The 110,991-nt window shown below is 69.0% G+C and carries 108 protein-coding genes and 1 riboswitch (2 of these 109 only partly in view); of the genes, 52 read left to right on the top strand and 56 right to left on the bottom strand.

From position 1 onward, the window contains the following. The 4 genes from ACFOES_RS13065 to ACFOES_RS13050 form a co-directional block, all read right to left on the bottom strand. Positions 1-269: the 5' portion of an RBBP9/YdeN family alpha/beta hydrolase gene (locus ACFOES_RS13065; RefSeq protein WP_377833736.1), read on the bottom strand. It extends 313 nt beyond the left edge of the window; only the first 269 of its 582 coding nucleotides appear in the window; the start codon lies at positions 267-269; the stop codon falls past the left edge of the window. Between the two features lie 8 nt (positions 270-277). Then, positions 278-1,342 carry a BKACE family enzyme gene (locus ACFOES_RS13060; protein WP_377833735.1) on the bottom strand — a complete coding sequence of 355 codons (1,065 nt, stop codon included), beginning with the start codon at positions 1,340-1,342 and terminating at the stop codon, positions 278-280. Between the two features lie 57 nt (positions 1,343-1,399). Continuing rightward, complete coding sequence (locus ACFOES_RS13055; protein ID WP_377833734.1) at positions 1,400-2,323, bottom strand: TauD/TfdA dioxygenase family protein; 924 nt, start codon at positions 2,321-2,323, stop codon at positions 1,400-1,402. Between the two features lie 170 nt (positions 2,324-2,493). Beyond that, positions 2,494-5,151, bottom strand: coding sequence for a helix-turn-helix transcriptional regulator (locus ACFOES_RS13050; RefSeq protein WP_377833733.1), 2,658 nt, complete (start codon positions 5,149-5,151; stop codon positions 2,494-2,496). A gap of 203 nt (positions 5,152-5,354) precedes the next feature. Between ACFOES_RS13050 and ACFOES_RS13045 the strand changes: the two genes are divergently transcribed. Beyond that, positions 5,355-5,648: a hypothetical protein gene (locus ACFOES_RS13045; RefSeq protein ID WP_377833732.1), complete on the top strand. Its 294-nt coding sequence runs from the start codon at positions 5,355-5,357 to the stop codon at positions 5,646-5,648. Between the two features lie 110 nt (positions 5,649-5,758). After that, positions 5,759-6,310: an NAD(P)H-dependent oxidoreductase gene (locus ACFOES_RS13040; RefSeq protein ID WP_377833731.1), complete on the top strand. Its 552-nt coding sequence runs from the start codon at positions 5,759-5,761 to the stop codon at positions 6,308-6,310. 106 nt (positions 6,311-6,416) lie between these two features. Here ACFOES_RS13040 and ACFOES_RS13035 read toward each other — a convergent pair whose 3' ends face one another. Both ACFOES_RS13035 and ACFOES_RS13030 read right to left on the bottom strand, forming a co-directional pair. Then, on the bottom strand, positions 6,417-8,789 hold the full coding sequence (locus tag ACFOES_RS13035; RefSeq protein ID WP_377833730.1) for a YbcC family protein: 2,373 nt from the start codon (positions 8,787-8,789) through the stop codon (positions 6,417-6,419). 4 nt (positions 8,790-8,793) lie between these two features. Next, positions 8,794-10,338, bottom strand: a complete 1,545-nt coding sequence (locus ACFOES_RS13030) for a proton-conducting transporter transmembrane domain-containing protein (protein ID WP_377833729.1) — start codon at positions 10,336-10,338, stop codon at positions 8,794-8,796. Positions 10,339-10,434: 96 nt separating this feature from the next. Between ACFOES_RS13030 and ACFOES_RS13025 the strand changes: the two genes are divergently transcribed. Together ACFOES_RS13025 and ACFOES_RS13020 are read left to right on the top strand one after the other, a co-directional pair. Then, complete coding sequence (locus tag ACFOES_RS13025; RefSeq protein ID WP_377833728.1) at positions 10,435-11,331, top strand: LysR family transcriptional regulator; 897 nt, start codon at positions 10,435-10,437, stop codon at positions 11,329-11,331. A 479-nt stretch (positions 11,332-11,810) separates the two neighbouring features. Further along, positions 11,811-13,040 carry an MFS transporter gene (locus tag ACFOES_RS13020; RefSeq protein WP_377833727.1) on the top strand — a complete coding sequence of 410 codons (1,230 nt, stop codon included), beginning with the start codon at positions 11,811-11,813 and terminating at the stop codon, positions 13,038-13,040. Between the two features lie 90 nt (positions 13,041-13,130). Here ACFOES_RS13020 and ACFOES_RS13015 read toward each other — a convergent pair whose 3' ends face one another. The 7 genes from ACFOES_RS13015 to ACFOES_RS12985 all read right to left on the bottom strand — a co-directional run bounded on the left by ACFOES_RS13015 (position 13,131) and on the right by ACFOES_RS12985 (position 20,343). After that, positions 13,131-14,510 (bottom strand): SPOR domain-containing protein, encoded by a 1,380-nt coding sequence (locus ACFOES_RS13015; protein WP_377833726.1) that lies wholly within the window; start codon positions 14,508-14,510, stop codon positions 13,131-13,133. 66 nt (positions 14,511-14,576) lie between these two features. Further along, complete coding sequence (gene upp / locus ACFOES_RS13010) at positions 14,577-15,206, bottom strand: uracil phosphoribosyltransferase (RefSeq protein WP_377833725.1); 630 nt, start codon at positions 15,204-15,206, stop codon at positions 14,577-14,579. A 1-nt stretch (position 15,207) separates the two neighbouring features. Beyond that, positions 15,208-16,185 carry an adenosine deaminase gene (locus ACFOES_RS13005; RefSeq protein ID WP_377833724.1) on the bottom strand — a complete coding sequence of 326 codons (978 nt, stop codon included), beginning with the start codon at positions 16,183-16,185 and terminating at the stop codon, positions 15,208-15,210. Further along, positions 16,182-17,393 (bottom strand): phosphopentomutase, encoded by a 1,212-nt coding sequence (locus ACFOES_RS13000; protein WP_377833723.1) that lies wholly within the window; start codon positions 17,391-17,393, stop codon positions 16,182-16,184. Before ACFOES_RS13000 ends, ACFOES_RS13005 begins: the two co-directional genes overlap by 4 nt. Next, positions 17,393-18,700, bottom strand: coding sequence for a thymidine phosphorylase (locus ACFOES_RS12995; protein WP_377833722.1), 1,308 nt, complete (start codon positions 18,698-18,700; stop codon positions 17,393-17,395). Before ACFOES_RS12995 ends, ACFOES_RS13000 begins: the two co-directional genes overlap by 1 nt. Before the next feature lie 2 nt (positions 18,701-18,702). Continuing rightward, complete coding sequence (gene cdd, locus ACFOES_RS12990) at positions 18,703-19,092, bottom strand: cytidine deaminase (protein WP_377833721.1); 390 nt, start codon at positions 19,090-19,092, stop codon at positions 18,703-18,705. A gap of 165 nt (positions 19,093-19,257) precedes the next feature. Further along, entirely contained in the window at positions 19,258-20,343 is a 1,086-nt protein-coding gene (locus ACFOES_RS12985) for a cupin domain-containing protein (protein ID WP_377833720.1), read from the bottom strand. A 140-nt stretch (positions 20,344-20,483) separates the two neighbouring features. On the opposite strand from ACFOES_RS12985, the gene ACFOES_RS12980 reads away from it, so the two are divergent. Further along, the gene (locus ACFOES_RS12980) at positions 20,484-22,763 is read left to right on the top strand and encodes an NADP-dependent malic enzyme (protein ID WP_377833719.1); all 2,280 of its coding nucleotides are present in this window, start codon (positions 20,484-20,486) and stop codon (positions 22,761-22,763) included. A 467-nt stretch (positions 22,764-23,230) separates the two neighbouring features. Here ACFOES_RS12980 and ACFOES_RS12975 read toward each other — a convergent pair whose 3' ends face one another. Beyond that, entirely contained in the window at positions 23,231-23,917 is a 687-nt protein-coding gene (locus tag ACFOES_RS12975) for a response regulator transcription factor (protein ID WP_377833718.1), read from the bottom strand. A gap of 158 nt (positions 23,918-24,075) precedes the next feature. On the opposite strand from ACFOES_RS12975, the gene ribA reads away from it, so the two are divergent. Both ribA and ACFOES_RS12965 read left to right on the top strand, forming a co-directional pair. Further along, positions 24,076-25,167 carry a GTP cyclohydrolase II gene (ribA, locus tag ACFOES_RS12970; protein WP_377833717.1) on the top strand — a complete coding sequence of 364 codons (1,092 nt, stop codon included), beginning with the start codon at positions 24,076-24,078 and terminating at the stop codon, positions 25,165-25,167. Further along, positions 25,164-25,664 (top strand): L,D-transpeptidase family protein, encoded by a 501-nt coding sequence (locus ACFOES_RS12965; protein WP_377833716.1) that lies wholly within the window; start codon positions 25,164-25,166, stop codon positions 25,662-25,664. Before ribA ends, ACFOES_RS12965 begins: the two co-directional genes overlap by 4 nt. Positions 25,665-25,802: 138 nt before the next feature. On the opposite strand, the gene ACFOES_RS12960 is transcribed toward ACFOES_RS12965, so the two are convergent. From ACFOES_RS12960 to ACFOES_RS12950, 3 genes are all read right to left on the bottom strand, one after another. Continuing rightward, positions 25,803-26,648: a 4-(cytidine 5'-diphospho)-2-C-methyl-D-erythritol kinase gene (locus ACFOES_RS12960; RefSeq protein WP_377833715.1), complete on the bottom strand. Its 846-nt coding sequence runs from the start codon at positions 26,646-26,648 to the stop codon at positions 25,803-25,805. Next, positions 26,638-28,404, bottom strand: a complete 1,767-nt coding sequence (locus ACFOES_RS12955) for a tetratricopeptide repeat protein (RefSeq protein WP_377833714.1) — start codon at positions 28,402-28,404, stop codon at positions 26,638-26,640. The genes ACFOES_RS12960 and ACFOES_RS12955 overlap by 11 nt, the downstream gene beginning before the upstream one ends. Before the next feature lie 99 nt (positions 28,405-28,503). After that, entirely contained in the window at positions 28,504-30,153 is a 1,650-nt protein-coding gene (locus tag ACFOES_RS12950; RefSeq protein ID WP_377833713.1) for an electron transfer flavoprotein-ubiquinone oxidoreductase, read from the bottom strand. Positions 30,154-30,456: 303 nt separating this feature from the next. Here ACFOES_RS12950 and greA point away from each other — a divergent pair, with 303 nt between their 5' ends. Further along, positions 30,457-30,927, top strand: coding sequence for a transcription elongation factor GreA (gene greA, locus ACFOES_RS12945; protein WP_377833712.1), 471 nt, complete (start codon positions 30,457-30,459; stop codon positions 30,925-30,927). Between the two features lie 19 nt (positions 30,928-30,946). Next, on the top strand, positions 30,947-31,975 hold the full coding sequence (locus tag ACFOES_RS12940) for a hypothetical protein (RefSeq protein ID WP_377833711.1): 1,029 nt from the start codon (positions 30,947-30,949) through the stop codon (positions 31,973-31,975). A 72-nt stretch (positions 31,976-32,047) separates the two neighbouring features. On the opposite strand, the gene ACFOES_RS12935 is transcribed toward ACFOES_RS12940, so the two are convergent. The 7 genes from ACFOES_RS12935 to ACFOES_RS12905 all read right to left on the bottom strand — a co-directional run bounded on the left by ACFOES_RS12935 (position 32,048) and on the right by ACFOES_RS12905 (position 40,558). Beyond that, the gene (locus ACFOES_RS12935; protein WP_377833710.1) at positions 32,048-33,562 is read right to left on the bottom strand and encodes a malonate--CoA ligase; all 1,515 of its coding nucleotides are present in this window, start codon (positions 33,560-33,562) and stop codon (positions 32,048-32,050) included. A gap of 77 nt (positions 33,563-33,639) precedes the next feature. After that, on the bottom strand, positions 33,640-33,861 hold the full coding sequence (locus ACFOES_RS12930; RefSeq protein WP_377833709.1) for a formate dehydrogenase subunit delta: 222 nt from the start codon (positions 33,859-33,861) through the stop codon (positions 33,640-33,642). After that, positions 33,851-34,684, bottom strand: a complete 834-nt coding sequence (gene fdhD / locus ACFOES_RS12925) for a formate dehydrogenase accessory sulfurtransferase FdhD (RefSeq protein ID WP_377833745.1) — start codon at positions 34,682-34,684, stop codon at positions 33,851-33,853. Before fdhD ends, ACFOES_RS12930 begins: the two co-directional genes overlap by 11 nt. A gap of 2 nt (positions 34,685-34,686) precedes the next feature. Beyond that, positions 34,687-37,572: a formate dehydrogenase subunit alpha gene (fdhF, locus tag ACFOES_RS12920; RefSeq protein ID WP_377833708.1), complete on the bottom strand. Its 2,886-nt coding sequence runs from the start codon at positions 37,570-37,572 to the stop codon at positions 34,687-34,689. Continuing rightward, positions 37,569-39,101 (bottom strand): formate dehydrogenase beta subunit, encoded by a 1,533-nt coding sequence (locus tag ACFOES_RS12915; protein ID WP_377833707.1) that lies wholly within the window; start codon positions 39,099-39,101, stop codon positions 37,569-37,571. Before ACFOES_RS12915 ends, fdhF begins: the two co-directional genes overlap by 4 nt. Further along, positions 39,098-39,571: a formate dehydrogenase subunit gamma gene (locus ACFOES_RS12910; protein ID WP_377833706.1), complete on the bottom strand. Its 474-nt coding sequence runs from the start codon at positions 39,569-39,571 to the stop codon at positions 39,098-39,100. The genes ACFOES_RS12915 and ACFOES_RS12910 overlap by 4 nt, the downstream gene beginning before the upstream one ends. Positions 39,572-39,670: 99 nt before the next feature. After that, complete coding sequence (locus tag ACFOES_RS12905; RefSeq protein ID WP_377833705.1) at positions 39,671-40,558, bottom strand: LysR family transcriptional regulator; 888 nt, start codon at positions 40,556-40,558, stop codon at positions 39,671-39,673. A gap of 134 nt (positions 40,559-40,692) precedes the next feature. Here ACFOES_RS12905 and ACFOES_RS12900 point away from each other — a divergent pair, with 134 nt between their 5' ends. From ACFOES_RS12900 to uvrC, 5 genes are all read left to right on the top strand, one after another. Further along, entirely contained in the window at positions 40,693-41,490 is a 798-nt protein-coding gene (locus tag ACFOES_RS12900) for a S49 family peptidase (protein ID WP_377833704.1), read from the top strand. A 1-nt stretch (position 41,491) separates the two neighbouring features. Next, positions 41,492-41,671, top strand: a complete 180-nt coding sequence (locus tag ACFOES_RS12895) for a hypothetical protein (protein ID WP_377833703.1) — start codon at positions 41,492-41,494, stop codon at positions 41,669-41,671. Between the two features lie 4 nt (positions 41,672-41,675). After that, positions 41,676-42,659 carry a calcium/sodium antiporter gene (locus ACFOES_RS12890; RefSeq protein WP_377833702.1) on the top strand — a complete coding sequence of 328 codons (984 nt, stop codon included), beginning with the start codon at positions 41,676-41,678 and terminating at the stop codon, positions 42,657-42,659. Positions 42,660-42,669: 10 nt separating this feature from the next. Continuing rightward, the gene (locus tag ACFOES_RS12885) at positions 42,670-43,455 is read left to right on the top strand and encodes an SDR family oxidoreductase (protein WP_377833701.1); all 786 of its coding nucleotides are present in this window, start codon (positions 42,670-42,672) and stop codon (positions 43,453-43,455) included. A 303-nt stretch (positions 43,456-43,758) separates the two neighbouring features. Then, positions 43,759-45,645 (top strand): excinuclease ABC subunit UvrC, encoded by a 1,887-nt coding sequence (gene uvrC, locus ACFOES_RS12880; protein WP_377833700.1) that lies wholly within the window; start codon positions 43,759-43,761, stop codon positions 45,643-45,645. Positions 45,646-45,860: 215 nt separating this feature from the next. Here the strand turns inward: uvrC and ACFOES_RS12875 are convergent, their stop codons facing one another. Genes ACFOES_RS12875 through ACFOES_RS12865 form a run of 3 tightly spaced genes read right to left on the bottom strand, consistent with a single transcriptional unit; the run spans position 45,861 to position 49,431 of the window. Continuing rightward, positions 45,861-47,276: a sensor histidine kinase gene (locus ACFOES_RS12875; protein ID WP_377833699.1), complete on the bottom strand. Its 1,416-nt coding sequence runs from the start codon at positions 47,274-47,276 to the stop codon at positions 45,861-45,863. 14 nt (positions 47,277-47,290) lie between these two features. After that, positions 47,291-48,706: a dihydrolipoyl dehydrogenase family protein gene (locus tag ACFOES_RS12870; RefSeq protein ID WP_377833698.1), complete on the bottom strand. Its 1,416-nt coding sequence runs from the start codon at positions 48,704-48,706 to the stop codon at positions 47,291-47,293. Then, the gene (locus ACFOES_RS12865) at positions 48,706-49,431 is read right to left on the bottom strand and encodes a TVP38/TMEM64 family protein (protein WP_377833697.1); all 726 of its coding nucleotides are present in this window, start codon (positions 49,429-49,431) and stop codon (positions 48,706-48,708) included. The genes ACFOES_RS12870 and ACFOES_RS12865 overlap by 1 nt, the downstream gene beginning before the upstream one ends. A gap of 251 nt (positions 49,432-49,682) precedes the next feature. Here ACFOES_RS12865 and rpmH point away from each other — a divergent pair, with 251 nt between their 5' ends. The 7 genes from rpmH (at position 49,683) to yihA (ending at position 55,003) form a co-directional block, all read left to right on the top strand. Then, positions 49,683-49,817, top strand: coding sequence for a 50S ribosomal protein L34 (rpmH, locus tag ACFOES_RS12860; RefSeq protein WP_377833696.1), 135 nt, complete (start codon positions 49,683-49,685; stop codon positions 49,815-49,817). 23 nt (positions 49,818-49,840) lie between these two features. Further along, positions 49,841-50,323 (top strand): ribonuclease P protein component, encoded by a 483-nt coding sequence (gene rnpA / locus ACFOES_RS12855; protein WP_377833695.1) that lies wholly within the window; start codon positions 49,841-49,843, stop codon positions 50,321-50,323. Further along, a complete protein-coding gene (yidD, locus tag ACFOES_RS12850) occupies positions 50,320-50,586 on the top strand; it encodes a membrane protein insertion efficiency factor YidD (RefSeq protein WP_377833694.1) in 267 nt (88 codons plus the stop codon). The genes rnpA and yidD overlap by 4 nt, the downstream gene beginning before the upstream one ends. A gap of 61 nt (positions 50,587-50,647) precedes the next feature. Then, positions 50,648-51,526: a tRNA 2-thiocytidine(32) synthetase TtcA gene (gene ttcA, locus ACFOES_RS12845; RefSeq protein WP_377833693.1), complete on the top strand. Its 879-nt coding sequence runs from the start codon at positions 50,648-50,650 to the stop codon at positions 51,524-51,526. Between the two features lie 242 nt (positions 51,527-51,768). Then, a complete protein-coding gene (yidC, locus tag ACFOES_RS12840) occupies positions 51,769-53,607 on the top strand; it encodes a membrane protein insertase YidC (protein ID WP_377833692.1) in 1,839 nt (612 codons plus the stop codon). Further along, positions 53,604-54,353: an MOSC domain-containing protein gene (locus ACFOES_RS12835; protein ID WP_377833691.1), complete on the top strand. Its 750-nt coding sequence runs from the start codon at positions 53,604-53,606 to the stop codon at positions 54,351-54,353. The genes yidC and ACFOES_RS12835 overlap by 4 nt, the downstream gene beginning before the upstream one ends. Further along, positions 54,350-55,003, top strand: a complete 654-nt coding sequence (gene yihA, locus ACFOES_RS12830) for a ribosome biogenesis GTP-binding protein YihA/YsxC (protein WP_377833690.1) — start codon at positions 54,350-54,352, stop codon at positions 55,001-55,003. The genes ACFOES_RS12835 and yihA overlap by 4 nt, the downstream gene beginning before the upstream one ends. 197 nt (positions 55,004-55,200) lie before the next feature. Here yihA and ACFOES_RS12825 read toward each other — a convergent pair whose 3' ends face one another. From ACFOES_RS12825 to ACFOES_RS12805, 5 genes are all read right to left on the bottom strand, one after another. After that, a complete protein-coding gene (locus tag ACFOES_RS12825) occupies positions 55,201-55,758 on the bottom strand; it encodes a F0F1 ATP synthase subunit B (RefSeq protein WP_377833689.1) in 558 nt (185 codons plus the stop codon). 4 nt (positions 55,759-55,762) lie between these two features. Beyond that, positions 55,763-56,305 (bottom strand): F0F1 ATP synthase subunit B', encoded by a 543-nt coding sequence (locus ACFOES_RS12820; RefSeq protein WP_377833688.1) that lies wholly within the window; start codon positions 56,303-56,305, stop codon positions 55,763-55,765. Between the two features lie 77 nt (positions 56,306-56,382). After that, complete coding sequence (locus tag ACFOES_RS12815; protein WP_377833687.1) at positions 56,383-56,622, bottom strand: F0F1 ATP synthase subunit C; 240 nt, start codon at positions 56,620-56,622, stop codon at positions 56,383-56,385. Between the two features lie 44 nt (positions 56,623-56,666). Continuing rightward, positions 56,667-57,413 carry a F0F1 ATP synthase subunit A gene (locus ACFOES_RS12810; RefSeq protein ID WP_377833686.1) on the bottom strand — a complete coding sequence of 249 codons (747 nt, stop codon included), beginning with the start codon at positions 57,411-57,413 and terminating at the stop codon, positions 56,667-56,669. Between the two features lie 3 nt (positions 57,414-57,416). Beyond that, positions 57,417-57,749, bottom strand: a complete 333-nt coding sequence (locus tag ACFOES_RS12805; protein ID WP_377833685.1) for an AtpZ/AtpI family protein — start codon at positions 57,747-57,749, stop codon at positions 57,417-57,419. Positions 57,750-57,975: 226 nt separating this feature from the next. Between ACFOES_RS12805 and ACFOES_RS12800 the strand changes: the two genes are divergently transcribed. Beyond that, complete coding sequence (locus tag ACFOES_RS12800; RefSeq protein ID WP_377833684.1) at positions 57,976-58,347, top strand: ArsR/SmtB family transcription factor; 372 nt, start codon at positions 57,976-57,978, stop codon at positions 58,345-58,347. Between the two features lie 171 nt (positions 58,348-58,518). On the opposite strand, the gene ACFOES_RS12795 is transcribed toward ACFOES_RS12800, so the two are convergent. Further along, complete coding sequence (locus ACFOES_RS12795) at positions 58,519-60,249, bottom strand: IS1/IS1595 family N-terminal zinc-binding domain-containing protein (protein WP_377833683.1); 1,731 nt, start codon at positions 60,247-60,249, stop codon at positions 58,519-58,521. Positions 60,250-60,400: 151 nt separating this feature from the next. Beyond that, positions 60,401-61,171: a DUF1013 domain-containing protein gene (locus ACFOES_RS12790; RefSeq protein WP_377833682.1), complete on the bottom strand. Its 771-nt coding sequence runs from the start codon at positions 61,169-61,171 to the stop codon at positions 60,401-60,403. Between the two features lie 135 nt (positions 61,172-61,306). Here ACFOES_RS12790 and ACFOES_RS12785 point away from each other — a divergent pair, with 135 nt between their 5' ends. Then, positions 61,307-61,960 carry a ribonuclease T2 family protein gene (locus ACFOES_RS12785; protein WP_377833681.1) on the top strand — a complete coding sequence of 218 codons (654 nt, stop codon included), beginning with the start codon at positions 61,307-61,309 and terminating at the stop codon, positions 61,958-61,960. A 3-nt stretch (positions 61,961-61,963) separates the two neighbouring features. Here the strand turns inward: ACFOES_RS12785 and ACFOES_RS12780 are convergent, their stop codons facing one another. From ACFOES_RS12780 to ACFOES_RS12770, 3 genes are read right to left on the bottom strand one after another with little or no spacing between them, the layout of a single operon-like run. Then, the gene (locus ACFOES_RS12780; protein WP_377833680.1) at positions 61,964-62,416 is read right to left on the bottom strand and encodes a SpoIIAA family protein; all 453 of its coding nucleotides are present in this window, start codon (positions 62,414-62,416) and stop codon (positions 61,964-61,966) included. A gap of 53 nt (positions 62,417-62,469) precedes the next feature. After that, positions 62,470-63,459, bottom strand: coding sequence for an NAD(P)H-quinone oxidoreductase (locus ACFOES_RS12775; protein ID WP_377833679.1), 990 nt, complete (start codon positions 63,457-63,459; stop codon positions 62,470-62,472). 9 nt (positions 63,460-63,468) lie between these two features. Further along, positions 63,469-64,170, bottom strand: a complete 702-nt coding sequence (locus ACFOES_RS12770; protein WP_377833678.1) for a COQ9 family protein — start codon at positions 64,168-64,170, stop codon at positions 63,469-63,471. Between the two features lie 108 nt (positions 64,171-64,278). Between ACFOES_RS12770 and rpsU the strand changes: the two genes are divergently transcribed. The 3 genes from rpsU to ACFOES_RS12755 all read left to right on the top strand — a co-directional run bounded on the left by rpsU (position 64,279) and on the right by ACFOES_RS12755 (position 66,507). Beyond that, positions 64,279-64,485: a 30S ribosomal protein S21 gene (gene rpsU / locus ACFOES_RS12765; protein WP_102225566.1), complete on the top strand. Its 207-nt coding sequence runs from the start codon at positions 64,279-64,281 to the stop codon at positions 64,483-64,485. A 297-nt stretch (positions 64,486-64,782) separates the two neighbouring features. Then, positions 64,783-66,102, top strand: coding sequence for a chloride channel protein (locus tag ACFOES_RS12760; RefSeq protein WP_377833677.1), 1,320 nt, complete (start codon positions 64,783-64,785; stop codon positions 66,100-66,102). A gap of 15 nt (positions 66,103-66,117) precedes the next feature. Beyond that, complete coding sequence (locus tag ACFOES_RS12755) at positions 66,118-66,507, top strand: hypothetical protein (RefSeq protein ID WP_377833676.1); 390 nt, start codon at positions 66,118-66,120, stop codon at positions 66,505-66,507. A gap of 170 nt (positions 66,508-66,677) precedes the next feature. Here the strand turns inward: ACFOES_RS12755 and ACFOES_RS12750 are convergent, their stop codons facing one another. After that, positions 66,678-67,136, bottom strand: coding sequence for an Lrp/AsnC family transcriptional regulator (locus tag ACFOES_RS12750; RefSeq protein WP_377833675.1), 459 nt, complete (start codon positions 67,134-67,136; stop codon positions 66,678-66,680). A 137-nt stretch (positions 67,137-67,273) separates the two neighbouring features. Between ACFOES_RS12750 and ald the strand changes: the two genes are divergently transcribed. Then, positions 67,274-68,392 (top strand): alanine dehydrogenase, encoded by a 1,119-nt coding sequence (gene ald / locus ACFOES_RS12745; RefSeq protein WP_377833674.1) that lies wholly within the window; start codon positions 67,274-67,276, stop codon positions 68,390-68,392. Positions 68,393-68,446: 54 nt separating this feature from the next. Here the strand turns inward: ald and ACFOES_RS12740 are convergent, their stop codons facing one another. The 3 genes from ACFOES_RS12740 to metZ all read right to left on the bottom strand — a co-directional run bounded on the left by ACFOES_RS12740 (position 68,447) and on the right by metZ (position 72,439). Beyond that, positions 68,447-69,895 (bottom strand): TrkH family potassium uptake protein, encoded by a 1,449-nt coding sequence (locus tag ACFOES_RS12740; protein WP_377833673.1) that lies wholly within the window; start codon positions 69,893-69,895, stop codon positions 68,447-68,449. 172 nt (positions 69,896-70,067) lie between these two features. Beyond that, positions 70,068-71,162, bottom strand: a complete 1,095-nt coding sequence (folE2, locus tag ACFOES_RS12735) for a GTP cyclohydrolase FolE2 (RefSeq protein WP_377833672.1) — start codon at positions 71,160-71,162, stop codon at positions 70,068-70,070. 95 nt (positions 71,163-71,257) lie between these two features. After that, on the bottom strand, positions 71,258-72,439 hold the full coding sequence (gene metZ, locus ACFOES_RS12730) for an O-succinylhomoserine sulfhydrylase (protein WP_377833671.1): 1,182 nt from the start codon (positions 72,437-72,439) through the stop codon (positions 71,258-71,260). Positions 72,440-72,491: 52 nt separating this feature from the next. Then, positions 72,492-72,570, bottom strand: a riboswitch (SAM riboswitch). Between the two features lie 171 nt (positions 72,571-72,741). Between metZ and ACFOES_RS12725 the strand changes: the two genes are divergently transcribed. Both ACFOES_RS12725 and ACFOES_RS12720 read left to right on the top strand, forming a co-directional pair. Continuing rightward, the gene (locus ACFOES_RS12725; RefSeq protein WP_377833670.1) at positions 72,742-73,665 is read left to right on the top strand and encodes an alpha/beta hydrolase; all 924 of its coding nucleotides are present in this window, start codon (positions 72,742-72,744) and stop codon (positions 73,663-73,665) included. Positions 73,666-73,688: 23 nt separating this feature from the next. After that, positions 73,689-74,396 (top strand): glutathione S-transferase N-terminal domain-containing protein, encoded by a 708-nt coding sequence (locus tag ACFOES_RS12720; protein ID WP_377833669.1) that lies wholly within the window; start codon positions 73,689-73,691, stop codon positions 74,394-74,396. Positions 74,397-74,577: 181 nt separating this feature from the next. Here the strand turns inward: ACFOES_RS12720 and ACFOES_RS12715 are convergent, their stop codons facing one another. From ACFOES_RS12715 to ACFOES_RS12700, 4 genes are all read right to left on the bottom strand, one after another. After that, complete coding sequence (locus tag ACFOES_RS12715; protein ID WP_377833668.1) at positions 74,578-75,189, bottom strand: inner membrane-spanning protein YciB; 612 nt, start codon at positions 75,187-75,189, stop codon at positions 74,578-74,580. Positions 75,190-75,394: 205 nt separating this feature from the next. Further along, positions 75,395-76,294: an EamA family transporter gene (locus ACFOES_RS12710; RefSeq protein ID WP_377833667.1), complete on the bottom strand. Its 900-nt coding sequence runs from the start codon at positions 76,292-76,294 to the stop codon at positions 75,395-75,397. Between the two features lie 112 nt (positions 76,295-76,406). After that, on the bottom strand, positions 76,407-77,531 hold the full coding sequence (gene ftsY / locus ACFOES_RS12705; protein ID WP_377833666.1) for a signal recognition particle-docking protein FtsY: 1,125 nt from the start codon (positions 77,529-77,531) through the stop codon (positions 76,407-76,409). A 58-nt stretch (positions 77,532-77,589) separates the two neighbouring features. After that, complete coding sequence (locus tag ACFOES_RS12700; protein WP_377833665.1) at positions 77,590-78,228, bottom strand: lysoplasmalogenase family protein; 639 nt, start codon at positions 78,226-78,228, stop codon at positions 77,590-77,592. A gap of 152 nt (positions 78,229-78,380) precedes the next feature. On the opposite strand from ACFOES_RS12700, the gene ACFOES_RS12695 reads away from it, so the two are divergent. The 3 genes from ACFOES_RS12695 to ACFOES_RS12685 all read left to right on the top strand — a co-directional run bounded on the left by ACFOES_RS12695 (position 78,381) and on the right by ACFOES_RS12685 (position 81,158). Beyond that, the gene (locus ACFOES_RS12695; RefSeq protein ID WP_377833664.1) at positions 78,381-79,430 is read left to right on the top strand and encodes an alkane 1-monooxygenase; all 1,050 of its coding nucleotides are present in this window, start codon (positions 78,381-78,383) and stop codon (positions 79,428-79,430) included. A 196-nt stretch (positions 79,431-79,626) separates the two neighbouring features. Next, on the top strand, positions 79,627-80,058 hold the full coding sequence (locus ACFOES_RS12690; protein ID WP_377833663.1) for a hypothetical protein: 432 nt from the start codon (positions 79,627-79,629) through the stop codon (positions 80,056-80,058). 119 nt (positions 80,059-80,177) lie between these two features. After that, positions 80,178-81,158, top strand: a complete 981-nt coding sequence (locus ACFOES_RS12685; protein ID WP_377833662.1) for a threonine dehydratase — start codon at positions 80,178-80,180, stop codon at positions 81,156-81,158. A gap of 35 nt (positions 81,159-81,193) precedes the next feature. Here ACFOES_RS12685 and thpR read toward each other — a convergent pair whose 3' ends face one another. Together thpR and ACFOES_RS12675 are read right to left on the bottom strand one after the other, a co-directional pair. Beyond that, positions 81,194-81,736: an RNA 2',3'-cyclic phosphodiesterase gene (gene thpR / locus ACFOES_RS12680; RefSeq protein WP_377833661.1), complete on the bottom strand. Its 543-nt coding sequence runs from the start codon at positions 81,734-81,736 to the stop codon at positions 81,194-81,196. Next, positions 81,733-82,869, bottom strand: a complete 1,137-nt coding sequence (locus ACFOES_RS12675; RefSeq protein WP_377833660.1) for an acetoin utilization protein AcuC — start codon at positions 82,867-82,869, stop codon at positions 81,733-81,735. The genes thpR and ACFOES_RS12675 overlap by 4 nt, the downstream gene beginning before the upstream one ends. Before the next feature lie 260 nt (positions 82,870-83,129). Here ACFOES_RS12675 and ACFOES_RS12670 point away from each other — a divergent pair, with 260 nt between their 5' ends. From ACFOES_RS12670 to ACFOES_RS12655, 4 genes are all read left to right on the top strand, one after another. After that, positions 83,130-83,588 (top strand): NUDIX hydrolase, encoded by a 459-nt coding sequence (locus ACFOES_RS12670; RefSeq protein WP_377833659.1) that lies wholly within the window; start codon positions 83,130-83,132, stop codon positions 83,586-83,588. A 54-nt stretch (positions 83,589-83,642) separates the two neighbouring features. Then, on the top strand, positions 83,643-84,104 hold the full coding sequence (locus ACFOES_RS12665; protein WP_377833658.1) for a DUF1178 family protein: 462 nt from the start codon (positions 83,643-83,645) through the stop codon (positions 84,102-84,104). 78 nt (positions 84,105-84,182) lie between these two features. Continuing rightward, positions 84,183-84,851, top strand: coding sequence for an SDR family NAD(P)-dependent oxidoreductase (locus ACFOES_RS12660; protein ID WP_377833657.1), 669 nt, complete (start codon positions 84,183-84,185; stop codon positions 84,849-84,851). Next, entirely contained in the window at positions 84,841-85,353 is a 513-nt protein-coding gene (locus ACFOES_RS12655; protein WP_377833656.1) for a GNAT family N-acetyltransferase, read from the top strand. Before ACFOES_RS12660 ends, ACFOES_RS12655 begins: the two co-directional genes overlap by 11 nt. Before the next feature lie 366 nt (positions 85,354-85,719). Here the strand turns inward: ACFOES_RS12655 and ccrA are convergent, their stop codons facing one another. Together ccrA and ACFOES_RS12645 are read right to left on the bottom strand one after the other, a co-directional pair. After that, positions 85,720-87,012, bottom strand: a complete 1,293-nt coding sequence (gene ccrA / locus ACFOES_RS12650) for a crotonyl-CoA carboxylase/reductase (protein ID WP_377833655.1) — start codon at positions 87,010-87,012, stop codon at positions 85,720-85,722. 112 nt (positions 87,013-87,124) lie between these two features. After that, positions 87,125-88,540 carry a 1-acyl-sn-glycerol-3-phosphate acyltransferase gene (locus ACFOES_RS12645; protein WP_377833654.1) on the bottom strand — a complete coding sequence of 472 codons (1,416 nt, stop codon included), beginning with the start codon at positions 88,538-88,540 and terminating at the stop codon, positions 87,125-87,127. Between the two features lie 133 nt (positions 88,541-88,673). Here ACFOES_RS12645 and ACFOES_RS12640 point away from each other — a divergent pair, with 133 nt between their 5' ends. The 3 genes from ACFOES_RS12640 (at position 88,674) to deoD (ending at position 91,794) form a co-directional block, all read left to right on the top strand. Then, complete coding sequence (locus ACFOES_RS12640; RefSeq protein ID WP_377833653.1) at positions 88,674-90,641, top strand: methylmalonyl-CoA mutase family protein; 1,968 nt, start codon at positions 88,674-88,676, stop codon at positions 90,639-90,641. Between the two features lie 84 nt (positions 90,642-90,725). Continuing rightward, positions 90,726-91,001, top strand: a complete 276-nt coding sequence (locus tag ACFOES_RS12635) for an acylphosphatase (protein ID WP_377833652.1) — start codon at positions 90,726-90,728, stop codon at positions 90,999-91,001. An 88-nt stretch (positions 91,002-91,089) separates the two neighbouring features. Next, entirely contained in the window at positions 91,090-91,794 is a 705-nt protein-coding gene (gene deoD / locus ACFOES_RS12630; RefSeq protein WP_377833651.1) for a purine-nucleoside phosphorylase, read from the top strand. Positions 91,795-91,937: 143 nt separating this feature from the next. Here the strand turns inward: deoD and ACFOES_RS12625 are convergent, their stop codons facing one another. Next, a complete protein-coding gene (locus tag ACFOES_RS12625) occupies positions 91,938-92,810 on the bottom strand; it encodes a LysR family transcriptional regulator (protein WP_377833650.1) in 873 nt (290 codons plus the stop codon). Between the two features lie 94 nt (positions 92,811-92,904). Between ACFOES_RS12625 and ACFOES_RS12620 the strand changes: the two genes are divergently transcribed. Together ACFOES_RS12620 and ACFOES_RS12615 are read left to right on the top strand one after the other, a co-directional pair. Continuing rightward, entirely contained in the window at positions 92,905-94,230 is a 1,326-nt protein-coding gene (locus ACFOES_RS12620) for a serine hydroxymethyltransferase (RefSeq protein ID WP_377833649.1), read from the top strand. 54 nt (positions 94,231-94,284) lie between these two features. Beyond that, entirely contained in the window at positions 94,285-95,268 is a 984-nt protein-coding gene (locus tag ACFOES_RS12615) for an aldo/keto reductase (RefSeq protein ID WP_377833648.1), read from the top strand. A gap of 175 nt (positions 95,269-95,443) precedes the next feature. On the opposite strand, the gene ACFOES_RS12610 is transcribed toward ACFOES_RS12615, so the two are convergent. From ACFOES_RS12610 to ACFOES_RS12600, 3 genes are all read right to left on the bottom strand, one after another. Then, entirely contained in the window at positions 95,444-96,307 is an 864-nt protein-coding gene (locus ACFOES_RS12610; RefSeq protein ID WP_377833647.1) for an urea carboxylase-associated family protein, read from the bottom strand. Positions 96,308-96,389: 82 nt separating this feature from the next. Continuing rightward, positions 96,390-96,608, bottom strand: a complete 219-nt coding sequence (locus tag ACFOES_RS12605) for a hypothetical protein (RefSeq protein WP_377833646.1) — start codon at positions 96,606-96,608, stop codon at positions 96,390-96,392. Position 96,609: 1 nt separating this feature from the next. Further along, positions 96,610-97,092 (bottom strand): phosphatase domain-containing putative toxin, encoded by a 483-nt coding sequence (locus ACFOES_RS12600; protein ID WP_377833645.1) that lies wholly within the window; start codon positions 97,090-97,092, stop codon positions 96,610-96,612. Positions 97,093-97,176: 84 nt separating this feature from the next. Between ACFOES_RS12600 and ACFOES_RS12595 the strand changes: the two genes are divergently transcribed. From ACFOES_RS12595 to recR, 3 genes are read left to right on the top strand one after another with little or no spacing between them, the layout of a single operon-like run. Continuing rightward, positions 97,177-99,018 carry a DNA polymerase III subunit gamma/tau gene (locus tag ACFOES_RS12595; RefSeq protein ID WP_377833644.1) on the top strand — a complete coding sequence of 614 codons (1,842 nt, stop codon included), beginning with the start codon at positions 97,177-97,179 and terminating at the stop codon, positions 99,016-99,018. Positions 99,019-99,030: 12 nt separating this feature from the next. Then, positions 99,031-99,375: a YbaB/EbfC family nucleoid-associated protein gene (locus ACFOES_RS12590; protein ID WP_377833643.1), complete on the top strand. Its 345-nt coding sequence runs from the start codon at positions 99,031-99,033 to the stop codon at positions 99,373-99,375. A 22-nt stretch (positions 99,376-99,397) separates the two neighbouring features. Further along, the gene (gene recR, locus ACFOES_RS12585) at positions 99,398-99,997 is read left to right on the top strand and encodes a recombination mediator RecR (RefSeq protein WP_377833642.1); all 600 of its coding nucleotides are present in this window, start codon (positions 99,398-99,400) and stop codon (positions 99,995-99,997) included. Positions 99,998-100,060: 63 nt separating this feature from the next. On the opposite strand, the gene rimJ is transcribed toward recR, so the two are convergent. Then, positions 100,061-100,606, bottom strand: a complete 546-nt coding sequence (rimJ, locus tag ACFOES_RS12580; protein WP_377833641.1) for a ribosomal protein S5-alanine N-acetyltransferase — start codon at positions 100,604-100,606, stop codon at positions 100,061-100,063. Positions 100,607-100,764: 158 nt separating this feature from the next. Here rimJ and ACFOES_RS12575 point away from each other — a divergent pair, with 158 nt between their 5' ends. The 7 genes from ACFOES_RS12575 (at position 100,765) to ACFOES_RS12545 (ending at position 107,944) form a co-directional block, all read left to right on the top strand. Further along, complete coding sequence (locus ACFOES_RS12575; protein ID WP_377833640.1) at positions 100,765-101,712, top strand: ABC transporter permease; 948 nt, start codon at positions 100,765-100,767, stop codon at positions 101,710-101,712. 10 nt (positions 101,713-101,722) lie between these two features. After that, entirely contained in the window at positions 101,723-102,553 is an 831-nt protein-coding gene (locus ACFOES_RS12570; protein WP_377833639.1) for an ABC transporter permease, read from the top strand. Continuing rightward, positions 102,550-104,139 (top strand): ABC transporter ATP-binding protein, encoded by a 1,590-nt coding sequence (locus tag ACFOES_RS12565; RefSeq protein ID WP_377833638.1) that lies wholly within the window; start codon positions 102,550-102,552, stop codon positions 104,137-104,139. The genes ACFOES_RS12570 and ACFOES_RS12565 overlap by 4 nt, the downstream gene beginning before the upstream one ends. Next, complete coding sequence (locus ACFOES_RS12560) at positions 104,139-105,587, top strand: aldehyde dehydrogenase family protein (RefSeq protein WP_377833637.1); 1,449 nt, start codon at positions 104,139-104,141, stop codon at positions 105,585-105,587. The genes ACFOES_RS12565 and ACFOES_RS12560 overlap by 1 nt, the downstream gene beginning before the upstream one ends. Continuing rightward, positions 105,580-106,095 (top strand): hypothetical protein, encoded by a 516-nt coding sequence (locus ACFOES_RS12555; protein ID WP_377833636.1) that lies wholly within the window; start codon positions 105,580-105,582, stop codon positions 106,093-106,095. Before ACFOES_RS12560 ends, ACFOES_RS12555 begins: the two co-directional genes overlap by 8 nt. Positions 106,096-106,105: 10 nt before the next feature. Then, a complete protein-coding gene (locus ACFOES_RS12550) occupies positions 106,106-106,843 on the top strand; it encodes an SDR family oxidoreductase (RefSeq protein ID WP_377833635.1) in 738 nt (245 codons plus the stop codon). Between the two features lie 102 nt (positions 106,844-106,945). Then, positions 106,946-107,944 carry a P1 family peptidase gene (locus ACFOES_RS12545; protein WP_377833634.1) on the top strand — a complete coding sequence of 333 codons (999 nt, stop codon included), beginning with the start codon at positions 106,946-106,948 and terminating at the stop codon, positions 107,942-107,944. 6 nt (positions 107,945-107,950) lie between these two features. Here the strand turns inward: ACFOES_RS12545 and ACFOES_RS12540 are convergent, their stop codons facing one another. Continuing rightward, positions 107,951-108,751: an alpha/beta hydrolase gene (locus tag ACFOES_RS12540; protein WP_377833633.1), complete on the bottom strand. Its 801-nt coding sequence runs from the start codon at positions 108,749-108,751 to the stop codon at positions 107,951-107,953. 124 nt (positions 108,752-108,875) lie between these two features. Here ACFOES_RS12540 and ACFOES_RS12535 point away from each other — a divergent pair, with 124 nt between their 5' ends. Continuing rightward, positions 108,876-110,354 (top strand): NAD-dependent succinate-semialdehyde dehydrogenase, encoded by a 1,479-nt coding sequence (locus ACFOES_RS12535; protein WP_377833632.1) that lies wholly within the window; start codon positions 108,876-108,878, stop codon positions 110,352-110,354. A gap of 68 nt (positions 110,355-110,422) precedes the next feature. Here ACFOES_RS12535 and ACFOES_RS12530 read toward each other — a convergent pair whose 3' ends face one another. Beyond that, positions 110,423-110,991 carry the end of a S8 family serine peptidase gene (locus ACFOES_RS12530; protein WP_377833631.1) on the bottom strand. 3,922 nt of this gene lie beyond the right edge of the window, so only the last 569 of its 4,491 coding nucleotides appear in the window; its start codon lies off the right edge, out of view; its stop codon occupies positions 110,423-110,425.

Here is a 110,991-nt window from a genome sequence, read left to right as displayed (position 1 = left end):
AGGACGGCACCCAGCACCGGGTGCCGCGTCTTCCTGGCCCAGTGGGCGACCGAGATCACGCCGCCGCTATGGGCGACGAGAACGACCGGTCCGGCGATCGCCTGCACCTCGCGCTCGATCGCGGCGCAGCGCGCGCCGCAGTCGAGGTCGGTCCGCCCCATCGGGGGAACGGTCCGCGCGTTGGGCAATCTGTCGCCGAGCAGGGTCTGCCAGTGCTCGGCGACGTGATCGCGCAGGCCGGGAACGATGAGAATGGTCGCCTCAGCCATGAGCCGGCTCACTCGGCCGCGTGCCGCAGGAAGCCGCGCTGGCCGGCCTGACGGTTCGGCGCGAAACCGTTGCGGGCCAGGGTCTCGTCGGCCGATTTGTAGAACTCGCCGATCCGGTAGATGCGGCGCGCCTCCTGCCCGTTCGCGATCGGGCGGCTCATCTCCTCGGAAATCCGGACCAATTGTTCGATCTGCGCAACCGATCCCATCTTGGCGCTGCGATCCTGCGTCCAGATGTTGTCCTCGGTGCCGCAGCGCACGTGCAGGCCCATCGCGATCGCCATCGTGTTGAGCGGCAACACGTTCAGCATCGACGTCTCCAGCGTCAGCACGGCCCCGTCCGGCACCGCGCGGACGAAATTCGCCAGGTTGTAGATGTTGGGCGCGTCGAAACCGCCCCCGATGGCCACCCAGGTCAGGATCAGCGGGACATTCGAGACGCCGCGGCGCATCATCCGCTCGACGGTTTCGAGCTGGTTGATGCTGGCCAGTTGGAAATGGGTCTGGATGCCGTTTGCCGACAGACGGCGGATATGTTCCTCGACCCACTCCGGTCCCGCCGGGATCGTCATCTCACGGTAGGCCCGATAGAGCGCCGGATCCTCGACCGAGGTGCCGGCAATGTCGGCCGCAGTCATCTGTTCGACGATGTTCATCTGGTTGGTGTTGATGGCGATCGTCACCTGGTCCGGCGTCGGTTGCAACTCGGCCAGCATGTGACGGGTGTCGTCCGACAGCCACTTGGCCGCCTCGCCTTCGTTTTCCGGCGCGAAGGAGATCGAGCCGCCGACCTGCAGGATCATGTCGGGCACGGCGCTGCGCAGCCGGTCCAGCAACTCGTTGAACCGCGACAGCCGCTTCGAGCCGTGGCCGTCATCTTCGCGGGCGTGCACATGCAGGACGGTCGCGCCGGCGTTGTAGCAGTCGACGGCCATCTGGACCTGCTCTGCCATCGTCACCGGAATCTCGCCGGCCGGCAGGTCTTCGGGGGCCCATTCGGGCCCATAGGGTGCGGCCGTGATGACGAGTTTTTCCTGGTTTTCGGGATGCAGGGAGCCATCAAGGAAATTCATGTCGAATCCTTTCCGTTTGAGTTTGCGATGTGGGGTGGCCGTGGTGCGGCCAGAGCCTCAGTAGGGCAGGTCGCCCATGATGCCGGCGCGTTCCATCTTCCGGTGGCACGGCGGGTAGTCCATGACCGCATAGTGCTGGGTCGCGCGGTTGTCCCAGAAGGCGATGCTGTTGGGCTTCCAGCGCCAGCGGACCTGGTATTCGGGGATGTTGGCCTGACTGATCAGGTAGTTCAGCAACTGGCTCGCAGCCGGCGAATAGTCCTGGCCGAAGCGCACGTTGCTGGCCGTGTGGTAGTTGGTGAAATGGGTCGTGAAGGCGTTGACGAAGAGCGTCTTCTCGTCGGTGTCCGGATGGATACGTACGACCGGGTGCTCGGCGTCGGGGAACTGCGCGTGCAGTGCCAGCCGTTTCTCGATCGGCATCGCTGCACCGAAGCTTGCCTCGATGCTGTGGCGCGCCCGCAGGCCGTCGATCTTGGCCTTGATCTCCTCGGGCAGCCGAGCATAGGCCTCGACCATGTTGACCCACATCGTGTCGCCGCCCACCGGCGGACATTCGACGCAGCGAAGCACGCAGCCCATCGGCGGCTTTTCGCGCCAGGTGGCATCGGTGTGCCATGCGTTCTCGTAGCGATCGTTGGGCTGGTCGGGCGACTTGTAGATGCGCACCAGGCCGGGATGGTCCGGATCGCTGCCGGCGACGGGGTGATCCTCCAGATCGCCGAAGTGGCTGGCGAATTTCACGTGGTCGGCGCGCGAGATGTCCTGGTCACGGAAGAAGAGCACGCGATGCTTCAGCAGCAGGGCATAGATTTCCCGCATCATGTCGGCATCCTGCGCCGCCACAGCGACGTTCACATTGGTGATCTCCGCGCCGATGGTGCAGGTCAGCTGTTCGAACTTGATCGCGGAAGCCAGCGCCGTCGGCGAAACCTTCGGCGGGCTTGCGGGCGATTGAACGTCCGCGTTCGACGTAGCCATGGGTATCCTCCATAATTCCCTCCCTTACGCCGACTGTCGCGGCGCCTCCTTTTCGTCGCATGGCTCGAAAGGATGACTTCAGGCTAGGAGAATTCCTTGACCCTGTCCCCCCACCTGATGGGGGGGCGGCGGGGGGGGGGGGCGACGATCCGTTTGGAAGAAAGGGGGGGTCAGCCCAGCAGGCCCATGAGGCGCGCCCGGGAAACGACTTGTTTGCGCGAGTCGGCGTCGAGTTTCGAAAACAGGTTCTTCACGTGCCATTTCACGGTTTCGCCATGGACGTCCAGCGAACGGGCGATCTCCTTGTTCGACAGCCCGCGGGACAGATGCTCCAGAACGTCCCATTCACGGGGCGTCAGAACGGTCGAGCGGTTGGCGACGGCAGCCCCGGTGCCAGGCGGTGTGGCCTCGGCCGCCGCCTGTCCGGACGCTGGCGCCGGGTGCTGCACCGGGGTGTCGCGCAGGCTCGCCACCCAGTCGGTCAGGGAAGGATGCACATCGGAAAAGACCCGCCTCAGCCCGTAGAGATCGGCAAGCTCGATCGCCTCCTGGGCAAGCGAACGGGCATTCTCGCCACTCTCACGCAGCACAAGCGACAACAGCGCCGCCGATTCGACGACCAGGCGCTCCTGCTTCACCGCCCGGGCAATGGTATTGGCGCGCTCCAGCGGCTGGCGCGCGGCGCGCCAGTCGCTTGCCGCGATCGCCGCCAGTCCGCGCGCAAGCTCGACCTGCACCGCGATCGAGCGCTGCCACAACGGGCCCTGTGGAATGTCCTCGCCTTCGAGCTTGTTCTCGAGCCGATTCAGCAGGTCTTGGCAGGTGTGAACGCGGTTCGCCTGGGCATGCATCCGGATCTGCTCGCACAGGCTGACGATGGTCATCCGCGGCAGGCCGCGATGGGTGCCAATCGCATCGAGCGCCCCCAGCAGTTCCAGCGCGTGCGGTTCATCGCCCTTTGCCCGGGCCACCCGGCTCAGCGTGCGAAAGCCCAGCATCAGCGCTTCGGGCAAGCCTCGCCGTTCCAGAACGTCAAGCCGGTCGGCCAACAACAGCTGCGCCTCATCTGGCCGATCGCTTTCCCAGACCGCCGTCGCCAGAACCGCCGCCAGCATCGCCGAGAACGGATCGCGCCGGCCGAGATCGGCTTCCGATTGCAGCAACGCCGGGCGGATGATCCGCTCGGTCAGCCGGACCTGCCCTTCCCAGAAGTAGCTGAGCCCGATGATGAAGTCGCTCCAGCCCGAGAGGTAGCGCGACTGCCACCCCGCCTCGAAGACCGGGGCGCGTTGCTGGCGCAACCGCGCGAGCGCCGGCTCGCCGTCCAGCAGCGCCGCGTAGGCAGAGCGGTTGGCGTGAACGCGCAGCAGCAGCGGATCGGCAAGCGGCGGGTCGGTCGCCCAGGGATCATGCAACCGGGCGAACAGGTCGGGATCATCGGCGAAAACCGCCGCGCCCCCCAGGATGAGATCGCATTCGCACCGCAGCGCGTCGCCAACCTCGCTGCGCGTCAGGATCCGCTCCACCAGGGCACCGGCCTCAGTGTGCCGGTCGCTCAGGGCCAGCGACCAGGCCTCGGTCAGAAGCAGCCGCGGGCGTTTGTCGAGCTCTTCGTCAGGCAACACGCCGGCCCAGTCGAGCAACTGACCGCCGCCGCCCTGCGTCATCAGGGTGTGATAGGCGCTGCGTTCCGCCAGATCCAACGCCCAGTCGGTTTCGCCCGCGGCAAAGGCGTGGCGGGCGGCCTTGTAATCCAGCCCGTTCGCCTCCAGCCAACGCGCCGCCTTCAGATGCGCGTCCCTCTGCCTGGCGGCCGGCCAGGCCTCGAAGCGCCGCAGCAACGCGCTACGGGCCAGCGCGTGCAGCCGCATCCAGTCGCTCTGATCCGTCAGCTGCACAACCGGAGTGGTGCGGATGATAGCCTGCAGCCTCTCTTCGACATCGGCTTCGCCGGATACCGCGGCGCACAGCTCGACGGTGAAGTCGTCGAGGATGGAGATGTCGGACAGCAGCTGGTTGTCGCGCTCGTTCAGCTTGGCCAGCAGCAGCGCCACAAGATGCTCGTGAAGTTTGCTTCCGGGCTCGGGTTGCAGGTGCGCCGCCGCCAAGGGTGCATTGTCGCGCATCTGCGCCGACAGCGCCAGTTGCAGGCCTAGCGGCCATCCGAGGGTCATATGATGCAGCTGCGCCGCGCTGTCGGCGTCGAACCGGCCCGCGAGCTTCTGGCGGAACAGGTCGAAGGTCTCGTCCAGTTCGAAGGCAAGATCCGACGTTTCGACGGTTTCGCACTGGCCGTAGTCGGCAAGATCGTCGAACTGGAACCCGTCCAGCGACCGCGCCCCGACAAACAGCCTGAGATTGGCGGGCAGGTTGCGAAGGATGTAGCCGAGAGCATCCTTGGAGGCCGCGGGCAGGGCTTCGGCGTCATCGATGATCAGGACGCTGTCCAGCGCCGTGCCTTCGATTTCCGCCAGCAGCGCAGAAAACGCCTCGAGATCGCCGGTCTGCGCCAGGGCGTGGCCGAAGGTGGGTCGTAACGCGGCTTCGCGGAACGATTGCGCCACCCCGTGCAGAACCTGTTCCGGGTCATCTCTGGGACCAGCCGAATACCAGGCGACGATGGTTCCGCGCGCCAGGCATTCGCGGCGCCACTGTGCCAGAAGCGACGTCTTGCCATAGCCCGCGGGCGCGGCGACCACGACGGCCGGGGCGTCGAGGAAACGGGGAGCGTCCAGCGACAGGCGTTCGCGCGAAAGCGGATCGCGCGCGAAACGGGGTGGCGAGATCTTCAGTTGCAGATCGGCGAGCTTGCCAAGCAGTTTCGTCACACTTCCTCCCAAGGCGTGATGGAAACCCGAATCGACCAAGTGATAGACACCATCCCCGGCCTTTACCAGCGAAAGCCCGTCCTGCCGGCGACCGGGGCGCGTGACTGGCAGCAGGCACGATGGCACCGGACGGCGACCGTCCTGCGGCGGCCCGTTGAAGCCGCCTCCCCGTAGGGAGTTCTTTCCCACACCGTCTCAAAACGATGCGCACGCCCCTGCATGCAAGCACCTATTCTCAAAGCACCGGGATTGAACGCCTCTCAACCGTCCAGTTCCGACAGCTGGACGAGATCCTGCCCGGCCTACCCGAATCGATTCGCCGGCTTCCCTTTCGCGCCCGGCGACAGGAAGAACAGGCCTCCCTCCTGAGGATTGGCTTTCAGGTGGCCGTCCTCCATCGTGAAGCGCACCGAGGTCACGAAAAGCCGGTCCAGGGCGGCGGCGCCTGCGGTATCGCGTCGACCGGCGCGTTTCTGGGGACGGTCGCGAAGCAGTGATCCCGGGCGTGCCTTGCTGTCATCGCCAGCTGGGCGGCGTTTCCGTTCAGGGCTGGCACCGCACGGCCGAGGCGATAGGATGGCCGCAACCGGACCAGCAGGGGGCGATGATGGCTGCGCGGCATTTCCTGTTTCTTCTTTCCAGTGCCCGACCGGGCGGCAACAGCGCGGCCCTGGCCCGCACCGCCGCCGAGGGATTGTCGGCAGAGGACAGCCAGGACTGGCGTGATCTGACCAATCCGCTGCTGCCGCCGTTCCACGATCTGCGCCACGCCGGCGGCTACGCCCCGCCCGAGGGGGTGGCGGCCGATCTGGCGCGGGCGACGATGGCAGCGACGGATATTGTCCTCGTGGCGCCGCTCTACTGGTACGGGCTGCCGGCGCCGGCCAAGCTCTATCTCGACCATTGGTCGCACTGGATGCGGGTCGAGGAGCTTGGCTTCAAGCCGGCGATGGCGGCAAAGACGCTGTGGCTGGTGATGGCGCATTCGGGCTCGACCCCGGCCCAGATCGGCCCGGCGGTCGAGATGCTGCGTTTCACCTCCGATTACCTGAAGATGCGTTGGGGCGGGGCGCTGCTGGCCGATGCCAACGCGCCGGGCGATCTGGCGCAGGACGGCGCCGCGCTCGCCCGCGCCTCAGGCTTCTTTGCCGGCAGTTGAGACGGGCCGGGGGCGCTGCCGCGATAGACATCGGCCGGGGCGAAGGCCACTTCCTTGCCGTGCACGGTGGCAAGCCCCACGACGCGTCCGACACAAGGCGCTCGCGTCATGCGGCCTGGACGGCAGACTGCGCAGTCCCCGCGTTCATCGTCCAATCGCCCTTGTCGTAGCGCGCGGCGATCCGGCCTTCGGCGTCCATGGCATGAAGCGACAGCCAGCCGTTGTCGAAGAGCGCCTTCACCTTCGGTTGCCTGTCCAATACGTCCGAGATCGCCGCCTCCGGCGCCTCGATCACGACGGCCAGCCGCACCGGCTCGTGGCGCAACCGCTCGCCGTCGTGCAGGGATTGCCACGGCAGACCGGGCCGCAGGTTCCCGCCGTTGCCCTCGACCACGCCGATGCCGCCGGTGACGTTGTGGATCAGCTTGTTGCCCGCGCCGAAGACCTCGGGGGCGACCGCGGAACCGTGGTATTGCAGCGCGATCCAGCTGGCGACGACGAGCGGCGCGGTCAGGATCAGTTCCAACGTCTTGAAGTCCGCGTCGGCCTGCCAGTCGTAGCTGTGCAGGAACGCCCGCCCGCCGAGGTTTCGGCCCGTGGTCCTCCCTCTTGGGGCGGCAATGAAGGCATGGCACCCGGCGAGCCCCCATTCGGGCCGCAGCTCGGACCAGTCGGTGCCCCGCGCGGGCAGGTCGCCGCCCGATCCGGTCCGCGGCAGGCTGGCGGCGCGCGCGGTGCGGACGATTGCACCGGCCCGCTCGAGCACCTGCCGCAGGTGGGCGAGTGCCGGGGCAGGCACGGTGTCGCGCCCATCGTCGAACAGTGTCACCCGGTCGCTGACCGTGTCGTGCAGCCCGGCGACAAAGCGGGTGCCGGCGGGGATCTCGATCCCTTCGTCCGCCAGTCCCGCGCGCAGCTCCGGGTCGTTCAGAAGCCCCGCCAGCAGTCGCGCGTTCACGTCGCCCGCGCGCCCGCCGCAGGCCCCGCATTGCAGGGCGCTGGCATGGGGCGCGTTGGTGACATGGGCGCCGTGTCCGGCGATCAGCACGAGCGGCGCGAAATCCCGCGTCAGGGACATCGCGCGCAGCACCCGGGCCGCAGCCGCAATGCGGGCGTCCAGCGGCAGATCGAGCCGGGGCGCGGGCTCGGCCGGGGCGTCCTTGCCAAGCCCCAGCGCCGCTTTGGCGAGCTTGCCAAGGTATGCCGGACCCGCCGCCTCGACGAAGGCGAAGGACGACACCGCCGCCAGCTTGAACCGTCCCCAGGCCCGGATCGCCCGCCGCTTCAGACGCAGCGCCTCGTCCCGGGCACCGGTGAGCGCCGCGCCCGAGGTCAGGTCGGGCGACAGCAGGACGGGCGCCCTCGCCTCGGCGAGGTCCGACGCCTGGGTCCGGTGCTGCACGGCGAGCCCGAAGAACCCGGCGAAGCCGAGTGTCTCGACGCCCGAATCCGCAGCTTCCAAAGCCCGCCGGAAAGGTTCCGAGCGGACGTCGATACAGAAGGCCGCTTGCATCGTGGGGCGGCGGTCGCGGGGCGCCGGACCTTCGCCGTCGAAGCTCTCAGCCAGCCGGCGCTCCTCGGCCCGGTCTGCGGCCTCCTGCAGCGCGAGGTCGATCCGAAGCTCGGTGCTCGGCGCCAGCGGCGCGGCCCACCCGGTCAGTGCTTCCCTCCATGCCTCGGAAACCCGATCGCCGAAAGCGGCCAGCAGCGCCCCCTCCCAGGCCAGCCGGATCAGCAGCAACTCGAACGCGGTGGCGTCATGGTCCCCGTCGCGCTCGGCCTGCCAGCCGAGTCCGCGGGCATGTTGCGCCCAGCCGCCCAGCGTCGTCAGCAACCGCTGAAGGTAAAGCGGCGCTGCCTCGGCCGTCAGCCCGAGTTGCCCGCAAAGCTCGGCGAACGCCGCGCGCGGATCGTCCGGAAGACCGGCGACGAAGGCGCAGAAACCCTTGAAGCCATGCAGTCCCGGCGTCAGGTCGCGCTGCGCGAAGGCCTGCCACGAGCGCCACGGCGATCCCGTCAGTGCGGGCCAGAGCGCCTGCCCCCTGTCGAATTGTGCCGCCGCCCAGAGGCCGATCCGCTCCTCGACGAAGGCGGGCCAGTCGATGCCGGTTGCTGCCTGCAAGAGGTCTGCGACCGTCGGGTCGGGCGCAAGGTCCGGCGCCGGCGTGGCAGAGGCGGCCTTCAGGGCGGCGACCGGGAGGCCCGTGGCCTCAGCGGCTTCGGCGAGGTCGGCGTCCGTGATCCGGCCCTCGGCGATCCAGTCGGCCACAGTGGCGCGCGGCAGGGTCAACCGCGCCCCGGCGGTCCGGGTGAGGCGGGCAGCGGCGATCTCGCGCGGCTCACCCACCTGCCCGAGGAAGGGATTGACCGCGACGGTTGCGTCGAGCGGGAAGGAGGGCGGGATCTGGCCGATCGCATGCTCTGCGGCGGCGAAGAGGGCGAGCGTTGCGCCCGGGAAGTTGAAGCTGTGATAGGTCATTCGCTCATCCTTTCGAAAGCGCCCGGGTCATCCGGTCGGTCAATGCGTTGAGGTAGAGGCCGTTCATCAGGTGGACGCGCAGCCCGGCCGCCGCCGGATGCCCGGCCCAGAGCGGGAAGGTCGCCTGCGCCGCCGCCGCCAGTCCGAAGCCCGCGACTGTCAGCGCCATCACGGCCCAGGTCAGCGGGTCGGGCGCGCTCGGCGGCGGCAGGGTGCCGACGGCCAGTGCACTGACGGTGGCGTGGAAGGCGAAATAGGCCAGGGTCGCCGCCGCGGACATCGCCATGGTGCGCCAGGTCAGGGCCCAGGGAGCGGCATCGGCCAGACCTTGCGCGACCAGGTAGGCGACGCCGAAGATCAGGATTGCCCCCAGCGCCACCGCCTGCGGCGCCATGTGATCGATTCCGAAGAGCGCCCCGACAAGGGCGTAGATGCCCAGCGCCAGGACGAAGGCCCGCGCCACCGCGCGCCCGTCCGGCACAGCGACCGAGCCGGGGCGCCGGAGCGCCGCAACCGCCTCGACCGCGCCGCCCGAGGCGAGGAAGGCGTGCGCCTTGTAAAGCGAATGCGCCACGATGTGCAGAAGCGCCAGCGGGAAGAGGGCCAGTCCGCACTGCAACACCATGAAGCTCATCTGCGCGCAGGTCGACCAGGCGAGCGCGGTCTTCACCGCCGGCTGCGTGGTGGCAACCGCCGAAGCGACCAGCGCGCTCAGCCCGGCGATCAGCGCCAGCACCGCCAGCACTCCCGGCGCGGCCAGCATCACCTCGGCGAAGCGGATCAGCAGGAAGCCGCCCGCGTTCACGACCCCCGCATGCAGCAGCGCCGAGACCGGCGTCGGGGCCTCCATCACCTCGGTCAGCCAGCCATGGGTCGGGATCAGCGCCGACTTGAACACCGCCGCGACCGTGAGAAGGGCGGCCACCAGCCACAGGTCGCCGGGCAGTTGACCCGCATGGACCGCCGCCTCGATCGCTGCGATGTCGGTGGTGCCGAAGTCGCGGCTCAGCAGGACGACCGCCGCCAGAAGCGCCGTGCTGGCGATCAGGCCGCTCAGTGATTTCTTGCGCGCGGCGCGGCGGGCGCGGGGCCGGTCGGGATAGAACAGCAGGAGCCGGCTGAGCGCCGCGCCGACGCCGACCCAGGCGACCAGAAGCTGGACGAGGTTCCCCGCCACGACCAGCGCCAGCACGGCGGCGAGCGTCAGGCTCATCCAGCCCATGAAGGCGCCCTGACGCGCCTCTCCGTCCAGCGCCACGCGCGAGAAGCGCAGCACCACCCAGCCGACGAAGCCGACGGTCAGGGCCAGCGCCACGCTGACGATGTCGAGCCGCGCCGAGAGCCCCACCCCGGCAGTTCCGAGCAGCGCCGAGGTCGATGGGCCCTGCAGCGCGAGGGAAACCGCCGCGGTCCCCGTCGCCGCAAGGTGGGCGAGCATCACGCCTTCGGGCAGGCGCAGGCGCGCGCCGGCACGCGGTCCGGGCCGGGCGAGAAGAAAGAGGCCTGCAAGCGCGGCCAGCACGGGGCCAAGAAGCAGAAGATGGGACATGGCGGAACCTCCGGTTGCGTTCGGCCACCGGATAGCTGCGCCGCAGCATCAATAAAAATACATTGTCATTCACCTATCGTTCGATAAAAAAGAACAATGCCCGAGCTGAACTATCACCACCTGCGCTACTTCCGGGAAGTCGCCCGCGACGGAAACCTGACCCGCGCCGCGGAACGGCTGAACGTCTCGCAATCCGCCCTGTCCAGCCAGATCCGCACGCTCGAGGACCGCCTCGGCCAGCAGCTGTTCGAGCGCCGCGGACGCCAACTGGTGCTGACCGAGGTCGGGCATATCGCGCTCGACTACGCCGACCGGATCTTCGGCGCAGGCGAGGAGCTCGTCTCGGTCCTGCGCCAGGCGGGGGCGGGCCGGCAGGTGCTGCGGGTGGGCGCGCCCGCGACGCTGTCGCGCAACTTCCAGCTTGGCTTCCTCGCCCCCGTCATCGGCGCGGAGGAGGTCGAGATTGTCCTGCGCTCGGGCAGTGTGCCGGTTCTGTTCGAGGCGCTGCAATCGCTGGCCCTCGATGTGGTTCTGACAACCGAACCGCCCGCGCGCGATGTCTTCTCGGCCTTCGTCGCCCACCGGGTCTCGGCCCAGAAGGTCGGCCTTCACGGCACACCCCACCGGATGCGTCACGCCACGCTGGCCGAGACGCTGCGCGAGGAGCCGGTGATCCTGCCGACCGACAGTTCGATCCGCACAGGGTTCGACAGCCTTGTGGCGCGACTGGGCCTGCGCCCGCGCGTCGCGGCGGAAGTCGACGACATGGCGATGATCCGCCTGCTGGCGCGCAGGGACGCCGGGCTCGCCATCACCCCGGCGGTCGTGCTGGCCGACGAACTGCGCGAGGGGCTTCTGGTTACCGCATCCTTCGATCTGGACATCGTCGAGGACTTCTACGCCGTCACCCTGCAGCGGCGCTTCCCCAACCCGGTTCTGGAGCGGGTGCTGGGCGCAGCGTCAGAGATTGGCGAGTCCCGCGCATCCCGCTAATCCCGGGGCAAGCAATGGTCCATGACTGCTTTGCTCTTCTGCATAGAAACGGTTCCGACCCATTTCGACATACCAGGCGCGCCGCGAAATGCCGCTTCTGCCAGTGCAGCAACGGCAGCGTTCCGTTTGCTCGATCCGGGGCGCCGACGTCCGAGTTGGGGGCGTGCGGGCGTCGAACCGGGGGGTGGTCGAGTGGCGGCCGTGGGCCGATCGCTACGCCCACAGGGGGTCAGGGCGGTGACCCCGGGCGCAACACTACAATGTGACGCACGCCCCAACACCACGCAGCAATACCGTTACCTATCAAATAGTTATGGATTTTCCGCGATCCCCCGGCTCCACCAAGCTCCTCCTTGCCCGGGCAGGCTAGGAAGGGCGCCCGCGGGCGCCCTGATGCGTTTCCGGGAACGCCTGGATCGGCGCAGCCGGCGGCGCATTCTCGGGCTTCCCTTTCCCGTGAGGGCGGGCGACAAGGCGGGATGCGCGCCTTTGTCGATTTTCTCCGCTCCAACGCCCCCTGGCTGGCGGCCGGCTTCCTGCTCACCCTGTTGTCGAGCTTCGGCCAGACCTTCTTCATCTCGATCTTCTCGGGCCAGATTCGCACCGCCTTCGACCTGTCCAGCGGCCAGTGGGGCAGCCTCTACGGCGCCGCCACCTTCACCTCGGCGATGGCGATGCTCTATGTCGGCGGGCTGGCCGACCGGTTCCGGGTGCGCCAGCTTGGCCTGACGGTGATGCTGCTGCTGGCGCTGGCCTGCCTGGTCATGTCGCGCGTCTCCTCGCTGGCCGGGCTGGCCGCCGTGATCTTCGCGCTGCGGCTGACCGGGCAAGGGATGATGAGCCATACCGCCATGGTCGCGATGGCGCGCTGGTTCGTGGCGACGCGCGGCCGCGCCGTCGCCACCGCCTCGCTCGGCTTCGCGGTGGGCGAGGCGGTGCTGCCGCTGGGCTTCGTGCTGCTGCTGACCCGCTTCGACTGGCGCGGCCTGTGGCTGCTCGCCATGGCGCTGGTGCTGGCCGCGATCCCGCTGCTGCTGCTCCTGCTGCGGCGCGAGCGCACGCCGCAATCCTTCGCCGGGGAGAGCCAGGCCACCGGCCTCCAGGGCCGCGACTGGACCCGGGGCGAGGTGCTGCGCCACCCGCTGTTCTGGGCCATGGTGCCGGCGATCCTGGCCCCGGCGATGTGGAGCACCGCCTTCTTCTTTCACCAGGCCCATATCGCCTCGGTGAAGGGCTGGAGCCACCTGCAACTGGTCCAGCTCTTCCCGCTGTTCACCGTCTCGGCCGTCGGCTGCCTGATGCTGTCGGGCTGGCTGGTCGACCGCTACGGCGCCGGCCGGGTCGCGACGCTCTACCTGCTGCCGGCGGCCCTGGGCTACTGGGTGCTGGCGCTGGCGTCGTCGCCGCTGAGCGCCGCGCCGGGCGTGATGCTGCTGGGGGCGACGCAGGGGATGAACTCGACCGTCGGCTCGACCTTCTGGCCCGAGTTCTTCGGCACCCGCCATATCGGCAAGATCCGGTCGATGATCGTCGCGGTGATGGTGCTGGGCACGGCGATCGGGCCGATGCTGTCGGGCCTGCTGATCGACGCCGGCATCGACTTCCCGCATCAGGGCTACGGCGTCGGGCTCTATTTCATCGCCGCCGCCGCGCTGGCCGCCGCCGGCATTGGCCGGGTCCGGCGCATCGCGGCGACGTCGGGCGCCTGAACCGGCGACAGCGCAGAAAAAGGGCCCCTCCGCGCCAACGGAGGGGCCATCCTGACTGCCGTTTTCACTGCCCTCGGTTTCTTGTCGTTGTCACTGTCGGATAAACGCGTCGCGGAAGCCGGCCCGCCGCGCCTTGCCCAGCGCCGTGGCCAGCGCCGACGGATCGGCGAAGGGGCCGGCCATCACCACCTGCAGCTGGCGGCTGCCGCTGGTCACATGGCCGATACGCACCGGCAGGCCCATCGCCTGCAGCCGGGCCACGGTGCGGCTGGCATTGGCCGGCACGCCGAAGCTGCCCACCTGGACATAGCCCTGCGCGGTGGTCGCGCTCGCGGTGGGCACGGCGGCAGGCGCCTTTGCCGGCACCGGCGCGTTGCTGGTCGACAGCCGCGCCGAGGTGTTGGGCCGCACCCGGACCCATTTCTTCGAGCCGCTCGGCTGCGGCGGCCGCGCGGTCACCGGGTAATCGAGCCACGGATATTGCTTGTTGACCGTCCTGCCCGAACGGGTGTCGATCAGCTTGCGCGGCACCGTCTGGGTCCAGACCAGGTTCATCTCGGCATCGCCCTGCGCCGTGCCGTGCCCACGTTGCGGGTTCAGCCGGCCGTCGCTCCAGGCCGGCTTGTAGCCCCTGGGCAGCGCCGGCGCCGTCTGCGGCGCGGCAGACGCCACGGTGACGGGCGCCGGGGCCAGTTGCGGCGCCGGCACGATGATCGTCGTGGTCGCCACCCGCGCCGCCGGTTGCGGGGCCGGCGCGGCGGGCGCGGGCTTCGGCGCCGGGGCGGGCGCGGCAGCGGCGGTCTTGAGCAGCGGGCTGCCGGGCTTGGCGACGCGAACGATGGTGTAGTCGCCGCCCGGCACCGCCGATTGTCCGTCGCAGCGCACCGCGCGGCGGCCGTCGTCCAGCGTCGCGACCCGCATCACCCGGGTCAGGCCGTCGCATTGGCTCTGGTCAACCAGCTGGATCGCCACGCCCTTGATGCTGGGGCCGCTCGCCACCTTGGCCGGGGCCGCCAGCTCGGGCGCAGGCGCGGCGGCCACAGGCGCGGCGGCGTGGATCCTGGGCGGGGTGGTCGTCGTCGCCACGGTCTGCATCGGCGCCTTGACCCGGGCCGGTTTCGGCGCGGGTTCGGGCGCGGGTTTCGGGGCCGGTGCCGGCTTCGCGGCGGCAACTTCAAGCTGCTTGGGCTTGGGCGCGGGCGTGACCGGCCGGGTCTCGTCCTTGGCGAAGGTCGGCTTGTAGCCGCACATCACCTGGCGGTCGCGCGTCGCCCGCGGCACCCAGCTGACATCGCCGCCATAGCCGGCCCGCATGAACAGGCAGCCACGGCTGTCGACGAACTGATTTCCCTTGAAACCGGCCGGCGGAAGCTCGGCGGGTCCGCCGAGCTGCTTGATCGTCCGGGCCTGCGCCGCGACGCCGCCGAAGGAAGCCGCGATCGCCACGGCCGCGAGCACTCTGAACAGCATGACTACCCCCTTGAAGCGTTGGGGAAGCATGCCGGATGACAGCCGCTGAGTAAAGGAGAATTGGGCCTATTTAGTGCCATACATGCGGTCGCCCGCATCCCCTAGCCCCGGAACGATATATCCGTGCTCGTTCAGGTGATCGTCGATCGCGGCGGTGACGATCGGCACGTCGGGATGCGCCTCCTCCATCCGCTTGACGCCCTCGGGCGCCGCCAGCAGGCACATGAAGATCAGGTTCCGCGCCCCGGATTGCTTCAGCAGGTCGATGGCCGCGACCGAGGAATTGCCGGTCGCCAGCATCGGGTCGACGACGATCACCATCCGGTCCTCGAGCTCTTCCGGCACCTTGTAGTAATACTGCACCGGCTTCAGCGTCTCCTCGTCGCGATAGAGCCCGACGAAACCGACCCGGGCCGAGGGGATCAGTTCGAGAATACCGTCGAGCAGCCCGTTGCCGGCCCGCAGGATCGAGATCAGCGCCAGCTTCTTGCCCGCCAGGGTGGGCGCGTTCATCTCGCAATTCGGGGTCTCGATCAGGCGCTCGGTCAGGGTCAGGTCGCGGGTGACCTCATAGGCCAGAAGCTGGCTGATCTCGCGCAGCAGCCGGCGGAAGCTGCCGGTCGAGGTATCCTTGTTGCGCATGATCGTCAGCTTGTGCTGCACCAGCGGGTGGTCGACGACGGTCACGTGTTTCATCTCAGGGCTCCAGTCGTTTCTGCAGGCGCGCGCGGGTGGCCTCGTCGCAGAAGGCGGCGCCGGCGGCGGTGGCGTTGATAGCGCGGAAAACGCCGTCATCCCAGTCGAAAGCTTTCGAAAGCCGATCGTATTCGTTCCGCATCGTGGTGTGGAAGAAGGGCGGGTCGTCGGTCGAGACGGTGACCTTGACGCCGCGGTCGTGGAACTGGCCGATCGGGTGGCGGCGCCAGTCGGGATAGAGCCCCAGCGCGATGTTCGAGCCCGGGCAGACCTCGAGCACGACGCCGGCTTCGGCCAGCTCGTCGACCAGCGCCAGGTCCTCGATCGCCCGCACGCCGTGGCCGATGCGCTCGACCCGCAGGTCGCGCAGCGCGTCGCGCACGCTCTCCGGCCCGCCCCATTCGCCGGCATGGGCGGTCAGCCGCAGCCCGGCCTCGCGCGCCATGTCGAAGGACCAGGCGAAATCCTTCGGCTTGCCGGCCTTCTCGTCGCCGCCGATGCCGAAGCCGACGATCCAGTCGCCCGCCGTCTCGGCGGCGCAGAGCGCGACCTCACGCGCCTTGTCGGGGCCGAAATGGCGGATCGGGGTGACGATGCCGCGCAAGGTGATGCCGTCCTGCGCCTCGGCCCTGTCGGCGGCCTCGCGGATGGCGTGGAGGTATTCGCGCCAAGCCCCCAGGTCGCGGCCGCCGCAGAAATCGGGGCTGAGGAAGGTCTCGCAATAGATCACGTCATTGGCGGCGCTTTCGGCCAGAACCGCCGCGGTCAGCCGGGCGTAATCCTCGGGCGTCTGCAGGACCGAGGTCGCGGCCTCGTAGACCCGCAGGAAATCCCAGAAGTCGGTGTAGCTGTAATCGCCGCGTTCGTCGAAGATGCCGGAGATGTCGACATGCTTCTCCTTGGCGAGGCCGCGGATGAAGGCCGGCGGGGCCGCGCCTTCGAGGTGAAGGTGCAGCTCGATCTTGGGCAAGTGGGTCACAGGAAGCTCCGCCCCGGCCCTTGCGCCGGGATCTCCAGATGGGCGGCGACGGAGGCGCCGACATCGGTATAGGCGCAGATGCCGATCTCGCCCGTGCCGGTGCCGGCGATCAGCACCGGCACCCGCTCGCGGGTGTGGTCCGAGCCGATCCAGGTCGGGTCGTTGCCGTGATCGGCGGTAAAAAGCATCAGGTCGCCGGGGCGCAGGGCGACGATCAGCTTCGCCGCCTCGCCGTCGAACCATTCCAGCGCCCGGGCATAGCCCGAGACGTCGCGGCGATGGCCGTAGAGGCTGTCGAACTCGACGAAATTGGCGAAGGTGAGTGAGCCCTCCTCGGCCTCGGCCACCAGCCCGTGCATGAAGCCCATCAGGTCGGCATCGGACTTGCCCTTGTGCAGCTTGCCGACTCCGCGCATCGAGAAGATGTCGCCGATCTTGCCCACCGCATGGGTGGCGCGGCCGGCCGCATGCGCCCAGTCGAGCAGGGTCGGCTGCGGCGGTTCGATGGCATAGTCGTGCCGGTTGGCGGTGCGGGTGAAATGGCCCGGCGTGCCGATGAAGGGCCGGGCGATGACGCGGCCGACCTTCATCGCGTGCAGCCGCGGCGCGATCGCCTTGCACAGCTCCTGCAGCCGGTCGAGGCCGAAGCTCTCCTCATGCGCGGCGATCTGGAAGACAGAATCGGCCGAGGTGTAGCAGATCGGCCAGCCGGTCCTCATGTGCTCCTCGCCCAGCTCGTTGACGATCGGCACGCCCGAGGCATGGCAATTGCCGAGGATGCCCTCGGTCCCGGCGAGGCGGCAGACCTCGGCCACCAGGTCGTCGGGGAAAGCCGGCACGGTGTCGGGAAAATAGGTCCAGTCCCACGGCACCGGCACGCCGGCCAGTTCCCAATGGCCGGACGGCGTGTCCTTGCCGCGCGAGACCTCGGTCGCCGCGCCCCAGCGGCCCTGCGGCACCGCCCCCAGCCCCGGCGCGTCGTCGCCCGAGGCCAGCTTGATCGCCGCGCCGAGGCCGAGCGCGTCGAGCCTGGGCAGCTTCAGCGGCCCGGTCCGGCCTTCCTCGGCCCGGCCGGCGGCACACTCGCGGGCGATATGGGCCAGCGTGTTGGCGCCGGTATCGGGCTGGCCGTCGTTGAAGAAGCTGTCGGCATCGGGGGCGCCGCCGCAGCCGACGCTGTCCATGACGATCAGGAAGGCACGCGGCATCAGGCGATCCTTTCGTGAATCAGGGGCGGGTCGGCGATGACGTCCTCGCCGATGGTGAAGGCGGCGCGGACGGCGGCGACGGCCGCCTCGGCCTCGGCCTCGGTCGCGGCATGGACCAGCGCCAGCGGCATGTCGGGGGCGACATGCTCGCCGATGCCGGCGATCTCGGACAGGCCGACCGAGGGATTGATCTTGTCGCCGCCCTTCAGCCGGCCGCCGCCAAGCCCGACCACGGCCAGCCCCAGCGCCTCGCCGTCGATAGTGGCGACGAAGCCCTCGTTGTCGGCCGCCACCTCGCGCACCACGGGGGCCGAAGGCAGCCGGTCCGGCCAACGCTCGACGAAATCCACCGGCCCGCCCAGTTCGGCCACCATGTCGCCGAAGATCTCGGCCGCCTGGCCGCCCTCCATCGCGCGGCCGATGCGGCCGGCGCCGTCGACGGGATCGGCCGCCAGCCCGCCCAGCGCCAGGAGCTCGCCGCCCAGCGCCACGGTCAGGTCCCACAGCGCCGCATTGACCGAGGTGCCGGTCAGCGTCTCCATCACCTCGATCACCTCCAGCGCGTTGCCGGCGGCGGTGGCCAGCGGCTGGCTCATGTCGGTGATCAGCGCCGTGGTCATGCAGCCCGCGCCCTGCGCCGTGCTCACCAGCGACCGGGCCAGCGCCTCGGCCTCCTCCATCGTCTTCATGAAGGCGCCCGAGCCGACCTTGACGTCGAGCACCAGCCCCTCGAGCCCTGCCGCCAGCTTCTTGGACAGGATCGAGGCGGTGATCAGGTCGATCGACTCGACCGTGCCGGAGACGTCGCGGATGGCGTAGAGCCGGCGGTCGGCCGGGGCGATATCGGCATTGGCGGCGACGATGGCGCAACCGACCTCCTCGGTGATCTTGCGCAGCCGCTCGGTGCCGACATCGGCGCGGAAGCCGGGGATCGCCTCGAGCTTGTCCAGCGTGCCGCCGGTATGGCCGAGGCCACGGCCAGAGATCATCGGCACATAGGCGCCGCAGGCCGCCAGCGCCGGCGCCAGCAGCAGCGAGACGCAATCGCCGATGCCGCCGGTCGAATGCTTGTCGAGCACCGGGCCGGGCAGGTCCCAGTCCAGCACCTCGCCGGAATCGCGCATCGCCCGGGTCAGGGCGACGCGGCCCTCCTCGCCCAGCCCCTGCAGGCAGACCGCCATCGCGAAGGCCCCGGCCTGGGCATCGGTGACGGCACCCGAAGCGAGGCCGTCGGCGAACCATTTCAGCTCCTCGGCGCTCGGCCGCCGGCCGAGCCGCAGATGGGCATTGATCGTGCGGGCGTCCATGCTCAGCTTTCCATGTGGCGCGAGTTGAAGGCGCCCGGCAGCAGTTCGGCCACTGTCGCCACGCTCTGCTTGCCGGCAGTGGTGCACATGGTCACCCGCACCTCCGGCGCCGCGAATTCGGCGATCTTCTGGCGGCAGCCGCCGCAGGGTGTCACCGGCTCCGGGCTGTCGGCGATCACCAGGATTTCAGCGATCTCGGTCTCGCCCGCCGCCACCATCGCGGCGATCGCCCCGGCCTCGGCGCAAGTGCCTTCGGGATAGGCGACATTCTCGACATTGCAGCCGATATGGACGGCGCCGGAGGGGGTGCGCAGCGCCGCCCCGACCTTGAAGTTGGAATAGGGCGCGTGGGCGTTTTCGCGCACGGCCTTCGCGGCGTCGAGAAGGGACATGAACTGCCTCCGGTCAAATTGGTTCGCCGACTTTGCGGCGCGGCGTCGGGCGATGCAAGAGGCGGTCGGGAGGGGTGACGAGGGGGAAAGGGGGGCCGTCAGCCCCCCCTCTGCCCGTTCCGGACCCTCCCCCCCCCCCGAAGGTATTTGCGCCCGGAAGAAGGCTCAGAGCAGCTCGGTCTCGAATTCCGCCGGCAGGGTGACCTCCAGCAGCTCGATATCGTCGCTGGGATCGCTGTAACGCGTCTTCATCCCGGGCGGGACGACGAAGGCGTCGCCGGCGCTCAGGCGGTAGGGCTCCTTGCCCTCGCCCTCCAGCGTCATCTCGCCGGCCATGACGAAGGTGAACAGGATGTCGCCCTTGTGCCGGGTCCAGGGCGCCGCGCCCTCGCCCTTGCGGATCACCATGACGCCGGCGACGCCCTTGGTGTTGGCGTTGATCGTGGTGTCGCGGGCGATGAAGCCGGGGATGCGGAACGGCGCCCAGGCGGCCTCCTTCCCGACATTGTGAACGAAACGCTGGCCCTGCCATTCGCGCTCGGGCCGGAAATGGCCGGTGGGCAGCGCCATGTCGTGGTCGATCTCGGTGATATGCTCGGCCGGCACGCCGATCTCGATCACCTCGATGCCGTCGCTGGCCTCGAGCACGCGGTGGCGAATCTCGGGCGGCTGGATGAAGCAGTCGCCGGCGTAAAGCCGGCGCGGGCCGCCCTGATCCTCGTAGACCACGTCGACCCAGCCCTTGACGCAGAAGATGAGCTGGAAGCCGACCTTGTGGAAATGCACCATGTCGGGCACCGGGCCGCCATCCGGGATGCGGATATGGCTGGCGATCATCGCCCCGCCCAGGCGCGAGGGCACGAGGTCGCGATAGTGCATGCCGGCGCGGCCGATCACCCAGGGCGCCTGGTCGGCGAGACGGCGGACGACGAAGGCGTGCTCGGTCTCGGGCAGCACCAGCGGCGGGTTGAGTTCGTCGATCTCGACCCTGGTGCCGTTCGGCGCGGTCAACTCGCGCCGACCGTCGGCGAAGCCGTCCGGATCGTCGGTGAGGATCCGGATCGTGCCCGGCGCCTCGGGCGCGCCCTTCTCGACCCGCAGCCGCAGCCCGTGGCCCGAGAACACCGCGACTTCCGGGTTGTCGGCCGGATAGATCATGTCGAGCCGCATCTTCAGGGTCTTGGTGAAGAACGGCAGATCGTCGCGCAACTCAGTGGTCGGCAGGCGCATCTCGGCGCGGATTTCGGACATCGGCCCCTCCCTCTTGCAGCCCGCACAGTGTATAGCTGCGGCGGGATTTGCAAGTTGTGCTTGAAACAGCTTCCCGGCGCGGGCTAGTTGCGCGGGAAAGCGGATAGTTTAACGTTAAACGAAATCCCGGGAGGATGACGATGGACGAGGCTCGGCAGGACAACGCGCGCCAGGCGGCGCTCGACTATCACGAGTTTCCCAAGCCCGGGAAGCTGGAGATCCGGGCGACCAAGCCGCTGGCCAACGGCCGCGACCTGAGCCGCGCCTATTCGCCCGGCGTCGCCGAGGCCTGTCTCGAGATCAAGGCCGATGCCGCCACCGCCCCGCGCTATACCAGCCGCGGCAACCTGGTCGGCGTCGTCACCAACGGCACGGCCGTGCTGGGGCTGGGCAATATCGGCGCCCTGGCGGCCAAGCCGGTGATGGAGGGCAAGGCCGTCCTGTTCAAGAAATTCGCCAATATCGACTGTTTCGATATCGAGCTGAACGAGAGCGACCCCGAGAAGCTGGCCGAACTGGTCTGCGCACTGGAACCGACCTTCGGCGCGGTGAACCTCGAGGACATTAAGGCGCCCGACTGCTTCATCGTCGAGAAGATCTGCCGCGAGCGGATGAACATCCCGGTCTTCCATGACGACCAGCACGGCACCGCGATCGTTGTCGGCGCGGCGGCGACCAACGCGCTGCATGTCGCCGGCAAGAGGTTCGACGAGATCAAGGTGGTCTCGACCGGCGGCGGCGCGGCCGGCATCGCCTGTCTCAACATGCTGCTCAAGCTGGGCGTCAAGCGCGAGAATGTCTGGCTGTGCGACATCGCCGGGCTGGTCTACCAGGGCCGGGAAGCGGAGATGACGCCCCAGAAGGCGGAATATGCCCAGGCCAGCGAGTTGCGCAGCCTCGACGAGGTGATCGCGGGCGCCGACATGTTCCTCGGCCTGTCCGGCCCCAATGTCCTCAAGCCCGAGATGGTGGCGAAGATGGCCGACCGGCCGATCATCTTCGCGCTGGCCAACCCGACACCCGAGATCCTGCCCGAAGCCGCCCGCGCGGTGGCGCCCGACGCCATCATCGCGACCGGCCGGTCGGACTATCCCAACCAGGTCAACAACGTCCTCTGCTTCCCGTTCATCTTCCGCGGCGCGCTCGATGTCGGGGCGACGACGATCAACGACGAGATGCAGTTGGCCTGCATCGAGGGGATCGCCGCGCTGGCCCGGGCCACCACCAGCGCCGAGGCCGCGGCCGCCTACCAGGGCGAGCAGCTCAGCTTCGGCGCCGATTACCTGATCCCCAAGCCGTTCGACCCGCGCCTGATCGGCGTCGTCGCGACCTCGGTCGCCAAGGCGGCGATGGACTCGGGCGTCGCCAGCCGGCCGCTGGAAGACATCGAGGCCTACAAGGCGCGGCTCGACGGCTCGGTCTTCCGTTCCGCCCTGCTGATGCGGCCGGTCTTCGACGCCGCCCGCCAGGCGACCCGCAAGATCGTCTTCGCCGAGGGCGAGGACGAGCGCGTGCTGCGCGCCGCCGCCGCGATGCTGGAGGAAACCACCGACCTGCCGATCCTGATCGGCCGGCCCGAGGTGATCGAGATGCGTTGCGAGCGCGCCGGGCTGCCGATCCGCCCCGGCACCCATTTCGAGCTGGTGAACCCGGAAAACGACCCGCGCTACCGCGACTACTGGGGCACCTATCACGAGCTGATGGCCCGGCGCGGCGTCACGCCCGATATCGCAAGGGCGATCATGCGCACCAACACCACCGCGATCGGCGCCGTCATGGTCCATCGCGGCGAGGCCGACAGCCTGATCTGCGGCACGTTCGGCCAGTACCTGTGGCACCTCAACTATGTCCGCCAGGTGCTGGCCCGCGGCGGGCTGCACCCGGTCGGCGCCCTGTCGCTGATGATCCTCGAGGACGGGCCGCTCTTCGTCGCCGACACCCATGTCCACCCGGAACCGACGCCCGAGCAGATCATGGAAACGGTGATCGGCGCCGCCCGCCATGTCCGCCGCTTCGGCCTGACGCCGAAGGTGGCGCTGTGCAGCCATTCGCAATTCGGCAATCTCGACTGCGCCTCGGGCCGGACCATGCGCGCGGCGATGGAGCTGCTGGACCTGCGCGAGCCCGATTTCGCCTATGAGGGCGAGATGCATATCGACGCCGCGCTCGACCAGGGCCTGCGCGACCGCATCTTCCCCAGCGCCCGCTTCGAGGGTGCCGCCAACGTGCTGGTCTTCGCCAATTCCGACGCCGCCTCGGGGGTGCGCAACATCCTCAAGATGAAGGGCGGCGGGCTGGAAGTCGGGCCGATCCTGATGGGCATGGGCAACCGCGCCCATATCGTCACGCCCTCGATCACCACCCGCGGGCTGCTGAACATGTCGGCGCTGGCGGGCACCCCGGTGGCGCATTACGGCTGAGGCTGGGGGCGTTGTCGGGCCGGCTGGAGATGGGTTGGGGCGACGTGAGCCTGACCCAAAGCGTACAGCCTGTCACCGCTCAGGCAGGGCGAGCGCCTGCCCGTGGGATGGCGCTCGCGACAGCGGAACTGCGCGCTTTATGCCAGCCAAGTCCCTCCGCAACATGAGCGTTGCGCACGGGCGCCCATAGCGCCAGCCCGCCGGGACGGGCAGGCGCTCGCCCTGCGTGTTTCACACGCGCACCGGGCGGAGATGCGCATAGCAGCAGCGCACACGCAGCCCTACAAATGTCCTTCGACGCCCCTTGAAAACAAGGGCCCGAACAAAGAAGGCCCGGGCAAGAGCCCGGGCCAGTCCAACAGGGAGGATGCCGCATCATCACCCCGGTGCGGCCAGGGGAACCAAGTCGGGAGAAACAATCCCTATACTTTAAGATAGTGCCTACCAATTCGGGCAACAATAGGGCACTAGGCAACCAGGCGATATCCGCCCGACTCTGTGACCAAAAGGCGCGCATTGGACGGATCGGGCTCGATCTTCTGCCGCAGCCGGTAGATGTGGGTCTCCAGCGTGTGGGTCGTCACCCCGGCATTGTAGCCCCAGACCTCGTGCAGCAGCACGTCGCGCGGCACCACGCCCTCGGTGGCGCGGTAGAGGAACTTGAGGATGTTGGTTTCCTTCTCGGTCAGCCGGATCTTCTTGTCGCGATCGTCGATCAGCATCTTCTGCGCCGGTCGGAAGGTATACGGCCCGAGCTGGAACACCGCGTCCTCGGACTGCTCGTGCTGGCGCATCTGGGCGCGGATGCGGGCCAGCAGAACCGGGAACTTGAACGGCTTGGACACGTAGTCGTTGGCGCCGGCATCGAGGCCGAGGATGGTATCGGCATCGGTATCATGGCCGGTCAGCATCAGCACCGGGCACTTGACGCCCTGCTTGCGCATCCGCCGGCACAGCTCGCGCCCGTCGGTATCGGGCAGGCCGACATCGAGGATGACGAGATCGTAATGCCCGGCCTTGAGCTGGTCCATCGCGCCATGGCCGTTGGCGGCTTCGATCACGTCGAAGTCCTCGGTCATCACGAGCTGCTCGCTCAGCGCCTCGCGCAGATCGTCGTCATCGTCGACCAGCAGGATTTTCTTGAGGTTGCCCATAGTCTTGCCCTCCTTCGCTGCGCAACAGATGCGCCGCTGTTTTCCAGCTTACAAGATTTCGTGGCACGCGCTCACGCGGACGTGTCGCCTGGGCCGATAATGTTTCAATTTCCCGTCCGGCGCACTAGATAGGTTACAGAATTCCTGCGGATAGGCCGATGACCCTGCGCCCCTCTATCGTCGAACAGCTGGCCCGCGCCCGGGCCGATCTGCGCCTTGGCGTGCCGGTGGTGCTGACCTCGGAGGACCGTGCGGCGGTGGTCGTCGCGGCCGAAACGCTGGACGCGGCACGGCTGGCGCAGCTGCGGGTGATGGGCGGCGAGCTGGCGCTGGCGATCACCGCGCGCCGGGCCGAGACACTCAAGGCCCGGGCCTATGACGGCGACCTCGCCCGGATCGTGGTGCCGCCCGATGTCGGGCTGCACTGGCTGCAGGCGGTGGCCGACCCGGCAGACGACCTCGCCACGCCGATGAAGGGCCCGCTGCGGGCCCAGCGCGACGGCGCGGCCGACCTGCACCGCGCCGCGCTGACGCTGGCCAAGTCGGCCCAGCTGCTGCCCGCCGCCGTCGTCCTGCCGGTCGAGGACGGCCCGGCGCTGGCCAGCGAGAACGGCCTGACGCTGATCCCGCTCGCGCTGGCCGAGACCGAGCTGTTCCGCGCCTCGCCACTGCACCCGGTGGCCTCGGCCCGGCTGCCGATGCAGGCGGCCTCGGCCGGCCGGGTTCACATCTTCCGCCCCGAGGACGGCGGCGAGGAGCATTACGCCATCGAGATCGGCAAGCCCGACCGTTCGAAACCGGTGCTGGTCCGGCTTCATTCCGCCTGTTTCACCGGCGACGTGCTGGGCAGCCTGAAATGCGACTGCGGTCCGCAGCTGCGCGCGGCACTGGCCCAGATGGGTCAGGAGGGCGCCGGCATCCTGCTCTACCTCAACCAGGAAGGGCGCGGCATCGGGCTGGCCAACAAGATGCGGGCCTATTCGCTGCAGGACCAGGGCTTCGACACGGTCGAGGCCAACCACCGGCTGGGCTTCGAGGATGACGAGCGCGACTTCCGCCTCGGCGCCGGCATCCTGCGCGAGATGGGGGTGTCGCGGATCCGGCTGATGACCAACAACCCCAGGAAGGTGCGGATGATGGAAGCCAACGGCGTCGCGGTGACCGAGCGGGTGCCGCTCAAGGTCGGGCTGACGCCCGAAAACGCCGCCTACCTGGCCACCAAGGCCGCGAAATCGGGGCACCTGCTATGAGGGACGCCATCGAGGTCAGCCGCTGGGGCGCCCGCTTCCGCGGCCACCGCCTGCCCTGCGCCATCGGCCGCGGCGGCATCACCCGGACCAAGCGCGAGGGCGACGGAGCCACCCCGGTCGGCAGCCACCGGATCGTCGGGATGCTCTACCGCCCCGATCGCCTCCCCGCCGCCGCCCTGCCCGGCTGGGCGCAACCGATCGGCCCGCGCGACCTGTGGTCGGACGACGTTTCCGACCCGGCCTATAACAGCCGTGTCCAAGCCCCGCATGGCTTCAGCCACGAGTTGCTGCGCCGGCCCGACCCTCTCTACGACCTGATCCTGCTGACCGACTGGAACTTCCCCGACACCGTGCCGGGCAAGGGCTCGGCCATCTTCGTCCACCGCTGGCGCAAGCCGCGCCACCCGACCGCCGGCTGCGTCGCCTTCGCACCCGATGACCTGCTGTGGATCGCCCGCAACCTGACGCCGGACACCCGGCTGATCGTCCGCGGCTGAGCCAGCCTTGCTGCCGCGCAGGCCGGGGCGCTGCCCCGGACCCCGGGATATTTGAGTGAAGATGAAAGGGGAGGACGACCGGCGCTTCTTCTGCGCGCAAATATCGACGCCGGAGGCATCCGATGGCGGCCAGGGGCGCTAAGGCCGGGAGTAGGGCGCGGCGGCTTCCACCCACCAGTCGGGATGGGCGGCGGACAGGGCCTGCGCCCCGGCCCGCGCGGCGGCGGGGCCGGCGAAGAGGCCGAAGCAGGTGGCGCCGGAGCCCGACATGCGGGCCAGCAGGCAGCCGGGCAGCTCGCTCAGCGCGGCAAGCGTGGCGCGGATTTCGGGGCAGAGCGCGATGGCCGGGGCCTCGAGGTCATTGCGCCTGCCACGCAGCCAGAGCGCGAGCTCCTCGGCGGTCGCGCAGTCGGGCAGGCGATCCGGCATCGGCGCGTTGTCGGGACTGGCAAGGGCGCGGAAGACGGCGGGGGTCGAGACGGCGACGCCGGGATTGGCCAGGACGAGGCGGAAATCGGGCAGCGCGGGAACCGGCGCGAGGATCTCGCCCAGCCCGGACATCCGCATCGGCCGGCTGGCGGCGCAGACCGGCACGTCGGCGCCCAGCGTCATCAACGCGGCCGTGTCCGGCAGCGCCACCTCCCACAGCCGGGCCAGCCCCCGCAGCGTCGCCGCCGCATCGGCCGAACCGCCGCCGATGCCCGAGGCCGTGGGCAGGCGCTTCTCCAGCGTGATCGCCGCGCCGCGCCCCGGCGCCAGCGCCCGGGCGGCGCGCAGGACGAGGTTGTCCTCGCCCGCCGGCACGCCGGCGGCGCGCGGGCCGGCGACGGTCAGGCTCAGAGCATCGGCCGGGGCCACCGTCACCCGGTCGCCGGCATCGGCAAAGACGACGAGGCTGTCGAGCAGGTGATAGCCGTCGGGCCGGCGGCCGGTGACATGCAGTGTCAGGTTGACCTTGGCCGGCGCGAACTCCTCAACCGCCATTGCTGGCGGCGGGCAGCGCGGTCGCGCCCTCTTGCTTGCGCACCGCGTCCAGCCCCTCGGCCAGCTTGCGCTTGATCCGCTCCGCATCCTTGGGCTCGGGCCCGTAGGACAGCGCCCGGCGCCACTGGAACCGCGCCTCGAGCTTGCGGCCGACCGCCCAGTAGACATCGCCCAGGTGGTCGGTGACGATCGGGTCGACCGGCATCAGCTGCGACGCCTTCTCCATATGCGGCAGCGCCTCCTTGTAGCGGCCCAGCTTGTAGAGCGCCCAGGCTAGGCTGTCGACGATGTAGCCGTCGCGCGGCCGCTTGGCGACGGCCTTCCGGATCATGCTCAGCGCCTCGTCCAGCTTCTCGCCCCGTTCGACCAGCGCATAGCCGAGATAGTTGAGCACCTGCGGCTGGTCGGGATTGAGCTTGAGCGCCGCGCGGAAATCGGATTCGGCCTGTTTCCAGTTGCCGATCCGCTCGTTCGAGATGCCGCGCATGTAGAAGATGCCCCAGTCCTGCGGCTGCGGCGTGCCGATCAGCGCCAGCGCCGCGTCATAGGCGGCGGCGGCCTTCTCGAACTCCTGCTGGCGACGCAGCAGGTCGCCCAGCGCAACCTGCACCTCGAGCACCTTGGGATAGGCCTTGGACAGCTGCTTGAGCACCTCGACCGCCGCGTCCTGCTGGCCGTCGGCATAGAGCGCATCGGCCCGCGCCATTTCGGCGACATAGGCGTTCGGGTTGTCCTTGGGAACACTGTCATAGGCGGCGATGGCCAACTTGTGCCGGCCCTGCGCCTCGAGCAGCTTGCCCGCCAGCAGCGTCGCCGCAGCCATGTCGGGGCGCAGGTACTCGGCCAGCCGGGCATAGATCAGCGTGTAGCCGGCCTCGGCCTGGCCGTCGAGCGCGCTGGCCACGGTGTAATAGACCTCGGCCAGACCGTCGCGCGGAGTCCGCACGATGTCGAAAGGCAGGGTTTCGCCGGCCTTGAGCTTGTCGCGCAGCGCGTCGATGCCCGGATCGCTACCCGGCTTGAAGGCGGCGTTCAGGAGCTTCAGCGCATCGTCGTTGCGCTCAAGCTGGCTGAGCACCTCGGCATGGGCGATGATGCTGCGCCGTGTCGGCTGAAGCCGGGCGGTATCGGTCCCGGTGAGGATCTTGTCGGCGCCCTCGAAATCGCCGACCGAGGCCAGCGCCAGCGCCTTGTGGTAGAGCCCGAAGCCCTGCAGCCCGGCCGTCGTCGAGATCTCGTCGAACTGCGCCGTTGCCTCGGACATCCGGCCGGCGCCGAGATCGGCCCAGGCCGTGATCAGCCCGTCGACCAGCTTGCCGATGCCGTGGCCCGCCTTCAGGTCGGCCAGCGCCTTGTCGTATTCCCCCTTGGCCAGTTCGTCGGTCAGCACCACCAGCATGGCCGCGGTGCTCTTGATCCCCTTGGCACGCAGCTGCTGCGCCACCGGAAGGGCGGCGGCGACCTTGCCCAGCGCGATATCGGCCTGGAGCGCGGTTTCCATCATCTGCGGCGTCGCCACGCCGCGGGTCAGCAGCTCGCCCGAATAGCGGGCCGCGGCGGCATAGTCGTTGTGCCGGCTGGCCTGGCGCGCGGCCAGGTAGGGGCCCGCGATTCCCTGCGTCAGGGCCTCCTTGATGACGACGGGAGCGGCCTGGGTGGCATCGGTCTGGGCGGCGGCAGGCAGCATGCCGGCCAGCGACAGGGACAGGCCGGCGGTCAGCGCGGGGACGAGTCCGAGGCGGCGGGTCAGGATCACGGGAGGGCCTTTCGCGGATTGGGTTCCGACAAAGCTAGTCGTCCCCGCCGCCGGTGGCAATGCGGCGGCGGCGCCCAGCCGCCGCCGATCACGCAATTCTCACATGTTCGGATAGTTCGGCCCGTCGCCGCCCTGGGGCGTGGTCCAGTTGATGTTCTGGCTCGGGTCCTTGATGTCGCAGGTCTTGCAGTGGACGCAGTTCTGGAAGTTGATCCGGAAGGTCGGCCCGCCCTCGCCGTCGAGCACCTCGTAGACCCCGGCCGGGCAGTAGCGCTGCGCCGGCTCGTCGAATTTCGGCAGGTTGACCGAAATCGGCACGCTCGGGTCCTTGAGCTGCAGGTGGCAGGGCTGGCTTTCCTCGTGATTGGTGAAGCTGAACGAGACGTTGGTCAGCCGGTCGAAGCTCAGCACCCCGTCGGGCTTGGGATAGTCGATCTTCGGGTAATCCTTGGCTTCGCCGGTCGAGGCGGCATCGGTCTTGCCGTGGCGCAGGGTGCCGAACAGCGAGGCGCCGAACAGGCTGTTGGTCCACATGTCCAGCCCGCCGAAGGCGAGGCTGGCGGTCAGGCCCCATTTCGACCACATCGGCTTGACGTTGCGGACCTTCTTCAGGTCCTTGGCGATCGGGCCCGTGCGCAGCTCGTCCTCGTAGCCCGTCAGCTCGTCGCCCGAGCGGCCGGCCTGGAGCGCCTCGTAGGCCGCCTCGGCCGCCGCCTTGCCCGACAGCATCGCGTTGTGGTTGCCCTTGATCCGCGGCACGTTGACCAGGCCGGCCGAGCAGCCCAGCAGCGCCACGCCCGGCGCCACGACCTTGGGGATCGACTGCCAGCCGCCCTCGGAAATCGCCCGCGCGCCGTAGGCGACGCGCTTGCCGCCCTTGAGCAGCTCGGCCACCATCGGGTGGTGCTTGAAGCGCTGGAACTCCATGTAGGGATAGAGGTGCGGGTTGGCGTAGTTCAGGTGCACCACGAAGCCGATATACACCTGGTTGTTCTCGATGTGATAGATGAACGAGCCGCCACCGGCGTTCTTGTTCAGCGGCCAGCCCATGGTGTGGGTAACCGTGCCCTCGCGGTGCTTCTCCGGGTCGATCTCCCAGATTTCCTTCATGCCGAGGCCGAATTTCTGCGGGCAGTGGCCTTTCGACAGGTCGAACTTCTCGATCACCTGCTTGGACAGCGAGCCGCGCACGCCTTCGGACAGGAAGACGTATTTGCCGTGCAGCTCCATCCCCGGCTCGTAGGCCTCGCCCGGGGTGCCGTCGGGGTTCTTGCCGAACTCGCCGGCGACGACGCCCTTGACCGAGCCGTCCTCGGCCCAGACCAGTTCCGAGCAGGACATGCCGGGGAAGATCTCGACGCCCATGCCCTCGGCCTGCTCGGCCATCCAGCGGCAGACATTGGCCATCGAGACGATGTAGTTGCCGTGGTTCGACATCAGCGGCGGCATCGGCCAGTTCGGCACCCGGATCTGTCCGGCCTCGCCCAGCATGTAGAAATTGTCCTCGCGCACCGGCACGGTGATCGGTGCGCCTTTCTCCTTCCAGTCGGGCATCAGCGCGTCGAGGCCGCAGGGATCGAGCACCGCGCCCGACAGGATATGGGCGCCGACCTCGGAGCCCTTCTCGAGCACGACGACGTTGAGATCGGCGTCGAGCTGCTTGAGCCGGATCGCCGCCGACAGCCCGGCGGGGCCGGCCCCGACGATCACGACATCGTATTCCATCGCCTCGCGGACAGTCTCGGTCATCCCTCTCCCCTTCCCGGCGCGGTCCCGGCGCCCTGCATAGCCTGTGTTTTCCCGGCACAGCGTTATCGCGTCTGGCAAGCGCCGGTCAATCGTGACGCGGCATCAAACAGGCCGGACACGGCTGCGCTGCAGCATAATTTTCGCATGTTAGCGCTGCAGGGCGGCAAAACCCGGTCGCGCGCGCCGGCGCGCTGCGCCAAAGGACTTGCATTCCGGCCGGCGCTGGGGTGAGGTGAGCGGCAGGAACACCTGACGACGCCACGGTCTTTGGGCCGCAGTGGCGTCTTTTTTGCGAAGTGACCGATGGAAAAGATCCCGATGACCCGCGCGGGCTACACCGCGCTCGATGGCGAATTGAAAACCCTCAAGTCCGAGGAGCGGCCGGCGATCATCCGCGCCATCGCCGAGGCGCGCGAACATGGCGACCTGTCGGAGAACGCCGAATACCATGCCGCGCGCGAGAAGCAGAGCTTCATCGAGGGCCGGATCAAGGAGCTGGAATCGATCCTCGGCCGCGCCGACGTGATCGACCCGGCCAAGATGTCGGGGGCGATCAAGTTCGGCGCCACGGTGACGCTGGTCGACGAGGATACCGACGAGGAAAAGACCTACCAGATCGTCGGCGAGGCCGAGGCCGATCTCGAACGCGGGCTGCTGAACATGAAATCGCCGCTGGCCCGCGCCCTGATCGGCAAGGAGGAAGGCGACAGCGTCGAGGTCCGGACCCCGGGCGGCGAACGCAGTTACGAAATTCTGAGCGTCCGCTATATCTGATCCGGGCGAGGGTCCCCCGATGCCTGAGGCCAAACAGGACCGCGCGACGAGATTCGGCAGCTTCGGCGGCCGGGACGACCCGCCGCGCTTCGGCTCGACCGAGGTGTTCGCCGCGGCGCTGACCGTGATCTGGGTGATCGCGATCGGCACCTTCTTCGTGATGACCGGCGGCGCCGTCTCGAACAGCGGCGCGCTGACCGCGGTGATGACGCTGCTGGCGGTTTTCCTGCCGGTGGCGATGATCTGGGTCGCGGTGCTGAGCGCCCGCAGCCTGCGCGAGATGCGCGAAGAGGCGGCGCGGCTGCAGGCCACGGTCGAGGCGATGCGCAGCGCCTATATCCAGCAAAGCCAGGCCGCCGCCAGCGGGGTGAAGCCCGAGGTCGAGCGCAAGATCGACGAGCTGGCCGCCGCCCAGCGCCAGACCGAGACCGCGCTGGCGACCTTCAGCTCGCGCCGCGACGCGACCCAGACGGTGCCCTCGGCCGACCGCCGGGCGGCCCTGGCGGTGCCGGAAGAGAGCGCGGGCGACGAACAGCCGACTCTGGCGCTCGGCACCCCGGCCGAGGCGCTGCGGCCGCCGCTCGCGGCGGCGGATTTCATCACCGCGCTGAACTTCCCCGAATCGCCGGATGACAAGGAGGGCTTCCGCGCCCTGCGCGCCGCGCTCGACGACCGCGACATCGCCCGGCTGATCCGTGCCGCCCAGGACGTTCTGACCCTGCTCAGCCAGGACGGCATCTACATGGACGACCTCAAGCCCGACCGGGCGCGGCCCGAGATCTGGCGCCGCTTCGCCCAGGGCGAGCGCGGGCGGGCGATCGCCGGGCTGGGCGGCGTGCGCGACCGCTCGAGCCTGGCGCTGACCGCCGGGCGGATGCGCACCGACCCGGTGTTCCGCGACGCCGCGCATCACTTCCTGCGCCAGTTCGACAAGACCTTCGCCAGTTTCGAGGCCACTGCCAGCGACCAGGAGATCGCCGCGCTGGCCGAGACCCGCACCGCCCGCGCCTTCATGCTGTTCGGCCGGGTGACGGGGACCTTCGACTGACGGGACGCTCATCCGCCCCGTCGGGATGCCTTCGCCCGCGAGGAGCACCCGACGGGCGGCGATGAGCCGCCCCTACCCCTTGAACCGGTCGGCGAACATCTCGCGCAGGATGTTCTTCTGCACCTTGCCCATGGTGTTGCGCGGCAGCGCCTCGACCACAGCCAGCCCCTTGGGCTGCTTGAACTTGGCCAGCTTGCCGCCCAGCGCCGCCTGGATCGCGCCCTCGTCCGGCGTCTCGCCCTTCGCGGCCACCAGCACGCCAAAGACCGCCTCGCCGAAATCCGGATGCGGCACGCCGATGACGGCCGATTCCAGCACGCCGGGCTGCTCGTCCAGCACCAGCTCGACCTCCTTGGGATAGACGTTGTAGCCGCCGGTGATGATCAGGTCCTTCTGCCGCCCGACGATCGAGACATAGCCGTCGGCATCCATCACCCCGATATCGCCGGTGATGAAGAACCCGTCCGCGCGCAGTTCCTCGGCCGTTTTCTCGGGCATCTGCCAGTAGCCCTGGAAGACGTTCTCGCCGCGCACCTCGATCATGCCGGGTTCGCCCTGCGGCAGGGGCGCGCCGGTCTCGGGATCGGTGATCTTCAGCTCGACCCCGGGCAGCGGGAAGCCGACGGTGCCGGCCCGGCGCTCGCCGTCATAGGGGTTCGAGGTGTTCATGTTGGTCTCGGTCATGCCGTAGCGTTCGAGGATGCGGTGGCCGGTCCGCTGCTCGAAGGCGACATGGGTCTCGGCCAAGAGCGGCGCCGAGCCGGAGGTGAACAGCCGCATCCCCTTGGCGACCTCGCGGGTGAAGCGCGGATCGTCCAGGAGACGGGTGTAGAAGGTGGGCACCCCCATCATCGCGGTCGCCTGCGGCATCAGCCGCAGCACCTCGTCGACGCTGAAGGCCGGCAGGAAGATCATCGCGCCGCCGGTCAGCAGCGAGACGTTGGAGGCGACGAAGAGGCCGTGGGTATGGAAGATCGGCAGCGCGTGCAGCAGCACGTCTTCTTCGGTGAAGCGCCAGTAGTCGGCCAGCACCTGCGCGTTGGAGAGCAGGTTGCGGTGGCTCAGCATCGCCCCCTTCGAGCGCCCGGTGGTGCCCGAAGTGTAGAGGAAGGCGGCCAGGTCCTCCGGCCCGCGGGGGGCCGGGTCGATGGTTTCGGGCTGGCCTTCGGCCGCGTCGGTAAAGGTGCCTGACCCGTCGCCGCTCAGGGTCATCAGGGCCGCGCCATGCCGCGCGGCGACGGGCGCCAGCGCCGCGGCCTTGGTGCCGTCGCAGAGGAAGACCTTCGGCGTCGCGTTGCCGAGGAAATAGTCGATCTCGTCAGCCGTGTAGCCAACGTTCAGCGGCAGGAAGATCGCCCCGGCCGCCACCGCCGCGGCATAGACCGCCAGCCCCTCGGGCGACTTGGCGATCTGCACCGCGACGCGGTCGCCCGGTTCCACCCCCGCGCCGCGCAGCGCATGGGCGAAACGCGCCACCATGCGCAGGAAGGCGTCGCCCGAGATCTCGCGCCCGTCGGGCAGGATCAAGAAGGCTTTGTCGCGCCCGGCAAGCGGGGCGAAGAGGGCGTCGTAGAGCGTGTTGGCCATGGCCGGGGGTCCTCCTCAGGATCTCCGGCCCGTTCTGGCACGCGTGCGACGGGCGCTCAAGGCTCCGGTGCAGGGGCTCAGGCGTGCTGCGGCCGCCGCACCTTGGGCGCGGCCTCCAGCACCAGCGGCTTGAAGCCCTCGGCGCCGCTGTCGATCAGCTCGAAGAACTGGGCCCGCATCCGCGGCTCCCAGAAATCGCTGATATGGGCGGCGACGCCAGCGACGCCCTCGTCATGCGGTTTCGATTCGAAGAAGGTGGCGATCTGGTTCGCCATGTAGATCAGCTTGTCAGGCGACATCGAAGGCCCCTCTGGAAGACGGTGTCGGAAGGATGCGGTCGGGCCGGGTGAAGACCTCGAACCTGTCGCCGCGGGCGAGCGCGACGAGGGTGATGCCGGCGGCCTCGGCCACCCGCACGGCATGGGCGGTGGGGGCCGAGACGGCGATCAGCACCGGCGCCCCGAGCGCGGCGCATTTCTGCACCATGTCGATCGAGACCCGGCTGGTCAGCACCACGGCGCCTTTCGCCGCGGTCTCGCTGCGCAGCATGGCACCGGCCAGCTTGTCGAGCGCGTTGTGCCGGCCGACATCCTCGCGCGCCAGCACCACGCCCTTCTCGGGGGTGAAGAAGGCGGCGGCATGGGCGGCGCGGGTGACGTCATGCAGGCTCTGATGACCGGGCAAGGAGGCCATGGCGCGGGTGACTTCACCCGGCGTCAGGGCGAAATCGCTCTCGGCCACCGGGGTGACCTTGCGCAGCACCGCCTCGATGCTGTCGAGGCCGCAGAGGCCGCAGCCCACCGGCCCGGCCATGTGGCGCCGCCGGGCGGCCAGCCGCGCCTGCGCCTCATCCACGAGCCACATCTGCACGTCGATCCCGGCCTCCTGCTCGACCACCTCGACCGAGGTGATCTCGGAGGGCGCCGCGATGCCCTCGGTCAGCGCGAAGCCGATGCCGAAATCGCGCAGGTCGCCGGGCGTCGCCATCATCACCGCCTGGGTCGAGCCGTTGAAGGACAGCGCCACCGGCACCTCCTCGGGCAGCGCCCTCGCCCCGCCCTCGAAGCGCCCGGCCCGGAAGGCCTGGCGCGGAAGCGGGCGATGTGTGTCGCGGACGGCCATGGTCACTCGGCCGCCGGCAGGATGCGGCGCGCGGCCCTGGCCTGCGCCTCGTATTCCAGCTGCCAGTCGGTGGGTCCGTTCGAGGGCGTCACCTGCACCGCCGTCACCTTGTATTCCGGGCAGTTGGTCGCCCAGTCCGAGAAATCGGTGGTGATGACGTTGGCCTGGGTCTCGGGGTGGTGGAAGGTGGTGTAGACCACCCCCGGCGCCACCCGGTCGGTGACCCGCACCCGCAGCGTCGTCTCGCCCGCGCGGCTGGCCAGCCGGACCCAGTCGTGATCCTTGATGCCGCGATCCTCGGCATCGACCGGGTGCAGCTCCAGCAGGTCCTCGGGGTGCCAGGCCACGTTGCCGGTGCGCCGGGTCTGGGCGCCGACATTGTACTGGCTGAGGATCCGCCCGGTGGTCAGCAGAAGCGGGAAGCGCGGGCCGACCTTCTCGTCGGTGGCGACGTATTCGGTGCGGATGAACTTGCCCTTGCCGCGGACGAAGCCGTCGACATGCATGATCGGCGTGCCGTCCGGATAGGTGTCGTTGCAGGGCCATTGCAGCGAGCCCATCGCCTCGATCTTGTCATAGGTGACATTGGCGAAGCTGGGCGTCGTCGCCGCGATCTCGTCCATGACCTGGCTGGGATGGCTGTAATTCCAGTCGGCGCCCATCGCCCGGGCCAGCTCCTGCGTCACTTCCCAGTCGGCATAGCCGTTCTTGGGTGCCATCACCCGGCGCACCATGTTGATCCGCCGTTCGGCATTGGTGAAGGTGCCGTCCTTCTCGAGGAAGGTCGAGCCGGGCAGGAAGACATGGGCGTAGTTCGCCGTCTCGTTGAGGAACAGGTCGTGGACGATGACGCAGTCCATCGCCTTGAGCCCGGCGGCGACGTGATGGGTGTCGGGATCCGATTGCAGGATGTCCTCGCCCTGGATGTAGATGCCGCGGAAGCTGCCATCGACGGCGGCGTCGAGCATGTTGTTGATCCGCAGGCCCGGCTCATCCGAGATCTTGGTGTTCCAGAGGCTTTCGAAGATCTCGCGCACCTCGGGGTTCTTGACGTGGCGATAGCCCGGCAGCTCGTGCGGGAAGCTGCCCATGTCGCAGGAGCCCTGGACGTTGTTCTGGCCGCGCAGCGGGTTCACGCCGACGCCGGGCCGGCCGATATTGCCGGTCAGCATGGCGAGGTTGGCGATGCCGATGACGGCGGTCGAGCCCTGGCTGTGCTCGGTGACGCCGAGGCCATAGTAGATCGCCCCGTTGCCGCCGGTCGCGAACAGCCGCGCCGCCGCCCGCAGCTCGGCCGCCGGCACACCGGTCATCGCCTCGACCGCTTCCGGGCTGTGGGCCGGGTCCGAGACGAACTCGGCATAGTCCTGGAAGGCGTCCCACTCGCAGCGCCCGCGGATGAAGTCCTCGTCCGCCAGCCCCTCGGTGACGATGACATGGGCCAGAGCCGTCAGCACCGCCACGTTGGTCCCCGGCTTCAGCGCCAGGTGATGGGCGGCGCGGATATGCGGCGACTTCACCAGGTCGATCCGGCGCGGGTCGATGACGATCAGCCTGGCGCCCTGGCGCAGCCGCTTCTTCAGACGGCTGCCGAAGACCGGGTGGCCGTCGGTCGGGTTGGCGCCGATGACGATGACGACATCCGAATGCTCGACCGAGTCGAAATCCTGGGTCCCGGCCGAGGTGCCGAAGGTCTGGCCCAACCCATAGCCGGTGGGCGAGTGGCAGACCCGGGCGCAGGTGTCGGTGTTGTTGTTGCCGAAGACCTGGCGGGCCAGTTTCTGCACCAGGAAGGTTTCCTCGTTGGTGCAGCGCGACGAGGTGATGACGCCGATCGACTCGCGCCCGTACTCGGCCTGCAGCGCGCGCAGCTTCTGCGCGGCGAAGCCCAGCGCCTCCTGCCAGCTGACTTCGCGCCATGGGGCGTCGATGCTGTCGCGGATCATCGGGTTGAGGATTCGGTCCTGGTGGTTGGCGTAGCCATAGGCGAACCGACCCTTGACGCAGCTGTGGCCGCGGTTCGCCTTGCCGTCCTTGTAGGGCACCATGCGCACCAGTTCCTCGCCGCGCATCTCGGCCTTGAACGAACAGCCGACGCCGCAATAGGCGCAGGTGGTGACGACCGAGCGTTCCGGCGTGCCGATCTCGATCACCGATTTCTCCTGCAGCGTGGCGGTCGGGCAAGCCTGGACGCAGGCGCCGCAGCTCACGCATTCCGAGCCGAGGAAATCATCGCCCGCCATCCCGGCCGAGACCTTGCTGTCCCAGCCCCGGCCCTGGATCGTCAGGGCGAAGGTGCCCTGCACCTCCTCGCAGGCGCGGACGCAGCGCGAGCAGACGATGCATTTCGACGGATCGAAGGTGAAATAGGGGTTCGACTCGTCCTTCGGCGCCCATTGCGGGTTGGCCTCGCCGTTCTGGCGCGGCTCGAAATGGTTGTCGCCCGGTTCGTAGCGGACATCGCGCAGGCCGACGGCGCCGGCCATGTCCTGCAGCTCGCAATCGCCGTTGGCGGCGCAGGTCAGGCAGTCCAGCGGGTGGTCGGAGATGTAGAGCTCCATCACCCCGCGGCGCAGCTTGGCCAGCTTGCCGGTCTGGGTATGCACGACCATGCCCGGCGCGACCGGCGTGGTGCAGGAGGCCGGGGTGCCGTTGCGGCCCTCGATCTCGACGACGCAGAGCCGGCAGGAGCCGAAGGCCTCGATGCTGTCGGTGGCGCAGAGTTTCGGGATGCTGATCCCGGTCTCCTTCGCCGCCCGCATCACGCTGGTGCCCTCGGGCACCGTGACCGCGAAGCCGTCGATGGTCAGCGTCACCATTTCTGTCGACCGGCTCTCCGGGGTGCCGAAATCCTGATCCAGGCTGGTGGGAATGATGAAATCTCTCATTCGGCCGCCTCCTTCTGGCTGCCCGTGAAGTCGTCGGGGAAATGGGTCAGGGCGCTCATCACCGGGTAGGGCGTGAAACCGCCAAGGGCGCAGAGCGAGCCGAGCTTCATCGTCTCGCACAGGTCGGTGAGCAGCGGGATGGCGTCAGCGTCGCCGCGGGCGATGCGGTCGACGGTCTCGACCCCGCGCACCGCACCGATCCGGCAGGGGGTGCACTTGCCGCAGCTTTCGATGGCGCAGAACTCCATCGCGAAGCGGGCCATCTGCAGCATGTCGGCACTGTCGTCGAACACGGTCAACCCGGCATGGCCGATCAGGCCCTCCTTGCCGGCGAATTCCTCGTAGCCGAAGGGCGTGTCGAACAGCGCGCGCGGGAAATAGGCGCCCAGCGGGCCACCGACCTGCACCGCCTTGACCGGCCGGCCGCTGGCGGTGCCGCCGCCGATCTCGTCGACGATCTCGCCCAGCGTCAAACCGAAGGCACATTCGAAAAGGCCACCGTGACGCACGTTGCCGGCGATCTGCAGCGGGATCGTGCCGCGCGAGCGGCCCAGCCCGAAGTCGCGGTAGAAGGCCGCGCCCTTCTGCAGGATCACCGGCACCGAGGCCAGCGAGATGACGTTGTTGACCACCGTCGGCTTGCCCAGGAAGCCCTCGAGCGCCGGCAGCGGCGGTTTCGCCCGCACCACTCCGCGCTTGCCTTCCAGGCTGTTGAGCAGGCTGGTTTCCTCGCCGCAGACATAGGCGCCGGCGCCGACCCGCACCCAGATGTCATAGGCCTTGCCCGAGCCCAAAACGTCCGCCCCCAGCACGCCGTTCTCGCGCGCGATGCGGATCGCTTCCTCCATCACCGCGATGGCGTCGGGGTATTCCGAACGAATGTAGACATAGCCCTTGGTCGCCCCGACCGCGAGGCCGGCGATCGCCATGCCCTCGATCAGGGTGAAGGGGTCGCCTTCCATCAGCATGCGGTCGGCGAAGGTGGCGCTGTCGCCCTCGTCGGCGTTGCAGACGATGTATTTCTGATCCGCCTGCGCCCCGGCCACCGTGTTCCACTTGATCCCGGTCGGGAAGCCGGCGCCGCCGCGGCCGCGCAGCCCGCTCTCGGTGACCTCGGCCACGATCTCCTCGGCCGACATCGACAGCGCCCGGCGCAGGCCCTCCAGCCCGCCCTGGGCCTCGTAGTCCGACAGGCTGAGCGGGTCGATGACGCCGCAGCGGGCGAAGGTCAGCCGGGTCTGGCGCTTGAGCCAGTCGATCTCTTCGGTCTTGCCCAGCGCCAGCTTGTGGTCGCCGAACTCGGCCTCGAACAGCGCCGGCACGTCGCCGGGCGTCACCGGGCCGAAGGCGATGCGGCCCTCCCCGGTCTCGACCTCGACCAGCGGCTCGCGCCAGATCATGCCGCGGCTGCCGTTGCGCACGACGGAGACGTCAAGGCCGCGGGCGGCGGCCTCCTTCTCGACCGCGGCGGCGACGGCATCGGCGCCCAGCGCCTTGGCGGCGGCGTCGCGGGGGACGTAGATCTTCATCGGCCCACCTCCGACAGCAATTCGTCGACCCGCGCCTCGTCCAGCCGGCCGACCAGCTTGCCGTCGACCATCGCCGCCGGGCCGCAGGCACAGAGGCCGAGGCAGAACACCGGCTCGAGCGTCACCGAACCGTCCTGCGTCGTCTCGTGCCACGCGATGCCGAGCTTGCCGCGGGCATGGGCGGCGACGCGGTCGGCGCCCATCGCCTGGCAGGCCTCGGCCCGGCACAGCTTGAGCACGTGACGCCCGGCCGGGTCCTCGCGGAAATCGTGGTAGAAGCTCATCACGCCATGGACCTCGGCCCGGCTGAGGTTCAGCCCCGAGGCGATCACCGGCAGCGCGTCGCGCGGCACGTAACCGAAAGCCCCCTGCACATCGTGCAGGATCGGCAGCAGCGGCCCTTCCTGCGCGGCGTGATCGGCGATGATCTCTTGCACGCGCACAACGATTTCGTCGGTGGTCAGCGCCATCCGCTCCTCCTAGCTTCACTTTGCCGCAGGTTCTAGGAAGAACGATAGGCAAATCAATATCGAGTTCTCGTCAATCGATAGACGACGTCTATTGATTTGCTAGTTTATCTCGGAGATTCGCGTCGCCTCGTCCAAAAGCGCCGCAAGAATGGGCGTATGCGGCTCGCGCCAGGCCGCGATCAGGCCGACGAGGTGATGCGCGTCGGGATCGGTGATCGGAATTGCCCGCAGCCCGTTGCCTTCGGCGAACAGCTCGGCCAGCTTGACCGGCACGATGCTGGCCCAGCGGCCGGTCATGACATGCGCCAGCAGCACGATCACCGAATTCGATTCGACCGGTGGCAATACCGTCGCCCCGGCATCGGTCAGGTGCTGGTTGATGATCCGCCGGTTCTGCATGTCCTCGGTCAGCAGGCAGAGCGGCAATTGCCCGGCCTCGTCCCAGCGCACCGCGTCGCGGTCCGACAGCTCCATCCCCGGCCGCACCAGCAGCCGGTAGCCCTCGGAATAAAGCGGCACGGTGGTGACGCGCCCCAGCGGCTCGTTGTCGAGATAGGAAATCCCGGCATCGAGCTCGAGCGCCTCGATCTCTTCGAGAATTTCCATCGAGTTGCGCGACAGGATCGAGAAGCCGACATTGGGATGGCGCAGGGTGAAACGGGCAGTCAAGTTGGCGACCATCGGCAGCGCCGTCGGGATCACGCCGATCCGCACCACTCCCGACAGGCCAGAGCGCGCCGCCCGCATCTCTTCCTTCATCGTCCGGGCGTCGCCGACGATGCGCCGGGACCATTCCAGCACCCGCAGCCCTTCCGGCGTCAGCCCCTGGAAGCGCGAGCCGCGCCAGACCAGCTGCACGCCGAGCTGGTCCTCGAGCTGCTTGATCGCGCTCGACAGGGTCGGCTGGGTGACGCCGCAGACCTCGGCGGCGCGGCCGAAATGGCGTTCGGCCGCCAGTGCCATGAACATCTCAAGCTTGTCGATCATCCGCCCCGATCACTCCGCCGGCATCCCCGCTTCGCCCCCTTCTGCATCGCACCAATCAGGCAGGGCGGCAACAATCGCGGCACCGGCGGCGTCCGCGCCTTGTTCCGGGGTCCGGGCCACTCTACATCGGAGCCATGACATTCCGGCTCCCCTTTCTCAACAGGCACCCGACCGTCGCCGTCCTGCGCCTGCAGGGCATGATCGCCGCGGGCGGCCGCGCGGGCGTGCTGAACGACGCCAGCCTCGCCCCGCTGATCGAGCGCGCCTTCCGCAAGGGCAAGCCCGCCGCCGTGGCGCTGCAGATCAACTCACCCGGCGGCTCTCCGGTACAATCGGCGCTGATCGCCGCCCGCATCCGCCGGCTGGCCGAGGAGAAAGGCATCCCGGTCCACGCCTTCGTCGAGGATCTCGCCGCCTCGGGCGGCTACTGGTTGGCGACGGCGGCCGACGACATCTGGGCCGATACCAGTTCGGTGCTGGGCTCGATCGGGGTGATCTCGTCCAGCTTCGGCCTGCACGACTTCCTCGCCCGCCACGGGATCGAGCGCCGGGTCCATACCGCCGGCACCTCGAAAAGCTTCATGGACCCGTTCCTGCCGGAAAAGCCCGAGGACGTCGCCCGGCTGAAAGAGCTTCAGGAACCGATCCACGCCGCCTTCATCGAACAGGTCAAGGCGCGGCGCGGCGGCAGGCTGGCCGAGGGCGACCTGTATGACGGCAGCTTCTGGGTCGGGCAGAAGGCGGTCGAGCTGGGGCTGGCCGACGGTATCGCGCATATGGTGCCCAAGCTGAAAGAGCTTTACGGCGACAAGGTGCGGCTGCGGCCCTACGCCCCGCGCCGCGGCCTCTTGCGCCGCTTCGGCGCTCAGGCGATCGGCGGCGCGCTGGCCGAGGTCGAGGAGCGCAGTCTGCTGGCGCGCTACGGGCTATGACATGATCAAGTTCGTCACCTTCTTCCTGATCGGCATGCTGGTGCTGGGAATGTTCGGCCGGCTCAAGGTGCCGGGCACCCGCGGCCGCAAGTTGTCCAAGCCGGGCAAATGCCCGCGCTGCGGCCGCTACAGTATCGGCCCCGGCAAATGCGAATGCGGCAGCGGGCGGCGGAAGGGCTGACGGCGTGACGCTTGATCTTCTTTTCCTGGTCGGCGGACTGATCGTTCTGGTGCTGGCCGGGGATGCTCTGGTACGTGGCGCGGTGAACCTGAGCCTGCGGCTGGGCATCCCGTCTCTGATCGTCGGGCTGACGGTCGTCGCCTTCGGAACCTCGGCGCCCGAGCTGCTGGTCTCGGTCAAGGCGGTGCTCGACCACGCCCCCGGCATCGCGCTCGGCAATGTCGTCGGCTCAAACATCGCCAACATCCTGCTGGTGCTGGGCCTGCCGGCGATGATCTCGACCATCCACGCCAGCAACGGCGAGACCCGGCGCAGCTTCCTGACCATGCTGGCTGCGACGGTGCTGTTCATGGCGGTCGCTTTCGCCGGCCCGATCCGGGCGCCGCACGCGCTGATCCTGCTGGCCGGGCTGGGGCTGATGCTATGGGACAGCTACCGCAGCGCCCGCGCCCATCGCCGAGCCCTGGCCGAGGCCGCCGGCGAAACCGAGGAGGAGGCGGAAGAAGAGGAAAGAGCCGAGCTGGAAGGCGCCGATCCGGGCATGCCGGGCTGGCAGATCGCCGTGTTCCTTGCCCTCGGCCTGATCGGCCTGCCGCTGGGCGCCGACCTGCTGGTCGACGGCGCGGTCGGGATCGCCCGGATCCTGGGTGTCAGCGAGACGGTCATCGGCCTGACCCTGGTCGCCATCGGCACCTCGCTGCCCGAACTGGCAACCTGCGTCACTGCCGCGCTGCGGCGCCAGACCGACGTGGTGATGGGCAACGTGATCGGCTCGAACATCTTCAACCTGCTGGGCATCATCGGCGTCGCCGGACTTGTCGGGCCGCTGCCGGTCCCCGCGCAGATGCTGCATTTCGACCTCTGGGCGATGCTTGCCGCCTCGCTCGTGCTCGCCCCCATCGTCCTCTATCAACGCGACATCACCCGGCTCTGGGGCTTTGCCCTGCTCGCCGCCTATGTTCTGTTCATCGCCGCGATCGTGAGCTGAGGAGGACGGGATGCAGGAACGGGCATTGGTGACAGGGGCGGGCCAGCGGCTGGGCCGGGCAATGGCCCTGGCCATCGGCCGCCGCGGCCATGACGTCGCGGTCCATTACGCCGGTTCGGCCGAGGCCGCCGAGGAAGTGGTGCAGGAGATCCGCGCCATGGGCCGGCAGGCCGTCGCCGTGCAGGCCGACCTGCTGATCGAGGCGGAGAGCGCGGCGCTGGTCGGTCGCGCCGCCGAGGCGCTTGGCGGGCCGCTGAGCCTGCTGGTCAACAACGCCTCGATCTTCGAGCCCGACACGCTCGAGACCGCGACCCGCGAAAGCTGGGACCGGCATATCGAATCCAACCTGCGGGCCCCCTTCGTGCTGACCCAGGCCTTCGCCGCCCAGGCCCCCGCGCCCGGCCGCGACGCGGCCGGAGAGCCGGTCGCCCGCGCCCTGGTCGTCAACATGATCGACCAGCGGGTGCGCAAGCCCAGCCCCGACTTCATGTCCTACACCATCGCCAAGATGGGGCTGTGGGCGCTGACACGCACCGCGGCCCAGGGACTCGCCCCATGCGTGCGCGTCAACGCCATCGGCCCGGGTCCGACCCTGCGCAGCCAGCACCAGAGTGAGACCCAGTTCGCCCGCCAGCGCGCCAGCACCATCCTGGGCCGCGGCGCCAGCCCCGAGGAAATCACCGCGACGCTGGGCTATTTCCTCGATGCGCCAGGGGTCACGGGCCAGCTGATCTGCGTCGACGGCGGCCAGCACCTGGCCTGGCAGACTGCCGACAATATCGGGCTGGAGGCGTGATCGCGACCTCTGCGGCGCGGCGTGCCGGGCCAGTTGTCCACGCGGTCACGAAGCGTCATGCAATCGTTAGAAATCTGTTAGGTTTATCAGGCCTTTGTCGAGGCGACAAAAAAGTCCTGTTTGAAAACAGCACGTTACTGAGGCGCCTATTTTTTGGGCAAACACCGGAACCCGCCTAAAACCAAAGGGAAAATCGCGCTTCCCAAAAGTTTCCACCAGACTTATCCACAGAAATCGTGGACAGGTTTCCTCTTGAGATCGACGGCGTAAGATTGCAGCCCGCCGGGGAATCACGACCGAGACATGACCGAACCGACACCGACAGATCACCAGGACGAAAAAGCGCCGCTTACGGGTCACAGTCTGATCCAGTCCTACCTGAAGACGCTTGACACCTCGCCCGGCGTCTACCGGATGCTGAACGCCCAATCCGAGGTGCTTTACGTCGGCAAGGCGCGCAACCTAAAGGCGCGGGTGTCGAACTATGCCAGGGGCAGCGGTCATTCGGCGCGGATCGCGCGGATGATCCGCGAGACTGCCTCGATGATGTTCCTGACGACGCGGACCGAGACCGAGGCGCTGCTGCTTGAACAGAACCTGATCAAGCAGCTCAAGCCGCGCTACAACGTGCTGCTGCGCGACGACAAGTCCTTCCCCAACATCCTGATCAGCCGCGAACACCGCTTTCCCCAGATCAAGAAGCATCGCGGCAAGCGGACCGAGAAGGGCAGCTATTTCGGCCCCTTCGCCTCGGCCGACGCGGTCAACCGAACGCTCAACCAGCTCCAGCGCGTCTTCCTGCTGCGCAACTGCTCCGACGCCACTTTCGAAAGCCGGACCCGGCCCTGCCTGCTCTACCAGATCAAGCGCTGCTCGGCCCCCTGCGTCGGCTATATCTCGGAACAGGACTACAATGCCCTGATCGAGGATGCCGAGCGTTTCCTCGAGGGCAAGAGCACCGCGGTCCAGGCCCATCTGGCCAAGGAGATGGCGGCGGCCTCGGAGGCGCTGGAATTCGAGCGCGCGGCGGCGCTGCGCGACCGGATCAAGGCGCTGACCCAGGTCCAGAGCGCCCAGGGCATCAACCCGCGCGGCGTCGCCGAGGCCGATGTCATCGCCGTCCATGCCGAGGGCGGGCAGGCCTGCGTCCAGGTCTTCTTCATCCGCGCCCACCAGAGCTGGGGCAACCGCGACTTCTACCCGCGCACCGGCGCCGGAGCCGGCGAGGCCGAGATCCTCGAAGCCTTCCTCGCCCAGTTCTACGACGACAAGGTGCCGCCGCGGCAGATCCTGCTCAGCCACCCGATCGAGGATGCCGACCTGACCGCCGAGCTGCTGTCGGAACGCGCCGGTCGCAAGGTGGTGGTGGCGGTGCCGCGCCGGGGCGAGAAGGCCGAGATCGTCGAGAATGCCGCCCGCAACGCCCGCGAGAGCCTGGCCCGCAAGATGGCCGAGAGCGCCAGCCAGGCGCGGCTGCTGGCCGGGCTGGCCGAGGCCTTCGACCTGCCGGCGCCGCCGAAACGGATCGAGGTCTACGACAACTCGCATATCCAGGGGACGAACGCGGTTGGCGGGATGATCGTCGCCGGGGCCGAGGGGTTCCTGAAAAGCCAGTACCGCAAGTTCAACATCAAGGGCACCGAGATCACGCCCGGTGACGATTTCGGCATGATGAAGGAGGTGCTGACCCGCCGCTTCCAGCGCCTGCTGAAGGAAGACCCGGAGCGGCAGACCGAGGCCTGGCCCGACCTGCTCCTGATCGACGGCGGCGCCGGGCAGGTCTCGGCGGTGGCGGAGATCCTGGCCGACCTCGGCGTCGACGACATCGCCATGGTCGGCGTCGCCAAGGGCATCGACCGCGACGCCGGCAAGGAGGAGTTCCACCGCCCCGGCCAGCGCCCCTTCGCCCTGCGCCACAACGACCCGGTGCTCTACTTCGTCCAGCGGCTGCGCGACGAGGCCCACCGCTTCGCCATCGGCACCCACCGCGCCAAGCGCGCCAAGGCGGTGTCGCTGACGCCGCTGGACGACATCCCCGGCGTCGGCGCCGCCCGCAAGCGCGCCCTGCTGACCCATTTCGGCTCCGCCAAGGCGGTCAGCCGCGCCGGGCTGTCCGACCTGCAGGCGGTCGAGGGGATTTCCGACGCGATGGCGCAGAAGGTCTACGACTACTTCCACGACCGGGGGTGACGGGCTACTCGTCCGGAGCGCCTCACTTTGATCGCTCGATCCGCCCGGTGCTTACGCCGGGCGCGTGCCCTCTGAACGAAGCGCGACCGCCACGCAGAATGCGGACAAGGCCGGCGGATAGATGCCCAGAATCACACTGGCGGGCCGAACCGTCCGAACTTTTCTCGGCAGGTGACAAACGCGCACCGGCCAGCTGTCACCGATCCGCCCATCTCTCACCCCGCCGCCGTTTCTGCCGCGGCGATCATCTTCGGCAACCGGATCAGGAACTCCGTCCCGTCCTCGTCGCTGCGCGCCAGTTCCAGCTTGCCGCCATGGCCGCGCACCAGTTCGGCCGCGATGGCGAGGCCGAGACCGATCCCGCCCTTGCGCGCGCCGCCCTGGAACGGGGTGAACAGGTGCTCGCGCGCCTTGGGCGGCAGGCCCGGCCCGGTATCGCCGACCCGGATCCACCACGCGCTCTCGTCCTCGCCGGCGCCGATCTCGATCGTGCCGGGCTTGCCGGTCGCCAGGATCGCCTGCCGGGCGTTGCGGACGAGGTTCGACAGCACCCGGTGCAATTGCTCGCTATCGGCGCGGATGATCAGCCCGGCGGGCACATCGGCGATATAGCTCAGCGCACCGGTATCCTCGGCGGCCAGCTGTTCGCCCTCGATCACGTCCTCGACCAGGTCGCGCAGCGCGAAGCGGGTCAGCATCGGCGGCGGCTCCTGCGCCTTGCCGAAGGCCAGCGTGCCCTCGCACAGGTTCACCGCCCGGCCGATCGAGCCCATCAGCTTGGGCGCGGCGCGCTTCACCGCCGGGTCCTGGCTCTCCTCCATCCGGTCGGCGAAGAGCTGCGCCGTGGTCAGGATGTTGCGCAGGTCGTGGCTGATCTTGGCCACCGCCCCGCCCAGCTGCGCCAGCCGCTCCTTCTGCCGCAGCGCCCCGGTCAGCTGGGTCTGCAGCGACTGCAATGCGTCCTCGGCCTCGCGCAGCTCGATCACCGAGGCGGAGGGCGCGATCACCCTGCGGGCATCCTCGGGGGCCTCGGCATAGGCGGTCATGTGATGGACCAGTTGCCGGATCGGCAGCACCAGTAGCCGCCGCACCGCGAAGAACAGCAACAGCGCCGTCATCACCGAGATCACCGCCGACAGTGCCAGGATGCGCAACCCGTAATCGATCATCGCCTTGCGCATCGGCCCGGAATTCAGCGTCACCTCGATCTGCTGGCCGGCATCCTGCACCGGGTTGCCGATCACCCGGATCACCCGGTTGTTGGGGTCGAGGAACTCCGCCAGCGCATCGCGCACCAGCTCGACCTGCCCGGCATGACGCAGATCGTAGGTGTGGTAGACGGGCGTCGGGATCGGCGAGGACAGCACCAGCTGGCGCACCGCGTCGCGCCGCAGCACGACGTTGAGTACGCCGGCATTGGCCAGCAGCTCCTTCTCGAGCTGGGGCGAGACCATGCCGTCATTGGCCAGGGTCGCCAGCGAGGCGATCTGCGCCCGTTCGAGACGCAGCAGCAGGTAGTCGTCGCGATAGCGCGCGATCGAGGGCACGAAGATCAACACCTCGGCCAGCATGACGAACAGGGTCGTCAGGATCAGGAAGCGACCGGAGAGAGTGTTCAGAAACATCGACACGCCTTTGTCGGGCTTCACGGAAGGCGCCGCTGCACCAGCCGCACCACCCGCTTGACCAGAGCACTATCAAAAAGCCTTGGGGAAAAATAGGCACCTGCGGCGCGCTTCGAAACCTCAGATTGAGTCGGATATGGCAGGATCATCCCGGCGATAGCGGAAAGTTTATCGCGCCGTGAAAGCGCCAGCGCCCAGAGGCCGATCAACTCGCCCGCCCCGGCGCCGGCGATTCCCGCGCCGACGGGCCGGCCGCGACGGACGATCACCTTTGCCAGCCCCTCGGTCCGGCCCTCGGCCAGCGCCCGGTCGTTGGCGGCGAAAGGCGCGCGCAGCACCTCGATGCCGTCGCCGTAACGGGCGCGGGCCTCGGCTTCGGTCAGCCCGACCTGGGCCAGTTCCGGATCGGCATAGGTGACGCGCGGGACATGGTCGTCGCGCAGCCGCGCCGGCAGCGCGAAGAGCATCGGCCGCAGGATCAGCCCGGCGTGATAGCCCGCGAGATGGGTGAAGGCGCCGCGCCCGGCGACATCGCCGATGGCGTAGACCCGGCGGTTGGTCGTCCGCAGGTCGCGCCCGGTCTTCACCGCGCCGGTCTCGGTGGCGATGCCGGCGGCCTCGAGCCCCAGCCCCGCGATCGCCGGCTGGCGCCCGACCGCGACCAGCAGGTGCGAGCCGGAAATCGCCCGGCCGCTCTCGGTCACCAGTTCCAGCGCCCCGGCCTGGCCGCGAACTTCCGTCGCCCTGGCGCCCTCGACAATCTCGACGCCCTCTTGCCGCAGGTTCTCCAGCACCGCCGCCGCCAGCTCCGGGTCCTCGCGCCCCAGCGCCCGGGCAGCCTCGACCACGGTCACACCGGCGCCGAGCCGACGGAAGGCCTGGGCCAGCTCGATCCCGATCGGGCCGCCGCCCAGCACCAGCAGATGCGCGGGCAGCTCGCTCAGCTCGAAGACGGTCTCGTTGGTCAGGTAGGGGACGCCGTCCAGCCCCGGGATCGGCGGCACCAGCGGGCGGGATCCGGTGGCGAGGACGAAGCGCCGGGCCGTCACGCGGGTTCCCCCAGCCTCGACGGTGTCCGGCCCGGTGAAGCGGGCGAAGTCCCGCAATACGGTCACGCCCAGCCCCTCGAACCGCTGCTGGCTGTCATGCGGGGCGATGGCGGCGATGGTCGTCTTCACATGGGCCATGACGGCGGCGAAATCGACCTGCGGTTCGGTCCCGGCGACACCGAGCCCGCCTTCGCGCGTGGCCTGCGCCCGCCCGGCCGCCGCGATCAGCGCCTTGGAGGGCACACAGCCCGTGTTCAGGCAGTCGCCGCCCATCTCGCCGGCCTCGATCAGGACCACCCTGGCGCCCATCTGCGCCGCCCCGGCCGCCACCGACAGCCCGCCCGAGCCGGCGCCGATGACGCAGATATCCGCCCGGAACGCGCGCATCACCGCGCCCTCCGCCACAATCGCAACAGCATCGGCAGCGCCGCCAGCGCGATCAGCGCCAGCAGCGGCGCGAGGATTTGCGGCTCGAACAGCACTCCGAGGTCGGGCGCCGCGTCGCGGGCGAAGACATCGCCCAGCCCGGCCCCGACCCAGGTATAGACCAGCCCGCCGGGGATGATGCCGAGGAAGGTCGTCACCGCGAAGCGCCCGGTGCGCACGCCGAGGAAGGCCGGCACCAGGTTGGCCAGCACGAAGGGCACCGCCGGCACCAGCCGCATCAGGAACAGGAACGACAGCTCGTTTTCATGGATGCCGGCACTGATCCGGCGGGCGATGCCGCCGCCCCGGTCCAGCCGCGCCGCCAGCTCCGCGCCGAAGCCGCGCCGGGCGGCGAGGAAGATCAGCACCGCCCCGAGCGTCGCCGAGGCGACGTTGAACACCACGCCGGGAAACAGCCCGAACAGGAAGCCGCCGGTGAGCGTCGCCACCGTCGCTCCGGGCAGCGAGAGGGCGACAATGGCGACATAGCCCGCGATGAAGGCCAGTACCGCCGGCACATAGTGGGAATCGCGGAAGGCCATCAGCCGGGCATGGTTGTCGCGCAGCGCCTCGAAGCTAAGCGTGTCGCGCAGGACGATCGTGCCGGCCACCGCGACCAGCGCGATCACCAGGATCGGCAGGCGGCGCGCGAAGCCGCGCTTGCTGGGATCGGGTTCGGTCGACATCTCTCTTCTCGGGTTCTCCGGGGGCACAGGATGCCCCGGATCGCTCCGCGCTGGATAGCGGCTCTGCGCGACCTTGATAAGATCGCGCGACGCTGTCACCCCGGCGCCCCGCCCCGAGCCCGCTTTTCTTGCGCAAAAACCACCCGTCGCGCGTTGACTTGGCGCCGCCGCCTGCGTAAAGGACGGGCTTCGAACATGCGCGGCCCTCGAATCCCCGGATTCGGGCTGCAAACCTGACGGAGCGCCTCGCGATGAAACGCACCTACCAACCCTCGAACCTGGTCCGCAAGCGGCGCCATGGCTTCCGCGCCCGGATGGCGACTGTCGCCGGCCGCAAGATCCTGAACGCCCGCCGCGCCAAGGGCCGCAAGAAACTCTCGGCCTGAGGCCGACGACCGGGTCCACGACCTTGACACCGCCGATGCAGACCTCCGGGGCAGGCGCACGCGCCGAGACCGAGGGGGAAGCCTCGGCGGTTTCGTCATGTCCGCCCCTCACCGTTCTGGCCAAGCGCGCCGATTTCCTGCGCGCCGCCAATGCCCGGCGCCAGGGTGCGCCCGGCTTCCTGCTGCAGGCCCGGCGCCGCGGTGAAGGCGAGGCCGAAGGCATCCGCGTCGGCTACACCTGTTCGAAGAAGATCGGCAACGCGGTGACCCGCAACCGCGCCAAGCGCCGGCTGCGCGAGGTCGCCCGCGCGGTGCTGCCCGAGAAAGGCCGTCCCGACTGGGACTACGTGCTGGTCGGCCGCCCCGAGGCCACCGTGTCGCGGCCCTTCGACCAACTGCTGGACGACCTGCGCACCGCGCTCGACCGCATCCACAGCGACAATCACGTCAACAAGCCCCGCAAACCCCGGCCCGGCGGCAAGCCGAAGGAGGCGCGCGCGTCATGAGCCCGCTTGCCCGCCTCGTCGCCCTGCCCGTCCATGCCTACCGGCTGCTCCTCAGCCCCTGGGTCGGCCATGGCTGCCGCTACCAGCCGACCTGCTCGGTCTACGCCCTCGAGGCGCTGGAAAAGCACGGCGCGCTCAAGGGGAGCTGGCTGGCGATCCGCCGCATCGGCCGCTGCCATCCCTGGGGCGGCTCGGGCTACGACCCGGTGCCGGGCACCGATCCCGAGCACGACGCCTGCCAGCACGACCATCACCACCCTTGAGCGGCTAGGCAAAGCCGCCCCGCTCTGGCATACCCGCGCCAGTCCAGCCCGAGGCCCCCGCATGCTCGACGACTCAGACATCCACAAGCTCTTCGCCGGCGCCCCGGCGACGACCGAGTTCAAGAAGCTGCGCAAGCGGCTGGTGCGCGAGGTCCGCGAGGCGATCGAGACCTACGGCATGATCGAGCGCGGGGCGAAATGGCTGGTCTGCCTGTCGGGCGGCAAGGACAGCTATACCCTGCTCGCCGTGCTGCACGAGCTGCAATGGCGCGGGCTGCTGCCGGTCGAATTGCTGGCCTGCAACCTCGACCAGGGCCAGCCCGGCTTTCCGGCCACCGTGCTGCCCGAGTTCCTCGAACGGATGGGCGTGCCGCACCGGATCGAATACCAGGACACCTATTCGGTGGTGAAGGAGAAGGTGCCGCAGGGCCGGACCTATTGCGCCCTGTGCTCGCGCCTGCGCCGCGGCAACCTCTACCGCATCGCGCGCGAGGAAGGCTGTTCGGCGGTGGTGCTGGGCCATCACCGCGACGACATCCTCGAAACCTTCTTCATGAACCTGTTCCACGGCGGCCGGCTGGCGACGATGCCGCCCAAGCTGGTCAACGAGGAGGGCGACCTGTTCGTCTACCGCCCGCTCGCCTTCGTCGCCGAGGCGGATTGCGAGAAATTCGCCCGGTCGATGAACTACCCGATCATCCCCTGCGATCTCTGCGGCAGCCAGGACGGGCTCCAGCGCCAGCAGGTCAAGCAGATCCTCGACCAGTGGGAGGCGCGCAGTCCCGGCCGGCGCCAGGTCATGTTCCGGGCGTTGATGAACGTGCGGCCGTCGCACCTGGCCGACCCCAACCTGTTCGACTTCGCCGGGCTGATGCGCGGCGAGATGCCCGGCGACACCGACTCGGCGCCGCCTCCGCCACGCCTGACCGACGGCGACTGAAGGCGCCCCTCGGCCCCGCCGTGCCCGACCGGTTGCGGCTTCCCCTCGGGGAATCAGGTGATCGAGCGATCGCAGCGCCCTCGCCCCCTGCCCGCTGCACGCCGGCTTCCGCCCCGCATCGCGACCCCGAGGCCGAGACAATCCCGCACGGCGCCGCGAGATCCGGCGAAACCGCTTGACCTTTGGGCCTCAGGTCTGTTGAACCACGGCTGACCTTCGGACAGGACAGGTGCCTTCCCCTTATGGACGATCAGAACAAGAACCTCATCCTCGCGACGGCGCTCAGCCTGCTGGTGATCCTGGTCTGGTTCTGGCTCTTCCCGCCGGCAGAGCCCACAACCGACCAGAGCCCGACCACCGGCCAGGCGACGCAGACGACCGACGCACAGGGCAGCACGGCCACCCCGCCCGCAGCCGCCACCCCAAGCGCCGCGGGCGCCAGCACCGCCGCCGCACCGGCCGCCAGTGCCTCGGCCACCGCCGCCGCCGACCTGCCGCGCCTCAAGATCGACACGCCCAAGCTGAAGGGCTCGATCTCGCTGCTCGGCGGCCGGATCGACGATCTGCTGCTCAAGGATTACCGCGAGTCGGTCGACAAGAACTCGCCGCTGGTGCGGCTGCTCAGCCCGGTCGGCAAGGACCAGACCTTCTACGCGGTCTATGGCTGGGCGCCGGGCGGCACGCTGACCTATGACGACGTGCCCGGCGCCAACACCGTCTGGACCGCGCCCAAGGATGCCGTCCTGACCCCCTCCCACCCGGTCACCCTGAGCTGGGACAATGGCAAGGGGCTGATCTTCAGCCGCACCCTGTCGGTCGACGACAACTACATGTTCACGGTCAAGCAGGCGGTGAAGAACACCACCGGGCAACCGGTGCGGCTGGCCTCCTACGGCATCGTCGCTCGCCACGGCAAACCGCCGGGGCGCGCCTATTACCTGCTGTTCGAGGGCGCCTACCAGATGGCCGACGGCAAGCTGAAAGAGCTGTCGTGGAAGAACCTGACCAAGCTCGACGCGGTGCCGGGCGAAGGCGCCCATGCCGAGCTGCAGAAGGACATCACTTCGGGCTGGACCGGCATCACCTCGAAATACTTCATGACCACGCTGATCCCGCAGCAGGGCGCCAAGGTCACCCAGGCGGCGAAATACAACGCCGACAGCGACATCTACCAGGTCGGCGTCCGCGACGCCGCGGTGACGGTCGCCCCGGGCGCCAGCGCCGAGACCAGCTCGCGCCTGTTCGCCGGCGCCAAGGTCTATGACGTGCTGCAGACCTACCAGAACAAGGACGGCGTGCCGCGCTTCGTCGACGCGATCGACTGGGGCTGGTTCTTCTTCTTCACCAAGCCGATCTTCTGGGTGCTGCACAACCTGCACGGCCTGATCGGCAACATGGGCGTGGCGATCATCTGCCTGACCATCTTCCTCAAGATCCTGGTCTTCCCGCTGGCCTACAAGTCCTACGTCTCGATGGCGCGGATGAAGGAGCTGCAGCCGGAGATCGAGAAGCTCAAGGAACGGGCCGGCGACGACAAGGGCGCGCTGCAGAAGGAGATGATGCAGCTCTACAAGGAGAAGAAGGTCAACCCGGCCGCCGGCTGTCTGCCGATCTTCATCCAGATCCCGATCTTCTTCTCGCTCTACAAGGTGATCTACGTCACCATCGAGCTGCGCCAGGCGCCGTTCATCGGCTGGATCCGCGACCTGTCGCTGCCCGATCCGTCGTCGCTGTTCAACCTGTTCGGCCTCCTGCCCTGGCCGGCGCCGGAACACGGCACCATGCTGGCCTCGGTCTTCATCGGGCTGATGCCGATCCTGCTGGGCATCTCGATGTGGCTGCAGCAGAAGCTGAACCCGGCCCCGGCCGACGCGACCCAGAAGATGATCTTCGCCTGGATGCCCTGGGTGTTCATGTTCATGCTGGGCAGCTTCCCCTCGGGGCTGGTGCTGTACTGGATCACCAACAACACCATCACCTTCACCCAGCAGTACATCATCATGCGCAGCCACGGGCACAAGCCGGACGTCTTCGGCAACATCGTCTCCAGCTTCAGGCGCGGCAAGGCGGAGCAGAAATGAGCGGCACGCTCGCCCATATCTTCCGCCACCCGATCAAGGCACACGGACGCGAGGCTCTCGCGTCCGTTGTGCTTTCGGCGGGGGCCTGCCTGCCCTGGGACCGGCACTGGGCGGTGGCGCATGAGGCGGCGAAGCTGCCCGCGCCGATGGGCTGGGCGAGATGCGTCAACTTCAGCCGCGGCGCCAAGGCGCCGCAACTGATGGCCATCGCCGCCACCCTGGACGAAACGAGCGGGCGGGTCACCCTGACCCATCCCGATCGCCCCGAGATCAGCTTCGACCCGGAAACCGAGGCCGAGGCCTTCCTGAGCTGGGTCCGGCCGCTGATGCCCGAGGGCCGGGCGCAGTCCACCGCCCTGACCCGCGCGCCGGGCCGCGGCATGACCGACAGCCCCTTCCCTTCCGTCGCGATCCTCAACCTTGCCTCCAACCGGGCGCTGACCGGGCATCTGGGCCAGGAGCTTTCGCTGCACCGCTGGCGCGGCAATCTCTGGATCGACGGCTGGGAACCCTGGGCCGAGTTCGGCCTTGTCGGCCGCGAACTGAAGATCGGCGACGCGGTTCTGAAGGTCGAACAGCGCATCACCCGCTGCAAGGCGACCACCGCCAATCCCGAGACCGGCCATGTGGATGCCGACACGCTTGGCGGCCTCTCGGCCCTGACCGGGGCGCAGGATTTCGGCATCTATGCCACCGTGGTGACGGGCGGCGCGATCGCCCCCGGCCTGACTGTCGAGGTGCTGTGATGGAGCTGCCCTTCCCGCTGGCCGAGGAACCGGACGAGGCATCGCGCGAGCGTGGCCGGCTGCTCTTCGCCGGGCCGGTCGACTTCCTCAAGGGCGTCGTCGCCATGGACGGCCTGCCGCCCGCCGACCGTGTCGAGGTCTGCTTCGCCGGCCGCTCGAATGTCGGCAAGTCGAGCCTGATCAACGCGCTGACCGGCCGCAAGGCGCTGGCCCGGGCCTCGAACACGCCGGGGCGGACGCAGGAGATCAACTTCTTCACCCTCGGCGACGCCCGCTACCTCGTCGACCTGCCCGGCTACGGCTTCGCCCAGGCGCCGGTGGCGGTGGTGGCGAAATGGCAGGCGCTGTTGAAAAGCTACCTCGCCGGCCGCGCCACCCTGCGCCGGGCCTTCGTCCTGATCGACAGCCGCCACGGCGTCAAAGATGTCGACGAGGAGATCATGGGGCTGCTGGACAGCTCGGCCGTCACCTTCCAGGTGGTGATGACCAAGGCCGACAAGATCAGCCTCAAGGAGCGCGAGAAGGTGCTGGGGCAGGTACGCGGCAAGCTGGCCAAGCACCCCGCCGCCTATCCCGAGATCGTCCTGACCTCATCGGAGAAGGGCACGGGCATCGAGACCCTGAGGGCGATCATCTCCGGGCTGGAATAGGCCTCAGCGGCGAGCTGAGGGGCGGTGAGGGACCGTCTCGGCCAAGGCAGCCTGAGGCGCCATTGGAACACGAACCAGAACGCCCGCAAACAAGCTGAAAGCGCCGGGCGAGCGCCGGGCCGTGGGCGGGGCATGTTCCCCAAACGAAAAACCCGGCCTCAGGGGCCGGGTTCCTCGATCTTTCACTGTCCCGCGGCTCAGTGCAGCCGGGTCTCGACCTCCTTGATCGACGAGTCGATCAGGGTGTCGGCGCCTTCCTTGGCCAGTTGCTTGGCCATAACGTCGCCGGCCGCGGCCACCGCCACGGCGACCGCCCGGTCGCGAACCTCGCGCAGGGCGCTCTTCTCGGCCGACTCGATCTGCTCGTCGGCCGCGGCCAGACGGCGCGCGATCGAGGCTTCCAGATCGGCCTTGGCCTGCTCGGCCGCAGCTTCGGCCTCGGCCTTGGCGGTCGCGACGATGCGCTCGGCCTGGGCCTGGACCTCTTTCTGCTTGCGCTCGTAGGAGGCCAGGATGGTCTGGGCCTCCTCGCGCAGCGCCCGCGCCTCGTCCAGGTCCTTGCGGATCTGGTCGGCGCGCTTGTCGAGCATCCCGCCGATCATCCCCGGCACCTTGAAATAGGTCAGGATGCCCAGGAAGATCAGGAAGGAAATCAGAACGATCAAGTTCGGATTGTGCAGCGAGAAGAACGGGCCCTCTTCGGCGGCGAATGCCGGCGAGGCCGCGAGGATGGCAAGAAGGGTAAGCTTTTTCATTGCCTTATCCTTTCAGCCGGGCATTGATCGCCGCCGTGACCGAGCGCGCGTCGGCCTTGCCGCCGAGCACCGAGACGATCTCCTTGGCGGTGTCCTTGGCCACCTCGGTCACGCTTTCAAGCGTGTTTTCCCGGATCTCGGCGATCCGCCGCTCCGATTCCGCCGCCTTGGCGAAGATCTCGGCATCGGCCTTGGCCGTGGCCGCGTCGAGGTCCTGCTGGATCTCGGCCTTGGCCTCGGCGACGATCCGCGCCGCTTCGCTGCGGGCATCGGCCAGCGCCTTGTTATAGGCCTTCTCGGCGTCCAGAGCCTTCATCTTCAGCTCTTCCGCCGCGGCGATGTCGTTGGTGATCGTGCCCTTGCGCTCGGCCAGGACCGACCCGATCCGCGGCAGCGCGACGCGCGTCAGGATCAGGTAGATCGCCACCAGCGCGATCACCAGCCAGAAGATCTGGTTGGCGTAGGTGCTGAAATCGAGCTGCGGCATGGCGGGACCGTGGGCGGCTGCCCCGGCGCCGGCCATCGCGTCATGCGCTTCTGTCGCCATGTCTTCCTCCTGGAACCTTCAAGACGGGACCGGACGGGCCGCCTGGCCCACCCGGTCACATGCAAGGCGTGTCAGGATCAGACCGCGAACATCAGCAGCAGGGCGACCAGGAACGAGAAGATCCCGAGCGCTTCGGCGAAGGCGATGCCGATGAACAGCATGGCGGTCTGGCCACCAGCAGCCGACGGGTTGCGCAGCGCGCCCGACAGGAAGTTGCCGGCAACGAGGCCAACGCCGATGGCCGACACGCCCGAGCCGATACCGGCCAGACCCGCACCGATGTATTTGCCAAGCGCCGCAGCAGCAAGAAGTTCCATGGTTCTCTCCTTTGGAAAAGATAGGTAGGTTTCGGACCCGATCCTTAGTGGGCCGGATGCAGCGCATCCTTCAGGTAGACGCAGGTCAGGATCGTGAAGACATAGGCCTGGACGATCGCCACCATGACCTCGAGGCCATACATGGCGGTGATCGCGACGACCGAGAGCGGCGAGATCAGCGCGACGGCGGCGAAGCCGGCGAAGACCTCCATCACCGCGTGACCGGCCATCATGTTGCCCGCAAGTCGGACGGAGTGGCTGACCGGACGCACGAAGTAGGAAATCACCTCGATGATGGCGAGGATCGGCCGCAGCGGCAGCGGCGCGGCGCTGACCCAAAACAGGCCGAGGAAGCCGACGCCGTGGCGCACGAAGCCGATCGCGGTGACCGAGACGAAGACCAGGATCGCCAGCACGCCGGTGACGGCGAAATGGCTGGTGGTGGCAAAGCTCATCGGGATCAGGCTGAGCGAGTTGGCGAAGACGATGAACATGAAGATCGTCATCACGTAGGGGAAGAACTTGACGCCGTCCTTGCCGGCGACGTCCTCGACCATCTTGTAGACGAAGCCGTAGACCACTTCGCCCAGCGACTGGCCCCGCGACGGGATGATCGCGCGGCCGCGCGAGCCGACGACCAGCAGCAGGAACACGGCCAGGACGGCGACGCCCATCCACAGCGTCACGTTGGTCGGCGTGTACCAGTGGATCTCGGTGCCGCCGAACAGCGGATGCACCTCGAACTGCGCCATCGGATGAAGTGCCAGAGCGCCCGATTCCTGTTCCGCCACGCCTCAGTCCCCTTCGTCTTCGGCGGCCTTCTCTGCCGCCCCTGTTTCCGTATTCAGCTCCGCCGCCGTTCGCAGCATCACCTTGATGCCGGCCGCGAAGCCAAAGAATATGAACAGCACCAGGAACAACGGCATCGTGCCGAAGAGGCTGTCCAGCCCGTACCCGATGCCGAAGCCGATCCCGATGCCGGCCACGAGCTCTGTTATCATGCGCCAGGCGGTCGAGGCCTTGCCCATGTCGGTTGCCGCGGTCGGCTTGGGGGCGGTCGTCTGCTTGGCTTTCGCCAGCCGCTCCTCAAACCGCTGCAGACGCTCTTTTTCGTCGTTTTCGACCATGAAAACACGCCTCGCGGACAGTCGGGCGGAACCTACGGACGGGCCCTCTCCGAGTCAAGCAGTCACGAAGCCGAGAGCGCAATTGTTTTATCACTGCATATCAGAGGGTTAACGCAAGCGCGACAGAGTGCGCGGCGGCCGCGCACCGATCCGGGGCCGGTTTTGCCGCATATGCGATATTCAACCGTATGGTTGACGATCGCACGGCCCGGCGCGACAAGACCTCATGTCCCAGAGCCTCGACGACGTCTTCGCCGCCCTTGCCGACCCGACCCGCCGGGCGATCCTGACGATGTTGCTCGAGGACGACATGGCCGTCACCGACGTCGCCGCGCCCTTTGAGATGTCGCTGGCGGCGATCTCGAAACATCTCGGCATCCTCGCCGGCGCCGGGCTGATCAGCCAAGAGAAACGCGGCAGGGTGAAATGGTGCAAGCTGGAACCCGACGCCCTGCGCGCCGCCTCGGTTTGGATGCAGGGCTTCGGCCAGTTCGAACCGGTCAACCTCGACGCCTTCGAACGCTTCCTGGCGACGGAGCTGGCCGAGATCGAGCGCGACGCGCCCCCGCAGGACGGGCCCGCCCCGGACGCGCCCTGAGCCGCCGCGTCCCCCTTTCACCTGAGTGAAAATATCCCGGGAGGGTCACGCCCGGGCGACGGGGGCAGCGCCCCGCCCTGCAACGCGCAAGGAAAAAGCCCCGACCAAGGCCGGCCAGCCCTTTGCAGTAAATGGTGCAGCCGTCGAGTAATCGGCGGCTGTTCTACTTGATCACTCGAAGAACTCGTTCGCGCGCATCTTGCCCCGGGCGAGCCCGAGCTTCATTGCGGGAGTCTGCTTCGTCGCTGACGATCCCATCCAGTTGTGCGCGAACCGATAGATCTCGATGATCTTCGACATCGTCTCGGGGTTGTAGAGGTAATGCCGATCCCATGCGCGACCGTTGGCGCTCGGCGTATGCGCGGGTCGAGCGGCGAACCTGACGTTTGAACGAACCTTGTGGAAGTAGGCATCGACGCTCCTCAGCGTCGCGAGACGCATCAGGCGAGCACGCCGATCCGGAGCCATGTCTGACCGGTCAGTGAGGATTCGGATGCGGCGGTAAGGTTCGCTCTTCGTGTGGAATGGCCACTCGAACGGCTCGCTGGGCTGGTAGCCACGCAGAAGCCCCTCGATCGCCAAGTCGGTCAGTTCTTCCCGCTCCCTCGGGCTCAGGGCGGCCCAGGACGCCTGGCTCACGCCCGTTGCCGACTCGAGCGCGAGCTTGCCGTCCGTGACCAGCCTGTTCCGCGTGTCGTTGGACTGGTGCTTGTCGAAACGCATGACGATGACATCTGCCCTCTTCTGCTTCACCCAGCCGGCGAAGGCCGAGACGAAGGACAGAGCGAGTCCCGGGTCGGCGTCCAGGACGAAGATGAAACGCTCGTCACCCTTGCCGAGGAAGTGGCGCAGAAGAAACGCGTGGGCGAGCTGCATCACATCCTGGCGCATGAGGGCGCCTCGATGGGGGAGTTGGAGATCCAGATCGACGTCCGGGGCTTCCATCGGGTGGATCTCAACATGCTCAGTGATCTTGTCGAGGTAGGCCTTGAACTCGGTTTCCGACCAGACCCTGGCATGTTTCCGAAACGCTCGGGGACGGGCGAAGTCTCCCGCCTGCATCATCCGGGCTTCGATGTCCGGGAGTTCGATTCCCGGATCGAGGCCGAGGTGTGCGGCCATGATGTAGCCTGTGTTGGCATGCGCCGTGCAGAGGTGTTGCACGGCGATCTGAGCCCGGGTCTTCTTGTTCGGCCAGTTCAGGTGCAGCGTCTGCGAGTCGGTCGCGAACCGTCGGCCCACACGGGTCCAATCGACCCCTTCGAAACTCCCTTCGCGGCGAGCCGTGAGATCGACGACGCGGTCGTGGATGAAGTCGATCTTACGATAGACATCACGCGGGCAGAGCCCGGTGAAATCGCTGATCTTCGAGATCGGCACACCATTGGTGATCATCCAGAGCACCTCGCGGTTCGAGTTGCTTCGATGCTGTCGGCGGATACGCGATCCGAGGGAGAAAGAGGTCAGGCATGACTTACATTTCCAACGCTGCGCGCCCTTCGCGGTGCGCCCGGATTTCCGGTAAAGATCGGAGTGCCGGGTGAGAGGCTTCCCGTGGTTCTCACACGAGGCGTTGGGGCACACATCGCGCGGAGCCTCCGGCTGGAAGCGTCCGCGCAGCCGCCGATATTCCTCCACGACCGCGCCGTTGTTCTTGATGATCGACGACTGACCGCATGCCCCGCATTTGAAAGTCTTCTCGTCGCCCGAACCGATCACCCTCCCACGAGGTAGGTTCGATTTGACTTTTCCGGAAGATTTCCCTCTCTTGTCATAGGGATCAGGTGCTTCTGCGAAGAGATCGCATTGCGGATTCCGGCAGAAGTTGATGTCGATCCCGAAACTTGGGAACGGCAATCTGCGCCGAAGTGCTGGCGAAGATTTCTTCGGCAGAGCAGCCATGATTTTCCTCTCGAAAAACACCACATTTCGCGGTTATCGAGGGATAGATTGGCCAAAATCTGGCCAACCTAAGTTTTTTTGCATCATTTACTGCAAAGGGCTGGCAAGGCCGGGGCTCTGTCTCTTTGGGTCTCGTTGGCGGGGACGGGCCTCAGGCCTTGTCGTCCTCGTCCTCATCCTCGTCGTCGTCGCCATGCGGCAGGTTGAAGAAGCTGTCGGCGTCCGAGAAGTCTGCGGGGTTCGCCTTTTCCTCTTCCTCAGCGTCGTCGCCGGTCAGGCTGAAGGTCTCCAGCCCGGCGATTGCCGAGGGGATCTTGGGCTCGGGCGCCATGCCCAGCGACTGCTCGGTCGAGACCAGCTTGCGGCGCTCGTCATCCGACATCACCACGCCCTCGGCGGCCTTCTTGCGCGCCGCCTGCTGGACAGCGGCGTCCAGCTCGGTCTGCTTGCACAGGCCCAGCGCGACCGGGTCGATCGGCTGCATGTTGGCGATGTTCCAGTGCGTGCGCTCGCGGATCGACTGGATCGTCGGCTTGGTGGTGCCGACCAGCTTGCCGATCTGGCCGTCCGACAGTTCCGGGTGGAACTTGACCAGCCACAGGATCGCGTTCGGCCGGTCCTGGCGCTTCGACAGCGGGGTGTAGCGCGGGCCGCGGCGCTTTTCCTCGCCGGCGGCGGCCGGGTTGTATTTCAGCTTGAGCTTGTAGAGCGGGTCGGCCTCGCCCTTGTCGATCTCGGCCTGGTCGAGCTGGTTGTTGGCGATCGGGTCGAAGCCCTTGACGCCGGCGGCGACGTCGCCATCGGCGATGCCCTGCACCTCGAGCTCGTGCAGCTCGCAGAAATCGGCGATCTGCTTGAAGCTCAGCGTCGTGTTGTCGACCAGCCAGACCGCGGTCGCCTTGGCCATCAGGGGCTTGCTCATCTCAGCCACTCCTTTACAAATCTCTCCCGCGCCGGGAAACGGCTGCGGCCAAGGTGCTTCCTTACGGCCGCCATTCCTCGATTTCGGGGAAGTTACCGGCTATATAGTCGCCTTGCCGTCCAGAGGAAAGAGAAAATGCGCCGCCTGCCTGTCCGGGCCCTGTCAATTCTGCTTGCGGCGCTGGCCCTGGCCGGCCCGGCCGCGGCACGCGGCGAGAAGGCCGGCATCTTCGACTATTACATCCTGTCGCTGTCCTGGCCGCCGAACTGGTGCGCGCTGGAAGGCGATGCCCGGCACGACGACCAATGCGATCCGCGGCACGATTTCTCCTTCACCCTGCACGGGCTATGGCCGCAATACAACCGCGGCTATCCGAGCTACTGCCCCTCGATCCAGCGCCCGCCGTCGCGCGCCCAGACCGCCGCGATGGCCGATGTCATGGGCTCGGGCGGGTTGGCCTGGCACGAGTGGAACAAGCATGGCCGCTGCACCGGCCTCACGGCCGCCGCCTATTACGCCAAGGCGCGGGCGGCCTATGACCGGATCGTCATTCCGCAGGTGTTCCGGCAGCTGAACCGGGCGGTGAAGCTGCCGGCGAAGGTGGTCGAGCAGGCCTTCATCGAGGCCAATCCGGGGCTGACACCGGAGATGATCACCATCACCTGCGACCGTGGCAGGGTCCAGGAGGCGCGGGTCTGCCTGACCCGGGACCTCGAGCCGCGCCCCTGCGAACGCGACGTTTCCCGCGACTGCCGGATGCCCGACGCGCTGATGGACCCGGTGCGCTGAGCCTCACATCTTGTCTTCGAGGGTCGGCAGCTTGCGGTCGGCGGCGACCTCCGGCCCGCCCGCGTCCTCGGGCACGTCTTTCAGCAACCAGGCCTTGGCCACCTCGGTCTCGCCGAGGTGGAACAGGTGGACCGGGCAGCGCATCAGCGGCGCGAACATCCGCACGCCCAGCCGGATCCAGTCGGCATCGGCAACCACCGCGACGCGGGCGAACTCGCCCAGGTGCAGCAGCCCCAGCTTGGCATCGTCGAGCGCGGCCCCGGCCGAGAGCCCCTCGAAATCGCTACCGCAGACATAGAGCAGCTTGACCTTGCCCTCTTTCTTGATCCGCGCCTCGACCAGCGGGATCAGGACGTCCTCGTAATCCTGGCGCGAGATATGGCCGTGGGCCGAGATCGCCACCACGTCCTCGGGGTAGCCTTCGAGAACCTCGAAGCTGCCGTCCTCTGTGCTCATCCCGGTCTCCTTTCCTGCGGTTCGCGTGGCACCGGCGGCCGGGGGCCGGCCGGTCAGGCCACCTTCATCACGATCTTGCCGATATGGCCCGGACTTTCCAACCTTTCATGCGCCGCGGCGGCCTGGTCGAGGGGGAATTCGGAATCAATGACCGGGCCGACGGCACCTGCCGACAAAAGCGGCCAGATCTGCGCTTCCAGCCCCTCGGCAATGCGCGCCTTGGCCAGGTCGGATTGCGGCCGCAGGGTCGAGCCGGTGATGGTCAGCCGCCGCACCATGAGCTCGGCGAAGTTCAGCTCGGCCTTGGGACCGGTCAGGAAGGCGATCTGCACCAGCCGGCCGTCATCGGCCAGCGCCTTGACGTTGCGCGGGATATAGCTGCCGCCGACCATGTCGAGGATCAGGTCGGCGCCGCCCTCGGCCTTCATCACCGCGACGAAATCCTCGTCGCGGTAGTTGATCGCCCGCTCGGCGCCGAGCTGGACGCAGGCGGCGCATTTCTCGGCCGAGCCGGCGGTGGCGAAGACACGGGCGCCGAAGGCCTTGGCCAGCTGGATCGCCGTCGTGCCGATGCCGGAAGAGCCGCCATGGACCAGGAACCGCTCCCCGCCCGTCAGCCCGCCGCGCATGAAGACGTTGGTCCAGACGGTGAAATAGGTCTCGGGCAGGCAGGCGGCGGATTTCAGGTCCATGCCGTTGGGCAGCGGCAGGGCATGCGCCGCCGGCGTCACCACGTATTCGGCATAGCCGCCGCCCGGCAGCAGGGCGCAGACCGCATCGCCAACCGCCCAGCGGTCGACATCCGGCCCGACCGCCGCCACCCGGCCCGAGGCCTCGAGCCCCGGCAGCGGCGAGGCGGTCGGCGGCGGCGCGTAGCTGCCGGCGCGTTGCAGGGCGTCGGGGCGGTTGACCCCGGCATAGGCGACCTCGATCAGGATCTGGCCGGGGCCGGGCTGCGGCACCGGCTGCTCGCCGATCTGCAGCACCTCGGGGCCGCCGGGCCGGGTGATTTCCACCGCGCGCATGGTCTTGGGCAGGGTCATCGGATGTCCTTATTGGCGGGAAGTGAATTGGCCCGGCAGGTCGCTCGGCGCGCCCTGCGGGGCGTGGATATGGGACAGAAGCCGCATCGGCCCGGCCAGCAGCCGGCCCAGCACCGGGTTGTCGCGCACCTGCGCCTTGACCTTCTCGAAGCGCATCACCTCGTCGATGCGGCGGTCGAGGAACTCCCAGGTCGCCTGATGGTCGGGGCTGTCGTCGCCCAGCCAATAGAGCACGGTCGAGCCGTAGACGCCCGACAGCGTCATCCGCTTGGTGTACCAGTTGATGTCGTCCGAGCTGTCGCCCAGCCTGCGCCAGATCAGGTCGGCGGTGCCCCACAGCGCCCTTGTGCCGTCGCCGGCATATTGCGGCAGGGCGAACAGCGTCATTCCGCGCCGCACCAGTTCGCGGTCCTCGATCGCCTCGAGCCGGAACCGCACTGCCGCCGCGATCCGGTCGCGGAAACGCATCTGGCTCAGGTCGGCCTCTTCCAGCCGGCGCACCATCTCGGCATCGCCGGCATGATGATAGGCCAGCGCCAGGTCGACGGCGCCGCGCGGGCACAGCGCCCGGGCCAGCGCCGGGTCAAGCTCGGACTCGGCCACCGCGGCCTTGAAGCTCACCTCGGTCCAGCCGTCGAAGGGCACATGCATCTTCGCCGCCTCCAGCAGCTTCGCCCTGTCGGCCGCCATCTTCTCTGCCGTCTCGGTCATCTCGCACTCCTTGCCTGCCGCCGACAGTAGACAAAGCCACCGGGCTTTGCTATACGGCCGCTTCCTGCAATCACGGAAACTCTAACTTAGGAAGGTGGTGACAACCACATGCAGGTGAGCGTTCGCGACAACAACGTCGATCAGGCCCTCCGGGCCCTGAAGAAGAAGCTCCAGCGCGAAGGCGTGTTTCGGGAAATGAAGCTGAAGCAGCATTTCGAGAAACCGTCGGTCAAGCGCGCGCGCGAGCAAGCCGAAGCGATCCGCCGTGCGCGTAAACTCGCGCGCAAGAAGGCCCAGCGCGAAGGTCTGCTCTGAGCGTCTTGCGAAGGCGACTCATCGGCGGGCCCGCCCGCCGTCGGACGACCCCCGGGGCCCCGCCTGCGGGGGTTTTTCGTTTCAATCTGTTACGGCCGGCGCGCTGCATCGCGGCGTAATGTCGCAGATTCGGGCCGGAACGGTCGGAAGCGTCAAGGATCGTTCACCCGAGCGTGAAGGGGGCTTGCACCTTTCTGCGCAAAGGGGCATCCGCAAGGGGACTTTTCTAAGGAGAGTGGAAACATGGGTGCGCGCAAAGCAACGCGGATCGGTTTGCTTCGTCGGTCCAAAGCGCTCATGGCCTCTCCCAAGCACTGGCGAACGCGGCTCATCTTCTGGCTCGGCGCCCTTGCCATCGGCGTCGTCAGCGCCGCCTTCGCCAGCCTCGCCGACAAGGCGTTCGAGCTGTTTTCGATGATCAGCGAGGGGTCGGGCTGGCATCAATGGGCGCCGCTGGTGCTGACGCCGCTGGGCTTCGTCCTCTGTGCCTGGCTCGCCGACCGCTACTTTCCCGGCTCGCAGGGCAGCGGCATCCCGCAATGCATCGCCACCCGCCACCTGCGCGACGAGGATCACCGCAACGGCTACCTGGCGATGAAGATCGTCTTCGGCAAGGTCGGCCTGACCCTGATCGGCCTGGTCTGCGGCGCCTCGATCGGGCGCGAGGGACCGACGGTGCAGATCGGCGCGGCGCTGATGCTGCTGGCCGGCCGCATCGGCGGCATGGCCCATGCCCGCGGCCTGATCCTGGCCGGCTCGGCCGCCGGCATCGCCGCCGCCTTCAACACCCCGCTGGCCGGCGTCGTCTTCGCCATCGAGGAGATGAGCCGCAGCTACCAGGCCCGGACCAACGGCGTCGTGCTGTCGACGGTCATCATCGCCGGCATCGCCTCGCTGGCGATCGTCGGCAACTACACCTATTTCGGCGTCAGCCACGCCACCGCCGCCTTCCCCGGCGACTGGCCGCTGGTGATCACCTGCGGCGTCGTCGGCGGCTTGCTCGGCGGCGCCTTCAGCAAGCTGGTCATCACCATCACCCACCGCATCCGGCGCTGGCGCCATGTCGGCCACGGCACCCGGGTCATCGTCGTCGCCGGCCTTGCCGGCTTCACCCTGGCCGCGATCGGCGTCGCCACCGGCGGGCTGACCTTCGGCACCGGCTATGCCCAGGCGCGCAGCGCGGTCGAGGGCGCCAGCCTGCCGGCCACCTTCTTCCTGGCCAAGTTCATCGCCACCATCGCCTCGACCGTCTCGGGCATTCCCGGCGGGCTGTTCGCGCCCTCGCTGGCCGTCGGCGCCGGGCTGGGCAGCACGCTGGGCCTGGTCTTCGGCGCCAGCGCGAGCCTGGCCGCGGTGCTGGGCATGGCGGGCTATTTCGCCGGCGTCGTCCAGGCGCCGATGACCGCCTTCGTCATCATCGTCGAGATGACCGGCAACCACTCCAACGTCGTTCCGGTGATGGCGGCGTCGATGATCGGCTACGGTGTCTCGCGCATGGTCTCGCCGGTGCCGCTCTACCACGCGCTGTCGCGGCTGTTCTTTGCCGACGCGCTGCGCAAGCGCCGCGCCAACCACGCCGAGCATGGCGAGCACGTCCCGCACGGCCACGCCGCCTGACGCCGCGGAGGAAACATGGACCGCGACCTGGAACACGAGATCGAGCAAACCCTGCGCGAACGGGCGCAGTATTTCTCGGCCCGCTGGTTCGGCCGCCTGTTCCGCGCCGAGCTGAGCCTGGCCGACACGTTCTGGGTCGGCATGTACGGCGTGCTGCTGGTGATCGTGCCAGGGATGTTCGCGCTGTCCTTCGCCGTCAAGATCTTCGCCCCGGCCGCGGGGGTGACGGTGTTCTCGGCCCTGGCGCTGGTGCTGGCCCTCTACTGGGCGGCGGCAACCCGCGCCGTGATCCTGACCGCCCGCCGCGCACCCGAGGCCGCCGGCGGCTGGCGCCGCGCCGCCGTGGTCTTCGCCGTGCTCAGCACGCTGGGGGCGTTCTTCGGCGGGCTGGCCGGCGTGCTGTAGCCCGAAGCCTTCGCCCGGCGGCAACGCCGGGCGGCGCCCGACCCTCCCCCCAGGAGGGCGCATTCTTGTGACAATCAAGGGGTTCAAGCCTCGAACGGGTCGAGGACGTTCCTCACAACAGCGCCGTCGCAAGCGCCCACCCAGGGTCGGGCGCCGCCCTCGTCACTCCCTCACACCGGGATCGCCGTGGTCCGGAACACCGTCCGCAGGGCGAAGGACGAATGCATCTGCGCCACGCCGGGCAGCCGCGACAGGTATTGGCGGTGGATGCGGGCGAAATCCTCGGTGTCCTGGGCCACGATCTTGAGCAGGTAATCCGCCGTCCCCGCCATCAGGTGGCATTCCAGCACGTCGGGGATCTTCGCCACCTGCCGCTCGAAGGCGTCCAGCAGGTCGTCGGCCTGGCCCTGGAGCGTGATCTCGACGAAGACCGTCGTCGGCCGCCCCATCTTGCGCTCGTCGAGCAGCGCGACATAGTCGCGGATATAGCCCTCGCCCTCGAGCCGCTGCACCCGGCGGTGGCAGGCCGAGGGCGAGAGGTTGACCCGCTCGCTGAGCTCGGAATTGGTCATCCGGCCAGCCTTCTGCAAGGCAGCCAGAATCCGGCGGTCGGTCGCGTCGAGTTCCATTTTCACGCAAGCTTCTTCGAAAGTTTCCGTTCCCTGTCGGTAATTCTACCACCGACAGGGGGCAAGACCATGGCAGTTTTCAAAGCAATTCGCGGCCAAGAGGTGCAGGATTGTCGCAGGGAATACGGAGGAGTGCCATGAAGATCGGTTGCCCCAAGGAAATCAAGCCGCAGGAATTTCGCGTCGGGATGACGCCCCATGCGGCGCGTGAAGCCGTGGCCGCGGGCCACGAGGTCGTCATCGAGACCCATGCCGGCGCCGGTGCCGGCTTCCCCGATGCCGATTACGTTGCCGCCGGCGCGAAGATCGTCGACACCGCCGAGGAAGTCTTCGCCGCGGCCGAGATGATCGTGAAGGTCAAGGAACCGCAGGCGGTGGAACGCAAGCGGCTGCGCGAGGGCCAGCTGCTGTTCACCTATCTGCACCTGGCGCCCGATCCGGCCCAGACCAAGGACCTGCTCGAGTCGGGTGTCACCGCCATCGCCTACGAGACCGTCACCGACGACCGCGGCGGGCTGCCGCTGCTGGCGCCGATGTCGGAAGTGGCCGGCAAGCTGGCGCCGCAGGTCGGCGCCTGGACGCTGCAGAAGGCCAATGGCGGCCGCGGTGTGCTGCTGGGTGGCGTGCCCGGGGTCGGCCCGGCCAAGGTGGTGGTGATCGGCGGCGTCGTCGTCGGTACCCATGCCGCCCGTGTCGCCGCCGGCATGGGCGCCGAGGTCACCGTCCTCGACCGTTCGCTGCCGCGGCTGCGCTATCTCGATGACGTGTTCGGGCGCGAGTTCCGCACCGCCTATGCCAGCGCTGGCAACAATGCAGAGCTGGTGGCCGAGGCCGACATGGTGGTCGGCGCGGTGCTGATCCCCGGCGCGGCGGCACCCAAGCTGGTGAGCCGCGAACAGCTCAAGACGATGAAGCCCGGCGCGGCGATCGTCGACGTGGCGATCGACCAGGGCGGTTGCTTCGAAACCAGCCACGCAACGACCCACGAGGATCCGATCTACGAGGTCGAGGGCATCATGCATTACTGCGTCGCCAACATGCCCGGCGCCGTCGCCCGCACTTCGACCATCGCTCTGGGCAACGCGACGATGCCGTTCATGATGGCGCTGGCCAACAAGGGCTGGCGCCAGGCCTGCGAGGACGATCCCCACCTGCTCGCCGGGCTCAACACCCATGCCGGGCACCTGACCTATTACGCGGTCGGCAAGGCGCTCGGCATCGACGTGATGTCGCCGTCGCTGGCGCTCAAGTCGTAAGGCCACCACTCATGAAAACCGCAGGCGCCCGGCCCCGGCCGGGCGTCTTGCATTTCAGGCCTTCCAGAATTTCGGCACCACCAGCACGAAGACCGACAGAAGCTCCAGCCGCCCGGCCAGCATACCGAAGCTCATCGCCCATTTCGCCGGCCAGGGAAACGCGTCCATCGCCCCGGTCGGCCCCACGGACGGCCCGAAGGCCGGGCCGATATTGAAGACCGAGGTCCAGGCCGCCGTCAGCGCCGTCTTCGAGTTCAGCCCGGTGAAGGACAGGAACACCGCCACCACCCCGAAGGTGACGATGAAGGCCGAGAACAGCACGATCACCGAGTTGATGATATCCTCGCTCACCTGCCGGCCTTCCAGCCGCACCGGATGGACGGCATTGGGGCTGAGGATGCGGCGCAGCTGCGTCTTGATCGCCTCGAACAGGATCAGGTAGCGGAAGATCTTGATCGAGCAGCCGGTGGACGCCGTGCAGCCGCCGATCATCCCCACCATGATCACCACCATGAACGGAAACGGCCCCCACAGCCCGATATCGACGCTGGTATAGCCGGTGCCCGAGAAGATCGTCACCACGTTGAAGGTGGTCTCGCGCAGCGTGGTGAAGAAGGGCGCGCCGCGGTCGAGGATCTCGTAGGCGGTGATGGCGGCGATGGCATAGGCGTTCCAGCGGATATAGGCCCGCACCTGGATGTCGCGCCAGAGCGGTTGCCAGTGGCCCGCGGTCAACTGGACGAAGCGGATGAACGGCATCGAGGCCAGCAGCATGAAGGCGGCCGAGGCATATTCCGCCGGGCCGATGAACAGCGAGAACGACTTGTCGGAGGTCGAGAAGCCGCCGGTCGAGATCGTCGTCATGGCGTGGACGATGGCCTCGAAACTGGTCATGCCGAGGGCGAAATAGGTGGCGGCGCAGGCGACGGTGAGGCCGAGATAGATGCGGATCAGGCCGGTCGAGATGTCGAGCGCCCGGGGCAGGATCTTGCCCAGCGTGTCGAAACCTTCCGAGCGGAAATACTGCATCCCGCCGACCTTCATCACCGGCAGGAAGATCATCGCCACGATGACGATCCCCAGCCCGCCCAGCCATTGCAGGATGCCGCGCCACAACAACGTGCCGGCGGGCATCTGGTCGAGCCCGACGAAAACGGTCGAGCCGGTCGTCGTCAGCCCCGACATCGCCTCGAAATAGGCGTCGGTGAGGCTGGCGCCGGGGGCGCCGAGCATGAAGGGCAGCGCGCCGAAGAACGGCAGCGTGACCCAGACCCCGGTGGTCAGCAGGAAGCTCTGCTGGATGGTCAGTCCGCCGGTGACGCCGTTGGCGCAGGCCAGCGCCAGCGCCCCGCCGGCCAGCCCGGTGATCAGCGCGCATTTCAGGAAGACCGGCCAGTTGCCGTCGCCCTCGATCAGGTCGGCGAGGAACGGAAACAGCATCATCGCCCCCAGGGTGGCGACGAGCAGGCCGATGACATATCCGACAGGGCGAAGATCAAACATCCGACGCAGGGATGGCCGCAGCTCACGATCCTGTCAAGTTGGCACGGCGCCGCCTGCGACCACAGGGCGGCAATCGCCGGCGGTTGGCACGGTTCGTGCACGGCGTCGCGTCAACGCTCGCCGCAATCCGCGACGATAGATGGGCGAAGGAATTGAACGAAGACCTGCCGCCTCAGCCCGGGTGATGCAGCGTCGCGAACAACCGGGGATCGAGGCTTTCGGCCGCGAAGGTCTCGCCCTCGGTCAGCAGGCTGACGGCGTCGTGGCTGTGCAGGCTTTCCTGGTGGCTGGCCACGACCCGGAAATCGCCGATCCGCGGGTCGCCCTGCAGCCGGTCGCAGAACAGCCGCGCCGCGTCCTCGACGAAGATCGGGTTTGCGGCATTGAGTTCGGCAAAGGCCTGTTCGTCCTCGCGCTTGACCATCACCTGGGTTTCGGTCGGCACCGCCGCGCGGCAAAGGTCGATCAGATCCTCGAACCACAGGCAGGGCTGATCCTCGGCCATCACCACCGAGATCCGCGCCACCGAACGCTGCGAATGCGGCGTCGCCAGCTGGCCGCGCTCCATCCGCGCATGCTCGCTCAGTTCCAGTGAACAGGGGCAGGTCGAGCTGTAGACATAGTCGAGATGCATGATCTTCTTGCGCTGCCCAGCCCGCTCGACCAGTTCCAGCGCGATATCGTAATATTGGTAGCCTTCCAGCCCAGAACGTAGGGATTTCACCCTCACAGGAAAGGAAAACCGCATCTGGATACGGGCATCGAAGCTTTCCAGGTCGGCCTTGTAGTCGTCCAGCGCCCCCTCGATCACCTCGAAACTGAACGTTCGTTCGGCATGGCCGTAGAAGCTGCGCATGATCCGGCTCATGTTGATGCCCTTCTTCTCGGCATCGAGGCTGACCGTGCCGGTCACCGAGGTTTCCAGCGTCAGATCGCCGTTATCGCGGGTGTGATAGCGGATCGGCAAACGGAAATTCGAGATCCCGACATGCTGGATCGGCCGGCGGGCGCCGCGGATCAGGCTCGCCGGGCCGTTCTGCAGGTCGGGCAGCGTGGCGCGATAGGCGCCGTCGGCCTCGAACCCGTGCGGATAGTCGCGGCTCAGCTCGGGATAGGAATTGCGCCCGATCAGCGCCCGCGCCTCGGGACCGAGCTGGGCCAGCCCCGCGGCCCCGGCGGTCTCGGCGAAACGGCGCAGCACCTTGAGGGCCCGTTCGGCCTCGTCGCGGTCGGGCTCCTGCTCCAGCCCCGGCGTCTGAATGGTCATCGCGCGTCTCCTTGCCGTGTCGGCGGCATGCTCCAATGTGGGGCCGCTGACGCATAAGTCCAGCCTTGTGACCGATCTACGCTGGAAACGACGCTTCAGATCACATCCAGCGCCCCCTTGAGATCGGCGATCAGGTCGGCGGTGTCTTCCAGACCGATCGACAGCCGGATCAGCCCCGGGGTGATCCCCAGTTCCGCCTTCTGCGCGTCCGGCAGGCGCTGGTGAGTCGTCGTCGCCGGATGGGTCGCGATCGAGCGCGCGTCGCCGAGGTTGTTCGAGATCGTGAAGATCTCCAGCGCGTTGAGGAAACGGAAGGCCGCCTCCTTGCCCGCCGCGATGTCGATGGTCACCACCGTGCCGCCTGCCGACATCTGGCTCTGTGCCAGCGCGTGCTGGGGATGCGAGGCGAGGCCGGGATAGATCACCCGCGCCAGCCGGTCGTCGCCCTCCAGCACCGCGGCGATGGCCAGCGCGCTGTCGGCCATCGCCCGGCAGCGCAGGTCGAGGGTCTGGAGGCCGTTCAGCATCAGCCAGGCGGTGAACGGGCTCATCGAGCCGCCGGTATGCTTCATGTAGGGCTCGACCGTCTTGCGGATGAATTCCTTGGTGCCGCAGATCACCCCGCCCAGCGCCCGGCCCTGGCCGTCGATATGCTTGGTGGCCGAGTAGACGACGACATCGGCCCCCATCTCGACCGCGCGCGAGAAGACCGGGGTGGCGAAGACGTTGTCGACGACGACCGTGGCGCCGACACCATGGGCAATTTCCGCCACCGATTTCAGGTCGACCACTTCCAGCGTCGGGTTCGACACGCTTTCAAGGAACACCGCCCTGGTGTCGGGCCGCATCGCCGCGCGCCACTGGTCGAGGTCAGTACCATCGACGAATGTCACCTCGACCCCGAAGCGGCCGAGCACATCCTCCAGCACATAGAGGCAGGAGCCGAACAGCGCCCGGGCCGAGACGACGTGGTCGCCCGCCTTCAGCATCGAGGTCAGCGCGCCCGAGACCGCCGCCATGCCCGAGGCGGCGGCGAAGGCGCATTCGGTGCCCTCGATCGCGGCGACGCGGTCCTCGAACATCCGCACCGTCGGGTTGCCGTAGCGGGCATAGATGAACTCGTCCTCGCCCGACTTGACGAAGCGGGCCTCGGCCTGCTCGGCGCTGTCATAGGCGAAGCCCTGGGTCAGGAAGATCGCCTCGGCCATCTCGCCATACTGGCTGCGCCGCGCCCCCGAATGGATGAGTTTCGTCCGTCTGTTCCAGTTGTCCGACATCTCGACGCCCTTCCCGCGCAAAGAAAAACCCCCACCGCGAAGAGGCGTGGGGGTGCTGTCGTCCCGAACCTCTTTAGCGGCTTGTTTAACGTGGCCCGCAATCCGGTGAACAAATCGCCACGTCCCTCCGCTACGCCTCGAATCACTCCACGTCAAGCATGGCCACCCGGTTTTCCAGGCAGGTCAGGCAAGGGTGTCACGCGACGGTTACGCCAGCTTCACGCCGGTTTCGCATCGCGACGCTACCGGTTTCACACCCATATCGCACCGCCGGGGGACCGAGCAGGAAAGGACCTGCGGCCATGCCGCTGATCGCCGTCAACGCCATTGCCGACGCGCCGGTCGCCGCCGAATCCCGCCCCCTCGATGCCGTGCTGGCCGGAGCCCTCGCCGCCCTGCCCGCCGGCGCCCCGATCATGGTCATGCTGCACGGCTTCCGCTTCTCGCCCACCGTCATCGGACAAAGCCCGCACAGCCATATCCTGTCCCTCGAACCCGATCCGCAGTGCTGGAAGGCGCTGTCCTGGCCGCGCCACCTCGGTTTCGAGGGGGCGGCGCAGGAAGGCCTCGCCATCGCCTTCGGCTGGGAGGCGCGCGGCACGCTCTGGCGCGCCTATGACGAGGCGGCGCTGGCCGGAAGGGCGCTGGCCACGCTGCTGAACCGGATCGCGGCGCTGGCCCCGGGGCGCCGGGTCGGCGCGCTGGCCCACAGCCTCGGCGCCCGGGTGCTGCTGCAAGCCCTGCCCCATCTCGACAGCCCGGCCGTCGACAGCGCCGTGCTGCTGGCGGCGGCCGAATTCCGGTCCCGGGCCGCCGCCGCGCTGGCCAGTCCCGCCGGCCGCGCCGTCGAGATCGTCAACGTCACCAGCCGCGAGAACGCGCTCTACGACCTGATGATCGAGACGCTGATCCCGCGCCCCCGCGACCGCACGCTGGGGCGCGGCCTGCCCGGGCCGTCGCGGCGCTGGCTCGACCTGCCGCTCGACCACGCGCCGACGCTTGCCGCCCTTTCCGGGCTCGGCCATCCCGTCGCGCCGCCCGGCCGCCGCGCCTGCCACTGGAGCACCTATCTGCGCCCCGGCGTCTTCGGCCTCTACCGCGCCCTGCTGGAGGGCGAACTCGCGCTCGGGGCCCTGCGCGCCGCGCTGCCCACCCCCGCCAACACGCCGCTGCGGCGCCGCGACCGCCCCGCGCCCTTGCCGCCGGCGCAGGATGCCCCAGTATGATCGGGACCGATCAGGAGCCCGACATGACCGACCCCATAGACCTCTATTACTGGCCCACGCCGAATGGCTGGAAAATCTCCATCGCGCTGGAAGAGATGGGCCTGCCCTATCGCCTGCACCTGGTGAATATCGGCGCCGGCGCGCAATTCGCGCCCGATTTCCTCAGTATCGCGCCCAACAACCGGATGCCGGCGATCGTCGATCCCGCCGGCCCGGACGGCGCGCCGATCTCGATCTTCGAATCCGGCGCCATCCTGCAGTATCTCGCCCGCAAGACCGGCCGGTTCTACGGCACTACCGAGCGCGACCGGATCGCCGTCGAACAATGGCTGATGTGGCAGATGGGCGGCCTCGGCCCGATGGCGGGCCAGGCGCATCACTTCCTCAAATACGCCCCGGCGATGGCGCCGCCCAACGACATCCCCTACGCCAAGGATCGCTACCGGGGCGAGGTCGCCCGGCTCTACGGCGTGCTCGACCGGCAACTGGCCAAAGCGGAATTCGTCGCCGGCGACTTCGTCTCGATCGCCGATTTCGCGATCTGGCCCTGGGCCTCGCTCTGGGAAGGCCAGCAGCAGAGCCTTGACGACAAGCCCCACATGGCGCGCTGGCTCGCCACCATGGCCGCCCGCCCCGGCGTCCAGGCCGGCCGCGCCCTGGCAGCCGAGAAACGCGGCGACATCGCCGCCGACCGCAAGGCGCAAGGCGTGCTGTTCAAGCGCGCGGACTGAGCCAGCCAGACAGCCTGACGGAGACGAGGACCAAGCCCCTCCCGTCCCTTTCGGCTCGGAAATATCCTCGGGGGTGAGCAGGCTTCCCAGAAACGCTCCGCTGGAGCGTTTCGCCTGCGAACGGGCGGAGCCCCGGGTCTCCGACGCGAAGAGGGGCAGACAGCCCCTCGCTCCCAGTTCCTCAGGCGTCGTCGCCTTCCTGCTCCTCGATGCCGTAGTCGCGAAACACCCGCCCCTGTAGCATGAAGAAGGCGAAGATCGCCGCGGTCAGGCCGAAGGTCTTGAAGGTCACCCAGGCCTCGGTGCTCATCGTCCGCCAGATCACCTCGTTGAGCACGGCGAGGCCGAAGAAGAAGGCGGTGACCCGCCGGGTCAGGATCATCCAGCCCTCGTGTTCGAGCGGCACCACCTCTTCCATCACCACCCGCAGGTAGGACTTGCCGCGCAACAGCCCGGCGCCGAGGATGCCGCCGAACAGCAGGTAGATCATCGTCGGCTTCATCTTGAAGAAGCGGTCGTCGTTGAGCCAGACCGACAGCCCGCCGAAGATCACCACCAGCACGACGGTGGCAATCTGCATCTTCGACAGATGCCCGGTCAGGCGCCACAGGATCGCGGTCGAGAGCACCATCAGCGGGATGAAACCGGCGGTGACCAGGATGAAACCGTCGTAATCGGTGCCGGCGATCAGGAAATGCTGGCCCTTGAGCTTCAGGTAACCGACGAAGAAAGCCAGGATGGGGCCGAATTCCAGCACCATCTTCAGGATCGGATTGATCTTGCGTCCCGCCATCTACGGTTCTCCTGTCGCTTCCCGGTCAATGCCGCCAAACGCCGGGCCATGCAAGCCACGACGCCGCGACCTCTCCGCGCGCCCGCGCCCGGAACGCGCCTGCGACGGGTATATTTCGGCCCGGAAGAAAGCCAGGGCGCAGGGCATCTTCTTCTTTGTCCAAATACTCCCGGGGGTCCGGGGGGTAGACCCCCCGGCCTTCCCGCTAGCCCGCCAGTTCGACCAGCACCGCCCCGCTGGCGATCAGCGCCATCAGCACCAGCCGGCGCGGCCCGACCTTCTCCTTCAGCACCACCCAGCCGATCAGCGCGGCGAAGACGGTCGAGGTCTCGCGCAGCACCGCCGCCTCGCCGACCTTGTCGAGCCGCGTCGCCATCATGATCGAGCCGAAGCTGAGCCAGGCGACCACCGCCCCCAGCACGCCGCGCCGAACCAATGGCACCATCTCGGACGAGGGCAGGCTGCGCCAGCGGCGGTGGGTGTAGACCGGCATGAACAGCCCGTCGATGAAGAAGAACCAGGCCAGGAAGGTGAAGGGATCGGCCGTCGACCGGATGCCGTAGGCGTCGTAGGTGGTGTAGAGCGCGACGAAGGAACCCGTCGCCACCGCCAGCCCCAGCGCCGGCACCAGCGTCTCGCGGCCGAGATCGACATGGCGCAGGTTGTAGGCCGCCAGGCCGAAGATGCCGGTCAGCAGCACCGCGACGCCGCCCCATTGCCCGGCGGTGAAATGCTCGCCGAAGATCAGCATCGCGCCGAGGACGGCAAAGAGCGGCCCGGTGCCGCGCACCACCGGATAGACCACGGTATAGGCGCCGCGCTGATAGGCCATCGCCTGCAGCAGCTTGTAGCCGACATGGATGACGAAGGCGCCGGCGAAGATCGGCCACATATGCGGCTCGGGCCAGGGCACGACGAACAGCGCCAGCGGCGCCGAGAGCAGCCCGTAGCTGGCGTCGATCGCGGCGCGGCTGAGCCAGGGATCGTGCCGGCCCTTCTGCAGCGCGCCGAAAATGGCGTGCAGGAAGGCGGCCATCAGGGCGAGGACCAGCGCCGCGGTATGGCCCGCCGGGGTGCCCTCGATACTGGCGATGAAGGCACTCATGAAACGCGACAGAGCTCCTGGTCAATGGCCGGGGGCTTCGCGCCCCCGGACCCCCGCGGGATATTTTCGCTGAGAGGAAGAAGGCAGATGCCAGCCCGGCTGCCGGGCGCGCTCATGCCTCGACGCCGGTCAGGGCGCGGGCGAAATCCTCCGGGTCGAAGGGCTGGAGGTCGTCGATCTGCTCGCCGACGCCGATGGCGTGGATCGGCAGGCCGAAGCGGTCGGCCAGGGCGACGAGGACGCCGCCGCGGGCGGTGCCGTCGAGCTTGGTCATGACGAGGCCGGAGACATCGGCCAGCTTCTGGAAGGTCTCGACCTGGCTGAGCGCGTTCTGGCCCGTCGTCGCGTCGAGCACCAGCAGGGTGTTGTGCGGCGCCTCGGGGTCCTTCTTGCGGATCACCCGGACGATCTTGGCCAGTTCCTCCATCAGGTCGGCGCGGTTCTGCAGCCGGCCGGCGGTGTCGATCATCAAGAGGTCGGCGCCCTCTTGCTGGGCCCGGGTCATGGCGTCGAAGGCGAGGCTGGCGGGGTCCGAGCCCTCGGGCGCGGTCATCACCGGCACGCCGGCGCGCTCGCCCCAGACCTGGAGCTGCTCGACGGCGGCGGCGCGGAAGGTGTCGCCGGCGGCGATCACCACGGTCTTGCCGGCGGCGCGGAACTGGCTTGCGAGCTTGCCGATCGTCGTCGTCTTGCCCGAGCCGTTGACGCCGACCACCAGCACCACCTGCGGCTTGGAGGGATAGAGCGGCAGCGGCTTGGCGACCGGCTCCATGATCCGGGCGATCTCGTCGGCCAGCGCCTGCTTGATCTCGTTGACCGAAAGGCGCTTGCCATAGCGGCCCTCGGCGAGGTTGGCGGTGACGCGGACCGCCGTCTCGACCCCCATGTCGGACTGGATCAGCAGCTCCTCGAGGCTTTCCAGCATGTCGTCGTCGAGAACCCGACGCGGGCCGGTATCGCGGCCGATCATCCGGCCGAGGATGCCGGGCCGGGCCTCGGGCTTCGCCTCGGGGGCGCTTGGGGCCGCTGCGGGGGCGGCGGGCGGCGGCGCGGGTTGCTCCGGCTCTCGCGGCGCTTCGGCGGCGGGCGCGGGCGCGGGCGCGGGCGCGACCTCCGGCGCCGGCGCCTCGGCTTCGGCGGCCTCCTCGGCGCCTTCTTCGACCAGGCTTTCGAGGCCCTCTTCGAGCTTCGAAGAGGTCTTGAACATCCGATCCTTGAGTTTCCTGAAGAAAGACATCGCTGATCCCGTGGTCGCGGGCCGGGCCCGGTTCCCCCTGACCTAATCCTTCCGCGCGTCAGAGGGAAGAGGCCAGCGCCACCCCGCCGAGGCCGATCAGTGCCTGCCCCGACCAGTAGGCGGCCCAGACCGCGCGCGAGAGCAGGCGCGAGGGCCGGTCGGGGCGGAGGAAGATCTCGATCGCCAGCAGCAGATCGGAGGCGAGGAACAGGATAGCGCCGAGCAGCACCGGCCAGGCGGCGACGGGCAGGGCGAGGGCGGCAAGGGCCATGGCGCAGATCACCACGACATAGCCCCGGACGGGCCAGCGCAGGGCACCGGTGCGCGGGGCGAGCCAGACCTCGGTCGACAGCCCCAGCGCCAGCACCGCCAGCGCCGGCCAGAGCGGCGGCAGGCCGGTGGCGGCGCTCAGGAAGGCGGCGGCATAGGCGAGGTGGCCGGCGGCGAAGGCGCCCATGCCGGCAAGGAAGGCGCGGTCTCCCTTGCGCGACAGCGCGAGGTCGCCCAGTGCGCCGAGGGCGAGGCCGGCGGTTATCGCCGGCGGCGCGCCGAGCGTCGCGGCGGCAGCAGCCAGCGCGAGGGTGGACAGGGTCTTGGTGGCGGATTTCGTCGCCGAGACCTCCTGCCAGCAATAGCTGATCCAGTAGACCAGCGCCGACAGTGCCCCGGGAAGGGCGAGCAGCAGCCCGGTGCTCATCGCCGGCTCCGCGGAGGCTGCGCCGCCACGGCAGCACCGGAAAGCCGTCTTGCCCGTGCCATCATTCCCTGCTTCCCTTCCGTCCAAGCCCGTTGCCGGGGCAGCTTGCCCGGAAAACGCGGCGCAGGGAACCGCCGGATGCGAGACGACCGATGACGCTGTTTGCCGTGGTGACATTGCTGCCCCTGCCGCTGCTGCTGGCCGGCGCGACACTGGGCGGGCTCTGGGCGCTGGCGGCGCTGCTCTACATCACCGTCATCGCCTTCCTGCTCGACCAGTTCATCGACCTCGCCGACGACGGCGAACTGCCCGAGGGCGCCGAGTTCCCCGCTGCCGACCGGCTCTCGGTGGCGCTGGCCGTGGCGCATTTCGGCCTGCTGGCACTGGGCGTCTGGGCGGTGTCGGGCGGCACCGGCATCGGCTGGGGGGCGCGGCTGGCTTGCTTCTTCGCCTTCGGACTGTTCTTCGGCCAGGTCAGCAATTCCAACGCCCATGAGCTGATCCACCGCGCCGACAAGCGGCTGTTCCGGCTGGGGATGTGGGTCTATATCTCGCTGCTTTTCGGCCATCACACCTCGGCCCATCGCCATATCCACCACCGCTACGTCGCCACCCCGGACGACCCCAACAGCGCCGAGGCGGGCGAGAGCTTCTATGCCTTCCTGCCGCGGGCCTGGACCGGGTCCTTCATCGCCGGCTACGAGATGGAGCGGGCGCTGCGCCAGCGGCTGGGGCGCAAGGGGCTGCACCCTTACCTGCTCTACCTGGGCGGGGCGGCGCTCATCATCCTCGCCGTGGCGCTGGTCTTCGGCTTGCCGGGCCTGATCGCCTATCTCGCGCTGGCGGGCTATGCCCAGGTCCAGCTGCTGCTGTCGGATTACGCCCAGCATTACGGGCTGAGCCGCGCCCGCCGCCCCGGCGGCAAGCCCGAGCCGGTCGGGCCCGGCCATTCCTGGAACGCGCCGCACTGGTTCACCTCGGCGCTGATGCTGAACGCGCCGCGCCATTCCGCCCATCACGCCCATCCGGGCCGGCCCTACCCGGCGCTCGACCTGCCCGCCGGCGGCGCGGCGCCGATGCTGCCCTACAGCCTGCCGGCGATGGCGACGATCGCGCTCTGCCCGCCGCTGTGGCGCAGGATCATGGACCGGCGGCTGGCGCGCTGGCAGGCGCGGAGCGCGAAAGTCCCGGCCGCGGAGTGAGCGGTGAGGCCGGGGGGCTGTCTGCCCCCCGGAGCCCCCCGAGGATATTTGTGAGCAGAAAGTGGGCGGAGAGGGGCGCACCGCCGGGGCGGACGCGACTGCGCTCTGGCCTGAAGGACCCAAATCTGCAAGGCTGGAAGGGAAGGCCGGGCCGCGGCCTGTCGGGCGCGGGCCGGCGCAGCCGGAGGGACGACCCATGCGCAGCCTTGCCCTGACCATGCGCAGCCTTGCCCTGACCTCGGTTGCGGCCCTGATGCTGGTGCCGCTGGCCGCAGCTGCAGGCGACAAACCGATGAGCGCGGCCGAGTTCGATGCCTATTCGCAGGGCAAGACGCTCTACTACGCCATCGGCGGCAAGCCCTACGGGGCCGAGCAGTACCTGCCGAACCACCAGGTGATCTGGGCCTTCCTCGGTCAGGAGTGCCGGCGCGGTCACTGGTACGAGGACAAGGGCCAGATCTGCTTTTCCTACGAGAACAGCGGCGACGGACCGCAATGCTGGACCTTCTTCCCCGAGGCCGGTGGGCTGCGGGCGCATTACATGGGCCCCGACAGCGGCGGCGATCTGGTCGAGGTGCGTCAGAGTTCCGAGCCGCTGCACTGCCCCGGCCCGGCGGTCGGGGTGTAGCGGGCGGATTGCAGCGAACGGGACCTGGCGGACATGCTGTGACGCGCGGTCCCGATGCCCGGCCTTGACCTTCGCGGCGCGGGCGGTGAAGCCTTGGGCACTGATGAAGGAGCTCACCGATGACCGCCCCCTATTTCACCCGTGACGACCTGGCCGCCGCCGCCGATCTGGTCCATGGCCAGATGGCGCCGACGCCGCAATATGCCTGGCCCCAGCTTCAGGCCAAGCTGGGCGTCAAGGTCTGGGTCAAGCACGAGAACCACGGCCCGACCGGCGCCTTCAAGGTGCGTGGCGGCATCACCTTCATCGACTGGCTCAAGCGGACCCACCCCGAGGTTCCCGGCATCATCACCGCGACGCGGGGCAATCACGGCCAGAGCCAGGCCCGCGCCGCCACCGCCGCCGGGCTGCGCGCCGTGGTCTACGTGCCGCACGGCAACTCGGTCGAGAAGAACGAGGCGATGCGCGCCTTCGGGGCCGAGCTGATCGAGTTCGGCGAGGATTTCGACACCGCCAAGGAAGAGGCGATGCGGGTGGCCGAGGCCGAGGGGCTGTTCGCCGTCCCGCCCTTCCACCGCGAGCTGGTGCGCGGGGTGGCGACCTATGCCTACGAGTTCTTCAGCGCCAAGCCCGACCTCGACACCGTCTACGTGCCGATCGGCTGCGGCTCGGGCATCTGCGGCGTGATCTCGGCCCGCGACGCGCTGGGGCTGAAGACCAAGGTGGTCGGGGTGGTCAGCGAGCAGGCCCAGACCGCGAAACTGTCGGTCGAGGCCGGGCATCTGGTCGAAACCCAGACCGCGCGCACCTTCGCCGACGGCATGGCGGTGCGGGTGCCGGTGGCCGAGGCCTATGACATCTATTCCAAGGGCGCCGAGCGCATCGTCGCGGTCTCGGAGGCGGAGGTGGCGGAAGCGATCCGGCTCTACTACCGCGCCACCCACAACCTCGCCGAAGGCGCCGGCGCCGCGCCGCTGGCGGCGCTGATGCAGGAGCGCGACCGGCTGCAGGGCAAGGAGGCCGGGGTCATCCTGACCGGCGGCAACATCGACGCCGACTGGCTGGTGACGGTGCTGCAGGGCGGGGTGCCGCAGGTCTGAACCGGCGCCCCGGCCCGCAGGCCCGTAGCCGACGCTCAGCCGCCGAGCGGATAATGCACCAATGCGCGGTGATGCGCCCCCTTGGGCGACAGCCGCGACTCGTAGAGCACGAAATCCATCACCGAAAACGGGCCGGAGCGGAAATCCGCCACCTGCACCACGGCATGTTCCAGCCGCGGCGCCTCGACCGCCCCCGGCGCGAAGCGGGCCAGGGTGACATGCGGGGTGTAGCGGCGGTGATCTGGCTCTGCTCCGGCACGACGGGCGGCAGCGGCGATCCGTGCCTGCAGCGCCAGCAGCTCCGGGCTGGGCGCCACCCCGGCCCAGGCGACGCGCGGCCGGGCGCCGCCGAACAGGCCGACGCCGGAGAGGGTGAGCTCGAACGGCGCCCCCTCGACCGCGCAGAAGGCCTCGTGGACCGCCTCGAGCCCGGCATCGTCGAGATCGCCGAGGAAGACCAGCGTCAGGTGCAGGTTCTCCTCGGGCACCCGTCGCGGCAGCGGCAGCATCAGTTGCAGCGCGGCCAGCGCCGACCGCTGGGCCTCGGGCAGGGATATGGCGGCGAAGGCGCGGGTCATCGCGCGGCCAGCGCGGCGAGGCGCTGCCGGATCTCGGGACGCACCGGCCCTTCGCGCGGCGGATCGGCCAGGGTGGTGAACCATGCCTCTTCCGGCGCCCGGCGCCGGTGCCAGCCCAGCCCGCGCAGCACCGTCTCGGCCTCCGCCGGCAGCCACTCGGGCAGCTCCTCGCCCGCCAGCGTGGCCCAGACCCCGGCCCAGCAGCGTCCGACCGACCACGGGTTGTAGCCGCCGCCGCCCAGCACCAGGAAACGCGGGGCGAGATCGCGCAGCGCCGCCACCACCGCGCGGTGGGCGTTGTTCGACAGGGCGAGGCGCGACAGCGGGTCCTCCTCGACCGCATCCGCGCCGCATTGCAGCACCACGGCGTCCGGCCGGAAGGCGGAAACCCGCGGCAGGATCAGCCCCTCCAGCGCCGCCCGCATCTCGCTGTCGTTGAAGCCGCGCGGCACCGGCAGGTTGAAGCAATTGCCGCCGCCGTCCTCCTCCAGCGCCCCGGTGAAGGGCCAGCGCCGTTCCTCATGCACCGAGATCAGCAGCGTCTCGGCATCGCCGGCGAAGGCCTGCTCGACCCCGTCGCAGTGATGGGCGTCGATATCGACATAGGCGATCCGGCCGACGCCGAGGCGGCGCAGGGCCAGCATCCCCAGCACCGGGTCGTTGAGATAGCAGAAGCCGTTGGCGCGGTCGGGCAGCCCGTGATGGGTGCCGCCGCCGGGGACATAGGCCACGCCGCCATGACGCAACAGCTCGGCCGCCAGCATCACCCCCCCGGCCGAGGTTGCCGGGCGCCGGAACATCTGCGGGAAGACCGGGTTCGAGACCGTCCCCAGCCCGTGACGGTCGCGCACCGCCGCGCTCACCGCCCCCGCGGCCTCGGCCGCCTGCAGCGCGGCGATGTAGTCCGGGCTGTGCCACAGGGTCAGCGCCGCCGGCTTGGCACGCGGGCTGGTGCGGTAGCGGCCGGGCCCGAGCCAGCCCAGCGCACGGGCCAGGTCGATCACCGTCGAGACCCGCGGCACCCGCAAGGGATGGGCGCCGCCATAGCTCGAACGGCGATAGATTTCGGAGCCGATGAAGACCGGCCCCGCCGTCTCGGCCCATCCCTTCTCGCCCTGTCGCTGCACCGCCATCGCGCCCTCGATCGTCCGTTCCGGCCCCAGCTTGCGGCCCGCGTCTGGCCGGGTAAACCCCGCCCGCCGACCGACCGTGCGCCTTTCGGAATCAATTTCGCGCAAAACGGGCCCGATCCCCCGGGATTTCGCGCAAATCCGTTGAGTTTGGGCGCCGAAACGCCTATTATTACCCTAGGGCAGGCAGCAAACAGCGAAAAACAGGCCGCCGGGAACGCATGTCGATTGATGTAAAAACGAACATCCGCGAAAGCGGCCGGGTGACGACCATTGCGCCCGAGACGTGCCGGCAGCATGCCGCGCTGTGCTGGCGCCATATCGGCGAACGGGTCGAGGTGCTGCTGATCACCAGCCGCGACACCGGGCGCTGGGTCATTCCCAAGGGCTGGCCGATCAAGGGGCTCAGCCCCAGCGAGACCGCGCTGCAGGAGGCCTATGAGGAAGCCGGCGTCGAAGGCACGGCGAGCGACGAGCATGTCGGGCAATTCCCCTATATCAAGGTGCTCGACGACGCGACCGGCGTGCCCTGCCTGGTCTCGGTCTACCCGGTGCGGGTGGCCAAGCTGCGCGACAAGTTCCCCGAGCGCAGCGAGCGGCGGCGCAAGTGGTTCCGGCCCAAGAAGGCGGCGCAGAAGGTCGATGAGCCCGAGTTGCGGGACCTGCTGCGCGACTTCACCCCGCCGCGCGGCATGGACAACGGCGACAAGAAGGCCGGTTGATTTCCGCGCCGGGTTCAATAAATCTTGCGTGTTCTTTGCGGTTTGGACGGTCCGATGATCCGCTATGCGCTGAAATGCACCAACGACCACGAGTTCGAAAGCTGGTTCGCCTCTGCGGACGCTTTCGACAAGCTCGCGGGTGCACGCATGGTCGCCTGCCCGGCCTGCGGCTCGACCGAGGTGTCGAAATCGCTGATGGCGCCTTCGGTGCGTTCCGGCCGCAAGGCGACGGCGCCCGAGCCGGTGCCGGAGGCCAAGCCGGCCCCGGCGCAAGGCGCGCTGACCAAGCCGGCCAACCCGATGGAACAGGCGCTGGCGGCGCTGCGCAAGCAGGTGGAAAGCCAGTCGGAATATGTCGGCAGGAATTTCGTCAAGGAGGCGCGCGCCATCCATGACGGCGGCGCCCCGGAACGGGCGATCCACGGCGAGGCGAAGCTCGAGGAGGCCCGTGCCCTGATCGAGGACGGCATCCCGGTCGCGCGCCTGCCCTTCCTGCCGAACCGCAAGACCAACTGAGGCGGCACGCCCCTTCGGCCTTGCACCTCGCGCCCGGCTGCGCTTTCCCTGTGGACGACAGCCAGCGCGGAGGACCCCATGACCACCCTGATCACCGGAGCGAACCGCGGCGTCGGCCGCGCCCTGCTCGAAACCTATGCCGCTGCCGGCGCGACCCTGATCGCCACCGCCCGCAGCGCGCCGCCGGCCGACCTGGCCGACAGCGCCCGCTGGCTGAGGGCCGAGATGACGGACCCGGCCAGCATCGCCGCCCTCGGCCCGGCACTCGACGGCGCGCCGCTCGAGTTGCTGGTCTGCAATGCCGGCATCTACCGCGACAAGGGCCAGCCGCTCGACACCGGCTACCCGGCCGAGATGTGGGCCGAGGAATTCGCCGTCAACGTCACCTCGGTCTTCCTGACCATACAGGCCCTGCTGCCCAACCTGCGTGCGGCCCGCGCGGCGAAGATCGCCATCATCTCCTCGCAGATGGCCTCGGACACGCGCGCCCCGGGCGGCAGCTACATCTACCGCGCCTCGAAGGCGGCGGCGCTGAACCTGGGCCGCAACCTCGCTTCCGACCTGAAGCCCGAGGGTATCTCGGTCGGCATCTACCATCCCGGCTGGGTCCGGACCGACATGGGCGGAACGGCGGCCGAGATCACCCCGAAAGAGGCGGCCGAGGGCCTTGCCGCCCGCTTCGCCGCCCTGTCGCCCGAAACCACCGGCTGTTTCGAGACCTGGGACGGCCGGCCCCATGCCTATTGACCTCACCCGGCTGGCAACCGCGCGGCTGGCCCTGCGCCCGGTCGCAGCGGCGGACATCGGTTTCGTCGCCGAGCTCTTCGCCCGGCCCGAACTGACCGCCCATCGCCCCGACCCGCGCCCCGACAGCCACGCCGCGGTGGTGGCGCGGCTGGAGGCCGACGGCGTTCATTGGGCGCGGCACGGCTTCGGGCGCTGGCTATTGACGGCCGAGGACCACCCGGTCGGCCTGGGCGGGCTGACGGTGAAGGACGGTTTCGACGGGCTCAACCTGTCCTACCACCTGCATCCCGACCACTGGGGCAAGGGCTACGCCACCGAATTCGCCCGCGCCGCGCTCGAGGTCGCCTTCGGCCCGCTGCGGGCCCCGCGCGTCGTCGGCCTCGTCCGTCCCGCCAACCCGGCCTCGCGCGCGGTGCTGGAACGGCTGGGCTTCCGCTACGAGCGCAGCCTGCCCCTGCAGGGCGCGCCGACGGATCTGTTCGCGCTGGACGCACCGGGCTGAGGGCGGAGAGGGACAGCGGTGGATTCCCGCTCCCGCCTCGCTTCCCCGCCACCACAAGCGCAACAGAGGGGCAGCGCCCGTCCGCGGGTGGGCGCTCCTCCAGTTGCGGTCTTCACTTTATCGCGCCGCCACATCGATGTTCCGAGCGGGTGACAAATGGCGAAGGAGCGCCCGCCCGAGGGGGCGGACGGGCGCTTGCCCGGCGGCGCAGGGCGCCTTGATACCGGGCCATTGTCACGCTTGTGGGAAGCTTCCGAGTAAGTGCATCAGCGCGAACTGCCAATCCACGGCCCCCAAGAAACAAGACGCCCGCGCCAGACCCCTGGCACGGGCGTCCGACGTGGAGCCGGGGGAGCCTGGCGGGCCTCAGTGCTCCCGGCTGGCCTCCAGCGTGTCCTCGAAGGTGCGCAGCCCGGTGCGCGGCGCCTGGACCAGCACCGCCATGTTGCCCGGCTTGTGCTCGTTGCGCAGCATCTTGGTGTGGGCCTTCGGGATCTCGTCCCAGGGGAAGACCTCGGACATGCCCGGGTCGATCCGGCGCTCGATCATCAGCTTGTTGGCGGCCGAGGCCTGCTTGAGATGGGCGAAGTGGCTGCCCTGCAGGCGCTTCTGGTGCATCCACATGTAGCGCACGTCGAAGGTGCAGTTGAAGCCGCTGGTGCCGGCGCAGATCACCACCATGCCGCCCTTCTTGCAGACCAGCGCCGAGACCGGGAAGGTCGCCTCGCCCGGGTGCTCGAAGACGATGTCGACACTGACGCCCTTGCCGGTGATGTCCCAGATCGCCTTGCCGAACCTGCGGGCCTCCTTCAGCCACGCGTTGTATTCAGGGGTGTTGACCGTGGGCAGCTGGCCCCAGCAGTTGAAGTCCTTGCGGTTGATCACGCCCTTGGCGCCCATCGACATCACGAACTCGCGCTTGTCCTCGTCCGAGATGACGCCGATCGCGGTCGCCCCGGCGGCGTTGATCAACTGGATCGCGAAGGAGCCGAGGCCGCCCGAGGCGCCCCAGACCAGCACGTTCTGGCCCGGCTTGAGCTCATGCGGGTGGTGGCCGAACAGCATCCGGTAGGCGGTGGCCAGCGTCAGCGTGTAGCAGGCCGACTCCTCCCAGGTCAGGTGCCTGGGCCGCGGCATCAGCTGCTGGGCCTGGACCCGGGTGAACTGGGCGAAGCTTCCGTCATTGGTCTCGTAGCCCCAGATCCGCTGCGTCGGCGAGAACATCGGATCGCCGCCGTTGCATTCCTCGTCGTCGCCGTCGTCCTGGTTGCAGTGGATCACGACCTCGTCGCCGACCTTCCAGCGCTTGACCTTGTCGCCCACCTTCCAGACGATTCCGGCGGCGTCGGAGCCGGCGATGTGATAGGGCTGCTTGTGGCCGTCGAAGGGCGAGACCGGCACGCCGAGCCCGGCCCAGATGCCGTTGTAGTTGACGCCCGCGGCCATCACCAGCACCAGCACCTCGTGGCTATCGATCTCCCAGGTCGGCACGACCTCCTGCTGGAAGCTCTGTTCCGGCTCGCCATGACGCTCGCGCCGGATCGCCCAAGCGTACATGTTCTTGGGCACATATCCCAGCGGCGGCATCTCCCCGATTTCGTAGAGATCCTTTTCGGGAGCCTCGTAGGGCGCGATCTCGGCGGTCGTGTCCAGGGCCATCTCTGCCTCCTAAAGCCGGTTTTGCCGCATCGCAGAATCAATGCGGCCTTTCAGGCTGACTTAAAGATGGTCGCGCAACAATGCAATATCCTGCACGCGCAAATTTGTAATTTTATGACTCTTCGGATTTCACTTCTTGCGCCTCGATCCCGGCACTTGCCGCCCCTGCTTCCAGCAATTGCCGCACCGGCGCGGCATAGAACCTCAGCAAATCAAGCTCTTTCCCGACCGGGACGATGCGATCGCCCTCGATCCGCACCAGCTTGCGGCGCGCGAGCCGGGACAGGCCGGCCTCGACTGCTGCCGCCACGTCACCTTTTGGCAGCCGCAGCACGACCCCGGCGTCGCGCAGCCGCGCCGCCAGCGCCTCGCCCGCGACGATCAACGCGTCGCGACGGCAGGACGTCTCGCCCAGCGCGGCGGCGGCCAGCGGCACCGGCAGCACCGGGACGACCCGCGTCACCTCGGCCATCAGGTGATCGGCCAGCGCCTCGGTCGAGGGGTCTTCGGCCGTCGCGAGGAACCGCGCCAACGAGACCGGCGTGCCGAAACTGACCGCGGCATAGCCGAAGCGCCGCTCCTGCCGGGTCAGCCGGCGCCAGATGTTGCGCAGGATGAACAGGAAGATCGCCATCGGCCGGCCGCGGAAGCGCCGCTCGCCGGTCACTGCCGCCTCGGTCAGCACCCGGTCCTCGACCACGCGGTCATAGCCCAGCGCCACCGGCATGAAGACGACGTCGCGCCCCGCGCCCGGGGTGAAGCCGCCGACCATGTAGTGCAGCAGCCCCATCCGCGCCGGCCCGACCCGGCCGTCGAGGCTGAGGCCGCCCTCGGGAAAGATCGCCTGGGTCACGCCCTCGGCCGTCGCCATCTGGACATAGCGCGCCAGCACCTTGCGATAGAGCGCGTTGCGGCCCTTACGATGGATGAAATAGGCGCCCATCGCCCGGATCAGGCGGCTGAGCGGCCAGACCCGTGCCCATTCCCCGACCGCATAGCTCAGCGCCGAGCGGTCCGCCGCCAGCCATGTCACCAGCACGTAATCCATGTTCGAACGGTGGTTCATGACGAAAACCACCGTCGCCTCGGGGTCGATCTCGGAAATCGCCGAGGCGTCGAGCTGCCCGATCCGCACCCGGTAGAGCGCCCGGGACAGCCAGCGCGCCAGCCTCGTGGCGATGCCGAAATAGACCAGGGTCGAGAAGGCGGGAACGATCTCGCGCGCATAGCCGCGCGCCTCCTCGGCCGCCACCGGCTCGGGCACGCCGGTCTCGTGGGCATGTTCGGCGATCGCCTCGGTGACGGCGGGATCGTAGAGCAGGCGGACGATCATGTCCTGGCGCCGCATCAGCTTGAACGGCTGGATCGGCCGTTGCAGCCTTTCGTTGAGCCGGGCGACCGCCCGCTCCATCCGCCGCCGCAGCACCCAGCGCATCGACGGCGCCAGCACCCGGTCGAGCGCCCCAAGCACCGCCAGAACCAGGGCCAGTACGACCAGCCAGATCGGAAGCTCAACCGTCCCCGTCATCGCGCGACACTTGCAGGAAAGCGCGCCGGGGTAAATCCGGTCATGCCGCAACGCAGCGAATTGACGGGTCAGATTGTTTTCCGTATGACCGGGTGAACGAAAGATAATTGCCGCACTGATTCCGGAGGCTCCGATGGCTGAGGCCGCCAAAGACAAACCCTGGCTGTTCCGCACCTATGCCGGTCATTCGACCGCCGCCGCCTCGAACGCGCTCTACCGTACCAACCTCGCCAAGGGGCAGACCGGCCTGTCGGTCGCCTTCGACCTGCCGACCCAGACCGGCTATGACAGCGACCACGTGCTGGCGCGCGGCGAGGTCGGCAAGGTCGGCGTGCCGGTCGGACACCTGGGCGACATGCGGGCGCTGTTCGAGGGCATTCCGCTCGAACAGATGAACACCTCGATGACGATCAACGCCACCGCGCCCTGGCTGCTGGCGCTCTACATCGCGGCGGCCGAGGAGCAGGGGGCGGATGTCTCGAAGCTGCAGGGCACGGTGCAGAACGACATCATCAAGGAATACCTCAGCCGCGGCACCTATATCTGCCCGCCCAAGCCCAGCCTGCGGATGATCACCGACGTCGCCGCCTATACCCGGCAGCACCTGCCGAAGTGGAACCCGATGAACGTCTGTTCCTACCACCTGCAGGAGGCCGGCGCGACGCCGGAGCAGGAACTGGCCTATGCGCTGGCCACCGCCATCGCGGTGCTGGACGACCTCGAGGGCAAGGTCTCGGCCGAGGATTTCCCCGGCATGGTTGGCCGAATCTCGTTCTTCGTGAATGCCGGCATCCGCTTCGTCACCGAGATGTGCAAGATGCGCGCCTTCGTCGACCTGTGGGACGAGATCTGCCGCGAGCGTTACGGCGTCGAGGATCCCAAGATGCGCCGCTTCCGCTACGGCGTGCAGGTCAACTCGCTCGGCCTGACCGAGCAGCAGCCCGAGAACAACGTCTACCGCATCCTGCTGGAAATGCTGGCGGTGACGCTGTCGAAGAAGGCCCGCGCCCGCGCCGTGCAGCTGCCGGCCTGGAACGAGGCGCTGGGGCTGCCACGGCCCTGGGATCAGCAATGGTCGCTGCGGATGCAGCAGATCCTGGCCTATGAGACCGACCTGCTCGAATACGACGACCTGTTCGACGAGAACCCGGCGGTGGAGCGCAAGGTCGCGGCGCTGAAGGAAGGCGCCCGGGCGGAACTGGCCCAGATCGACGCCATGGGCGGCGCGGTGGCGGCGATCGAGCACATGAAGGGCCGGCTGGTCGAGGCCAATGCCGAGCGCCTCGCCCGGATCGAGGCCGGCGAAACCGTCGTCGTCGGCGTCAACCGCTGGACCGAGGCGGCGGAAAGCCCGCTGACCGCTGGCGAGGGCGCGATCATGGTCGTCGACGAGGCTGCCGAGGCCGACCAGATCGCCCGGCTGAACGCCTGGCGCGAAGCCCGCGACGAGGCGGCGGTGAAGGCCGCCCTGACGGCTCTGCGGCAGGCGGCGGCCTCGGGCGAGAACATCATGCCGGCCTCGATCGCCGCCGCCAAGGCCGGCGTCACCACCGGCGAATGGGGGGCCGAGCTCCGCGCCGCCTTCGGCGAATACCGCGCGCCGACCGGCGTCTCGCGCGCGCCCTCGAACCGCACCGAGGGGCTGGAACCGATCCGCGAGGCGGTCGATGCCGTCTCGGCCCGGCTCGGCCGGCGGCTCAAGTTCGTCGTCGGCAAGCCCGGCCTCGACGGCCATTCCAACGGCGCCGAGCAGATCGCCGCCCGCGCCCGCGACTGCGGCATGGACATCTCTTACGAGGGCATCCGCCTGACCCCGGCCGAGATCGTCGCCGAGGCGGTCGAGCAGCAGGCCCATGTCGTCGGCCTGTCGATCCTGTCGGGCAGCCACCTGCCGCTGATCGCCGAGGTGATGGAGCGGATGCAGGCGGCGGGGCTGGCCGATGTGCCGGTGATCGTTGGCGGCATCATCCCCGAGGACGATGCCGAGAAGCTCCGCGCCCTCGGCGTCGCCGCCGTCTACACGCCGAAGGATTTCGAGCTCAACCGGATCATGATGGACATTGTCGGGCTGGTCGACCGCGCCCCGGTCGCCGCCGAGTAGGTCGCCGAGTAGGGCCGCCGCCGGGGAACGGGTCTGCCGAACAGGTGACTTGCCCGGCAGCGCCGCGCCTGCGATCCTGTTCGCATGACCCGCGTCGCCATCACGGCCCGTATCACCGGCCGCGTCCAGGGCGTATCCTTCCGCGCCTGGACCGAGATCGAGGCCAACCGCCTCGGCCTCGACGGCTGGGTGCGCAACCAGCCCGACGGCAGCGTCCTCGCCCTGATCGCCGGCCCGGCAGAGGCGGTGACGCTGATGAAGGAACGGCTGTCCTCGGGCCCGCCCCATGCCCGGGTCGAGACGGTCGAGGCCGAGATCGCCGAGGATCCTGGCCGGACCGGTTTCCGGATCACCTTCTGAGCCGCGCCCCCCCCCACCGAAACCGCTTTCGCCTGCTTGGGCACGAGGCTACCGTGCCGGCCTTACGAGACTCGCGAAAGGCCCGTTCATGACCCCGCATATCAGTGCCCAACCCGGCGACATCGCCGAAACCGTGTTGCTGCCCGGCGACCCGCGCCGCGCCAAGTGGGCGGCCGAGACCTTCCTCGACAGCCCGCGCCTGGTCAACGAAGTGCGCGGCATGTTCGGCTTCACCGGCACCTGGAAGGGCAACGAGGTGACGATCCACGGCACCGGCATGGGCATGCCGTCGCTGTCGATCTACGTCAACGAGCTGATCCGCGAATACGGCGCCAGGACCCTGATCCGCATCGGCTCGGCCGGGGCGATGCAGCCGCAGGTCAAGGTTCGCGACGTGGTGCTGGCGATGACCTCGACGACGCTGTCGACGCCCTCGCGCGGCATCCTGCGCGAGCTGAACTACGCCCCCTGCGCCGATTACGGGCTGCTGGCCGCCGCCCATGCCGCCGCGGCGGCGAAAGGCGTCGGCACCCATGTCGGCGGCATCTATTCCTCGGACGTGTTCTATGACGAGCGCCCCGACCTGAACGAGCAGATGCAGCGCCACGGCATCCTCGCCGTCGAGATGGAGACCGCCGAGCTCTACACCCTCGCCGCCCGCCACGACGCCCGGGCGCTGTCGGTGCTGACGATCTCGGACCACCTGCTGACCGAGGAAGCCCTGCCGCCGGAAGATCGCGAGCGCAGCTTCGGCGACATGGTCGAGATCGCGCTGGAGGCGGCCTTCGCCTGAGGGCGCGAAGGGCTCTAGGCGGGCTGGACCTACTTCACAGCCAACCACCCCTGCGAATCAAGGCTAACGGCCGCCGCGCAAGCGCCAGACCGCCGGGACGGTCCGGCGCCTGCACGGCTTGCACCACGGCTCGGGCCATTGCCTCACCCTTCCCGCAACCACTCCGCCACCCGCGCCGCCGCGCTGCCCGGCCGCAGCCTCCGCGCCGACCACAGCGACAGCACCCGCGGCAGCGTCACCCGGGTTCCGAACGGCGCCACCAGCGTCCCCGCCGCCAGGTGCCGCGCCACCAGCGCACCGTGGCCGATCAGCACCCCGGCGCCGTTCACCGCCTCCTCGACCGCCAGCGCGTAGAGCGAGAAGACCGGCCCGCGCGGCGCGAAACCGCGCCCCGGCATTGCAACCTCGGCCCAGTGCCGCCAATCCTCGGCCCAAGTCGTGTCGCTGATGCAGGGCACGCGCTCCAGATCCTCCGGCCGGCGCAGCCGCTCCGCCAGCGACGGGGCGCAGACCGGGAAGATCACGTCCTCCAGCACCGCCCCCTCGGCCCCGGCCGCGCGGTAGAACAGGCTCAGGTCATAGGGCGCGCGCTTGAGGTTGGGCGGCGCCTCCATCGCGGTGATCGAGACCGAAATACCGGGCGCCGCCGCCCGCAGCCCCGGCAGCCGCGGCGACAGCCAGAGCTGGGCGATGGCCGGCAGGGTCGCGATATGGACGGTGCGCGGCGCCGCCTCGGCCCGCAGCGTCTGGACCGCGCCGCCCAGCTCGTCGAAGGCGCGGGTGAAGCCCGGCAGCACCCGCTCGCCCAGCGCCGTCAGCCGCACCCCGCGGGCATGGCGCGCAAACAGCTTCGCCCCCAGGCTGTCCTCCAGCGCCTTGACATGGGCGGTGATCGCGCCGGGCGTCACCCCCAGCTCCTCGGCCGCGGCGGCAAAGCCCCCCAGCCGCGCCGCCGCCTCGAAGGCGCGCAAGCCGTTGAGCGGCGGGAATTTCGGGCGGGGCGGGGCGACGGACATAGCTAGCCTCAGCTTTTCTAGCCCTCACTTTCTACAAAACTGATTTGCCCGACGCCAGCCTTCTCTGCTGCACTGGCGCCAAAGGAGACCCGCCATGACCCATCTCGCCCGCCGCAACTGGGTGCCCGTGCCCTGCGAAACCCGCGTCCAGCAGATCGCCGACGAGACCGCCGCAACCGACAGCGACGCCCTCGCCGGCCGGATCGACCGGCTGATCGACCGCAACCGGGAAATCCACGAGAAGGACTGCTTCAACCTCAACCCGGCGACCAACGTGATGAACCCGGCGGCCGAAGCGGCGCTGGCCCGCGGCCTCGGCTCGCGCCCGTCGCTGGGCTATCCCGGCGACAAGTACGAGACCGGTCTCGAGGCGATCGAGGAGATCGAGGTGATCGCCGCCGAGCTGGCCGCCGAGGTCTTCAACGCCTCCCATGCCGAGGTCCGCGTCGGCTCGGGCGCGCTGGCCAATCTCTACGGTTTCATGGCCTTGACCAGGCCGGGCGACACGATCATCGCCCCGCCCGCCGCCATCGGCGGTCATGTCACCCACCACGGCCCGGGCTGCGCCGGGCTCTACGGGCTGACCAGCCATCCCGCCCCGGTCGATGCCGACGGCTACACCGTCGATACCGACGCCCTGCGCAGGCTGGCCCATGAGGTGAAGCCGAAGCTGATCACCCTGGGCGGCAGCCTCAACCTTTTCCCCCATCCGGTGGCCGAGGTGCGCGAGATCGCCGACGAGGTCGGCGCCAGGCTGCTGTTCGACGCCGCCCATCAATGCGGCATCATCGCCGGCGGCCACTGGACCAACCCGCTCGACGAGGGCGCGCATCTGATGACGATGTCGACCTACAAGAGCCTCGGCGGCCCGGCCGGCGGCCTCATCGTCACCAACGAGGCCGAGATCGCCGAGCGCCTCGACGCCATCGCCTTCCCCGGCATGACGGCGAATTTCGATGCCGGCCGGGTGGCGGCGCTGGCGATCTCGCTGCTCGACTGGCGCGACTATGGCAGCCCCTATGCCACGGCGATGGCCGAGACGGCCCAGGCCCTCGCCCTCGCCCTCGCCGCCGAGGACCTGCCGGTCTTCGCCGCCGAGCGCGGCTTCACCGCCTCGCATCAATTCGCGCTCGAGGCGGCGGGCTTCGGCGGCGGTCAGGCGGCGTCGAAGAAGCTGCGCCGGGCGGGCTTCCTCGCCTGCGGCATCGGCCTGCCTTTGCCCGAGGTGGCAGGCGACATGAACGGGCTGCGCATCGGCACGCCGGAGCTGGTGCGCTGGGGCGTCACCCCGGGCGACGCGCCCGAGCTGGCGGCGCTGATTGCCGAAGCCTTGCGCAGCAACGCCCCGGAATCCATCGCCCCACGCGTGGCGGCACTGCGCGCGCGCTTCGACAAGCTGCATTTCATCCGCGCGGCTTGACCCCGCCTCCCCGGTGCCGTTCCTTGCCTCCCGAACATGCGGAAAGGACAGGACATGAAGAAACGGCAACTGGGGGCCGGCGGGCCCATGGTCTCGGCCATCGGCCTGGGCTGCATGAGCTTCGCGGGCTTCTTCGGCGCCACCGACGAGGAGACCAGCCTGCGCTGCCTCGACGCCGCCCATGACCACGGCATCGACTTCCTCGACACCTCGAACCTCTACGGCCGCGGCCTGTCCGAGGACATCATCGGCAAGTGGCGCAAGACCCGCGGCAAGGACATGGTGATCGCGACCAAGGTCGGCATCGTGCCGGGCCCGCCGCGCAGCTTCGACAATTCCGAGGCCCATATGCGGGCCGAGCTGGAAACCTCTCTGCGCCGCCTCGGCCGCGACCATGTCGAGCTCTACTACATCCACCGGCGCGAGCAGGAGCGGCCGGTGGAAGAGGTGGTCGGGACGCTGAAGAAATTCATCGACGAGGGCAAGATCGGCGGCTACGGCCTTTCCGAGGTCGCGCCCGGAACCCTGCGCCGCGCCCATGCCGTGCATCCCTGCATGGCGGTGCAGAACGAATATTCGCTCTGGTCGCGCCAGCCCGAGCTCGGCCTGATCGACGCCTGCCGGGAGCTGGGCGTCGCCTTCGTCCCGTTCTCGCCGCTGGCGCGCGGGATGTTCGGCGAGGCCTTCCCCGAACCCGAGAAATTCGCCGACACCGATTTCCGCAAGACCAACCCGCGCTTCATGCAGCCGAATTTCGGCTACAACGCCGCCGCGATCACGAAATTCAAGGACTTCGCCCGGTCGCGCGGCTGGACCGTCTCGGCGGCGGCGCTCGCCTGGGTGCTCGACCGCGGCGACCACCTGATCCCGATCCCCGGCACCCGCAGCGCCGAACACCTCGCCGAATGGGCCGAGGCCGACCGGATCGCGCTCACCGACGAAGACCGGGCCGAGATCGCCCGCCTGCTGCCCGCCGGCTTCGCCCATGGCGACCGTTACAGCGACAGCCAGATCGTCGGCGTCGAACGCTACTGCTGACCTGCGCTTCGCCCGGCGGCAACGCCGGGCGGCGCCCGACCCTCCCCCCGGGAGGGCGCATTCCCAAGCCTGCCGAGAGGCACAGCCACCGGGAATGCCGGGAGCACAGTAGCCAGCTCAGAAGTCGCGAGCACCCACCCAGGGTCGGGCGCCGCCCTCCTCTCCTTGTTCGCCTTTACATCCCGTGGCTGCGGTCATACCCGTTCACCGCCGGCGGCGCCCAACCGTCCAACGCCCCGTCGGCCGGCCGGAAGGTCTCGACCAGCAGCGGGTAACAGGCGGCGGCGTCGCTGGAATGCTCGGACGAGCAATCCCCGCCCGGACAGGCCGACAGCGCCCCCAGCAGGTCGATCTCGGCGAAGAATTCCAGGTAGTCGCCCGGCCGCACCGGCGAGGCCTTCATGAAATACTGCCCCGTGTCGCGGGTGAACCCGGTGCACATGAAGACGTTGAGCACGTCGTGGACATGGGCCTCGGCCTGATCCAGCGGCAGGCCGGTCTCCGCGGCCAGCGCCCGGGTCAGGTTGGAGTGGCAGCAATGGTGATACTGCCCGCCCGACAGCAGGTTGTGGGTATAGGGGTCGCAGCGGGTGCCGATGACGTCATGGACCGCGCCGCCGAAACTGTCGAAGCCGTACCAGTCCAGCGTGTCGCGGGTGATCGTCGCCATCGGCCGCAGGCCGGGGAAGGACGACCACATCCGGTCGCCGGTCGAGAGGTGGGTGCCGTGCAGCGCCCGCGTCTTGCCGGAATAGAACCGCTCGGACAGGTCGGCGGCGTTCCACAGGTTGAGGTCGCCCACCTGCGCTCCCTCGACCGAGCGGATGCGGAAGATGTGCCCCGCCGGCACCTCGAAACAGCGCGCCGCGCGTGGCGGCACCAGCACCTCGCCGGTCTTTTCCATCCCCGCGGCGGCGCGGCGGTAGAGCGCCAGGTCGGGCTGCGGCAGGGTCTCGACCGGGTAGCAGATCACCGGCGCGACGGCGCGGCGGGCCTCGGCATCGGCCGGGGGCGGGGTTTCGGGCCTGGACGGTTTCACTTGCGGCGCTCCTGATCTCGGGTCGCCGCACTGTGGCAGCGGCCCGGTCGGAGGGGAAGGCCCCGGCGCGGCCGGAGCACCGCTAATGCGACGGGGCGGGCGGGCGCAGGCAGTCGCGCGGGTGCTTGCCCTCGGGGCAGCGCATCTCGCCACCGCAGGCCATGCAGCGGAAATAATGCTCGCCCGCGTCGGCCTTGGTCCGATCCTCGCGCCAGCGGCAATGGCGGGTGAGGGTCGAGTTGCGGCGCATCAGGTACATGCCGATGAAGATGGCGAGGATGACGATCGGGAACAGGGCCATGTCAGTCTCCCAGCGCCCAGCGCATCTGCGCCTCGGTCTCGACGGCACAGGCCCGCGCGGCGCGCAGCCGGGCCAGCGCCGCCGCCGGCGCCTCGCCTGTCTCGATCATCAGCCGCAGCACGACCATGCCCGAGCGGCCGCAACCGCCCCGACAATGGACCAGCACGCGGTCGCCGGCGGCGAGCCGGGCCCGCAGGGTGGCCGACAGTTCGGGCCACAGTGCCCGCGCCACCGCCCCCGGCACACCGAAATCCGCGATCGGAAAGCTGTGCCGCAGGATGCCGGCCGCCCCCAGCTCGGTGCCCAGCGACTCGGCGCCGGCGGCCGCCAGTTCCTCTGTCTCCGCCAGCGTCGCCACGGCATCCGGCCGCCAGTCCAGCAGCGCCGTCAGATCGGCCGCATAGTCGCCGCCGCTGCCCGGCATCGCGCACAATGCCAGCCGGCCCGCCAACACGGGCAGTTCCGCGATCTCGAACCCGTTCATCCCGACTCCTGTCTGCGGCGCCGGGTGGACGGCGCCGCGACGGCACCCTACTCTGTCCCTCGCTGCGAATCCACGCGAGAGACGATGACCGACACGCCCGCCCCCGGCACTCCGCCCGGCGCCCCGGAACACCCCGAAGCCGCGCAATCCGGCTACCAGGTTCTGGCCCGCAAGTACCGCCCGCAGACCTTCGCCGACCTGATCGGGCAGGAGGCGATGGTGCGCACGCTGAAGAACGCCTTCGCGGCCGACCGCATCGCCCATGCCTTCATCATGACCGGGGTGCGCGGGGTCGGCAAGACGACCACGGCGCGGATCATCGCCAAGGGCCTGAACTGCACCGGCCCCGACGGCACCGGCGGCCCGACGACCGAGCCCTGCGGCCAGTGCGAGGCCTGTATCGCCATCGCCGAGGGCCGTCATGTCGACGTGCTCGAGATGGACGCGGCCAGCCGCACCGGGGTGAACGATATTCGCGAGATCATCGACTCGGTGCATTACCGGGCGACCTCGGCACGCTACAAGATCTACATCATCGACGAGGTTCACATGCTCTCGACCAGCGCCTTCAACGCGCTGCTCAAGACGCTCGAGGAACCGCCCGCCCACGTGAAATTCATCTTCGCCACGACCGAGATCCGCAAGGTCCCGGTGACGGTGTTGAGCCGCTGCCAGCGTTTCGACCTGCGCCGGATCGAGCCCGAGGTGATGATCGCCCACCTGAAGAAGATCGCCGGGCTGGAAGGGGCCGCGATCGCCGAGGACGCGCTGGCGCTGATCACCCGCGCCGCCGAGGGCTCGGTCCGCGACGCGATGAGCCTGATGGACCAGGCGATCGCCCACGGGGCCGGCGAGACCACGGCCGACATGGTGCGGGCAATGCTGGGCCTGGCCGACCGGGGCCGGGTGCTCGACCTGTTCGACATGATCATGCAGGGCGACGCGGCGGCGGCGCTGTCAGAGCTGTCGGCGCAATATGCCGACGGCGCCGACCCGATGGCGGTGATGCGCGACCTGGCCGAGATCACCCATTGGGTCAGCGTCATCAAGATCACCCCCGAGGCGGCCGAGGATCCGACCGTGGCGCCGGACGAACGCGCCCGCGGCATGGCCATGGCCGAGCGGCTGCCGATGCGGGTGATGACCCGGATGTGGCAGATGCTGCTCAAGGCGCTGGAGGAGGTGGCGCAGGCGCCCAACGCGATGATGGCGGCCGAGATGGCGATCATCCGCCTGACCCATGTCGCCGAACTGCCCAGCCCCGAGGATCTGGTGCGCAAGCTGCAGTCGCAGCCCCGGCCGCCCGCCGGCCCGGGCGGCGGCGCGCCGGCCGGACCTGCCGGAGGCGCCGGTGGCGCTCCCGGTGGCGGTCCCGGCCCGGGCGGCATGGTCCATGCCCCGACGCGTGGCCCGGCGATGGCGCCCAGCCGCGGCCCGACGATGTCGAACGGCGCCTCGGCCGCCGTCGCCCGCGCGCCCGAGGAGGCGCTGGCCCGCTTTCCCAGCTTCGACCACGTCGTCGAGCTGATCCGCTCGATGCGCGACGTCAAGCTGCTGGTCGAGGTCGAGGGCTACCTGCGACTCGCCCGCTACTCCCCCGGCCGGATCGAATTCGAACCCGCGCCGGGCGCGCCGCAGGACCTCGCCGCGCGGCTGGCCGGCCGGCTGCAGGGCTGGACCCACCAGCGTTGGGGCGTCTCGGTGGTCTCGTCCGGCGGCGCCCCGACCATTGCCGAACTCCGCGACGCCAAGCTGACGGCACAGAAAGAGGAGGCGCGGGCCAACCCGACGGTGCAGGCCGTGCTCGCCGCCTTCCCCAAGGCGGAAATCACCGAAATCCGGACCCCGCAAGCCCTTGCCCAGGAGGCCGCCGTCGAGGCGCTGCCCGAGGTCGAGGACGAATGGGATCCCTTCGAAGACAGCTGAGAGGACAGAGAGATGCTCAAGGGACTGGGCGGTCTTGGCGACATGACCAAGATGATGAAGGCGGCGCAGGAGATGCAGTCGAAGATGGAGGAGCTGACCGCGCAGATGGACAGCCTCACCGTCACCGGCGAATCCGGCGCCGGGCTGGTCAAGGCGACGGCGACGGCCAAGGGCGAGCTGACCGGGCTCGAGATCGACCCGTCGATCTTCGTGCCGTCGGAAAAGGAAGTCGCCGAGGATCTGATCCTGGCCGCGATCAAGGACGCCCAGGCCAAGGCGTCGGAACGCTACCAGTCGGAGATGCGCAAGCTGACCGAGAGCCTGGGCCTGCCGCCCGACATGAAGCTGCCGTTCTGACGCCCGCAGCCGAGGACCTCAGATGAGCGACGCCCCGCGCGAGATCGACGCCCTGATCGAGATGATGGCCCGGCTGCCGGGCCTCGGCCCGCGCTCGGCCCGGCGCGCGGTGCTCTACCTGATCCAGAAGCGCAGCGTGCTGATGGCGCCGCTGGCGCAGGCGATGGCCGATGTCGCCCGCACCGTGCGCGAATGCGCCAATTGCGGCAATATCGGCACCTCGGACCTGTGTGCGATCTGCAGCTCCGAGAAACGCGCGACTGGCGAGATCTGCGTCGTCGAGGATGTCGCCGACCTCTGGGCGATGGAGCGGGCGGGCGCCTTCCGCGGCCGCTACCACGTGCTGGGCGGCACGCTGTCGGCGCTGGACGCGGTCGGGCCGGAGGAATTGCGCATTCCCCGGCTGATCGTCCGCATCGCCGAGGAGAACGTCACCGAGGTGATCCTGGCGCTGAATGCCACCGTCGACGGCCAGACCACGGCGCATTACATCGCCGAGGCACTGGAAGGCACCGGGGTGCGGATCACCAGCCTCGCCCAGGGCGTGCCGATCGGCGGCGAGCTGGATTACCTCGACGACGGCACCATCGGCGCGGCGCTGAAGGCGCGCAAGTCGTTCTGAGTCGCCTGGCTGCGCCCCCCGGCCATTCCGGGCCAGAGGCGCGCGGCCCCGGGAGCTGAGCCCCTAGACCTCCATCCCGGGATTGATCCGCGACGTGAGAACATGATCGCGCCAGCACCCGTTGATCCACAGGTAATCCCGCGCGCGCCCTTCGATCTCGAACCCGAGCCTCTCGAGAAGCTGTGCGCTCCGGCTATTCTCCGGCAGGTAGTTCGCCATGACCCGATGCAGCCGGTGCACCAGAAAGACATGCGAAATCGCAGCCGACAGCATCTCGTGCATCAACCCCTGCCCTTGGTGCCTTGCGTCGATCGAATAGCCCAGATGGCAGGCCTGAAAGGCACCGCGCACGACGTTGTTGAAATTGACGATGGCCAGGATGTCGCTCTCCCCCCGCAGCCTTGCGACGAAGCGATAGGCGCGGCCCTCGGCTGCCTCCTCGGCGAATTGCAGGGCCCGCACGCGCCATTCGGAAAGGGCGTGGTAACCATCGGGGCGCCGCGGCTCCCAGGGCCGCAGATGATCCGCATTGCGCAGGTAGTAATCGCGTAGCGCGAGCGCATCGTCCTCGGACACAGAGCAAAGGGTTGTCCGGTCGGTCGTGATCATCTGGCGGCTCCGGCACAGCGTGGGCGGAGTTATCCGGCCATGGCCCGGATCGTCAAGGCCGGCCCCAAACCGGCCCTGCGGCAGCGCCTTTCGCCACGCCCCGCCTCTTTACCGCACCATTTCCGCAGCCTACGCTCCACCTTCGGAAAGGGGTCCAGATGCTGCGCTACCTGATCTCACGGCTGATTTCGCTGGCGCTCAGCCTGGTGGTGGCGAGCCTCGTGATCTTCGCGGTGATCCAGGTGATCCCCGGCGATCCGGCCTCGTTCATGCTGGGGATGAATGCCAGCCCCGATACCGTCGCCGCCCTGCGCGACCAGCTCGGCCTCAACGGCCCGCTGCTGGCGCGCTACCTGCACTGGGCCGGCGGCATGCTGAGCGGCGATTTCGGCATCTCCTACACCTATCGCGTGCCGGTGGCCGAGCTGGTGGCCGAGCGGGCGCAGATCTCGGGGCCGCTGACCCTCTACGCGATGGCGCTGTCGACCCTGATCGCCCTGCCCGCCGGCATGCTGGCCGCCGCCCGCCGCGGCCGGGCCAGCGACGTCGCCGTGATGGGCGTCACCCAGCTCGGCATCGCGGTGCCGAATTTCTGGTTCGCGATGCTGCTGGTGCTGGTCTTCGCGATCAGGCTGCACTGGGTTTCGGCCGGCGGCTTCCCAGGCTGGAGCGCGGGGTTCTGGATCAACGTCAAGGCGCTGACCCTGCCCGCCATCGCCCTCGCCCTGCCGCAGGCCTCGATCCTTGCCCGGGTGATGCGCTCGGCGCTGATCGAGGCGCTGCATCAGGACTACCTGCGCACCGCCCGCGCCAAGGGCTTGAGCGGCGGCCAGGCGGTGCGGCGCCACGCCTTCCGCAACGCCCTGATCCCGGTGCTGACCATCCTCGGGCTGCAATTCTCGTTCCTGCTGGCCGGGGCGATCATCATCGAGAACGTCTTCTTCCTGCCCGGCCTCGGGCGGCTGATCTTCCAGGGCATCACCCAGCGCGACCTGATCGTCGTCGAGTCGGTGGTGATGCTGCTGGTCGCCGCCGTGATCGTGGTGAACTTCCTCACCGACATCGCCTATGCCGTCGTCGACCCGCGGCTGCGGAGACGGGCATGAGGGGGCGGGCATGAGGGGGCCGGCGACGCTCTGGATCGGCGCCGCGCTGACGGCGGCCTTCCTCGCCCTGGCGCTGGTCTCCTTCGTCTGGACGCCGTTCCCGGTCGACGCGATGGACATCGCCGCCAAGCTCAGGCCGCCGAATGCCATCCATTGGCTCGGCACCGACCATTTCGGCCGCGATACCGCCTCGATGCTGATGGTCGGCGGCCGGACCTCGATCGCCGTCGCCCTGCTGGCGGTCGGGATCGGCATCGTCGCCGGCGTTCCGCTGGGCCTGATCGCCGCCGCCAGCCGCGGCAGCCTGCTCGACGAGGCGATCATGCGCGGCAACGACCTCGTCTTCGCCTTTCCCTCGCTGGTCATCGCCATCCTGATCACCGCCATCCTCGGCCCCTCGGCGGTCAACGCCATCCTCGCCATCGGCATCTTCAACATCCCCGTCTTCGCCCGCGTCACCCGCGGCGGGGCGCTCAGCCTGTGGACGCTCGACTATGTCCGCGCGGCGCAGGTGGCGGGCAAGGGCCGGGCGCTGATCTCGCTCGAGCATATCCTGCCCAATATCGCCAACCTGCTGATCGTGCAGGGCACGATCCAGTTCAGCCTCGGCATCCTCGCCGAGGCGGGGCTGTCCTATGTCGGCCTCGGCGCCCAGCCGCCGACGCCGAGCTGGGGGAGGATGCTGGCCGACAGCCAGACGATGATCGCCTTCGCGCCGCATCTCGCCATCTTCCCCGGCCTCGCGATCGTGCTGACGGTGCTGGGGCTGAACCTGATGGGCGACGGGCTGCGCGACCTGCTCGACCCGCGGCTGCGGCGCAGATCGGGGCGGGCCGGATGACACTGCTTTCGGTGCGCGACCTGACGCTGGCGATCCACGGCACGCCGATCCTCGACCGGGTGTCGTTCGACATGGCGGAGGGCGAGGTCTTCGGGCTGGTGGGCGAAAGCGGCTCGGGCAAGTCGATGACGGCGCTGGCGCTGATGCGGCTCTTGCCGCGCGGGGCCAAGGTCGGCGGCCGGGCGCTGTGCGAGGGCACCGACCTGCTGCGGCTGTCCGAGCGCAGGATGTGCGCCCTGCGCGGCAACGAGATCGGGATGATCTTCCAGGAGCCGATGACGGCGCTCAACCCGGTGCAGACGATCGGCGACCAGGTCGCCGAGACGCTGGTGATCCACGGCGCCGCCAGCCGCTCCGAGGCGCTCAAGGTGGCGCGGCAGAGGCTCGACCGGGTCGGGCTGATCGGCGAGCGGTTCCCGCTGTCGCGCTACCCGCACGAACTTTCGGGCGGCCAGCGCCAGCGGGTCTGCATCGCCATGGCGGTGGCGCTGCGGCCGCGGCTGCTGATCGCCGACGAGCCGACGACGGCGCTCGACGTCACCACCCAGACCGGCATCCTCGAGCTGCTGCGCGACCTGGTCGAGACCGAGGGCATGGGCCTGATGCTGATCACCCACGACCTTGCCGTGGTCTCGGGCCTCGCCAACCATGTCGCGGTGATGCAGCAGGGCCGGATCGTCGAGGCCGGGCCGACCGAACGCTTGTTCAGGGAACGGAAACACGACTACACCCGCCGGCTCTTCGCCGCCGCCGCCCATCAGCCGCAGCGCGAGCCGCAAGCCCGCGCCGAACCGCTGCTGGAGGTCGAGAGTGCCACCCGCGACTACCTGCTGCCGCGCCCTACCCCCTTCGCCGCCCACCCGGTGCTGCGCGCCGTCGACGGCGTCAGCTTCACCCTGCACGAGGGCGAAAGCCTCGGCCTGGTGGGCGAATCCGGCTGCGGCAAGTCCACCCTGACCCGCGCCATCCTCGGCCTCGAGCCGCTGCAGGCCGGCGCCATCCGCCTGTTCGGAAAGCCGGTCGGGCCGCAGATGCCCAACGCCCTGCGCGCCGGGCTGCAGGTGGTGTTCCAGGACCCCTATGGCAGCTTCAACCCGCGCCACCGGGTCGGACGGCTGATCTCGGAACCCTTCCACCTGATGCCGGCGCCGCCCGACGACCGGCGCCAGAGGGTGGCCGAGGCGCTGGAGGCGGTCGGCCTGCGCCCCGACGACGCGGGCAAATACATCCACGAGTTCTCGGGCGGCCAGCGCCAGCGCATCGCCATCGCCCGCGCCCTGATCATCCGCCCCGACCTGATCGTGCTGGACGAGGCGGTGTCGGCGCTCGACGTCCGGGTCCGGGCCCAGATCCTCGATCTGCTGGCGGACTTGCAGCAACGCTACGGCCTGGCCTACCTTTTCATCAGCCACGATCTCTCGGTCGTGCGCGCGATCACCGACCGGGTGATGGTGATGAAAGCCGGGAAGATCGTGGAGGAAGGCGCAACCGGGGCCGTCTTCGCCGCCCCGACGCAGCGCTACACGCAAGAGCTGCTGGCGGCGACACCGCGGATACCGGCAGGCTGGATCGAGGGGGACGAGTGATGAAGCTGAACGAATTGTGGTTCGATCCATCGCAACTCTACATCGGGGGGCAGTGGCGCGCGGCCGGGGACCGGCTGCCGCTGGAAGACCCGTCGACCGGGGCGCAGATCGGCGAGATCGCCCGCGGCCAGACGGGGGAGATCGACGCGGCGGTGCAGGCGGCCGAGGAGAGCCGCGCCGGTGACTGGGGTCGGATGACCGCGGCCGAGCGCGGCCGCATCCTGTCCCGCATCGGCCAGCTGGTGCTGGGCCGGGCCGAGGAACTGGCGGCGCTGGAAGCGACCGATGTCGGCAAGCCGCTGAAACAGGCGCGGGCCGATGTCGTGGCGCTGGCGCGCTACATGGAATTCTACGGCGGCGCCGCCGACAAGGTGATGGGCGAGACGATCCCCTACCTTGACGGCTATACCGTCTATACCCTGCGCGAGCCGCATGGCGTCACCGGCCATATCGTGCCGTGGAACTACCCGATGCAGATCATCGGCCGCTCGGTCGGCGCGGCGCTGGCGATGGGCAATGCCGCGGTGCTGAAGCCGGCCGAAGAGGCCTGCCTGACCGCGCTCGCCTTCGCCCGGCTGGCCGAGGAGGCCGGGCTGCCCGCCGGCGCGCTCAACGTCGTGCCGGGGCTGGGCGAGGAGGCCGGCGCCGCGCTCACCGCCCATGCCGGCGTCAACCATATCAGCTTCACCGGCTCGGTCGGGGTCGGCCAGCTGGTGCAGGCGGCGGCCGCGCGCAACGTGGTGCCTGTGACGCTGGAGCTGGGCGGCAAGTCGCCCCAGCTGGTCTTCGCCGATGCCGATCTCGACAAGGCGCTGCCCTTCCTCGTCAATGCCGGCATCCAGAATGCCGGCCAGACCTGCTCGGCCTCGTCGCGCATCCTGGTCGAACGGTCACGCTACGACGAGGTCGTCGAGCGGATGGCCGAACGCTATGCCGCGCTGCGGGTCGGCCCGGCGCGCGCCGATCTCGATCTCGGCCCGCTGATCTCGGCCCGGCAGAAGCAGATCGTCGAGGGCTTCCTGGCGCTTTCCGGCGAGGTGACGGTGGCGGCGCGCGGCCGGATCGTCAGCGATGCCCCACAAGGCGGGCATTACGTCGCCCCCACCCTGCTGGCTGGGGTCGCGCCCGACCACAGGCTGGCACAGGACGAGATCTTCGGCCCGGCCCAGGTGGTCATTCCCTTCGACGACGAGGAACAGGCCGTCGCCATCGCCAACGGCACCGATTACGGGCTGGTCGCGGCGGTCTGGTCGGAGAATGGCGGCCGCCAGATGCGGCTGGCCAGGCGGCTGCGCGCCGGCCAGGTCTTCGTCAACAATTACGGCGCCGGCGGCGGAGTCGAGCTGCCTTTCGGCGGCACCGGCAAGTCGGGCCACGGCCGCGAGAAGGGCTTCGAGGCGCTTTACGGTTTCTCGGTGCTCAAGACGGTGGCGGCCCATCATGGATGACGAGAGCCTGGAGCCGAAGCTGCGGGTGATCGCCCGCAAGGTGCGGCTGTTTCTCGAGCCGCATTGGTGGTGCTGGCGCATGTACGAGGGCCGACCCGAAGACCGCCGCCTGTCCCAGGCCACCTGCGACCGGTCGAGCCTGTTCCTGGTCGCGGTGCTGACCGATCAGGGCCTGCCGGCCCGGCTGGCGATGGGCACGCCGGTCAAGGGGCCCTACGGTTATTGCGCCAACGGCAGCTGGCGCGGCCATGCCTGGGTGGAAAGCGCGGGCCACATCATCGACCTGACCGCCGACCAGTTCGGCGGGCCGGAGATCCGGATCTGCCCGGTGAACGATCCGCGCTATGCCGAGGGCGAGGACATGGCCGAGGCGGAGGTGATCCTGCGGCGCGAGGAAACGGCGCAGCGGCTGCTGGCGCGCTGGCGGGCGGCAGGCGGCATGGCGGCGCCCGAGACCGCCTTCGCGCCGTTGACCGAAGAGGATTTGCGACGGCTTTGCGAGGATTAGGGAGAGTGGCATGAGACTGGCAGGCAAGACGGCACTGGTGACCGGCGCGGGATCGGGCTTCGGCGCCGGCATCGCCCGGCGCTTCGCGGCCGAGGGGGCGCGGGTGATGGTGGCCGACATCAACGCCGAAGCGGCGCAGGTGGTGGCGGCGGAGATCGGCGGCGTGGCGCAGGCGGTCGACGTCTCGGACGATGCCAGCGTGGCGGCCATGGCGAAGGCGGCAATTTCGGAATTCGGCCAGCTCGACATCCTGGTCAACAATGCCGGCGTCACCCACCTGCCGGCGCCGATGGAGGACGTTTCCGAGGCCGATTTCGACCGCGTGCTGGCGGTGAACTGCAAGTCGGTCTACCTGACCGCCCGCCACCTTGTCCCGCACATGAAGGCGGTCGGCGGCGCGATCCTCAACATCGCCTCGACCGCCGGCGTCTCGCCGCGGCCGAGGCTGAACTGGTACAATGCCTCGAAGGGCTGGATGATCACCGCGACCAAGGCGATGGCGGTGGAACTGGCCCCCGACGGCATCCGCGTCAACGCGCTCAACCCGGTCGCCGGGGAGACGCCGCTCCTGAAAAGCTTCATGGGCGAGGACACGCCCGAGATGCGGGCGAAGTTCCTCGCCACGATCCCGCTGGGCCGGTTCTCGACGCCTCGGGACATGGGCAACGCGGCGCTGTTCCTATGCTCGGACGAGGCGTCGATGATTACCGGCGTGGCGATGGAAGTGGATGGCGGGCGCTGCATCTGACGGCGCGCCGGGGGAACTCGTCGCCATTGTCGCTCGAACCGATGGCGCAGCGACTGGCGGCCTGCTGCAGGATATTTGGCTGAAGAGGAAAGGAAAGACGGGATGCGACCGGGACCGCGCAACCTGATCACCGATGTCGCCGGGCTGACCGTCGGCAATGCCGAGGATGCAGGGATCAAGACCGGCGCCACGGTGCTGCTGGGCGAGAAACCCTTCACCGCCGCCGTCCATGTCATGGGCGGGGCGCCGGGCACGCGCGAGAGCGACCTGCTGGCGCCCGACAAGCTGGTGCAGGAGGTCGACGCGCTGGTGCTGTCGGGCGGCTCGGCCTTCGGGCTCGATGCCGCCTCGGGCGTGGCCGACGGGCTGCGGGCGGCCGGGCGCGGCTTTGCCGTCGGCGACCAGCGGGTGCCGATCGTGCCCGGGGCGATCCTGTTCGACCTGCTCAACGGCGGCGACAAGGACTGGGCCGAGAATCCCTACAAGCGGCTGGGGCGAGAGGCGCTGGCGGCGGCGGGCGAGGCCTTCGGCCTCGGCTCGGCCGGGGCCGGTTACGGCGCGACGACCGGGACGCTGAAAGGCGGGCTCGGCTCGGCCTCGGCGGTGCTGGAGAACGGGATCACGGTCGGCGCGCTGGTGGCGGTGAACGCGCTCGGCTCGGTGACGGTGGGCGACGGGCCGCAATTCTGGGCGGCGCCCTGGGAACTGGACGGCGAATTCGGCGGGCTCGGCGTGGCGACCGAGACGCCGGCAACGGCGGAGCCGGCCCCCTACAAGCGGATGGGCGAGGCGACCACCATCGCCATCGTTGCCACCGACGCGGCGCTGAGCCAGGCCCAGGCGCAACGGCTGGCGACCGCCGCCCATGACGGCATGGCGCGGGCGATCGTGCCCAGCCACACGCCCTTCGACGGCGACCTGGTCTTTGCCGCAGCCACCGGGGCCCGCGCCCTGCCCGACCCGGTCGCCGATCCGTTCGGGCTGGGCCATGCCGCCGCCAGTTGCCTGGCCCGCGCCATCGCCCGCGCCGTCCATGCCGCGACGCCGCTGGCGGACGACCCGCAGCCGGCCTGGGCCGCGCGCTTCGCCGGCACGGATTAGCCGCGCTTACAGCCCGCCGATCAACAGCTCGGTCAGCGCGCTGCCGGGGCGGGCGAGGTCGTCGATGACGTTGAAGTGATGCAGCCCCGGGGCGACATGCCAGGGGCAATCCCATTCCTCGGACAGCAGCCGCGCCTGCCACAGGAAGGACGGCCGCTCCTGCCCGCCGACCCAGACCGACACATCGCAGCCCTTGCGACGCTCCAGCAGGGCCGGGCTTTCGGCCCGCGCTTCGGCCGCGTCGAGCTTCAGGTCGTCGTTCATCGCCGTCTCCATCAGCGGCCGCAGGTCGGCCAGCGGCGAGATCGGCACGACATGGGCGATGCGGGCGGCGACATCCCCGGGCAGCGGCGCGTCGGCGCAGGCCATCCGGGCCGAGAGGTGACCGCCGGCGGAATGGCCGGTGACGACGATCGGCCCGGCCACTTCTTTCGCCGCGGCGGCAGTGGCGGCGGCGACCTCGCGCGTCATCTGAGAGATCCGCGCCGCCGGTGCCAGGGTATAAGCCGGCATGGCGCAGGCCCAGCCGCGCGCCACCGCGCCCGCGGCGAGGTGGGACCAGTCGCGCGGGCCGAATTTCAGCCAGTAACCGCCATGGATAAAGACCATCACCCCGCGCGGCGGGGCCTCGGGCAGGAACAGGTCGAACCAGTGCCGCTCACCGTCGCCATAGCGCGCGCCCAACCGCGCCCGCGCGCCCAGTTCGTCCCGGAACTCGGCCGCCGCTGCCTGCCAGCGCGGGGGGTAGTCCGCCGCGCCCTCGATGAAATCGCCGTTGGCATAGGCCCTGTCCATTTCCGCGCTCATCGGTATCTCCTTGTCCGTCGCCCTGCCAGCCTTAGCTGGACATTCGGCCCCGCGCCATGCTTTGTCTGACGCAAAGAACACCGGCGCCACGGAACGGTGGCGCGACAGCCTTTGGGAGGTATCCATGCTCGACTCCAACACCGACCTGCGCGCGCTTCTGAAAGACCCCTCGCTGCTGGCCACCCAGGCCTATGTCGCCGGCGACTGGGTCGATGCCGATGACGGCGCCACCTTCGAGGTCAGGAACCCCGCCCGGGGCGACGTGATCTGCACCGTGCCGAACCTCGGCCGGGCCGAGACCGCGCGCGCCATCGCCGCCGGCCAGGCGGCGCAGAAGGACTGGGCCGGCCGCACCGCCAAGGAGCGCGCCCAGATCCTGCGCAAGTGGTTCGACCTGATGATGGCGAACCAGGACGACCTGGCCCGCATCCTGACCGCCGAAATGGGCAAGCCCTTCGCCGAGGCCAAGGGCGAGATCGCCTATGGCGCCTCGTTCATCGAGTGGTTCGGCGAGGAGGCCAAGCGGATCTACGGCGAGACCATCCCCGGCCACCAGCCCGACAAACGGCTGACGGTGATCAAGCAGCCGATCGGCGTCGTCGGCTCGATCACGCCGTGGAACTTCCCCAACGCGATGATCACCCGCAAATGCGGCCCGGCCCTGGCCGCCGGCTGCGCCTTCGTCGCCAAGCCGGCCGAGGACACGCCGCTCTCGGCCCTCGCGCTGGCGGTGCTGGGCGAGCGGGCCGGCCTGCCCAAGGGCATCTTCAGCGTCGTCACCTCGGCCAGGTCGTCCGAGATCGGCAAGGAGTTCTGCGAGAACCCGATCGTCCGCAAGCTGACCTTCACCGGCTCGACCGAGGTCGGCCGCATCCTGCTGCGCCAGGCCGCCGACCAGGTGATGAAATGCTCGATGGAGCTGGGCGGCAACGCGCCGTTCATCGTCTTCGACGACGCCGATCTGGATGCGGCGGTCGCCGGCGCGATGGCGTCGAAATTCCGCAACAACGGCCAGACCTGCGTCTGCGCCAACCGGATCTACGTCCAGGCCGGGGTCTATGACGCCTTCGCCAAGAAACTGGCCGCGGCGGTCGAGGCGCTGAAGGTCGGCGACGGGCTGGAAGAGGGCACCGAGACCGGGCCGCTGATCAATGCCGATGCCGTCGCCAAGGTCGAGGAGCATATCTCGGACGCGCTGGCCGGCGGCGGCCAGATCGTCACCGGCGGCCACCGCCACGAACTCGGCGGCACCTTCTTCGAGCCGACCGTCGTCACCGGCGTGACCCAGGAGATGAAGGTCTCGACCGAGGAGACCTTCGGCCCGCTGGCACCGCTGTTCAAGTTCGAGACCGAGGAAGAGGTGATCGAGAAGGCCAACGCGACGATCTTCGGCCTCGCCTCCTATTTCTACGCCCGCGATATCGGCCGCGTCACCCGCGTCCAGGAGGCGCTGGAATACGGCATCGTCGGCGTCAACACCGGCATCATCTCGACCGAGGTCGCACCCTTCGGCGGCGTCAAGCAGTCGGGCCTGGGCCGCGAGGGCTCGCGCCACGGGATCGAGGATTACCTCGAGATGAAATACATCTGCCTGTCGGTCTGATCCCGGCATAGCAGGAAGTCACAGACGCCGCCCGCAGCCGGGCGGCGTTTTGCTTTGCCGGCACCCCGTCAGAGAATGACCAGCGCCGCCTCCAGCCCGGCCAGTTCGGCGACGCCGGCAAGGGTCAGCACGTCGCCGTCGCCGAAATCGAAGACCACGTCGTCGCCAGTATCGCTGGCGAAGGTCGAGACGACCTGCTGGGCGGTCAGCGTGCCGGTCCACAGCCCCGCCCCCAGTCGCAGCACGTCGGCGGTCCCGGCGAAGTCGGTCACCGTGTCGGCGCCGTAGCCGGGTTTGAAGACGAAGCTGTCGGCCCCGGCGCCGCCGGTCAGCCGGTCGGCGCCCAGCCCGCCGTCCAGCGTGTCCGCCCCGGCGCCACCGCCCAGCGTGTCGGCGCCGCGCTCGCCCCACAGCGCGTCATTGTCGAGCCGACCGAAGATCAGGTCGTTGCCGGCACGGCCGCGGAAGGTATCGTCGCCGCCGCCGCCCTGGATCGTGTCGTTGCCATCGCCGCCGAAGACGGTGTCGCGTCCCAGAACGCCGCCCTGGCCGGTGTCGCTGAACAGGTCGTCGCCGTCGCCGAGATAGGCCAGGTCGCGCCCGTCGCCGCCGATCACCGTGTCGTTACCGCCGGCGC

Source organism: Acidimangrovimonas pyrenivorans (genome assembly GCF_042643245.1).
GTDB classification, from domain to species: Bacteria; Pseudomonadota; Alphaproteobacteria; order Rhodobacterales; family Rhodobacteraceae; genus Acidimangrovimonas; species Acidimangrovimonas pyrenivorans.
Note: the sequence above shows the minus strand (reverse complement) of the source record. Positions and strands in the feature narration are given on the sequence as shown.

Coding starts and splice junctions, on each gene's coding strand:
- ACFOES_RS13060 (WP_377833735.1), bottom strand. CDS start 1,342: ATGAATTTCCTTGATGGCTCCCTGCATCCCGAAAACCAGGAAAAACTC.
- ACFOES_RS13055 (WP_377833734.1), bottom strand. CDS start 2,323: ATGGCTACGTCGAACGCGGACGTTCAATCGCCCGCAAGCCCGCCGAAG.
- ACFOES_RS13045 (WP_377833732.1), top strand. CDS start 5,355: ATGCGCACGCCCCTGCATGCAAGCACCTATTCTCAAAGCACCGGGATT.
- ACFOES_RS13040 (WP_377833731.1), top strand. CDS start 5,759: ATGGCTGCGCGGCATTTCCTGTTTCTTCTTTCCAGTGCCCGACCGGGC.
- ACFOES_RS13035 (WP_377833730.1), bottom strand. CDS start 8,789: ATGACCTATCACAGCTTCAACTTCCCGGGCGCAACGCTCGCCCTCTTC.
- ACFOES_RS13030 (WP_377833729.1), bottom strand. CDS start 10,338: ATGTCCCATCTTCTGCTTCTTGGCCCCGTGCTGGCCGCGCTTGCAGGC.
- ACFOES_RS13025 (WP_377833728.1), top strand. CDS start 10,435: ATGCCCGAGCTGAACTATCACCACCTGCGCTACTTCCGGGAAGTCGCC.
- ACFOES_RS13020 (WP_377833727.1), top strand. CDS start 11,811: ATGCGCGCCTTTGTCGATTTTCTCCGCTCCAACGCCCCCTGGCTGGCG.
- ACFOES_RS13015 (WP_377833726.1), bottom strand. CDS start 14,510: ATGCTGTTCAGAGTGCTCGCGGCCGTGGCGATCGCGGCTTCCTTCGGC.
- upp (WP_377833725.1), bottom strand. CDS start 15,206: ATGAAACACGTGACCGTCGTCGACCACCCGCTGGTGCAGCACAAGCTG.
- ACFOES_RS13000 (WP_377833723.1), bottom strand. CDS start 17,393: ATGCCGCGTGCCTTCCTGATCGTCATGGACAGCGTCGGCTGCGGCGGC.
- ACFOES_RS12995 (WP_377833722.1), bottom strand. CDS start 18,700: ATGGACGCCCGCACGATCAATGCCCATCTGCGGCTCGGCCGGCGGCCG.
- cdd (WP_377833721.1), bottom strand. CDS start 19,092: ATGTCCCTTCTCGACGCCGCGAAGGCCGTGCGCGAAAACGCCCACGCG.
- ACFOES_RS12985 (WP_377833720.1), bottom strand. CDS start 20,343: ATGTCCGAAATCCGCGCCGAGATGCGCCTGCCGACCACTGAGTTGCGC.
- ACFOES_RS12980 (WP_377833719.1), top strand. CDS start 20,484: ATGGACGAGGCTCGGCAGGACAACGCGCGCCAGGCGGCGCTCGACTAT.
- ACFOES_RS12975 (WP_377833718.1), bottom strand. CDS start 23,917: ATGGGCAACCTCAAGAAAATCCTGCTGGTCGACGATGACGACGATCTG.
- ribA (WP_377833717.1), top strand. CDS start 24,076: ATGACCCTGCGCCCCTCTATCGTCGAACAGCTGGCCCGCGCCCGGGCC.
- ACFOES_RS12965 (WP_377833716.1), top strand. CDS start 25,164: ATGAGGGACGCCATCGAGGTCAGCCGCTGGGGCGCCCGCTTCCGCGGC.
- ACFOES_RS12960 (WP_377833715.1), bottom strand. CDS start 26,648: ATGGCGGTTGAGGAGTTCGCGCCGGCCAAGGTCAACCTGACACTGCAT.
- ACFOES_RS12950 (WP_377833713.1), bottom strand. CDS start 30,153: ATGACCGAGACTGTCCGCGAGGCGATGGAATACGATGTCGTGATCGTC.
- greA (WP_377833712.1), top strand. CDS start 30,457: ATGGAAAAGATCCCGATGACCCGCGCGGGCTACACCGCGCTCGATGGC.
- ACFOES_RS12940 (WP_377833711.1), top strand. CDS start 30,947: ATGCCTGAGGCCAAACAGGACCGCGCGACGAGATTCGGCAGCTTCGGC.
- ACFOES_RS12935 (WP_377833710.1), bottom strand. CDS start 33,562: ATGGCCAACACGCTCTACGACGCCCTCTTCGCCCCGCTTGCCGGGCGC.
- ACFOES_RS12930 (WP_377833709.1), bottom strand. CDS start 33,861: ATGTCGCCTGACAAGCTGATCTACATGGCGAACCAGATCGCCACCTTC.
- fdhD (WP_377833745.1), bottom strand. CDS start 34,684: ATGGCCGTCCGCGACACACATCGCCCGCTTCCGCGCCAGGCCTTCCGG.
- fdhF (WP_377833708.1), bottom strand. CDS start 37,572: ATGAGAGATTTCATCATTCCCACCAGCCTGGATCAGGATTTCGGCACC.
- ACFOES_RS12915 (WP_377833707.1), bottom strand. CDS start 39,101: ATGAAGATCTACGTCCCCCGCGACGCCGCCGCCAAGGCGCTGGGCGCC.
- ACFOES_RS12910 (WP_377833706.1), bottom strand. CDS start 39,571: ATGGCGCTGACCACCGACGAAATCGTTGTGCGCGTGCAAGAGATCATC.
- ACFOES_RS12905 (WP_377833705.1), bottom strand. CDS start 40,558: ATGATCGACAAGCTTGAGATGTTCATGGCACTGGCGGCCGAACGCCAT.
- ACFOES_RS12900 (WP_377833704.1), top strand. CDS start 40,693: ATGACATTCCGGCTCCCCTTTCTCAACAGGCACCCGACCGTCGCCGTC.
- ACFOES_RS12895 (WP_377833703.1), top strand. CDS start 41,492: ATGATCAAGTTCGTCACCTTCTTCCTGATCGGCATGCTGGTGCTGGGA.
- ACFOES_RS12885 (WP_377833701.1), top strand. CDS start 42,670: ATGCAGGAACGGGCATTGGTGACAGGGGCGGGCCAGCGGCTGGGCCGG.
- uvrC (WP_377833700.1), top strand. CDS start 43,759: ATGACCGAACCGACACCGACAGATCACCAGGACGAAAAAGCGCCGCTT.
- ACFOES_RS12870 (WP_377833698.1), bottom strand. CDS start 48,706: ATGCGCGCGTTCCGGGCGGATATCTGCGTCATCGGCGCCGGCTCGGGC.
- ACFOES_RS12865 (WP_377833697.1), bottom strand. CDS start 49,431: ATGTCGACCGAACCCGATCCCAGCAAGCGCGGCTTCGCGCGCCGCCTG.
- rpmH (WP_377833696.1), top strand. CDS start 49,683: ATGAAACGCACCTACCAACCCTCGAACCTGGTCCGCAAGCGGCGCCAT.
- yidD (WP_377833694.1), top strand. CDS start 50,320: ATGAGCCCGCTTGCCCGCCTCGTCGCCCTGCCCGTCCATGCCTACCGG.
- ttcA (WP_377833693.1), top strand. CDS start 50,648: ATGCTCGACGACTCAGACATCCACAAGCTCTTCGCCGGCGCCCCGGCG.
- yidC (WP_377833692.1), top strand. CDS start 51,769: ATGGACGATCAGAACAAGAACCTCATCCTCGCGACGGCGCTCAGCCTG.
- ACFOES_RS12835 (WP_377833691.1), top strand. CDS start 53,604: ATGAGCGGCACGCTCGCCCATATCTTCCGCCACCCGATCAAGGCACAC.
- ACFOES_RS12825 (WP_377833689.1), bottom strand. CDS start 55,758: ATGAAAAAGCTTACCCTTCTTGCCATCCTCGCGGCCTCGCCGGCATTC.
- ACFOES_RS12820 (WP_377833688.1), bottom strand. CDS start 56,305: ATGGCGACAGAAGCGCATGACGCGATGGCCGGCGCCGGGGCAGCCGCC.
- ACFOES_RS12815 (WP_377833687.1), bottom strand. CDS start 56,622: ATGGAACTTCTTGCTGCTGCGGCGCTTGGCAAATACATCGGTGCGGGT.
- ACFOES_RS12805 (WP_377833685.1), bottom strand. CDS start 57,749: ATGGTCGAAAACGACGAAAAAGAGCGTCTGCAGCGGTTTGAGGAGCGG.
- ACFOES_RS12800 (WP_377833684.1), top strand. CDS start 57,976: ATGTCCCAGAGCCTCGACGACGTCTTCGCCGCCCTTGCCGACCCGACC.
- ACFOES_RS12795 (WP_377833683.1), bottom strand. CDS start 60,249: ATGGCTGCTCTGCCGAAGAAATCTTCGCCAGCACTTCGGCGCAGATTG.
- ACFOES_RS12790 (WP_377833682.1), bottom strand. CDS start 61,171: ATGAGCAAGCCCCTGATGGCCAAGGCGACCGCGGTCTGGCTGGTCGAC.
- ACFOES_RS12785 (WP_377833681.1), top strand. CDS start 61,307: ATGCGCCGCCTGCCTGTCCGGGCCCTGTCAATTCTGCTTGCGGCGCTG.
- ACFOES_RS12780 (WP_377833680.1), bottom strand. CDS start 62,416: ATGAGCACAGAGGACGGCAGCTTCGAGGTTCTCGAAGGCTACCCCGAG.
- ACFOES_RS12775 (WP_377833679.1), bottom strand. CDS start 63,459: ATGACCCTGCCCAAGACCATGCGCGCGGTGGAAATCACCCGGCCCGGC.
- ACFOES_RS12770 (WP_377833678.1), bottom strand. CDS start 64,170: ATGACCGAGACGGCAGAGAAGATGGCGGCCGACAGGGCGAAGCTGCTG.
- rpsU (WP_102225566.1), top strand. CDS start 64,279: ATGCAGGTGAGCGTTCGCGACAACAACGTCGATCAGGCCCTCCGGGCC.
- ACFOES_RS12760 (WP_377833677.1), top strand. CDS start 64,783: ATGGCCTCTCCCAAGCACTGGCGAACGCGGCTCATCTTCTGGCTCGGC.
- ACFOES_RS12755 (WP_377833676.1), top strand. CDS start 66,118: ATGGACCGCGACCTGGAACACGAGATCGAGCAAACCCTGCGCGAACGG.
- ACFOES_RS12750 (WP_377833675.1), bottom strand. CDS start 67,136: ATGGAACTCGACGCGACCGACCGCCGGATTCTGGCTGCCTTGCAGAAG.
- ald (WP_377833674.1), top strand. CDS start 67,274: ATGAAGATCGGTTGCCCCAAGGAAATCAAGCCGCAGGAATTTCGCGTC.
- ACFOES_RS12740 (WP_377833673.1), bottom strand. CDS start 69,895: ATGTTTGATCTTCGCCCTGTCGGATATGTCATCGGCCTGCTCGTCGCC.
- folE2 (WP_377833672.1), bottom strand. CDS start 71,162: ATGACCATTCAGACGCCGGGGCTGGAGCAGGAGCCCGACCGCGACGAG.
- metZ (WP_377833671.1), bottom strand. CDS start 72,439: ATGTCGGACAACTGGAACAGACGGACGAAACTCATCCATTCGGGGGCG.
- ACFOES_RS12725 (WP_377833670.1), top strand. CDS start 72,742: ATGCCGCTGATCGCCGTCAACGCCATTGCCGACGCGCCGGTCGCCGCC.
- ACFOES_RS12720 (WP_377833669.1), top strand. CDS start 73,689: ATGACCGACCCCATAGACCTCTATTACTGGCCCACGCCGAATGGCTGG.
- ACFOES_RS12715 (WP_377833668.1), bottom strand. CDS start 75,189: ATGGCGGGACGCAAGATCAATCCGATCCTGAAGATGGTGCTGGAATTC.
- ACFOES_RS12710 (WP_377833667.1), bottom strand. CDS start 76,294: ATGAGTGCCTTCATCGCCAGTATCGAGGGCACCCCGGCGGGCCATACC.
- ftsY (WP_377833666.1), bottom strand. CDS start 77,531: ATGTCTTTCTTCAGGAAACTCAAGGATCGGATGTTCAAGACCTCTTCG.
- ACFOES_RS12700 (WP_377833665.1), bottom strand. CDS start 78,228: ATGAGCACCGGGCTGCTGCTCGCCCTTCCCGGGGCACTGTCGGCGCTG.
- ACFOES_RS12695 (WP_377833664.1), top strand. CDS start 78,381: ATGACGCTGTTTGCCGTGGTGACATTGCTGCCCCTGCCGCTGCTGCTG.
- ACFOES_RS12690 (WP_377833663.1), top strand. CDS start 79,627: ATGCGCAGCCTTGCCCTGACCATGCGCAGCCTTGCCCTGACCTCGGTT.
- ACFOES_RS12685 (WP_377833662.1), top strand. CDS start 80,178: ATGACCGCCCCCTATTTCACCCGTGACGACCTGGCCGCCGCCGCCGAT.
- thpR (WP_377833661.1), bottom strand. CDS start 81,736: ATGACCCGCGCCTTCGCCGCCATATCCCTGCCCGAGGCCCAGCGGTCG.
- ACFOES_RS12675 (WP_377833660.1), bottom strand. CDS start 82,869: ATGGCGGTGCAGCGACAGGGCGAGAAGGGATGGGCCGAGACGGCGGGG.
- ACFOES_RS12665 (WP_377833658.1), top strand. CDS start 83,643: ATGATCCGCTATGCGCTGAAATGCACCAACGACCACGAGTTCGAAAGC.
- ACFOES_RS12660 (WP_377833657.1), top strand. CDS start 84,183: ATGACCACCCTGATCACCGGAGCGAACCGCGGCGTCGGCCGCGCCCTG.
- ACFOES_RS12655 (WP_377833656.1), top strand. CDS start 84,841: ATGCCTATTGACCTCACCCGGCTGGCAACCGCGCGGCTGGCCCTGCGC.
- ccrA (WP_377833655.1), bottom strand. CDS start 87,012: ATGGCCCTGGACACGACCGCCGAGATCGCGCCCTACGAGGCTCCCGAA.
- ACFOES_RS12645 (WP_377833654.1), bottom strand. CDS start 88,540: ATGACGGGGACGGTTGAGCTTCCGATCTGGCTGGTCGTACTGGCCCTG.
- ACFOES_RS12640 (WP_377833653.1), top strand. CDS start 88,674: ATGGCTGAGGCCGCCAAAGACAAACCCTGGCTGTTCCGCACCTATGCC.
- ACFOES_RS12635 (WP_377833652.1), top strand. CDS start 90,726: ATGACCCGCGTCGCCATCACGGCCCGTATCACCGGCCGCGTCCAGGGC.
- deoD (WP_377833651.1), top strand. CDS start 91,090: ATGACCCCGCATATCAGTGCCCAACCCGGCGACATCGCCGAAACCGTG.
- ACFOES_RS12625 (WP_377833650.1), bottom strand. CDS start 92,810: ATGTCCGTCGCCCCGCCCCGCCCGAAATTCCCGCCGCTCAACGGCTTG.
- ACFOES_RS12620 (WP_377833649.1), top strand. CDS start 92,905: ATGACCCATCTCGCCCGCCGCAACTGGGTGCCCGTGCCCTGCGAAACC.
- ACFOES_RS12615 (WP_377833648.1), top strand. CDS start 94,285: ATGAAGAAACGGCAACTGGGGGCCGGCGGGCCCATGGTCTCGGCCATC.
- ACFOES_RS12605 (WP_377833646.1), bottom strand. CDS start 96,608: ATGGCCCTGTTCCCGATCGTCATCCTCGCCATCTTCATCGGCATGTAC.
- ACFOES_RS12600 (WP_377833645.1), bottom strand. CDS start 97,092: ATGAACGGGTTCGAGATCGCGGAACTGCCCGTGTTGGCGGGCCGGCTG.
- ACFOES_RS12595 (WP_377833644.1), top strand. CDS start 97,177: ATGACCGACACGCCCGCCCCCGGCACTCCGCCCGGCGCCCCGGAACAC.
- ACFOES_RS12590 (WP_377833643.1), top strand. CDS start 99,031: ATGCTCAAGGGACTGGGCGGTCTTGGCGACATGACCAAGATGATGAAG.
- recR (WP_377833642.1), top strand. CDS start 99,398: ATGAGCGACGCCCCGCGCGAGATCGACGCCCTGATCGAGATGATGGCC.
- rimJ (WP_377833641.1), bottom strand. CDS start 100,606: ATGATCACGACCGACCGGACAACCCTTTGCTCTGTGTCCGAGGACGAT.
- ACFOES_RS12575 (WP_377833640.1), top strand. CDS start 100,765: ATGCTGCGCTACCTGATCTCACGGCTGATTTCGCTGGCGCTCAGCCTG.
- ACFOES_RS12570 (WP_377833639.1), top strand. CDS start 101,723: ATGAGGGGGCCGGCGACGCTCTGGATCGGCGCCGCGCTGACGGCGGCC.
- ACFOES_RS12565 (WP_377833638.1), top strand. CDS start 102,550: ATGACACTGCTTTCGGTGCGCGACCTGACGCTGGCGATCCACGGCACG.
- ACFOES_RS12560 (WP_377833637.1), top strand. CDS start 104,139: ATGAAGCTGAACGAATTGTGGTTCGATCCATCGCAACTCTACATCGGG.
- ACFOES_RS12555 (WP_377833636.1), top strand. CDS start 105,580: ATGGATGACGAGAGCCTGGAGCCGAAGCTGCGGGTGATCGCCCGCAAG.
- ACFOES_RS12550 (WP_377833635.1), top strand. CDS start 106,106: ATGAGACTGGCAGGCAAGACGGCACTGGTGACCGGCGCGGGATCGGGC.
- ACFOES_RS12545 (WP_377833634.1), top strand. CDS start 106,946: ATGCGACCGGGACCGCGCAACCTGATCACCGATGTCGCCGGGCTGACC.
- ACFOES_RS12540 (WP_377833633.1), bottom strand. CDS start 108,751: ATGAGCGCGGAAATGGACAGGGCCTATGCCAACGGCGATTTCATCGAG.
- ACFOES_RS12535 (WP_377833632.1), top strand. CDS start 108,876: ATGCTCGACTCCAACACCGACCTGCGCGCGCTTCTGAAAGACCCCTCG.